We start from the raw sequence: 83,195 nt of genomic DNA, 5'->3' as shown, positions 1-83,195 counted from the left end.
GTAGACTTCACTTTAAGGGTGCTCCTTCCTTGGTTGGTGATGTTCTCGACAAACACCATTCTACCAAAGATTAGAGCACTTTTTTATATTTTTATAAGGTGATACTTTCGTAATTCAGGTTCAATTCGTCCAACTAGTTCAGGATGTTTATAAATTGTCCTTAATGTATCTTTGACACTAGCGAGCATCGAAACGTAAACAAAGATATAAAGAACTATAAAAAGTAAAATTAAAAGAGTTATTTCTTTTTTTCTACTCATAATTCGGCTCCTTCAGGTATTTCACCTAACGTTTCGCGAGAATATGGCGTTATAGGATGTCAGCACCTTCTTCGATAACCACTCAATATCTTTATATTTTTCTCTCTTTTAAAAAGTACTTCTGTGCTATTTCATGATTCCAAATCTGTGCTTCGACGTATGGAATTGTACCTGCTGGATGCATGGATTCTAAATTGCTCATTAATTCAACTGTTATAATCGTTCTGACATCTGCAAGCGTAAAGACCTGACCATGATAACTAGGATGATAATACGCTTCGGGTTTGTCTCTTCCAATCCAATAAGAAACCATACTATCCGGAAGTGTGAAACTTAAATCTCCTTCATCAAAAATTGAAATTGGAATTTGTATCTTTTCGATTTCAATTCCTGCGGATAATGAGAAGTTCTCTATCCAATCTGATGATCCAAACACTGAGTAATAGGGATAGATCTCCTTTGGTTTTCCTCCCTTTTCAATAAACTTGCTTCTTAACCAATTTTCTGCATCCATTCTGTTTTCCCAGTATCGATCTGGTTCTTTAAATCTTTCAAAAAAAGGGGTGTCATCAAATAATTCTCGCATTAATTTTAGAGCTTCAGACTTTGTGAGAGCAGACAGACTTCTAAATGGCACTGACTTATAGTAGTGCGTAATATATTCAACCATCATTGATCCTCCATTAAAGGTTTTTGATGATTTGCGTGATTTCCTATAACGTACTTGTATTCACGACGCCCTACCACCTAAAGCCACGAAGTGGCGGCGATGCGGTTAGGTGGTGCGGGTGTGTCCGGCTGAATTTGCTGCCCCGAATCCTGAATCCGCTGCCTCGAATCTTGCTTCTCACTCCTACTGGATCGAGGGTCAAATGGCCAGAAGCGTGAATATAGTGTTAGATGATGTATATGCCTTCTTCGGATCAACGAATTAACTCTTTAAAGTTTCAAAATAATACTTCTTATATTCACTTGAACTTTTTAAATCATTCCACATTTCATTTATAGTATTTGCAGCATCACCATACTTCCTAATCAAGTATTGCTTTACATCATCCATGTTATTGCCATCGAATAAGAAACTACTTAAACAAAAATAGTCAGGAGCGTATAATGGCAAGCCAAAAATTTTAGAAAACTCCAAACTTATTTTTATGACTTTTTCTTGTACCAATTGATCTGATAAGAATGCCTTCCATCTAATAGGTGAGCTAAGTTCACATAAGTGATTTCCAAAATAGAGTACAATTCCTCCTGGACCTGCTATACTTACAAAGCCCTCTTCTTCAAACTCCTCCTCAATGGATCTATGTCGAACTATATCCTGTGGCCATTCCCAGTTATTAATTAATACATCATCAAGTGAGCTCGCTACATTAAAGAGGTATTGAAAATTTGATTTTTCATTAAGTAACATTGGTAACGATTGAAGCATTGATATATTGATACTATAGTCAAATAACGCAGTAAAATTAACACCCACTCACACGATCTCTCCTTAGCGTATATTTTATCTAACGTTTCGTATATTCACGACGTCAGACGAAGTCGGATGTGTCCGGCCGCTATCGCTTCCCTGCCAATTGCATCAGTCCGGATCGAGGGACGAATGTCCCGATGCGTGAATATGGTGTTATACGAAGCCATCCTGATTCAAGGCGCCTTATACTCTTCTTTCTAATAATTCAATTAATTCTAATCTTATTTTCTCTCTAATTTCTCCATGATTTTCTTCATTATAGTGATATTGCTTGTCTGTCCACTTTTCTTTCGGATATAACCAGACCGGATAAGGCTTTACATCCTCCGGTTCCCAATCATATCTCGGAAAAACGTGAGCATGTAAAAAAGGATCTGTATTACCCAAAATTGAATAATTAACTCGTCTTGGTTGACATGCCTTCTGTACAGCCTCTCCTAATAACCCCATGTCTTGAAGAAAGATCCCTCTGTTTATATCATCTAAATCATGAAGTTGATCTATTCTAGGCGCAGCCAATAAAACACAATAGCCAGGAAGAAATTGAGTATCTCCAATAACTGCATAACCACTTCTCATTCTACAAATAACGAGCGGATTCAGCCCATTCTCAGCTGAGCCTATTCTATCTTTCTTCCAATCCTCCATGAATTATCCTCCAGCATGTCTTAATAATTTATGCTTCTGATGGTTTCGCATAACGTTATTGTATTTACGACGTCCTTCCACCTTAAGCCCTTAGGGCGGCCGCGATGCGATTAGGTGGTGGAATGTGTCCGGCTGCTCTTGCTTCTTCGAAAACTGAAATGCCTCTCCGAGACCACTTCTAACTCCTGCCGGACCGAGGGCGAATGCCCGATGCGGGAATATGGTGTTATCAGAAGTTAGTGTCTTCTTGAGCTGCTTTCACAATTTCTTCTGCAATCTTTTTTAATTGAATATTTCGATGTTCTATAAATTTCTGCATGTATTTCTTTAGTATATTTTTTTCTACAATCAATCCAAGAAGCCCTAGTGGAGCTTCAAAATGCAATGTATCAGTCATTATTGTCTTTCCTTGTGTTTCTCTGAAATCATGAATATGTTTAAGCTTTTTAAATGCACCCTTTTGCATTTCATCTATGAACATAAAAGGCTCTTCATATTCCGTTATTTTTGAAGTGAGCTTCTGTCTGACTAAAAAATGTGTAGCTTGGAAAGTTACCGTTTGTCCGAATCCAATGGGACCAGAGGTAATTCCACCTACCGCTCTTTCTTTTGTATGTTTCCATACGGTTTTTGTATGTACATCAATGTCCCTGGCCAAATCAAAGCAAAGACGGATAGGAGCAGAGATCTCAATTTGGGTTCTTACAGTAATCAAATGATCTCCGCCTTTCTTATGTTTGTTTATAAGCTCTACACTAATTTCTGATACCGTTTCGTATATTCACGACGCCCGGTGAATGCCGGATGTGTCCACAGCAACCGCTGTTTGAAGCCGCTTCTGGGACTGAGGGTGAATGCCCAATGTTTGAATATGGTGTTTTCGGATGTCGACACTTCTTTGAATTACATACTCATTAATTTGTTTGCTTTTTCTTTTAATTCATCCCAGCTCCTCGAATAACTTATATTCATGCCCCAACTAACATCTCTAAGCTCCTCATGTAATTTTTTAAATGTAGAATAAATATTGAAATGTAATTACCTGGTACTCCATAACTAATAACGTTGATTCTGTGATTGAAATCATCAAGTCATTCAACTTTACTGTCATTACTTGTCGGGAAATCATAAACAACTAGAGTGTATTGATTTTTCTGAGAGAGACTAGTTGCAATTATAATAGCAACAAAACAAATCAAAATTCCTACACCAAAGTAAAACAAATGATTATTTTTCATGGTTATGTCCTTTTATGTTTTATTCTTTACAGCAATTTTACCTAACGTTTCCGTGTCCACGACGTCCCACCACCCTCATCAAACGTAGTGAGCGGCCGCGATGCGGTTTGGTGGTGCGGATGTGTCGCCTGAATCAACTTCCCCGACTTATCTCCTGGCGACCGAGGCGGCTTGTCCGTCGATGCGTGAACACATTGTTATAGGGTGGACCTGCCTTCATTGAAATACGATCTAATCTTGAAAGAAACCAATTCGTTTCTGATCTATACCGATAATTTTCTTCTTCATAGTTTCATATTCTGTATCATCTATAATTCCTTTATTTTTTAATTCAAATAATTTCTCCAATTCCTCAATCGGAGAAGAAACGTGATGACTAATTTGTTCATCTTTTTCTCCATACTTATCTTTAAGATATTTGGATCTAGTATCCTGAAGCATCTCAATAAAATTACTGAACTCAACTTCATTCGGACTATTATCGAATAGCATAATTTCTTTTTCACTGCAAATATATCCATGATATGTATTAGTCGATCTCCAATAAATAAAGAAAGAAATCGCAGCTAATAAAGAAAAAAATAAAACACCATATAGATTCTCCGTAGTTGGTTGATTGATAGTTCCAATTAGAGAAAAGATTGCGAGAACTAGAAGTGTAGCTCCTATGAAAAGCCATCTTCTAACCCCAATCGTTATGATTATTGGTTCTTTTGGTAACTGTTCATATGGAACCTTGAACTTGGTTTTAAACAAAAACCCCTTACTTTCATATATTATTCCATCAGCAGAAATCTCAAGTGATTTGTTAAAAAATTTATTCTTTTGAATTAGCTTCGACATAAGTAATTCCTCCTTAATTTGTTTGCAGGTCTTGCCTATAACGTTTCTTTGTTTCACGACGTCCGACGGAGTCGGATGTGTCCGGTTGCCACAACTCCCCTGCCAATATCTCCTGCCCCGATGCGTGAATATGATGTTATATGCTGCTACTGCCTTTCTGATATACTCTCAACTGATTACTTTATCTTTGAATAGATTTTCTGTTTAAACATTTCCAATTCAGTGCTTGAATTAAACACTCGTTTAGGAATTATTGCAAAGCCTCGCTTGCTATATTTCAAGTAAATGAAATCTTTTGTTTCTTTAATTTCTTTATAAAAGTCCCACTGAATTGTTGACTTTAGTGCGCCAGCACTGAACAGTATATTTTCATCATTCAATTCTAAATTATATTCCTCTTTATACTTAGGCTCTTTCCTAAACACTAGTTTCGGAACAATTAACATTCGAGCGAACAAGATAAAAATAAAAATAATCGAAATGACTATAATAAAAGAATAAAATATCTCGTTCGACCCATTTATGTATAGATAAAGACCGTAAAATAATAAAGCGATTGCAATTATGAAATCAACTATAAGACGCTTTGAATCCCCATTAGCTTGATTCATTGCGCGGACAAATTCTCTTTCAGAGTATTTAAAGGATAGCTTCATTGTTCATTCCCCTCATAATTTGAATTTGCAGTAGTTGCATATAATATTTCGTATATTCACGACATAAGACGAAGTCGGATGTGTCCGGCTGCAATCACTTCCCTGCCAACTACTTCTGCCGGACCGAGGGGCGAATGTCCCGATGCATGAATATGGTGTATCAGAAGTCATTGCCCCTCTTCGAGTTACCCCCAAAATAAACCTCTGTTATCTTCATCTACGATTTTCAATTGTTTTTCAAAATCTTCATCAGGAATAATGTCTTCAACAAAATGCCATTTATCTTTACTATCTCTCCAATATACTTTCCATTTGTTTTGTTCCAATCGGAATTGTGCAACATCAATTTCAACCCATTTATCGCTCATAAACGCCGGTCGTTCTTCAAAAAGAGTAATATTGTTTCCTCTGAATTTATAATTGAGTCTCATTTGATTTCGAATGTGCTTTGGAATTTTCTTATCGATATAATCAATTAATAGTTTCTCAAGTCTCTTCTTAGTGAATGCGTCTAGCATCTCGGCACACCTCAATGATAAATAGAATTTATTGTTTCAGCTCTGCAATGATTTCTGATAACGTTTCGTATATTCACGACGTCCGACGAATGTCGGTTGTGTCCGGCTGCCTCTGCTTCCCTGCCAAACACTACTGTCCGGACCGAGGGCGTATGTCCATTGCGTGAAAATGGTTTATAAGTTGTCGGCGACTTCTTTGATTAACCTACGAATCAATAATAAAATGTTTTGCTGATACTTTATATTCTTCTAATAACGGCTCGTTAGGCTCATACCAATCTTTATTATCTTCATCCAGGACCAGTCTTTTGCAGGTCTCAAAGGCACATCCGCAGTAAGAAGTTTTTGATGGTGTAAACTTTCTTGAAATTTTATATGCTTCATCAACATTCGAAAATTGAAACGGAAGCCTTTTAGTACCTTTTTCTACCCAATGAAAGCAGAATTTCTCTGGACATCTACTGTACCGATCATTATCTCCTCGATAAAGTAGAGGCAGAATATCATCGATAACGTTATCAATAGCATTGTTTACTTGATTTGCAACCTGGGACAACAAGACTCTGCAATTATCAAAATATTTATGGTGTCCAATTCTATTTGTTAAATCAGTAATTTCCTTATCAGCTCTCTTAATGAACACAGGAATAAATTCATAAGAATCGCTGAGATATAACGCAATAATATTGTTTATGTATGAAACCAGATTATAGTGAGGTGAATTTCTTCTAAAACAATCACTTGGCAAATTATCTTTTTTATTTATTTCTTTAAATATGTCTGGCAGTTCATTTGCCATTAGAGTTCTCCTTTATTAGTTTTTCGCCGATTTCTTAAAACCTGTCGTTGATTCACGACTTCCGACGAAGTCGGATGTGACCGCTGCTCAGCTTCCATACTAATTATATCTGCCGGTCCGAGGGCGAATGCCTGATGCGAGAATATGGTGTTAGATGAAGGGCCTGACTTCTTAGAATTTGCTACATAATGTCTTGAGAGATCTTCAATAGCACTTCTTCAATTCTTGTTATTACTTCTTTTAATTCTCTTGTACAAATTATTAATATAGGGTTATCCCACGAAGTAATTTGTTCATCTTGATTATCAAATTGATTAATTACAACTAACCTAAACTGCCCATCAGGTTGATTACTAGGATACCAACCTAAATCTATAATTTTCTTTTTATTGTTGTTTACTAATTGCAATAGATCCTCATTAAAATCCCATCGATGTTCATAATCTTCATCTTTAAAGTCTTTCGGAATTAGTTCAATAAAGCTGTTCCATGAAATTGTCCAACCTGTAGGAACTCTAAGCGGTACTAATGACTTTGTCATTTAAACATTCCTTTGTTATTGTTTTCAGGCATTTCATCTAACGTTTCGTATATTCACGACGCCCGGCGAATGCCGGGTGTGTCCGGCTGATCCAGCTCCCCTGCCGGTATCTCCTGCCGGACCGAGGGCCGAATGGCCCGATGCGTGAATATGGTGTTAGGTGATGTCCCCGACTTCCTGAAATACTGTCAACCTTTATCATTTATAGTTACTACCAGTTTATTAAATAACGATTTGGCAAGTCTGACTTGATATTCAAGAGCATAAAAATCTCCTCCATGTTCTTTACGATTATTTAATCTATTTATTAACGTTTCTGCTGTTTTATATAAAACAACAAATAACTCATTGAACTGGCAATAAACAATTGATGACTCAAGTCGCCCATCCTTCGAAAAAATAGATTGTATAATATTTTTAGCACTATTCTTCCTTTGAACAAATTCTAGTAACACTGTTTCATTGTCTATCAATTTGAATTTAATAAAGTTAGTGGTTTCAGGATAAAAATATATATGTCTTTCATTAATTGTATTTTCCTTGGAAATTAACAGCCTTAATTCCTTTATGAAATAACTTAATGTTAAAAGTGGAAGTCCTTTGTACCTTCGATTTGGATAAATACTTTTATCTATTCTAATATGAAACAAACTCATAAATGAGCTATGCTCATGTGATAAGTAGATATCATTGTGATCAATTATAAAATCAACACTTGAAAGATTCATAATATCACTCATTTCGAATTGGTTCTTACGCTTTCGTGGATTTCACCTAACGTTTCGTATATTCACGACGCCTGGCGAATGCCGGGTGTGTCCACAGCAACCACTTCTTAGTAGCCGCTTCTGGGACCGAGGGCGAATGCCCGATGCGTGAATATGGTGTTATCAGATGTCAGATGGCATCCTCGAGTACTCGTTTAATAAATATTCTTCTAATGCATGTTCAAATTGTGTGTTCTTTGTTAGTCCAGTGATCTTTATAATTTCAAATGTGGACTTACCTTTCGAATTGTTCAAATCTTGTAATATTCTACTCCTATTTATTTTCTGAATATCAGTTGAAGTCTTTAAAATAGTTAAATTTGGTTTTCGTTTAAGGATTGATAATAGTGAATTAATCTTCCTATTATCTAGGCGTTCTCCTTTATAAATAAGGACTGGTGTATCAATCTGAATATTTTTTATTTGTTGTTTTTGTTCAAGTAACATTTGACACAATACATCATCAATTTTTATCCATCCATATGCTAGACTGTCTTTCCTTAGATTTCTTATTCTTTTTCTATCTAGATTAACATCTGACCAATTGAGTTTCATTAGGTGATCTTGTTCAAAAATTAACTGAAAAGATAACATTAAAAGTAAACGAAGAATTGTTTGAGATTCCTCACTATCCTTCTTACTATAAACTACTCTATTATTAAGTAAGAATGATATTTGCTCATCATCGAAAAACACCATTTGTTTCTCAATTATGGTTGGCTTTAAAGATTTAAGATACTCAGTTAATTCAACATGTTTTAAGGTATTAAGATGCCCATACTCCTTAAGAAAACCCATAAAGTTCACGATTGCAGCTCGTGCAGTTGAACTTTTTCTGAGCCTCAAGAAGGATAATATATCTTTAGTAACAAAAAATTTATCTAATCCATCAATAACATTTGAGTTATTTATATAGTTATCCACATAGTAATTAATATCACTTAGATATCTTTGCTTTGTTCGTAATGATATAGAGTTTTCTTTTCTATCTAAATACTTAGAAAAATCTAGCTTTATAATGTCCTCTATTCTTAATATCATTCTTTATCCCCGATCATCTGATTTCTGATAACGTTCTTGTATTCACGACGCTCGACGAAGTCGAGTGTGTCCACAGCCTAGGCCACCTTGCTAATTCATCTGCGGACCGAGGGCGAATGCCCGATGCGTGAATATGGTGTTAGACGAAGTTAAACTCTTCTTGAGTAATCTAAATCTGCACTTCAGAAATCAATACTTTCATTCTCTTATATAAATCTTTGGATAACTGACTTAATCCTTGTTCATTTGATAGATATACCAGTGCTCTGTGGTGACCTAAGTCAGAGGGTATATCAGATATTGATTGGGTTATTGGAATTACTGTTTTACCTAGTGTATGAGCGATTCCTGTTTCATACATGACATTAGAATTCCTTCCACTAAAATCCACGATAACAATCTTAGAACAAAAAATAAGGTCAAAAATATCTTGTATAAAAGTAGTGTTATCCCAAATATCATCCGCACGCAAACATTCAAGTCCCATATAATCAGTGACTTTCTTTATCGCTTGAAAAGTACCATTAAATTGAGCACTAAACGGCATCATAACTGATACAAGTCTTTGGTTTTGCGGTTTAGTTGGAACTTGAAATACATCGGGTTTAAATGTAATTAACTTTTCAATAGGTACTTCAGCATAAGCGGTTGATATAAACTCGCCATTCAGTGGTCTGACTTTTGCAATTCCATTTGCTTGTTCAGCAATGGTTAAATTGTATGTCTTCATACATAATTGTACTGCTTCTAAAGCTTTGTTTCTGTCTACACTTTCATCGAAGAGAAAATGATCTGGGTGTAATAAATATTCAATAATATTAATTATCCCTTGAGAGGGCATGTTATCTTGTCTTGAAGCCTTATTATTTAATTCAGTTAATACGTCATTTACCCAAATTCTCCGAGTAGAGCCATCGTGTACATAATCTAAATCAATACTTACAAAGAATCTGGTTAAATTAGAAGAACTTCGATATGGAAAAAAATCAAATGGTTGATCGCCACAAATCATTTCAGATAGTTTCATGAGTCCTGCAGCACCAATCTTCATCGTAAACCCCCTCACTTTATATGCTTTAGTTTAATTTCGTCTAACTCCATATTTACGCACTACACTAATTACTACCTGTTCCCAATATTTACGCACTCCCGATCCGCTAACCTTCTCCGACGTTCAGAATTAATCCCACATTATTCGACACATCTCCTAAAAATACCTCTATCTTACATTTCCGAATATCCCTTCCTCTCCAAAGCTCAGTAACGACAAACAAACCGCTTCGCGAAGAAGCGGTTTGTTCCCGTTTTGCCCTATAGCTGGACCGTCCTGGTGCAAATCGCTTTTGCCAAATGTTCGTTATGCGTAATCGCTAGAATGCCGATCCGGTGCGTGCGCGCATAATCCAGGACGATGTTCCAGATTTGTGATTGGGTGATAACGTCGAGCATGGTGCTGATTTCGTCCGCGATGAGGAAACGCGTGTGAGGCTTGAGCGCGCGCATGACGCAAATGCGCTGCAGCTCGCCGCCCGACAGCTCATTCGGCCACCGGCTCAAGAAGTCGTCGCGGATGCCCATCTCCTTGCGGAGCGCATCGTCGTAGTCGCCCGCTTCCGCGAGCGACCTGCCGAGCTTCCACTTCGGATTAACCGCCAGCTCGGGGTGCTGGTAGATGAGCTGCACCGGCGAGAAGCCCCGTGCGGGCAGCGCCTCTCCATCCAGCAGCACTTCGCCTTGGTAGCCGGATATCTGTCCGGCCATAATTTTGCCTAACGTGCTTTTGCCACGGCCGCTTGTGCCAACGAGACCTACGACCTCCCCCGCACCGACTTCGATCGATATATCCTCCAACACCCATTCCTTGGCGCTGGGGTAGCGGTACCGGATCTGCTCAGCCCGAAGCGTCATAAAACCTCTCCCTCCGTCCCATTAAGCTTTTCTTCCCACATTCCGTAGTCCTTACTCCGTTCGGAGCGGAATCCGTTTTGAGGCAAAGCATGCCATAGTGCCTTGCTATACGGATGCTTCACATGGTCGGGAGACGCTTCGTACAAAGCCGCGTCAACAACCTCGACCGTCCTCCCGTTATTGAACACCGCGATCCGATCCGCCGCGACGAACGCAAGATCGATATCATGCGTGATCATAAGCACGCTTAGCCCGCGATCGGCGAGCTCCCGCAGAGCGTCGAGCGTCTCTTGAACGACGGACGGATGAAGCCCGGGGGTCGGTTCGTCGGCGATGACGAGCTCGGCGCCGGATGTGAGAGCCGTTGCGATGAGCACCCTTCGGGCCATTCCGCCGGACAGCTGATAGGGATATTTTCCAGAGGCCGATTTGGCAAGTTGGAACCGTTCCAATAAGTTGGCAGCTGATACGGCAGCATGCTCCCCCCGCAGCGGACTGTCCATCTGCTTGCCCGCCTTCATCAGCGGATCTAGATAACCGACGGATTGCGGTATTAACGCGATCCGCCTCCCACGAAGCTCCTCCTTCCGTTTCTGAGTTAGCTCCTCGCCGTTAAATCTCAAGCTGCCGCTCTCGCGGGCATTGTAAGGAAGAATGCCGAGGATGGCATGCGCAAGCAGGCTCTTGCCCGATCCGCTGGCGCCGACAACCGCCATGATTTCTCCCGGATATACTTCGAGCGTAAAATTCGAAATGACTTGTTTTTCCTCCCGGCGCAGCCCTCTTCCGTATTGGGCGAAGGCGACGCCGAAATCGGCGACCTCCAGCATCGGTTTGCGACGAATCATGCCTGACACCTCCTAATCATGGGCTTGGTTTGGATGATAAAGCGCCTGCAACCGTTCTCCCAACCGGTCGAACAGCCGGACGACGGCTAACAGCGAGAGACCCGGAAGCAGCGCGGTCCACCATTGGCCAGTGCTCAGATATTTCAGCGATTCGGATAAAATCACGCCGACACCCGGCTGATGGGGCGACAGCCCGAAGCCGAGGAAGGTGAGCGACGCTTCGTGCAGAATCGTATGCGGAAACATCAGTACGAGACCCACGAGAAATTGCGGGAATACATGCGGCAGCAGGTGACGGAACGCGATATGCAATCGGCTTCTGCCGAAGCTTCGGGCGGCCTTCACATATTGGCTCGATTTGATCTGCAGCACCTCCGCCCGGACAATCCTCGAAAGATAAGTCCAGTGCGTCAGCACCATGCCGATGATAATTCCCTGAGGACCCTTCCCGAACAGGAACGCCACCAGGATGAGCAAGATCAAATGGGGCATGCCCATGACGACATCCGTCAGCCACTTGATGCACGCGTCCACCCGTTTGCCGCCCAAGGCGGCGGCCGTTCCGATGAACACGGCGACGATGCCGGCACCGATCGTAGAGGCGGCGCCGATAACGAGGCTGAGCGACAGTCCTTTGAGCGTACGCAGGAACATGTCCCTGCCGAACCAGTCCGTACCGTATAGATGTTGGAGAGAAGGCGCTAGATGTTTGTCCGCGAAGCTTACCGCCAGCATCTCTTCAGTCACGAGCTGCCCGGCGACGAAGATCGTCGCAAGCAGCAAAACGCCGAAGGCGATCAGCAGCAGCGTACGCTGTCGCAAATTCGGCCTCCGAAAGGCAAAGCGCGCTCTCTTCCTAGCGCTCGCGAGATTAATGTTCATAACGAATGCCCTCCTTGATACGGGGATCGATTACGGCGTACAACACATTCGCCGCCGCGTTTCCCGCGAAGACGAATGCGGATGCGAACAAGCTGATGCCGACCAGCAGCGGCAGATCGCCCCGGATTCCCGCTTCGACAACCGCGTGGCCTAGGCCCGGGTACGAGAAGATGCTTTCGGCAAGCGTCGAACCTCCGAATACCTCGGCGATGGAGCCGAACTGAAGCGTGATGGCGGGCAACATCATATTGCGCATGCCGTGCCTTCGAACCAACTGCCATCCTTTAACGCCCCTCGCTTTCGCGAACAAGACGTAATCGCTGTCCAACACGTCGATAAACTTCTGCCTGGTATGCAGCGCGATGTTGGCTACGCCAGTCAAGCTTAAGGTCAGCGCCGGAAGGATCAAGTGGTACAAGCGATCCCCAATCCCGACTTCGCCGGCCTGTGCCCCGATCGGAGCACTGAAGCCGATCGGGAACCAGCCGAGCCGCACCGAAAACACGATCAGCAGCAGAATGCCGACCCAGAAGATCGGCGCCGAGGCAAGCGTCAGACAATACAGCTTGATCAGCTTGTCGATCCACCTTCCGCGGTTCAGCGCGCTGACGATCCCGAGTCCGAAACCGATGATCCCGGACAGCAGCCAAGCGGCACTCATGAGCAGAAGCGATGCCGGGAACCGCTCCATGATGACATCCGCGACGGGCTGGTTGTAAACGATGCTGGTTCCCAGATTGCCGCTGAACAGCCCTCGAATCCATTTGAAATAGCGAACCGTAAAGCTGTCGTTAAGCCCCCAATATTCCTTCAGGCTTTCGATCTGCTCCGGGGGCAGCGAGGCGTGTTCGCCGCCGATGTAGGCTTCGATCGGATCGATCGGCGAAAACTTCAGCAGCGTGAAACAAACGATCGTAATCGCAAACAGCAGCAAGAATAGTCGCAGGAGCTGCCCCAAGGCCAACTTGGCGAAACGCCCGGTGGCAGACAAACGTACGTCTCCAGTGTGAATCGATTCGGTACGCATTAACGTTTCACCCAGTTCTTAATGTTCTCGACCGTGATCCAGTATGCTCCGCGATGTGGGGCTGGCCGGAAATCCCCGATTTCCACGCCGTCCCTGATATAGAACGTATGATGGAACGCCACAACGGGAACGAATGGGCTGTCGCCGAGCGAATTGACGCCATGTTCGCCGTCCCATTGCGCCTTCTGCCAGTACGCCATCGCTTCCGCTTCGTCCGTCGCTTGAATCGCCTTCATCAAGTAGTCGTCCGTGAGCGCACTTGCGTAGCTAGGCGAATTGGTCGTGCCGTTCAGGACGCGGCTGGAGCTAAAGTTGGTAAAAATCTCGAACGGACTGTCCGCCCCTTTGCCGAAAACGTAACCGTTGTTGTAATACAGCTTCTCTTTGTTGATTTCGTCCCAGACTTTCGCTTCCAGATTAATCTGGATGCCAATCCGCGCGGCGCTTGCCTGCGCCCCCAAAGCAACGGCTTGCCGCTCCACCTCGCCTGGCGTATAAAGCAGCGTAAATTCCGCTTTCAGACCGTCCTTCTCGACGATGCCGTCCCCGTCCGTATCCGCCCAACCGCCGTCCGCCAAAATCTTCTTCGCCGCGTCGACATCGGCGTTCGGAATCGTATTCTCCGGATTGTCCCATGGCATGCCCGGATTATGCGAATAAACCGGACGCGCTCCGCCGTTCAAGGCGTCCCGCGCGATGCCTTCGCGGTCGAGGCCGTACGACAGCGCCCGCCGAATGGCCGGGTCGGATGTCACGTCGTTGCCCACGGGCTTGCCGTCGAATTCGAGCGTCCCTTTTTTGACCGTCGGCAAGCTCAAAGAAACGATATCCATCGTCTCGATGCTGCGCTGCGTATACCCCGGGATGTCCTGTCCGATATAGTCCATGCTGACGCGGGCGATGTCGATCTCTCCCCGTTTGGCGCCTGCAAAGCTGGCATCCATGTCCAGGTAGAGGAAGGTTACTTTCTTGATATTCGGTTTTTTGCCGTAATAAAGCGGGTTCACTTCGACGATCAGCTTCTGCCCCTTCTGCCATTCGACGAACACGTAAGGGCCGGAGCCGACGGGATGCTGACCGTAATTTTCGTCGTATGCATGCTCCGGGATGATCGCGATCCGCGTGAGCATATAGTCGAACGTGGAGTCCGGGTGATCCAGCCGGAAGACAACCGTATAATCGTCCTCCGCGATGACCTCTTTCACATTGGACAGATCGATGTAGGACGTCGTCTCTCTCACCTTGCCGAACGTAAACACGACATCGCCGGCGGTTAAGCGCTCCCCATCGGAGAACAAAACATCCTCCCGTAAGCGCACCGTCACTTGTTTGCCGTCATCGCTGACCGTTCGTTCGGTCGCCAGATCGTTGACGAGATTCATGTCCTTGTCGAATACGACCAGCTTACTCTGGAACAACGCTTCCCCGAGTCCGGGCCAATCGAAGGCCGGGTCGAACCCTTTGGCCGGCTCCCCCTTGATCGAGACGACGATCTCGTCGCCGGCAGAGCTTCCCGCACCTTCCTTATGTACCTTCCCGTCGCCGCTCCCCGGCTTGGCGCATGCCGCGAGCATCGCGGCGAGCAGCAGAACGGACAAACCGATGATGACCTTCTTCATGCTCGTTTTTCCCCCTCCATGAAATTGTAATCCTTACGATTACTAATCGTAAGTATTACTATTAAAATAGTCAACAACTATTTTTTCCGTTTCAGATTCCTATCGGAGTATTTCGAGGATGAGCGACCTACAGCTTGCAAAGCAAAGCAGCTTCGTAAGCATAGGGAAGTTACTATCTCCAATCAGAAAGATCCCCTTTGCGCGGCGGTTGGGCGTCATGTGTACGATTTTCCATACACATTCGGCCTGTTGCGCCATGTTTGTGCGTAGTATATACGATTTTTCGTATACATTCGGCCTGTTCCGCCGCAGTTGGGCGTCATGTGTACGATTTTCCGTATACATTCGGCCTGTTCCGCCGCGGATAGGCGTCATGTGTACGATTTTCCATACACATTCGGCCCGTTGCGCCCCATTTGTGCATCGTGTGTACGATTTTCCATACACATTCGTCCCGTTGTGTCCGGATACAAGCAAAGCGAGCACACCTTCTAGAGAAAATAAAAAAAAGCAGCCGCGGCTGCTTTTTAATATTGCTTTATTGTTATCGTCGCCCGATTACCCGCCTACTTTACAACAAGTATCGACGGATAAAATAAGTCGGCGTGCAGCTCCACGCGTGGCAATAGCTGTTGATCAGGTTGCTGCCGTACGGCGACAGCTTCTTGTCGTCCGGATTGTATAGCTCCCAAAATGTATCCGCGCCGTCTTTCATCATCTCGCCCCAATACGCGCGCATGCGCTCGACGGCGGTTTCTCTTAGTCCGCAGCTGAACAGCGCTTCGATGAAATGATGATGCATATATGGCGTGTTCATGCCGATCGCCGGCGATACCTCGACGAGGCGGTTTAGCAGCGCGGCGTTCTCCTCCGGAGACAGCACCTCCGCAAGGGCCATCCAGACCTGGGAAGCCCATGACACTTGGCGGTCTTCGCCGCTGACGAAAAACCCTTGCTCGTTATCCCAAAGATGCGCCTTGGCTGCTCCGGCGGCAAAATCGATCTGCGCTTGAATATAGGCAGCTTCGTTGCCCTTCCCGAGAAGCTGAGCCAATGCCAAGCCGCGCCTCATGCAATAGATGAGCACCGCCTGAGCGGAAACCTGCTTGTTCAGCTCCTGATGCCAGTCGATAAAGCACCACCATGTCGGGTCGTCCTTGACGATCCCCCGTTCGTCGAGCCTGTTCGCGCCTATCCGAAGCTGCTCCATCGCGACCGGCCACAGCTCCTCCAAGGTTGTCCGATCCCCCGTCGCTTCGAAATAATCATGCAGCGTAGCCGCGAAGAACAAGGAATAATCATAGAGCCTCGTATCGTCGACATGCGGATGCGGATGCTCGAATACGCAAGCGCCGACCGCCCCGTCCGCTAGTCTCATCCCGCCGAAGAGATATAGGCATCGCCGCACGAGATCGTTATTGTTGAACGTCACGTAGTTGGCTTGCGCTTGGAGTCTGAGGTCGCCGATCCACAGCCGGCGGTCCCGTTTCGGACCGTCTTCGAACACCGTCTGCATGCAATCCTGCAGCGTCTTAACGGCGATGCGGTCCATGGCGGCCAAGTCCTCTTCCAATCCGTCCGGCAGCGTCGCGACCCGGGAAACATCGCCGGACGTGACCGTCGTGCAGCCGATATGCCCGAAAGCCACCTTGTATTTGGCCGATGTGTCGAGAACTTGCAGCTTCATATAGCGGAAACAATACCGCCGCGGCAGGCGGATCTCCGTCGGCAGAACGTCCACGAACAACGTCTCCTCCTGCAGCCAGGAGCTGCTGAGCCAGCCGTCGTATTGCTCGAACGGCTCAGCGATTTCGCAAGGCATTTCGCCCCAAGTCAGCTTCAGCTTCAGCGGAGCGTCCGGCGGACTGCCGACCGGCTTGATCGCCAAGGATACGTAACCGACCAAATGATCTCCGAAATCGAGAATGACGCTGTCTCCCTTGCCGAATGGCCTCTCCTTCAAATCTTCCGCCTTGCCGACGATGGTCGTCCTCCAGCTCTGGAAAGCTTCCTGATCCTCGGTGATCTGGACGATATGCAACGGAGATACTTCATCTTGACGCAACGCCGGCATTATTGATTCCGCGGTTTCTACAAACGTTTGTTGAATACCCATCTTATGATTCACTCCTTACGATCGCAAATATCGGTTGATGGCGAGCTTTCAGCCCTTGACGGATCCCGCCGTCATGCCGGCGACGATTTTTTTGTTGAAAATCAGGAACAAAACCAGCATCGGTATCGTGATAAGCAGAATATTCGTGAACAGCAAATTCCATTGCGATACGAATTGGCTCGTGAAGTTATACAAGGTGAGCTGCACAGTCGCGTTGTCCGATCCCGGGAAAAAATAAAGCGGATTCGTAAAGTCGTTAAAAATCGCAACGGATTGCGTAATGACGAGCGTTGCCGTAACCGGCTTCAGCAGCGGCAAAATAATGGCGAAAAACAATCTCCACTTCCCGTATCCGTCGATGACCGCCGCTTCGTCGATTTCGCGCGGAATACTGACCATGAACCCTCTGTACAGGATGACGCAGAACGGGAAACCGAGCGCGACCTCGACGGCAACGATTCCGGCCATCGTTTTGAACAACGCGATTTCCTGCAATACCCATATCGTGGGAACAACCGCTGGCGGAATAATGAGTCCGGCAAAAACGAAAAAATTGATGATCGGCGTCGCTTTATCCTTTCTTCTCTGCAAGACGAACCCCGCCATAGCCGAAATGACGATCAGCACGACGATCGACAACACGGTCATGAGCGAGCTGTTGTAGAATGCCGTAAGCAGCATATAATCCCTTGCTTGCACGACCTCGGCCATATTGGCCCAAAGCTGCACGGTACCCGGCCATTCCATATTGAACAACGCGGCATCCTGGGGATTTTTCATGGCATTGACCAGGACGAAATACAAGGGAACCCAGAAGATGACGATGGTGGCGAGAACGGCAGCCGATTCGATCAGAAGTTTACCGATTCTTTTGCTCATAGGTCCACCTCTTTTCGATTCAGGTAAACGTACAGCGGGAATACCAGAATAATGACGAAGAGGAACAAAATGACATTACCCGCCGTCGATAAGCCGTAGAACCCGGACACGTACTGTTTATAAATAATCGAGGCGATTACGTCCGTCGTAAAGCCAGGACCGCCTTTCGTCATGGCCCAGATCAGATCGAACTGCCGCAAGCCCCCGATAAAAGCGAGAATAATGACCGTATTCGTAGCCGGCCGGCTAAGCGGCACGATGATGTTCCAAAACTTATTGAAGCGATTGCCCCCGTCGATTTGGAGCGCCTCGTAATATTCGCCGGGAATGGACATGATGCCCGCGATAAAAATAACGGTGGCGAAGCCTACGCCTTTCCACACGTCGACGAACGCGACCGAAAGCAGCGCGATGCTTGTATCGCCGAGCCAATCCGGGCCGGCAATGCCAAGGTAAGCTAACGCTTTGTTAATGACGCCCTGCGAAGGATGCATCATCGAGCTGAACGCCACGCCGACCGCGATCGTGCTGACCAGCGTCGGGAAGAAGATGACCGATCGCAAATAATGTTTGGAGCGAATGCTCGAGGTCAAGAAGAAACCAAGCAGCAGACCAAATACGACTTTGAGCACGCAAGTCACCACGGCATAAATAACCGTATTTTTGAATCCGATGTTAAGCGAAGATTCTTCGAAAAACGTCTTGAAGTTTTGGAGACCGATAAACTCCCAATCGAGCAGCGTCCACCTCGTCATGCTGAAGAAGAAGGACATCACCGTGGGGAGGATAAAAATGACGGTGTAAATAATGGCTGCAGGCCATAAAAACGTATAGGAATACGTCCGCTTAAATACTTTGTTCAAGATGATTCCCCCTCCGTATCCCGGTATGAAACCGGCCCTGCAAAGAAGAGCAGGGCCGATATGATTGCTATGGGTTCTCGCGTCCTTCTACCACCCAGCAAGCCCAAGCTGCTGTGCTTGCTTGACGACGTCTTTGTCGTAGGCTGCCGCGCCTTCCTTGGCCGACTTGATGCCGCCGCCGACCTCCGTCGTAATTTGGGGAAGGCTAGGTCCTTTGATCGGCGAGACGAATTCGAGCGCCGGCGCGTTTTTGCCGGATTCGAAGTACGGAAGCATGTCTTGGACGGCAGGCGCCACGTCGTCCGGCATGACGGCACCATCGACGACGTAAGGACCGGACGGCTTCGACACGGTTGCCCATACTTTCATGCCCTCGACGGATGCCACGAAGTCGACGAACAATTTCGCTTCTTCGATATGTTTGCTGTTCTTGGAGATGTAGGCGCCGCCCGGCATCCAGACGGTCAAGCCGTTCTCGCCCTCGCTGTCGCCAGGCTGCGCGAAGAAGCCGATATCGCCCATCTTGTCCGCGTAATTCTGTTCCCAAGCCGGAACCGCGAACGACAGCATCGGATAATGCGCGCCTGTGCCTTCCGCCAGCATTTTCAGGCCGGTGTCGTAATTGGTGGCCAGGAAATCCTTGTTCATGTAACCCTTATCGAACACTTCTTGAAGCTTCTCAAAGCTCCGCAGTGTTGCCGGATTGTTCGCGAATTTGATTTTGTTGTTCGTGTAATCGTCCGCGAAAGTCGGCTGCTGCGCTTGAACGTTGTAATAGTCGGCAAGCACGATCAGCTGTGACGTCCAGTCGTCTTTGAACGTGCCGATTACGGGTGTAATGCCGGCCGCTTTGATTGTCTCGTTGTTGGCCATCAGCTCGTCCCATGTTTTCGGCACCGAGAGGCCAAGATCCGCATAAACCTTCTTGTTATAGAACCAGCCGCCGCCCATCGCGGCTCCCGCCGGCCCGGCATAGATTTTGCCGTTGTAAGTGACCGTCGTCTTGAAGGAATCCTGCACTCGGTCCATGAACGGCTCTTCGGACAGATCAAGCAGGTTCGCCTCGGGATTAAGCGCTTGCATCAGCGAGCCGGAGTTATAGAAAAACACGTCGTTCATGTCCCCGGTCGCTAGCCGGGTTTTGACGAAGTTGTCGCCTTCGCCGCCGCTCGGACGCGTTTCGTGTTCGACTTTAATGTATGGGTATTTGGCTTGGAACGCTTCGATCGCGGCTTTGGCCGTATTGACGGCATCCTGCGTGTTGTCGGTCAGCAGCGAGATCGTCACGTTTTCCTTCGGCTGTTCGGAATCGGCAGGCGCGTTCGCAGCATTTTGCGACGATGTATTGCCGTTCTGCGAGTCGGCATTTCCATTGTTATTAGAGCTTCCGCATGCGGACGTCAGTCCGACGATGGCGGCCAAACCTAATGCAACAATCGTATGTTTCGTTGGTTTCATTGTTCGTACCCCCCAATTGTATGTTGGCGTATGGCAGAGGCCCGGGTTCTCTGTAGTTCAATTATAGAATGGCGCCTTCCGTTCGCGTAAGCGTTTCATTTTATAGGTTGGTGTCCGTTTTTTTTGGAGGCAAAAAGAAAAAGGAACCGGACCATATCCGATTCCGCCGCACCTGACTCAGCCTTCTTTGAACTGACCGGGCGTTTTGCCGGTATGCTTCTTGAATACCTCCGAGAAATGCCGGTACGTATGATATCCGACCTTCTCGCTGACTTCGTTCACCTTAATCCCTTTCATCAACAGAAGCTTCGCCATCTCCATTCTGACGCGGGTCAGAAACTTAATGTAGCTCTCGCCCATAACCTCCTTGAACAGGACGCTTAAGTACGCCGCGTTCATCCCGACCACGTCGGCCACTTCGCCAAGCGACAGGTCGCGCGCGTAATTTTGTTCGATATACGTTTTGGCTTTTTCCACTGAACCGTGTTTGGATTGCTCCTTGTTCGTCAAGGACAGATCGGCGATCCCTTCCATCTGTGCCCGAAACCATTCGAACGCCTTCCCTATGCTGCCCATTTCCCTAATCCGGATATGCGGCAGATGCGGCTCGGAGTCGTCGCTTCGGGGATCGCGACGCGATGCAGGATCCGCTAGCGATTGTTCCGCCAAAACCATTAATTTCAACATTTCCCTCTCGGCGATTTCCGGATCAACCTTCTCGGCCAATAGCCACCCGCTAAACTCGTCGATCTGTTTCATGAATTCGGACTTGTTCCCTGCCCGGAGGCTTAAGACGATCGCTTCTTCGCGTTCGGACAGCTGCTTCTGCGAGATCATCAGCGACTTCACTTCCTCGTATCGGATCGTACCGCTAATGTTCAAGAACCGGGCGGAGCGTAATGCCTTTTGCGCTTCTTTATAACTCAAGCAAGCTTGTTCGATCCCGGAATACGTCCTCCCGATTCCGATCGGCAACGCGCCGGATTGATATTCAACCTGCTCCCAGAATTCGGTGCCGGGGAGCTCGAAATGAATGACAACCGCTATTCTCTCCTCCCCGAAGCGTATGTCGACGACTCGATAGCCGGGATGATCGTTTAACCGGAAATCGCCAATGGATTGAATGACCGTGACGCCCCTCGCCCGGTCCGCATCGCTTCCAAACAATTGGCGCCACCTGTGCGCTTGCTCCGGGCCTAAGAGAAGGAGATCCAGCGTACCTTTCTCCAATCGTTCCAAGTTGGTTTCTTCCAGTTGCCGCTTCAACGACTGCTGTTCCCGCTTCGCGCCGACGTGTTCGGAGATTCTTCCGATCGCTTGCTTCACGCTCTGGATCGAGATGGGTTTCTCCAAATAATCGATCACCCCGAGATTGATGGCGCGTCTGACGTATTCGTATTCGTTGAATCCGCTGAACACGATGCAATAGGTTTCAGGATTGTCTTCTGCGATCCGCTCGATTAAATCCAGGCCGTTCAGCCCAGGCATGCGAATATCCGTAAACACGATGTCGGGCCGAATCCGGCGATACGTCTCCCAAGCGCTGATGCCGTCCGTTGCGGAACCCGCCAGCTCGATGTCGAAGCTTGCCCAGTCGATCATGGCTTCCAACCCTTGAATAACGATATATTCGTCATCGAATACAACCGCCTTAAGCATTCCGCATCCCTCCCGGAATAAATCTCAGTTCGACTCTAGTGCCTTCGCCAGGCGCGCTGTCGACGAGAAACGAGCTCGAAGATCCGTAATACATGCTCATCCTCTCCTGAACGTTGCGCAGGCCGTACCCGTTCTGAACCGCTTCGGCATCCTCGATCCCTACGCCGTTATCTTCGACGACGAATACGAAGAAGTCGCCGTCCTTCTTGCCGGTCAAGCGGACGCAGCCGCTTCCGACCTTCGGTTCGAGACCATGGTAGATCGCATTCTCGACCAGCGGCTGCAGCAATAATTTTAAAATTTCCATCCCCTTCATCGTTTGCTCGATGTCCTCGACGTATTCAAACCGGTTATTGTACCTGATATTCTGAATCGTCATGTAGTGATGGATATGCTCGAGCTCCTTGTTCAGAAGGATCGTTTCCTTGCCTTTGTTCAGGCTTAATTTGAAGCTTTGCGACAAAGCGAGCGTCATTTGCGCAGCTTCTTCGTGTTTTTGGAGCGTCGCCATCCAATAGATGGAGTCCAGCGTGTTATAAAGAAAATGGGGTTTGATTTGCGCTTGCAGCGCTCTCAGCTCTGCTTCGCGCTCTCGCAGCTCGGTATGGATCAGCTTTTCGTTTAATTCCTTATTCTCCGCGCTCATTCGTTTGAATGTTTCGCCGATCGCTCCGACCTCGTCTTGATCGAAGGTTTCTTCGTCGAATTGCCTGCGGCCCCGCGACCAGTCCACCATCATCTTTTTCACTTGAAGCATCGGTTTCGTAATGCTGCCGGATACGATAAACGAAAGAATCATGGCTACGAGCGCGATGCCGGTCGCGATGGCCGCCGTCGCCGTCCCGATCCGGTTCGATTCCTTGAGCAGCTCCTTCAGCCTGACGACCTGTAGAAACGTCCATCCCGTCGTTTCGTTCTGAAAGCTGACGGTCAAGTAGCCGCGGGACTTCAGGTCGCTCAGCACATCCGCGATCGAACGCTGTCCTAACGAATCCGCATGTTCGGAATTCGTCGGGTAGACGACTTGGACGGCGGGCTGGTTCGCGTCGAGTACGATAAATTCGCCGCCGTAGCTTTGGCTGCCCGTAAAAAACGTTTCGAAAATCGATTTGGAAATATTGACGATCAGAATCCCGATCGGCTCGCCTTTCGGATCTTGCGAGTCCCTGAATAATTTGACGGTCGAGAACGTGCTCGAGGCATCGCCAAGCACGTTGTCCTTATAGAACAACACTTTCCCGTGGCTCTCTACCGCGTCTTTGTACCATTGGGATTCCGCGATGTCAGCAACTTTATTCGTCGTTTCATAGATGCCGGCATTATCGGAGCGGCCTATGCAATACGCTTCGAATTGCAAGTCCAGCAGACACACGGAATCCATAAAGCGATTATGAATGAAGTTGCTGTTAATCATCTTCTGAAGTTCGCTGGCCAAATTGGTTTTGATATCGATATGCTCGGCAGGCGTTGCGTTCGTCGCGAGGCGCAAATGATCCCGGATTCGCTCGTTCAGCACGATAGATCGATTCAAATTAATGGCATTCCGAAACGACAGATCCGCCACGTCGCTGGAGGTTTGAAGATGATCCCGGTTCGTCTCAGCATTAATTTCCATAATCGTCGTTTTGGCGATATTATACGAAATAAAGCCAAGCGCGAAGAGCGGCGGCACCGACAGGATCATGATGGCGACAAAAAAACGGCTTCTGATTTTTTTGAATCGGAATCTGCTTCTGATTTTCTCGAATCCGTTCATCCTGCATCGCCTCTTGGTTTCGTAATCGAAAAAAATAATGCTTCATCATTGTACCTCTTCGCTGCAAGGGCTTTCAAATCAACAAGAGCAAATGCCGGCCAGAGTTAATCTATTATAAATGGTCGGTTAACGAATCGGATGTCCGTATTTTTTGGAAACCTGTACGGAAATCGTTGATTATGGCGGGCACGATTTTCCATACACATTCGGCCCGTTGCGCCGCAGTTAGGCGTCATGTATACGATTTTTCGTATACATTCGGCCCGTTGCGCCGCAGTTGGGCGTCATGTGCACGATTTTCCATACACATTCGGCCCGTTGCGCCGCAGTTGGGCGTCATGTGTACGATTTTCCATACACATTCGTACCGTTGCGCCGCAGTTGGGCGTCATGTGTACGATTTTCCATACACATTCATACCGTTGCGCTGCATGTAAACGAAAAAAAGCTGTCCCTAAAAGTCTTCACTTTTGAGACAGCCTATTTGAGAATTTCAGTTCATGTTATTAATTGGAGATTTCGTTCACGATTTGAGCCAGTGCCTCTTTGATTGGGGTAACCGGACGGCCGATTAATCGCGCCAAATCGTCGCTTTCGATTTCCAGCGTGCCCTCCCTGATGCCTTGTTGGATCCCTACAAGAATAGGGAGAACGAAGTCGGGGATGCCTGCGCCTTTCATGATTTCGGCATATGCGGCGTCATCGACTTGCTGCACGGGTATTTCTTTGCCCAATACCTGCCCAATAACCGATACGAGTTCTTCTTGCGTCAATAATGGACCCGACAGCTCGTAAACGGTATTGTCGTGTCCGCTTCCCGTCAAAACGGCCGCGGCTGCCTCCGCGTAATCTTGCCGCGCAGCCCAACCTGCCTTGCCGTCCCCGACTGCCGTAACCCACGGTGCGCCTGCCATTACGCCTTGAATGCTCCCGATTTCGTTCTCCAAGTACCAATTGTTTCGCAAGAAAGAATACGAAATTCCCGTTTGGATAATCGCCTCTTCCGTAACGCGATGAACTTCTGCAAGGAACAACTTGCTTTCTCTCGCGTTGGTGGCGCTGGTATATGCGATAAAACCAACTTTCGCCCGTTGAGCCGCAGCTACTGCATTGGTATGTTGGCGAATTCTTGTTTCATTGTCGCCATCCGCAGATATGATTAGAAGCTTGTCGATACCGGCAAAAGCCGAATCCAACGTTTCCGGCCGGTCAAAATCCCCCTGACGCACCTCCACACCCAGTTCCAACAGATGCGCTGCTTTCTCAGGATTGCGGACGCTAACCGCCAGCTGACTTGCCGGCACGGATTTTAATAGCGTTTCTACCACTTTCGTTCCCAATTTCCCTGTTGCTCCTGTAACTAATAGCTTCATGTTATGAATCCCTCCATTAATTTGGTTGTTGTAACTAAAATTGTTATAACTATTTTAGTTACAACATGTTTATGAGAAAAACTCCTATCGGAGTAATTCGAGGATGTGAGGACCGCTTTTTAGCGGAAGTTTTTATCGACAATCAGAAAGATCTCCTTTACGCTCTATCGCTTTAAAGAACTTAAACTTTCTGATGTGGTTAAATAAAGACTCTTAAAGGAGCCCTCATTTATTCACTGAAGTTTACGATGAGCTGGCTCAAAGTCGTTTGTGCCAACCTTTGTTCCATGGCGGATTGAACCTCATTCAATTCGGATTGAAGCGCCGATTCGATGTTCCGGCCGACTCTGCATCGGATATTCGAGTCTTCATGGACACGGAACAATTGGTTTTCTCCGATCACGTTAACGGCGCGATATACGTCAAGAAGCGAAATTTCCTCGGGTGTTTTGCGCAGCTTAGCGCCTCCTACTCCCGGACGAACATCCAATAACCCTGCTTTCTTTAACATGCCCATAATTCTCCGGATAACCACGGGATTCGTATTTACGCTGCCGGCGATAAAGTCCCCTGTCAATTCGTTCGGATATAGGGCAATTAGAGAAAGAATATGAATAGCCATTGAAAATCGCATGCTAATTTGCTTCAAGTTCATCACCACCGTTGTAACCATTATAGTTACTACAAAATTCATTGTCAACTATGTTGCCACTCATATAGCTTCAACGAGTACACGAATGCCATATCTACCAGCGCCACCACGGCGAAGGTCACAGCTAGACCGGTCCGTCCGGAAGCATACAAGGCGGCGGCGCTTAACCCGAACACGATCAGTTGGAGAAGGGCGCGTACCGGGATCGTAACGGGAAAGGCAGCTTTGGGCGCGATGAACATCCCCCAGAAGACGGCCGTTAGAAGCGGGGTTCCGATGCCGAGCAGAATACGAAGAACGAGCCCCCTCTCCACGTGAAATCCCCAATAGCCAAGAGCCGCCAAGGCCGCTATCTCCACCAGAAATAATACGACTAAAATGATTGCTTGAAACACCATCATATTGAATCCCTCCGTAAACTAATGTTATTAGTTTTAATATAACTAATACCATTAGTTTTTGCAAGAGGCAAAATGAATCGTTGCCATATGGGCTGACGGAAAGCAACGCAGCGAATCAAAAAACCCGCCTTTGAGGGCGGGTTTCTCTAGCTTCATCGTCGCGCTACAAGCAAGCGTATACGATATTTCTTAAGCGCGGATGCACGTAGGGCTCCTGGCTGTTCAGCAAATGCTGGGCGTACATCACGGTCAGCTTCGTATCCGGATCGATGATGGCCATGCAGCCGGCGGCGCCGGCCCAGCCGTATTCGCCGTGCGGGCTCAGCGAGCCGCTGGACGATTTCGAGATATGGGTTCTGACGCCCAAGCCGTATCCGTACCCGTTCATGTGCTCCCAGTTGAAATCGCCGCGCGTGGCTGAAGACAGTACGTCCGTCCGCATCAGCTCTAACATCGCAGGCGACACGATGCGTACGCCATCCGGACTTGTTCCCCGATTGGTCAGCGCATTCAAGAACAGGACGTAATCGTCCACCGTGGACAACAATCCAGCTCCGCCGCTTTCGTATTCCGTTCCGATCCGGTAACCGTTCCCGTCCCTTCGAACGGCTTGGCCCAGCTCGTCGTCATAGAAATACTGCGGCACCAACCGGCTTCGCTGCTCGTCCGGCAGATCGAAGCCCGTATCGCGCATGCCGAGCGGTCCGGTAATCTCGTCCCGAATATACGCGCCGAACTGCCTTCCGTCCACGACCTCCACGAGCGCAGCGAGAACATCGTGGCACAAGCTATAGTTCCACCGAGTGCCCGGTTCGAACAGCAGCGGCTCCTTGGCAAGCGCTTCCGCGAAAACGCGCGTCGGCAGCTTGCCGTCCGTGCGCCGCACGGCAGCTTGAATGGAGGGCGCAGCGAGATCGTACGAGAAGCCGGCCGTCATCGCGAACAGATCCCGCACCGTGATCGGCCGCGCTGCCTTCTCGAGAGCGACTTCGCCGCCCGGCAGCGTCTTCCGCACGTTCATCTCGGCGTATTCCGGCAGATAAGCGGAGATCGGGTCGTTCAGCAGCATCGCACCTCTCTCGACAAGCTGAAGCGCCGCGACGCAGGTCATGATTTTCGTCATGGAATACAGGTTGACGATGCTCCCTGCTTCGATCAGCTTCTTCTCTTCCAGGTCGGCATAACCGTTCCTGTAATGGAACACGGTTTCGTTGTTGCGCATGACCAGCACCTCCGCCCACGGAATACGCCAAGCGGTGATACGGTCGATTAATTGCGATAGCGGTTTGAAGTCCATGAATCAACATCCTTTAATTTTAGAGTATAAGGATAACGACATCGATTCAATTATAATCGATAACCACCATTTGATGGCAGTCCAAAATTACCGCTCCAATCGGATCGGACGGGCATAACAAATAGCAGGGACGAATGATTCGTACCCTGCTCGCTTGAATTGCCGATCTGCTCAAAAACTTATCCTATGAGCCTTGCATCAAAAATGGTCTCGACGCCTCCTGATCATCCATCTCGCGCATGCAAAGCTTGGCCCCGATGGATTGGAAGCTGCCGATAACGTCCTCATAGCCGCGCTCGATGTGCTCCACTCCTGTGATGCAGGTCCGGCCTTCGGCAGCTAAACCGGCCAAAATCAAGCAAATGCCCGCGCGCACGTCCGTCGCGTGAACCCAGCCTCCCTGTAGCGGCAATCCCCCTCGAATAAAGGCGCTGTCTTTGCGCAGCTCGATCTCCGCGCCCAGCCGCCGCAGCTGCGGCACATGGGCGAACCGCTTCGGATAGACGCGGTCGGTCACGATGCTCTTTCCCTTGGCCTGCAGCAGAAGAGCGGTCATGGGCTGCTGCAGATCGGTGGCGAAGCCGGGATACATGCCCGCGCGGACCCGCGTTGCTCTAAGCGAGCCCGTACCGTAGGCGGTAATGTGGTTCTCCCCTCGCTCCACGAACATCCCTACTTCTTCCAGCTTGGCAAGAGGGGCGCCTAGATGCTCGGGTATGACGTCCATGACGGTAACATTCCCCCCGTGGAGCCCAGCCGCCATCAGAAAAGCTCCCGCGATCAGCCTGTCCGGGATGACCGCATGCGTTCCCCCGTTTAAATAAGGGACGCCTTCAATGCGGATAGACGCCGTCCCCGCTCCGTAAACCCTAGCGCCGAGCCGATTCAGGAAGGCGGCCGTATCGACCACTTCCGGATCCAGCGCCGCGTTGTGCAGCCGCGTAATCCCTTTGGCCCGCGCCGCCGCCAACATCGCGTTAATCGTTGCGCCTGAGGTAATCATATCGAAATAAATGTCGGCCCCTCGCAGCTCGACAGCCTCGACTACATAATAATCTTTGAAAAATCGAACCTGTGCCCCGAGTGCTTCAAACGCCTTGATATGTTGATCGATTGGCCTGGATACGAAATCGTCGCCTCCCGGAAATCCGATCGTGACTCTGCCGAATTTGGACAGCAGCGCTCCCGCGAAATAATAGGAAGCCCGGTAGCTCGAAGCTTTGCCCGGGTCGATCGTCGCGCTGTGAATCCAGCGCGGATCGATGACGATACGTCCGTTTTCTTGTTTCATCTCCATGCCGATATCCCGGCTAATCTCCGCGATAACGCGAACATCGTCAATGGGAGGAATACCCTCCAGCGTGACGATATCGTCCGCAAGACAAGCCGCGGCAAGCAAGGCAAGCGAGCTGTTCTTCGCTCCCGGTATATGAACGGTCCCGCTCAGTGGACCTGAATACTCCGTCTGTATAAATTTCATGTCGATATTCCCGCTTTCGTTATGACGATTTGAGTTCGGATTCGAGCATGTAGCCGCTGCCGCGCACCGCGCTTATCAGAAAGGTGTCTTTACCGTATTTTTTGCGAAGCCTGTAGATCAAGGCGTTCAATTCGTCGAGCGATACATGCGGGACTCCTTCCTCTCCCGGAGACCGTTCGGGCCATACACTCGATTTGATCACGTCGAGCGGAACGAGACGGTTCACATTCTCGTGCAGCACGCGTATGAGTAAATATTCTTTTTCGGACATCGCGATTCGCTTGCCTTCCACCACGCATTCCCGTTTCTCCCAATGGATCGTCAGCTGCAGTTCCGCGACTTGGAGCCGCCTGGTGATGCTAAGCGGTTCGATATCCAGGGTTTGATCGGCAAACAAATAAGAAAAGTGGAGGACGGTCATCCCGTTGGCAAGCTTAATGATATCAAAATTGTTCAACGTATAGGGTTGATGCGGCGTTAACCGTTCGCCGTTAATTTCCGTTCCGTGGCGGCTTCCCATATCGTACAGCACCGCTTTGTCCTTCTCCTTACGGATGACGAAATGCTGCCGGGAAATAAAAGCGTTCGTAAAGGCCAAGTCCGGAGTCAACTGATTGGACTTCCGGCCGACAACCGTCTCATCCTCGCTCAGATTCACGCAGGTGCCCGTTGGGAAGGGCTCGCCGCGAACGACATATAGGCATGCATAACTTTCCATCTTCGTCTCCTCCTAACACTATAGATCGTACCCCATCCGAGGGATGATTAAAACCCCTCTGCACTGACGGCTCGCTCACATTTCAGTGACGGCGGAAAAGAAAGGACAAATCAGATATAATCATTTCATATGGAGTCTATCAAAGGGGGGAAGCCGTACATGAATCAAAATCGTTTGGGAACATCTGACCTTTACGTCGGCGATATCGGACTCGGCTGCATGTCGCTAGGAACGGACGAGGATAAGGCCGTAGCCATCATCCGCGAAGCGCTGGAGCTGGGCATCAACTTTCTCGATACGGCCGATCTGTACGATTCCGGCCGCAACGAGGAGCTGGTCGGCAAGGCCATCAAGGACCGTCGCGCCGATGTCATCGTGGCGACGAAAGTCGGCAATCGCCGGGTGCCGGGCAAGGACGGCTGGACATGGGATCCGTCCAAAGCGTATATACGCTCCGCCGTTAAAGACAGCTTAAGACGGCTTGGTACAGACTATATCGATCTTTACCAGCTGCACGGAGGCACGATCGACGATCCCATCGAAGAGACGATCGAAGCGTTCGAGGAATTGAAGCAAGAAGGAATCATTCGCCATTACGGAATATCGTCCATTCGCCCGAACGTCATTCGGGAATACGTGCGGCGATCCGCCATTGTCAGCGTCATGAGCCAATACAACATGCTGGACCGCCGTCCCGAAGAAGAGACGCTGTCGTTGCTGGCGAAGAGCGGCATCGGCTTGATTGCGCGCGGGCCGCTCGCCGGCGGCATCCTGACCGAAGCCGGCGACGGCAAGGGTTCCCGCGGCTATCTGGATTACGCGCCGGAGGAATTACCCGGCTTGCGCGAGCAGCTGGCGACGCTTGCCGGCAACGAGCGCACGCTCGGGCAGACGGCCATTCGGTTTACGCTGAGCGATCCGTCCGTGAGCGTCGTCATCCCGGGTGCGAGCAGCCTTGAGCAGCTTCGCGGCAACGTCTCAGCCGCTGCCAGCGCTCCGCTGTCCTCCGAGGAGCTTCATGCGATTCGGGCGGCGACGAAGGCGAACCGGTATAAAGACCATCGGTAAGCTTTGATCCCGGAAACCAGAAAGCACCTTCCTATTCATGCGAACGGGAAGGTGCTTTCTGATGCTTTCTGGTTCTATCGGGCCGACGGTCCCGAAGCTACGATATTAATCCGGCAGGCCGGAAGCGGCCGCGCGGTCAAGAAACAAGGTCGAATTGATGACCAGCTTCTCATCCGGCCAAGTTCGCGCCTGGATCCGCCATCCTTGCTTGCTCAACTCCGATTCGTCGATGCCTTCGTACATGATTTGCCTCATTCCTACTGCTGTTCGAACCGCTACAAGCGGATAGGGGGATGTTCGACGAATTCGATCAAGCACCGCCGTCTTATTTCTAACGAGACTTGCAACAAAGATCCGGTTATACGAGCTATAATCAAACGCAGATCCGTTGTCCAGGATGACGGTCACTTTAGTCCCTAAACCGATGCGATCAAGCAAAGAGCATGATGCATCATAGGCCGCAGAATCGATTTCCAGGCAGATCACCTCGACATCGCTGCACAGGTGCAAAATAATAGGACTCAGAGGTAGCGGTCCGCTGCCGACAAAAACAATCGGCGATTTCTCCGTTTGACCGTCCTTTCGAATAAACCGACGAAGAGTGGACAGTTCCTCGCTGACCAAGGCCATGTATATATGCCAGTTAGGCAACCTTGTGACGAATTCCAAGCCGGAATCTTCCGATTTGCAAACGTGGCGCGCATAGTCCAGCTCTTCCAGAAATTCGGCTTCTGACAACTTATCCTGCAATTTTCGTTGATTCATACGAATGTATTCATTGCTTAGAACGGACTGGATCTCCTCCGGCAAGTAATGGGATCGTAATTGAATCGAAAGGCGCCTAATAAGGTCCGTAACCCGTAGATTTGCGGGAGACAATTCGATTTCTCCTTGAAGATGTCCATTTAATTCGCGGATAAAAGCGATAAAGTCGTTAACCTTTTGAACGCTTGGCGTAGAAGCGACCTCCATTTGCCCAATTCCTCCTTCATTCTACATCCGAATTCTCACTACGAAATATATTCATTCGAGCAAGGATGTAGACGAATATTGGGATATGGTTTACTTTTCGGCCGATCGGTTATCCTGATCCCATATGAATTACAGGAGATGCGCTTATGGATATAATCAAAAACCCGCTAATCAAAAAAGCCTACGCAAGCCCTAGCTTAAGGCAAAATATCGTGAACAAAGGAACAATGTTCCTTTATTGCGATTACGCCGGCTTCGCTTCGCGCAACGTTTACGGGGCAGCTTGTTGCACCGTCTATAATCGAACCGTAAACGTTGCGGCCAAGAAGCTGCCGGTCGATCGGGACCTAGGTTCGAACTACGGCGAAATGTTGGCGATCGCACTTGGACTGGAAACGCTTATAGCAGAATTATCGGAGCGTCAACCGAAAATCGCCGTCATCTTTACCGACTGCAGCCGCATTTCGCGTATATTGGCACAAGACCGCTTCGCGCATCCGCAGAATGAACAAGGTAGAAATGAACTATTGGCGGCTCTAGCCGATCTCAATCGACTGTTTCCCGATGTAGACGTTCAAATCAAGTATATTGGCAAACATAAGCATAACAATTACTTGCATAAACTGGCTCACAATGCGGCCAGGGAAGCCGCCTTATCCTAATGAAGCTTAACAATCCACACATCGCGTCCTGCAAGCTCCGCTAATCCGCCCTGCAGCACGCGCCCGCTGATCAGTTCGGTGCCGGAACGTTCGCCTAGATCGATCGTTGCCGACTCCTCATTGTGGTTTAGAACAAACAAGTACTCTTGGCCGTCTTTGGAACGGAGCGTCGTCTCCACACCTTCCGGCGCGGAATGAACGAGAGGCTTAATCCCGCGGGAGGAACACAGCTGCGACAGCCAATCTTGCAGGAATGCAGCTTCAGGGCTCGTCGCCAAATACCAGGCTTCGCCTGCTCCGAACTTATTGACGGTAAGCGCCGGCATGCCGCGATAGAAATCGTCGCCGTACACCGCCTTCACTTCGGCGCCTTCCGAGTGGATCAAGTCGCAGAGCATGCCGCATTCGTATTCCGGCTTCAAGCCGGGAGAGCCTTCCGGCACGACCATCCGGTTGCGTTGGCTGGGAAGCAATGCATCGATCTCTTCCGCCCATATGCCGAGAAGCTTCCGCAGCTCGCCGGGATATCCGCCCGTTTTGACAAGATCGTTTTCGTCGACGATGCCGCTGAAGAAGGTGGTGACGAGCGCGCCGCCAGCTTGCACGTAAGTCTCCAGCTTATCCGCTACGCCCTGCTTCACCATATACATCACGGGAGCAATGACGAGGTCGTAACCGCTAAGATCGGCTTCCACGCTGACGACGTCCGCCGCGATTCCCGAACGATGCAGCGCGTCGTAGAACTTGTGTGCTTCGTCCACATAACGAAGGGCGATGGTCGGACCGCTGGACATTTCGACCGCCCACCAGTTCTCCCAGTCGAACAAAATGGCGACTTTGGCCTGAACCCGGGCATCCAGGAGCGAATCGCCGAGCTTCCCGAGCTCCGCGCCGAGCTGGGCGCATTCGCGGAATACGCGGGTATGCTCGTGGCCGACATGCTCGATAACGGCTCCGTGATATTTTTCGCATGCGCCGATCGACCGGCGTAGCTGGAAGAACAGGATCGTATCCGCGCCCCTGGCCACCGCTTGGTAGCTCCAGAGCCGCATGACGCCTGGACGCTTAAGCGAGTTGTAAGGCTGCCAGTTTTGCTGGCTCGGGGTCTGCTCCATGAGCATGAACGGCTGACCATCCTTCAGTCCGCGCATCAAATCGTGCATCATACCCGTGTAACTGTGCGGCGTATCGAAACGGGGATAGTTGTCCCATGACACGACGTCCATGTGCCCCGCCCATTTGTGGTAGTCGAGCTTTTTGAAGGCGCCCATCAGGTTCGTGGTGACGGGAATGTCCGGCGTATGTTTCTTGACCGCATCATATTCAAGCTTGTAGCAATCGAGCAGGCTGTCGGAATGGAAGCGCATATAGTCGAGGGATATGCCTTGGAAGTTCGTCTCCGTCCGTCCGTTCGCGCCGTACCATTCCTCGCTGAGGCCGCTTGGCAAGACGATGTCCTCCCAGTCGTGGAACGTATGGCCCCAGAACCCGCTATTCCAGGCGCGGTTCAACTCGTCCAGCGTGCCGTAACGCGCTTTCGCCCATTCGCGGAATGCCGCTTCGCAGTTGTCGCAATAGCAATTCCCTGCGCCGCCGTATTCGTTGTTGATATGCCAAATAAGCAGGGCTGGATGGTCTTTGTAGCGCTCGGCGAGCTTCTCTGCCATACGCGCCGAATATTTGCGGAAAGTCGGACTGTTCGGGCAGGAGTTGTGGCGTCCGCCGAACTTGCGTTTGTTTCCGTGGAAGTCGACCTGCAGCACGTCCGGGTATTTGCGCGCCATCCAAGCGGGATGCGCCGCCGTGCTTGTCGCGAGACAGACGCCGATGCCGTCCGCGTGAAGCTTGTCCATCATCTCGTCGAGCCAGCCGAAATCGTAGGTATCCTCGTCGGGTTGGTTTTTCGCCCAAGCGAATACGTTCAGCGTCGCCACGTCGATGCCGGCCAGATTGAACAATCGCAAATCTTCGTCCCAAATCGGCTTCTCCCATTGATCGGGATTGTAATCGCCGCCGTACCAAATTTTCGGTTTTTTTGTGTTAATCATTCCGTCACACCTCATCTTATATGATAAAACTGCCCTAGATAACTTTATATTATGGCTTATAATTGCTATATCCAATATAAAATAAGAGCGTTTTTATATAAGAATAAGGTGATGATTGCAGTTATTCGGAATGATTAACAAATTGCTCGAGCAGTGCCAGCTTGTCCTCAGACGTTTCTCCTGAATTATCGAAATAAAGGATCGACGCTTCGGGGAGGGGCCATTGCGCATGGCGGGGGACAAGCGATCGGCTGAATTCGTCCCAGTTGTCCAGCTTCCATGCATCGAGAGCAGATCCCCGCTGCCGGATGCGCTCGCGGTAAAGGCTATCATTAGAAAGACTGACGAAGATCACCTTCACATCCACATCACGCAGAGAGGCGCCGATCCGCGAAAGCTCGTTTTCCAGCCATGAGGGATCTTCCGTCTCCTTGGTGAATGGACCGATGACGTATGTATCCGTTCCAAGCTCTATATTTTCCAGTGCGGCGTCCATCGTGAGGCGGTAGCCCAGTTCTCTGCATCGCGTCTTGTAGAGAGGCGAATCGCGGTCGTTCGGATCCAGTCCCGACAACGACATGATCGCCTCGGCGGCAGGTCTGGAGAGCGTATCCATATCAAACAATGCCGCATGGCTTCTTCTCGCCAGCGCCTTCGCGAGCGTCGTCTTGCCCGCTCCTGCTCCACCCAGGAAAAATACAAGTTTGCGCATCTGAATTCCATCCTTCTGACTTTTATGATAGCCCACGGTCATACTCGTAACCAATTGCCTGCAGGAAAGCCCTTGCGAGTACCGCATGCCCCGCCATGTTCGGATGTACGCGGTCCCAAGCGAGCGTTCCCGGATAAATATGGGCCAGAACCCGATTGAATGCGGCCTGCGTATCTACAAAACGCGCATCATGTTTGTCCGCTATCTTCTTGACGACCTCGCCGTACCGATCCATCGTGCTCCGCATCGGATCTGCCGCATTCGGCTCGATATAGAACGGCGTCATTAATACAAGCCCCTGCAGCTGCGGTCTCGTACGCTCGACTAGCGCCTCCAGCGTTTCTTCATATTCGTCGATATAAACATGCTGCTCGGTCTGGGCCGGCAGATCGTATTGCCGCCAGACATCGTTAATGCCAATCATGATCGACAGCCAGTCCGGCTTCAGGTCCAGCACGTCCGTCTGCCAGCGGTCCTTCAGATCGCGAACCGTATTGCCGCTTGTCCCCATATTTACGACGCGAATCCCGCACTCCGGATAGGCTGCCGTAAGCAGCGCGTCCACAAGCGAAACATAGCCCTTGCCGATTGCCCCGAAAAGCCCTTCCCCGCGGGGTCTAGCCCGCTCGCAATCCGTAATGGAGTCGCCGATCATGATCAGCTTCGATTTTGGTTCCAACAACATCGTTTAGCCTCCTTAAACTGTGGTAACCCTTTCATTTCTTATATTCAATGACCGCCGCCAAAAACGCAAGAGCCAATCCCTGCCCCCAGCCCTGGGCCCATTTCCTGTCGATGCCGAGGTAGCCGGCGATATCGTTCATGACGGCGGTGCCGCCCGATACGTTCAGCACGCGGCCGTTGTCCGCGATGTTCGCAAGCAAGCCGTCGAGCGCCTTCTGCACGTATTTCGCGTGCAGCGGGTTACCTTGCGTGACCATGGCCGCCGCGATGCCCGCCGTGGCCGATACTTCGCCATAGGCTTCCGGGTAATCGAGGACGGTGCCCCAAAGGCCGTCTTCCTTCTGCAACTTCTTAATGGCTGCCAGCTGATCGCGCAAGGAGCTCCAAATATGCATCATCGGAGGATACAGATAACCTTCCGGCAGAATCTTGGCCGCCCGGGACATTGTGTAGGCCGCCCAGGCGTTGGCCCGCGCCCAATAAATGCCGGACATATGATCCTTCTTCATATGGTTGTAGCCGTGATACCATAGCCCGTCGTTTTCGTCCTGCAAATAGTTGATATGCCAGAAAAATTGATGCAAGGCATCTTCGACGAGATGTTTTTTGTCGAACATGATGCCCGCGCGCAGCATGAAATACGCCGCCATGAACAGCGTATCCGCCCAGCACTGCTCCGGGAAATCATTTTTTGCCGACACCGTATGCTGAAGCACCCGGTCGCCGAAACGCAGTGCTTTATTTTCCAGATAGTCGATTTTGCTGAAAATAAGCTCGGCATACCTCTCGTCCTTCGTATGCTCGTACAGCGTGAGCAGCATATGCCCCATCGCGCACGTATTCACTGTCCATCCCGGCAGTCCCGCTTCGATGTATTCGTCCACCCAGGCGATCATCCGGTCCAGATAGACTTGCTCTCCGGTGACTTCAAACGCCCGGCTGACGCCATAATAGGCCACGCCGCCCGGCCAGTCCCATGTTAAGTCCATGCCGAACGTGTACTCCGCCACACGTCCGAGAGTTTCCTTCAAGTCGCTTTCCATTACGTTAAGTCTCATATCAACCTTCCCTTCCTTTCGGGATCGTAGGTTTTTTACGCTATTCATCTTGTTTTTCTACTTTTTATATGATAAAACCGCAGTATACGACTTCATTGTAATTGTTTGTTTTATTGGATCCCATATAAAATATCCGTACCATTATATAAGAATATGGAGGAATATTATGAAACGTCGCATCGTCCCCTCTTCCCCCGCTGAGCTGCTGCCGCTGCAGGTCGAGTCGATCGGAGTGAGTCCTGAACAAGAGAAAATCGAGCGGCCTCACGGCTACCCGTATTTTCACTGGCTCCAGACGCTGGGAGGCGAAGGCGAGCTATCGGCGAACGGCCACACCTGGAGAATGGCCGTGCACTCCGGCGTGCTGTTATACCCGGGCACGCCTCACAGGTACGAAGCCAAGAACGGTTCTTGGCATACGGGGTTCATTACGTTTCACGGGAGCATGGCCGCGAGCCTCGTGCAGTCGTTCGGATGGAACATCGCGGAGCGCTTCCAATGGGAAGCCGGCACAAGCCGGATTTTCGAAACACTGGACGACATGCTGACGCTCGCCGAATCTGGAGGCGACCCGTCAGGTTGGCAATTGTCGTCAGATTTGTACCGATTCCTTACGCTGCTGCGAACCGATGCCCGAACGGATAACCGTCCGTCCATATCGAAGAGGCTGGAGCATGTTCAGCTTCTGCTTGATTGGCTCGAAACGTCGTTCGCCGATCCCGGCATCGGACTGACGGAGATGGCTGCCAAGCTGGATATCGGCGAGAGGCAGCTGAACGAGAAGTTTAGGGAGCTGTTCGGCCAGACAGCTTATGCCTACTTGATCCAGCTTCGTATCCGCAAGGCGAAGGAATGGCTGCCTTCCCGGCCGGATTGGACCGTCCGCCGCATCGGGGAAGCGGTCGGATTCCGCGATGCGAGCCACTTCGTGGCCACGTTTCGGCGGAAGGAAGGCATGACGCCGGAGACGTACCGGAAGCTTCACGGCTCGGTCAAGGACGAAGCGTTAGGATAAGATGCGCCGCCTCCGCGCGGGTCGCATGTTTAAGCGGGGCGAACCGATTGTCCCCGACGCCCTTGATCCATCCGCGCTCGGCAGCGACGGCGACGTAAGGCTGAGCCCATGCCGGAATATCGTCGGTATCGGCGAAGCTTGGTTTACCGCCCGAAGACGGAGCGACGCCTTCCGATCGGACGATCATGGAGGCCATCTCGGCGCGCGAGATCAGTTTGCCTGCTTGGAACGTACCGTCCGCGTACCCTTCGATGATCCCCGCTTCTATGCCCGCTGCAATATAACCCCGCGCCCAAGCCGGGATGCTATCATGATCCGCGAATTCCAATTGCGGCGCAGTCGGAACCTGCAGCTCCAGCGCGCGGACGAGCATCGCGACGAACTCCGCGCGCGTCACTTGCCGCTGCGGACGGAAGGTCCCGTCACTGTAGCCGGCGACGAAGCCGCGCTCGCTCGCTTTCAGAATGGACGCCTCCGCCCAATGACCGGCTATATCCTTAAACTTGAGGCCGGACGATACAATGACCTTCGTTGTCAGCTCTGCCATCTCTAAAGCGGAGTCTACCAGCTTGATGTCATGCAAGGTAAACGCGGCCGGGCTGCCCGTGATCCTCTCGAACGTCAATGTCGCCAAAATCGCATCGCCCTTCGTCCCTTTGGCGGTGCCGACCTTCGAATGGGCGAACAGAATGTCTCCCTCCTTGACGATCGGATCGACCGTGAAGCCCTGGATCGGGCTGTCCGCTTCGATAAACCGCATATGTTTGGCATCGTATGCGAGATTGAACTGATAGGCATATAGATCCTTCAATTGTTGTCCCTTTACTTCAATGATCACTTTGGATTCCCGATTCGTCGCCTTCATACTGAAAACCGGCTCGTTAGCCGCGAGCAGCGCGCCGGGAGACCATAGCGATAAGAACAACAGAGCCGTTAAGAAGAACATCCCTTTTTTCTTCAATTGGACCATGTCTTTGCCTCTTCCTTTCATGGAGGAAGAGGAAGGAGATTCGTTCTCCTTCCTCCCTGCCATCCTCGTAATAGATTGCTTTATTGCTCCGAGTTCGAGCTCCATTCCGTCAAGATCATACGCGCTACGGCGGCGAGCACGCGGATATTGATTTCGCCCTCGTCGAACAGGTCGGCCTTCGCGATTTCGTTCCAGCTTGTATCCTCGGAAGATACGCCGAAGTATTTCGCGATGATGGACAGATCGCGGATCGTGATCTGCGTCTGGCCCTCGACCAGGCTGATGAACCGGGCAAGGAACTGCTGAACCGCAGCGTTCAGCGCGCCGGTTGCCGCATCGACTTGCGCTTGCGTTGCGTAAGGATTGCCGCGAACGATCGCTGCCGCTTCAATAGCCGCTTGCAGCGCCGCCTTCGCGCCAACTTCGTACTTGCCGATTTTATCGCCCTCTACCGCACCCGTCAGTTGACTCTGCGCGGAAGCAATCGCCTGGATCAATGCCGATTTATCCGAGTCGACCGGCAGCGTCTGACCGATGGTAAGCGAATGATAGGCTTCGGCAATGTTCACGATGCCCGCCGTTCCGTCGCGGGACACTTCGAACTTCGTAAGCGCCGTAGTCGCGTTCCCGAGCGGCGCGTCCGATTTCACTTTGCCGCGCAGGACGAATAGCTCTCCGCTACCCGTCACCGCATGCTCCTCGCCCGCGCTGATGAGGATGACGCGAATTTGACCCAAGTCGGGACGTACGGCCGTACCAAGGATGTGAAGATGTTCTTGTTTCGATGCGATGGCATTCTCCGCAAGCGCCGTTGCCCCGTTTTCCCCGCTGACTGTTTCAAACTGCACCTTCGCCGGGTCGTATTGGACGATGACGTCCATCGCGGTAAAGCTTTGGCCGACTTGCGATACGCCGACCGCTAATTCCACTGCCTGACCGGCATAAGCGCTTTGAGGTCCGGATACGGCTGCCGTCGCCCAATGCTCGCCCGGCGGAACCTCCGTATCGTCCAAGGTGACGAAAGCGGATAGCGGAATATTCAGCCCTTTCACAAGCCTTGCCACCATTTCGGACACCTTGACGGCGCCGTTCATTTGCAAATGCGTGTTGTCTTCTTTGCCGTCTACCCACATGAAGATGTTTTTGGTTCCTTCTGGACCAAGCTCCTGGAAGTGTTCCCAGCTGACCTGATTCAGATCAAGCAGAAGAGTTCCGGTTTCATGCGCCGTTTCTTTCATCGCCTGTACATATTCCGGGAAGCTCTTATTCAAGATTTCGCCGTTGAAATCGCGACGGTTCACCGGCGTAACCAGAACCGGAATCGCCCCTCTTTGCACGGCGCCGTTAATATAGTCTTTGAGATACGTTTTAAATTGCTCCGGCGTGAGATAACGCTCCGGACGCGACGGCGTGGAATCGTTATGGGACCACTGCATGAACAGATAATCCCCTTCATGAATGCCGAGCAGGATATCGTTCAGATGTCCGCCCACCAGGAAGGTTTTGCTGCTAAGTCCGCCGATGGCCCGGTTATCGATGCTGGCCTGCTCCAAGTCGAAATAATCGTCCAGCGTCTCGCCCCATCCGGCTTGCGGACGATAACTTTCCGCATAATTGGCAACCGTGGAATCGCTCGCCAAATAAATAACCGGTTTTTCGCCCGCGCCTATTTCAGGCAGACGTTCGATCTTCAGGGCGTTGATCTTCGGCGTGTTGCCCGAAAATTCAAAGTTGAATACGCCGTCGATCAGAGCAATGTCATAAGTGATTTCCTTGAATTCTCCCGCTGCTACGGTCGCGATCGGCAGTTTCGTCATCTGCTCTGCCACAACGCCGGCGTTAGTGGCTTCTTGCGCATCGCCGATCGTCATCGTGACGCGGTAATTGGCCGGCTTCATCTCTACCAGGAAGGAGGTGCCGTTCACGCGGGTGAAATCCTCCGTAAGCGCATTTCCGGTTTCGCGGTTTTCATCCTGCGCAAGCGAGGTATCGGCAAATCCATAACCGTTTCCTTCCACGTATGCCCTTTTGGCATCCACTTGGGTGTAACCTTCTGCTGCGTTGCCGGAGCCAAAGTCAAATCGGTATTCGCTGATATCGACAGCGGGTTCGCTTGTCAGCGACGCCATGGCGACGGTCAGCATGTTGAACGCATGGTCCACCTCGGCCTGCGTCGCTTCCGAGCCAATGATCGCCTCGGCGGCCGCCAACGCTTTGTTCAGCACGGCTTTCGATTGTTCGGTATACGCCGACAGATCAAGCGCCTTCGCCTCTTCGTGCAGCGCCACCAACGCGGTCTGGTCGGCAGCAGCCGGCGGAAGCGTCGTGCCTTCGATCCGCATGTTGTCGATCTGCGTCGTCCAGTTCAGCGTGCCGCCGCCTCCCTTTCTCGTACCCAGGAAGCGCATCGCTCTTACGTTATCGGCATAAGCGGTTCCCGCGCTCATCGGAATATCCTCAATCGTCTGCGTGACGCTGCCGTTCGCCAAGCTGGTCAATGTCAGATCAATCTTCTTCTCCGCGAAGTTAATCGTCGCATCCACGTTGACCCACTGGTTTTTCGTAAGGGTCGTGAACTTTCCGCCCGGGATAGCCGTCGTTCCCGTGCCGTAATCCGGCGCGTAATGGCCCGGGAAATAGCCGATCGGAGTATTTGTGCCGCTGGTCGTATACAACGTTAGAATCAAGTTTTCGTTCGCGTCTTGCAGCGACAAGTGGCCTTCGGACGGGGAAGCGCCCACGTTGCCGGTGTTCCAATCAAAATTCACGTTTACGATATCGCCGCCGATCGCATCGAATATGCGGAACACTTTCGATCGATTTCCGGAGCCGGAGCCGACAACGTTCAGCAGCTTGTTCCCATTTTGCTCCACGACCGTTCCCGTCATCTGTCCCGCAATTCCGGTGGCATTCACCATCGCGTATTGGACGGCGGCAGGATCGCCTTCAAAGTTTTCCTCGTAGATTTGGCTCTCCGGCTCGGGCTCCGGCTCGCCGATGTCCGGGTCGATAACGAAAGGCGAAATGCCGAGATTCATGTCTTTGACCGCTCCCGCAACCAATCCGGCAAGGACCTGCGCGCCGTAGCCGCTGAAGTGCGTATTATCGTTAATGCCGTTCGGGTATTTCGGATATTCGCCCGGATAAGCGTACAAGAAGATCTTCTCGGTAGCCGCCAGGCCTACTTTGTTGTAATGCGCGATGCTTAGCTGGCTCAGATCGATCAACGCCACGCCCTGCTCCTCCGCGACTTCTTTGGCTGCCTGCACGTAGTCCGGGAAGCTTACGTTAAATTCCTGGGTGATCAGATTAAAATCCCTGCGTCCTACCGGCGTAAGGAGCACCGGTGTCGCGCCGCGCTGTTTGGCGCCGTTCACATAGCGGGCCAGATAGGTTTTATAATCCGCCGGAGACGCGTAACGTTCCGGAATGCCGGCGCTGGCATCGTTATGGCCGAAGGAGATGAAGAAAAAATCCCCCGGCTTGATCTCGCGCAATACCGTATCCAGACGACCGTCGACCATAAAAGATTTGCTGCTTCTGCCGCCGATCGAATGGTTCCGGACGACTACGCCGTTCGAGAAATAACGGCCGAATTGTTGGCCCCAGCCTTCCTGAGGAGCCTGCATCGCGCTGTAAGACTGCATCGTCGAGTCGCCCGCCATATAGATCGTCGCCGCGGCTCCGGCTGTTTTCTCCCGGTACTTCTCAATAATGATTTCCCGCACGTCGATGGCCGAGCCGGAGAAGATCAATTCCAGCTGACCATCTACAAGCGCGATGTCATAGGAATAGACCAGTGGCACTCCCGTCTGAACATTCGTCACCGCAAGCTTCTGGACGAATTCGGATTTAACGCCGACGTTTCCGTCACGCGAGTCATCGCCAAGCTTGACCGTTACCTTATAGTTCGCATTCGGCAAATCTACGGCGAATTTGGCGTTCTCGGGCAAGGTAACGTTGCTTGCGTCTACCGTAATCCCGCTTGCATTCTCGAAGCCGTAGCCCGTACCCGCCGAATAGAGCGTATTCTGCACGCCGGTTGTCCCGGCTGCGGTTTCCGTGCCGAAGTCAAAATGATAAACCTGCTCCGGCGCTTCGCTTCCGCCGGCGAGATCGATATTCGCCTTAGGGAATGCCGTCGCTTCCGCGCCGATATAAAAACTCGTGTGCGGCGGCTGATTATAACCAACGTTCTGCCAAGCAGCGCCAAGTCGGTATATGGGATCCTGCATCAGTGCCGGAATCCGGTAAGCCGTAGGAATGGTCGTCGTATAGAGCCTATATTCCGTGCTGTCTTCGCTCCGTAGCAGCAGTTCCTCGCGCCAATCTCCCAGTATATCCGCTTGAATCGCCGGATTTCCTTTGGTGTGATTGTTGGTCAAGGCGCCATTCGCCCTGAAGATTTCATTCAGCTTCTTGTTTTCGTAATCCCAGTTGTAGATGACCGGAATTCCTTTTGCCGTGCTGTTATCCCATACATGGTCAAACAGCTCCCTTTGAAGGTCTCCGTCCCACCAAATCGCGAAGTTGGCGCTTTTCGGTGCTTCGGTCCCTTCATAAATCACGTTCCCGGTCGCCGAATACACACGGGTAACAGGCTGCATTTGCCCTTCGACAATCGTGGAAGCCCATGATTCGTAGCCCGGATAAGTCGGGTCGATATCCGCCGACATGCCCCGTCCGGTATCTATGCCCGTACGTTCGCCCCAGATTATAGCGCCTGTCGCCGCGTCGCGCATCTCGATCCCGTATGCAGCATTGGTATGTTCATGCACGCTGACAATCTGGTAGCCGTCCCGGTTCGGATCCAGCTTGCCGGCATGCATGGCATCGCCGTGGCCGAGTCCGGTGCTGTACATCACGGTTCCGTCATCGTTAATGGCCAACGCGCCGAACATAATCTCGTCTTTGCCGTCCGCGTCAACATCAAGCACGCTTAACCCGTGATTGCCTTGTCCTTCGTACTGTTCGCCGGCCACATCGCTATCGAACACCCAACGCTTCACCAGCTCGCCGCCCACATAGTCATAGGCTGCCAGCACGGTACGCGTATAATAGCCGCGGGTCATTACGATGCTAGGCTTAACGCCGTCCAAATAAGCGATCGCCCCCAAGAAACGATCCACCCGGTTTCCGTAACCGTCGCCCCATGCGCCCACGTCGCCTCTTGGCACTTCGTAATTCACGGTGGATAAAGCTTCGCCGGTTTCACCGTCGAACAACGTGAGATATTCCGGGCCCGTAAGGATATAGCCGCCTTCATTGCGGTAATCCTTGGTACCGTCACCAATGACTTGGCCTAGGCCGTCTTTCGTTCCGTCCGCCGTCTTAACGACAACTTCGGCTTTGCCGTCGCCGTCCATGTCGTACACCATTAACTGCGTATAATGTGCGCCGGCGCGGATATTAACGCCTAGGTCGATGCGCCAAAGCTTGCTGCCGTCCAGTTCAACGGTATCGATATAGACATTGCCGGTATAGCCGGCCTGAGAATTATCCTTCGCGTTGGTCGGGTTCCAAAGAAAGACGATCTCATATTCGCCGTCGCCGTCCACATCCGCCACGGAAGCGTCGCTGGCAATATAGGAATAGTTGCCGCCGTCCTTCGTTCTACCGTCGGCCGGCTTATCCAGCGGAATCGGCAAATAATTGTTATGCCACACCGAAACCGTCTCCGGCTGCATCACTTCCTTGCCGTTTACGATCGTTGAAATCTGGTATTGGGAACTATCGGCGCCGGTCGCGTCCACATAGTTTGTCACGTCGCTAATCGGCGCCGCGTTCACTTTATATCCGTTTTTGTAGACGTTGAAAGCGATTTCGTCCGGATCCGTATTCAAATAACGCCAGCTTAAGAAAACGCCGTTATCGACCAAAACCGCAACCAAACCGCGGTTTAGGTAATCCCCCTGACGGGCCGGCAGGCTGCCCGATGTATCCGCATGCCCCGGAGTTGGCGAGATGACCAAAGAAAATACCATGAGAAAAGACAAAAAGAATGCGAAAATCGGTTTCTTCTGCGATAGGGTTTTGAAATCCATGAACTCACTCCTCCAAAATAATTCCGATCCATAATCCGAAATCGAAAGCGGCTCCACTTCGTTTGAAGCGCTTTCAAATCAACAAAATGAACACCTCCTAACGATAAACGCTGCTAAGAGCTTTTGTCTGTTCCGGTTGTCGGCGAGGCTGTGCCCATCGTACCCCGTCATTCCGCGCACGGTAAACCGCCAGTATTGATCATTCCCTGTCACTTTTGACTTTGCCGCCCGGTAGGACGGGCATCTTCAACGCAGGTGCATCAATATTGAACAGTAAGGAGCAAAAGTGAAGCGGCCATAATCGCGAGCGGTTAAGGCCGCGCATAAAAGAAGAGGAAAGAGCATCGCTCTCGGCTCGTTGCGCCACTGATGGCGTCATGTATACGATTTTTCGTACACATTCGGCCCGCTGCGCACCAGTTAGGCGTCATGTGTACGGTTTTTCGTACACATTCGGCCCGTTGCGCACCAGTTAGGCGTCATGTGTATGGTTTTTCGTACACATTCGGCCCGCTGCGCACCAGTTAGGCGTCATGTGTACGGTTTTTCGTACACATTCGGCCCGCTGCGCCGCATATAGACGAAGAAAAGCTGTCCCTAAAAGTGTTCACTTTTCGAGACAGCCCCTTCGGCATGTGAAATTGGCTTGTTGTTATTCGCGGTTACCGGAATTGGCCTGCGTCGATCGCTTTTTGTTTCTCGTCCAAAATTTCTTGATAGCCGGCATCGAGGAAACGTTGTTTGGCTGCTTCGTATTTCGCGTCGAACTCGGCTTCCGGCGCCAGGGCGATGTCCAGATACAGCTCCTGGAAGAGGGCGTTCAGATCGGCCTTGTACTCGTTGACCTTCTCGAGCACGACGGTGAACAGCGCGTCCGGCGTTCGGTATTCCGCCGTTTCGTTCCGATATTTGACCAAGTCTTCGGCAAGATTCTCGTAGCCAGCGGGCGCCCAGTTTCTCATATTAGCCTTAAGCGTCAATTCAGGCGTGGCGTATACCGCGGATTCGGTGACAAGCCCCCAATAATCCTTGTTGTTGTTCTGTGAGAGGACGGATTCGCCTTTGAAATCCGGAGTTTTGACCGGGAGCCCTTCCGCGTCGAGGGTATAATTCTGGCCTTCGACGCCGTTCTGCAGGACGAACAGGTTGTTCGGCTGGCTCATCCATTCGAGATACATCCAGACCGCGGCGCGTTCCTCGGCCGTCGATTCGTAGTTGATGCCCATGATGAAACCGAACGGCCAGTATGCCCGGCCTTGCGGTACTCCGCCTTCCGGCACGCCCGCGCCTGGAGGCACGACGGCGAATTCGGCTCCCGGATTGTTTTTCAGCGTCGCTTCGAAGACGTCGGTGTTGCTCGCGAGGTAGAATCCGTACGTCCCCGTCCTGCCCGCCACGAACTCGGATTTGACTTTGTTGTCGTCGTCGCGCAGATAAAATTCCTTGTCGATGAGGCCGTTATTGAATTGGTAGTTCAGGTTCCGCAGCCATTCCTCGGTATCCTTGGTCGTCAAATCCGCAACGGCAAGATCGGAATAGAGCGCACGGTATTTCGGATCGATCGGCCAATCGCGGAAACCGTAGCTATAATTGTAATTGTTCCGGGTCAAAGCACCGCCCAAGACGCCGAGCCCCGCTTCCTTCCACTTCGCGAGCAACTCGTTATATTTCTCTAGCGATGTCAGGTCCTCCATCTTCATTCCGACCTTCTCCACCCAATCCTTGCGGATCAGGCTGACAAAGTTGTCCGTGTCCGGACGCGCGGCGAAGACGAACATATTTTTCTCGTCCACGACGCCGTATTGTTGAATCGTCTCGCCCATGTTCTCCCAATACGTCGGCGCATAGTTGGCAATCTCGTCCCAATCCAGCGGCTGCATGACGTCTTCGCCGTAATAGGCAAGCGCTTGGGGCATATCGTAGTGGAAAATAATCTCCGGCGCCTTATGCGCCGCGAGCAGCTGCTCGTAATCCGTCACTTCGTTGTTCCGGGTAATCGGAACGAAGTTGACTTGGATGTTGTATTTGTCGCCGAATTCCTTCTGAATCCAGCGCGTATAGTAGTTGTCCGTCACGTTCCAGCCTTCGAAAGCCCGTTCATAGACTGGAATATCGAGGTTAACCTTCTCGGGAAAACCTTTCGAGTAATCGGGAAACCCGTCGCCTGTCGGTTCATTCGTGCTGTTGTTGCTAGAATTGCTTGCGGACGGAGACGGCGAGCTGTTGCCCGTGCTGCCGCTGTTATTATTGCTCGTGCAGGCTGCCAGAAGTCCGGTGACCATGATCGATGCCATCAGCATGGCGACGATTCTTTTTTTGCTCATCGTGATTCCCCCATATTTTCATAGTGGCGATGCTTCGGCGCGTCAGGTTATCCCTTGACCGAACCCAGCATGACGCCCTGAACAAAATATTTCTGAATGAACGGATAGACGCAGATGATCGGCAGCGTCGCGAAGACGACGACCGACGCCTTAAGCACTTCCGGATTGCTGAGCTGCACGGTCGTCGCCTCGAGCTGGAAGCTTTCGCTCGCCTGGACGACCAGGTAATACAGCTTCAGCTGCAGTGGCCGAAGATCGACATTGTGTTTGATGTAGAACAAAGCGTCTTGATAGGCATTCCATCGTCCGACCGCATAGAAGAGGGACAAGGTTGCCAGGATCGGCTTGGAGAGCGGCAATACGACGCTGATCAGGATGCGGAAGTGTCCCGCGCCGTCGATGCGCGCCGATTCCTCCAGGCTGACCGGAATGCTGCTTGCGATCGAGCTCTTGAGGATCAGAAGATTAAAGGCGCTGAACGAAAGCGGCAGCACGAGCGACCAGATCGTATCGAGCATCCCGAGACTGTTGACCAACAGATAATCGGGGATGATGCCGCCGCCGAAATACAAGGTGAACACGCAGATAAAGGTCAGGGCCGCGCGCCCCTTGAGCTGAGGCCGGGATAGCGGGTAAGCCGCGCAAATCGTAATGATCATGCCCACGATCGTGAACAGCACGGTGACGATAACGCTTACATAAAGCGAACGGAGGATGCTCTCGTCAGCAAAAATTTTGCCGTAGGCTTCCAGCGTAAAGCCTTGCGGAATAAGAAACACCTTCTGCGCGATGACATAGGCATCGTCGCTTAACGATTTGGCGGCGACATGAACGAACGGAAGCAGACAAACCAGCGAAGCGACAAGCAAGACGAGGCGGATCAGCATATCCCAAATGTCAAAGCGATAACGGCGCGGTGCCTCTAAAGTTTTTTCGGACGACTTCATCGTTCGCCTCCTTTCTAAATCAATCCGTCTTCGCCCAATTTCTTGGCGACCCGGTCGGCGAGAAGCACGAGAATCAGGCCGATGACCGCTTGGAACAGCCCGAGCGCCGTCGCTCGGCTGAAATCTCCGCCTTCGATTCCCCAACGGAATACCAGCACCGGGATGGTGGTGGTGAATTCGGTCGTCGCCTTGTTCGCCAAGGCAAGGATTCGCTCGAAGGATCCGCCCATGACGTTGCCCAAGCTTAGAATCAGCAAGGTGACGATCGTCATCCGGATCGAGGGCAGCGTGACGTTCCACATCTTGCGCAATCGTCCCGCCCCGTCCACGGTTGCAGCTTCGTACAATTCGGGATTGACTCCGCTGATGGCGGCGAGGTAAATAATCGTCCCCCAGCCCATGCTCTGCCATACGCCGATGGCCAAATAACTGAACAACCAATGGGTATCCTCTTGCAGGTAGGGGATACGGTTGCCGCCCAATTGTTCGATGAGATTGTTGACCATGCCGCTTCCTTCACCCAGCAATTGATAGGCGATGGCGCCGATGATGACCCACGAAAGGAAATGCGGCAAGTAGAGCAGCGTCTGATTGACGCGCTTGAACATGGCGCCTTTGATCTCGTTCAGCAATAACGCGAGCACGATCGGCATCGTGAAGCTGAACAGCAAATCCAAGACGTTGAGCAGAAGCGTATTTCGAACCGCCCGGCCGAAGTCCGGCTTGGCGAACAGCTCTTGGAACACTTCGAAGCCGACCCATTCGCTGCCCCAGAACCCTCTTGCGATCTTGTATTCTTTGAACGCAAGCAGCAGCCCCGACATCGGCGCGTACTTGAAGATCAGGACAAACGATAACGGAATGAGCAGCAGCGCGTAAAGCTGCCAATCCCGGCGAATATAATGGAAGAACCCCCGTTTGACGCTTTTGTATGGTAGTGCTGCGATCTCGTTTCCGGCCTCCGCAACTCCTGCAGCTTTCAAAGTCTCACCTCCTTTTGACTAAACGTTCCCAGGTTCAAGCCGCTTGCGGAAGACTCCGGGTTGCTCACATCATAGCGCTTTCATTTCCAACCGGTAAATCATGAGCTTTGATTTTAATCCTTCATTTTTGATCTTTTCCTGGCTTTTTCGCGCTTTGACGGGTGCGAAAGGATCAGATTTGAAGGGTAGTAGCAAAAGTTAAGCTGCCTTCCACCGGCCGTGTAGGCCGAGGCGGCAGCTCGACATTCAAACTTATGACGTCCGATATTTCGAAGCCTTATAGCCGCTCGGCGGCATGCCCTCGAATTTGCGGAAAAACCGGTTGAAGCTCTGCACATTATAATAGCCGACATCGGAGGCGATCTGCGTGATCGTCAGATTGGAGTCCAAAAGCAGCTCCTTCGCCTTCTCGATGCGAAGCAGGTTGAGATAATCGATCAAGCTTTTGCCCGTCATTTCATAGACGATCTTGCGCATGTACGAATAACTGATGCCGATTTCCTTGGCCATCTCCTGGAACACGATCTCTTCGCGGTATCGTTCACTCAAATATTTGATGATCCGCTCCCCGTGCTGATTGCCCTCGCCCGGCGTACGAGCCAGATATTGCACGATATCACGGCAAAATTCGTAAATGTAGGCTTCGAGCTCGTCCAGCGTGTCGATCGACGCGAGCGCAGCGTACATGTTGCCCCTTCCCGCGAAAATGCGCGCCGTGCTGACGTTGTTCTCTCTCAGGTGCTTGATCGTGACGCCTGCCAATTGATGATAGATAAACAAGATATTATCGTAGGATACATATTCTGCGGAACGGATTTCGTCGCCGATGAGCTTCAGTTCTTTTCGTATGTGATCGAGATCGCCATTGTCCAGGAAGTTGAGGATGCGCCTTTCGCTATTGGCGGGATAGATGTATTTTTTGTCGCGGCCGTTCTCTTCCTTCCAAACCAATAGTCCGCCGCTTCCCGCAATCATGCGCTGCTTGATGGCTTCCGTCGCTTCGACTACGAGCTCCGGGACCCCGTCGCGCTCCTCCGCGGAGCTGCTAATGCCGATCGTGACGGTGTGCTCCAGCAGCTCCGCCGCTTCGTCCCGGATGGCGGACAGCGCGGCGTGAATGCCTGCTCTGACGCGTTCCGTTTGCCCATAGTTGATCACGATGGCGAAACAGCCGTCTCCCTGATAGACGCATCGCCCATACGCCTCTTCCCGGAACAAGCTTTCGCAATGCGAGATGAGCAAGTAACGATGGTAGCTGCGCGTCTCGGGATTGGTTTTGCTTACGTAATTCCGATAGGAGTCGATAGAAACGATCGCCACGAGGAAGTTCGGCGCCGGAAACATCTCGGCAGCCTGCGGCGTATGTTCGCCGCGGATCAGATGGTGCACCGCCAAGCTTCGGGCATCCTGTTCGCGAGCATGGAGCAGATGATTGAGCGCTTCTTCTTCTTCCCGCATTCGCTTGAACGCCGCGTCGAGGAAAGCAAGCTCGTTTTTGCCTTTGATGCCCAAATTGCCGCGCGTGCGCATCGTCCTGACCAGCTCTCTCGCCGGCTTGGAAACCCAGGTAGCGAGGAAAAACGTCAGCACGGTTCCGGCTAAAATAATGACGGCCGTCAGCAGCACGATATTCCGCTGCATCGCATGGGAGCTGGCCATCAAGTCGTCGACGGAGTAACTATTGACATTGATCCAGCCGAAACGCCTCGACTTCGACCACGTGTAGAGCAGCCGCTCGCCATCGACCTCGCGGAACGCGTAACCTTCGGCCGAGCTTTGTTTTAAGATTTCCCCGATGACCGGCTTTACGCTGCCGCTCTTAAGCAGCAAGCTTTTGTCTTTGTGGGAGACTACGCTGCCGTTCGAATCGAGCAGCATATACCCTTGCTGTCCGCTGCCCGACGAACGGAACACGTTTTCGATCTGGCTTTCCCTCAAATTGACGACAATCGTGCCGCGCGTCGTGGTGGACAGCCGGTTGAGCGGCAGCACGTACGATACGACGTTATCGCTGGACTCGAGCTTCCGGGGATACCATACGCCGCTGACCCCCCTTTGTGCGGAAAGCGCCTCCTCCAGCCACTCCAAGGACTCGAAGCGTTCCAGCTTTTTGATTCCTTTTTCGGTCGACACGACATAGTCCGAATCGCCGAGGTGGAAGAACGAGGAATGCACGCCCTCGCCGCTGCGATTCAAGCTCAGCAACTCCTGCAATACGGCTCTCGCGTTGTTGACCGTGCTGAAATTGGAATTGAGCTCGTCAAACGTTTCGTACGGCCGAATCCGATCGAAAATATGGGTAGCCGTTAACCGTACCGTATTCAAGGCCACGTTATTCAGTGCGTTTTCATTGAGCTTGCGGCTTGCGTTTAATTCGGCAAGCGCGGATTCGGCTATGGCCTGCTCGGAATTCCGCATTGTCTGCTCGCCGCTGAACCAGGTTAAAATCGCCGTCGGAACGGCCATGACACAAAATAAGATGACGATAAGCTGCAACATCATAGGTGTACGTTTCATATGATCCCCCCCATGAAATGTGGCTAGGTCCGCGTTCTAGTAAACGCTTACATTTATTCGAATGTGAATCTCTTTCGTACTAGAATAGATCCTATCGCATCTCAGCAATACCATGATCTTACAGTCATTCGCCTCGGAAGGACAATATAAGATTTGTGCGGAAGCATATAAGAATATTGATGCACAAGGATGAAACCTTCTGCGCGCAGAAAAGCGGGTCAGGCATTCGAGTATGCCTGACCCGCCTTATTACAACTCCACGATCGCCTTCATCACCTTGGATTCCGGGTTCAGCCAAGATCCAAATGAATCTACCATCTGATCGAAGGACGAGCGATGCGTGATAAACGGGCTGATATCCAGATCACGACTGCCCAGTACCTCCATGACATGTTCGAAATCGGAAACCGTGGCGTTCCGGCTGCCCATGAGCGTCAGTTCTCGTTTATGGAATTCGGGATCCGAGAAGGAGATGTCCCCTTTCACCAAGCCAACGAAAATCAACTTCCCTCCATGCGCGACCAACTCGAACGCCTTCATCATAGAACCCGCATTGCCCGTGGCGTCGAACACGGCGACCGGAAATTCGCCGTTTGTCCATTCGGACAGCCGATCTTTCGCATCGACTTCCATTGTGTTAATCGTCTGATCCGCCTTTGCCCAAGTTTTGCAGAAAGCAAGTCTTTCCTCATTGATATCCATCGCGATGACATATGCTCCCGCGTGTTTGGCAAAAGCCATGACGGCAAGTCCTATCGGACCCGAACCGATGACAAGAACCGTATCGGATGCCGCAACCTCCGCCCGGCGTACGGCGTGAGCGCCGATGGCTAACGGTTCGACCATTGCCGCCTCGTCGAATGTCAACCGATCGGCTTTCAGAAGATGCGAAACGGGAACGGAAATGCGCTCCCGCATCCCTCCGTCTACATGCACGCCGAGCACTTGCATGTTCGTACAGCAGTTGGTCTTGCCCCGACGGCAAGCCACACATCTCCCGCAATGGAGATAAGGAATGATCGCAACCGGATCCCCGGGCGCAAGCCCTTCGCTATTGTCGCCGATTTGATCAACGACGCCGGATAACTCGTGACCCAAAATTCTTGGATAGTGGAAAAATGGCTGATTCCCCTTAAACGCATGGTAATCCGTTCCGCAAATGCCGATTCGCCGAATGCTTACGATCACATGTCCCTCGGTTAACGCGGGCTCCGGCAATTCGTCGGTGAAACGGAGCTCTCCAATCGCATCGCATACGATTCCTTTCATGTGCAACCTCATTTCTCTATATTTTCGTTATATTGCGGAAGTCCGCTGACCCAGGTTCGGTCATGAATCGGCCTAAGAATGTCCAAGACCTCATGTAACAGCTCTACATCCATCGGTTCATTCGTCCATTCCACATTTTGTTTGATATTATCCGGATTGGCCGTGCTGACGAGCGTTGTCGGGATGCCGGCATGGCTCGTCGAAAATTGGATCGCCAGCTTGGCGATGTCCGATCCGCGGTCTGCCGCGTGTTTGGCGGCGCGAAGGCATATCGCCTTCGTCTCCGCATCGGCCGGATGCCAGTCGGGCGTTCCGCGCGTGCCGAGCAATCCCATCGATAGCGGCGAAGCGTTGACGAGACCGACGCCAAACTGGTCCAGGAGCGGAAGCAGCCTCAGCAAGGACGTGTCGTTCAGCGCGTAATGGCAGTACGAAATAATGGCATCCACTTGAACCTTAGGTAGCATGTGCTCGAATAAAGCGAGCGGCAAACCGCAAATGCCGGAAAATCGGATTTTCCCCTGTTGTTTCAGCTTGTCGAGCGCGGGAATCGCTTCTTCCAGGATGATTTCCGGCGGCACGAACTCAATGTCGTGCAGAAATAGAATATCGACATAATCCGTCCGCAGCCTGCGAAGGCTTTCCTCCAGGCTCGATTGAATTCTCGACTCGGAAAAGTCGAACGAATCGATCCCGTATCTGCCGGCTTTTGTGCTTAAATAAAAACGATCGCGGGCGGTTTGGCTGATGGCTTGGCCTAATACGGTCTCGGCCTTTGTGGCGCCATAATACGGCGAGACATCGATGTAATTAATGCCCGCATCGATAGCCGCGTGTACGGTACGGACACCTTCGGCATCATCCGTTTGCCGGAATACGGAACCTAGCGAGGACGCGCCGAAGCTAAGGCTCGAAACTTCCAGTCCTGTCTTGCCCAACAGGCGATATTCCATAAAGACACTCCATTTCTCACATTGGATGATCTGTGAATCACTTCAACTTGTAAAATGTCTTCGCGTTGTCGCCGAATAGATTGGCGCGCTCCTGTTCACCCCATTCCTCCGGCAAAGCTCCCTCCAGCACATCCACTACTTCATCGTAGCTCGCGGCCAACAAACAAACCGGCCAATCCGTGCCGAACATGACCCGTTCCGAGCCGAAGACGCGAAGTACATGCTCGATATAAGGCTTGAACTGTTCCGGCTTCCACGTTTGGTGATCGGCTTCGGTCACCATGCCCGACAGCTTGCAATAGATTTTCGGATGCTTGGACGCTCGCTCGATTTGCGCCGCCCATGGCTCGAATGCCTGCTCCGCGATCCGAGGTTTGCCGATGTGATCAATGACACCTCTCAAGCCCGGAACCGCGTCAAGCAGCTCGCAGAGCACGTCCAACTGATCGGATTTCACGAGCAGATCGACGGGAACGTCCCGCTTCGCATACTCCCGAAGCGCTTCCACGAACGAGTTTTCGAGTATTCGGCTTGCATCCGGCATGTCTTGGATCATGATCCGGAACCCCGCGAACTTCGGATGTTGCCGGAACCGATCGAACTGCTCCCGATGATTTGGATCGAACAAATCCAACCATCCCACGACGCCGAGAATCGAACTTGTTCGGTCAGCCAACGTCAAGATATACTCCGTCTCCCCGAGGGTAGGAGCGGCCTGTACGAGAATCGTGCCGTCCATCTTGTGTTTTTTCAATTGGGCTTCGAGATGTTCGGGCAAATAGTCGCGGTACAATAATGGCAGCTCCTCGGTAATCCAACCGTAATCCGTACGCGACATCGTCCAATAATGCTGATGGGCATCAATACGCATAGGAAGCCTCCTTCTATCTTGTTAATTCTTATTTTACTCCTATAATAGGGAATAGAAAGATCATAAATAAGCAATTTTATATCCGATTATGATGTCGCATTGCGCATACTCACCGCTTAGGAGGCAAACAGCATGCAGCCGATTCGCAAACCGTTTTATTTGGATCCGGTCTTTCCGTTGGAAGTGGTCTATCAAGGCGTTCGATATACGGAGAACGAGCTTCCCGATCATTTGCACGATTTGTACGAACTGGTATACATCCACGAGGGCAAAGGAACGTTTTTTATCGACCATGCCCTGTATGAGAAAGAAGCCGGCGATCTGTTTCTGATCCCCGGCAATACCGTGCACCGCGCGTTTCCGTCCGCCGACGAACCGATCGTGTCTACGGCCGTCTTTTTTGCGCCCTCGCTCCTGCAAACCGTCTCGCCAATCGATGGATATGATCCGCTTAGATGCTTCGAAATCGCCCATAAAAAAAAGCAATACAAAATCGTTCTGCCCGTGCCGGTCAGGGAGCGGATCGAAGCGACGATCCACGCCATGGCGAACGAACTCATGGAGAAGGCTCCCGGTTATCGGCAGGCGTTATGGCTTGGGTTGCAAAGAACGCTGCTTGAGCTGTATCGGCATCCAGCTATGAAGGACGAAGCCTCGCCGGCAAGCGGATTCGCGCCTCCGTGGATGCAAGAGGCTTTGCGGGACATTCATCGCGACCCGGTCCGATGCGGAAGCCTCGCGGCATTATCGGCCAAGGCATGCGTCAGCCCCGGACACTTCTCGCGAGTCTTTAAGCAGCTGACAGGCATGAACGTCACCGATTACGTCAATGCCAAAAGGCTGGTCCGCGCGAAGGAGTTGCTTCTCGCAACGGATGATACCGTCGAAGCGATCGCCTTGCTCTGCGGCTTTCAGGGCATGAGACATTTTTATCAAATCTTCAAGAGCTTAACTGGTGTAACGCCCAGGACTTACCGAGGCCGAAATAAACCGTCATGAGTTTGGGCCGCGCAGAACATTATTTCCCCCACTGCCCATTCTTTAGCCGGTCGATCATCCGGATGCCGTATACGCCGCCTACAAACCCGCCATCGGCCGATGCGAACTTCACTTCCACATCATCGCTGCCATTCATAAGTTGTTCGGGAATGTCGTAGATCACCTCGAACAGCTGCTCCGGATGCCGGGCTTCAAGCTTCTGACGTGCAATCACAGTCTCATTAATTAAAATATCGAACGATCGTTCATGACGTCCGCGATCGTTATGGAACGCACCGTCGCTACCGAAGTAAGTGACTTGAAGCACAGTATCCCTGTCAGGCGCAATAGCCATCCGATAGCTGAAATAGCCGCCGTTCTCTGCTACTCGATAGCCTTTTTGCGCAAAAACGGAATACTCTGATTTAGACTCCTGTGACTGAATCGCATGTTCAACTTCAGATTGCTGCTCATGCGGATAGACGACATCAATCGTAATCGCATGGAGCCGGTTCCGTTCTTCCTTCTCTACGTCCACATAGCTCTCGTACTGTTCCCTGTTCATCTTCGTCCAATAGATCGTATAACGTTGGTGATGCAGTTCATAGAACGGTATTAGCCTCAGGTTCTGGCCGCCCGGCTCGCCTGCGGCATCGATTTCGAACGTCAATGCCTCGCCTTGGACGGGCATGATCCATTGCTTCACGTCGTCCTCTTCCGTGACGAGAATCGGAACGTCGATAAGCGGATGCTGGTGCAGTTTCAAATGATTATCCACGATATCGCATTCCGGGAACTTCTCCTTACCGAGCGCGCCCGCGAGTACGATCGGGCCATACATGAAGCCCACTTTCTTCTCGTCATCTTTTGCGCGGTAGACGTGCAGATCCATAGGCAGGGTGATTTCGACGGTATCGCCTATATTCCAGATTCTATCGATCTCCAAAAATCCGCCTTCCGTACCCGAATAGCATTCCGATTCGCCGACGATAGCCGTCACCGATCCAGCTGCCCAATAAGGAACACGAATGCGAAGCTTGAAGCGTTCGTTTGGCGCTTTCTCTAGGACAAGCTTCGTGTGATTAGACCGCGGAAAATCCGTTTCCTGCCGCAGGATGATATTCAAGTCTGGCAGCTCGGTTTTTGAAGCGATAAACAGGTTTACATAAAGCTCATCGCGAACGTGATGGTAAATATCGCGTGAATATAGGGCGGGATTCTCCATGCCTGTGCCGGTGCAGCACCAGAACGATTGGTCATGCGTGCCGTATACTTTAAAGTGGCCTGGTTCCGTCGATATAAAATACATTTTCGCGCCCGAGTCCGGATCCTGCGAAGCAAGGATATGGTTATACAAGGCACGTTCGTAATAGTCCATATATTCGGCGTTCGGCGACCAACGGAACAATAGGCTTGTCAGCTTGAGCATATTGTACGTATTGCATGTCTCCGCCGTCTCGACGCCTAATTTCTCCGATTGTTTCGCTCGGAAATGTTCGAAGATACTGTTGCCGCCAATGATATAAGAACGGTTACGTGTGACCTCCTGCCAGAAAAATTCGGCCATCTTCCGATATTTTTCTTCACCCGTGATGTCATAAAGTTTAGCCGCCCCGATCACTTTCGGGATCTGCGTATTGGCATGTTTCCCTTCAAGCTCGTCTACCCCGCGGGCGAGCGGTTCCAAAATCGCCTGATGGCAGAAGCGGATCGCAAGTTCCAAGTAATCCCGGTTTCCCGTGATCAGGTAAAGATCCGCCATGGCTTCGTTCATGCCGCCGTGTTCGCAGATCAACATCCGCTGGAACTGCTCCTCCGTCAATCGATCGGCGCCCTTCTTGGCCCAATCGGCGAGCTTGGTGACAACTTGAAGCGCTTTTTCGATTCCAGTCATTTTATAAACATCGATCAGGCCTGCATAAATCTTATGAATGCTGTACCAAGGCACCCAAGACCCGCCCAAACCGAAGTTGTGCACTTCGAATTCGCCCTCTCCAAAGAAGACGCGGTCGAAGCAATCACGAGGAAATCCGCTTACATACCCGTCCGAATCATGCGACTGCACCCATGCAAGCTCGTCGATCGCATAATGGAGCTTCCGCAGCAGCGCTTCATCTTCCGTAACGGCATACATAGCCGCGGCGGCGGATAACCAGTGGCCTACGGAATGACCCGCGATCGATGTCGATTCCCAGCCGCCGTAACGTTCGTTTTTCGGCCGTAAATGAGCTGCCTCGTAACAGGGCGCGACCAAACGATCGACGTCTAAGCGATGCAGATAGTCCTTTCCCGTTGCTTGCGATTTCTTGAAAAGGCCATCGAGTAGCGTAGTCTGACATGCAACTTGCGCCGAAGCTTTCGCCATGATTAACATCGCTCCAATATACAATATTTGATTGTTTACTCCAATCAGTTTATCCTTGTATTTAGTATATTTCTATGAACGAATTCAACCATTTTCTTATCCGATTTAACACAACCTTCAAGAGGGGATAAAGATGAACAACATCCTGTTCGAACTGCCGCCGTTGCCGTATTATATTACGATTGGACAAACCTGCTATGAACCTGGACAGCAGCATCCGAATCGAAGAAACATCGGCATATTCGATCTTCTCTTCGTTATACAAGGTACGCTCTTCATGGGCGAGGACGAGAAGCATTGGAGCGTTGGCCCCGGGCAATCGCTGCTGCTGCATCCCGACCGCTATCATTATTCCACTTCCCCTTGCAGCGAGAAAACCGTCTTCTATTGGATCCATTTTGAATATCAGGGTACTTATCACGAGCTAAGCGAGTCCCATAATACGCTGCCGATTCGGCACGCATGGGCGAATCCCTATCGCCTCAAAGTCCCGCAGCACTCGACGCCGCGACAGTTCGAGAGCGTATTGCATTTACTCAGCCTCATGCACGATCAAGCTAGCGCGAATGGTTCCACAGCCTACTGGAAAGAGCAGCAACGGTTCATCGATCTGATTCAATTGCTCGAGGATGAACGGTCGGAGAACGCTACGCCTAGTTCGGTTATGAGGCTGGCGGAGCAGACGGAGGCCTATTTGCGCCAGCATTTTCAGCAGGATATTACAAATGAAACGCTGTCAGATGCCCTCCATTTTCATCCGAATTATATTGTGCGGTGCATGAAGGAGATCTACCGCTGTACACCAATGGATTATTTGCTTCAATATCGGCTCGAGCAGGCCAAGTTGCTGCTGATCAAAACCGAATGGCCGGTATCCCGGATCGGCGAGCAGGTCGGCTTCCGTTATGCGCCGTACTTCTCAAGCCGCTTCAAACGTCATACAGGGTTGACGCCTCTAACCTTCCGGAAGCTTTATTCCCGATGAAAAAATATGCATGATCGGCCGCTCCGGCGAATTCAATCCTTGCACGAATAACAGGAAGAAGGATACTGCCTCGGCAGCATCCTTCGCGGAATGATCGTTTATCCTTTTAAACTCTTAGAATTGAACAAACAGGACGCTCCAATAAACGTATGGTACAGCGCATTGCCCAACGATTCGATCCGGATGCCGCTTGGCGTCAGATGCCGATGAAGGCCTTCCCCGAACAAATCGATGCTTTTGGCAATCTGGCCTCCGATTATAAGGCGGTCGGCCTTAAAGTCCGTCAGGAATGGCAGTAGGAACTGCCCCAGCTCTTCCCCGAATTTCGCGAACAGCTCTTTCTCTCGAACGCCGCCTTTCCGGGCAAGCTCCGCGAGCTCCTTGACATCCATGCCGTCATGGAGACAGCCGGCATCGCGGAATAACCCCAGAATACCGCGCCTCGAGAAACATTCATCAGCGACGGCTCCTTGATACGGCAAGCAGTACAAGTAGCCCTCCGCAGGCACGCGATCGCCTTCGGTGACAAGAGCTCCGCGTTCGATAAACGCCGAGCCGATTCCGGTACCTAGCGTAATAGCCAATAGGCGCTCATCCGGATACTTCTTGCCGGCGCCCAAACCGAACAACCTGCCGTCGTTTTGGAATCGAATGTCCAAGCTTTCAGGCGAACCTCCGAAGCCGCTTGCCTGCAACGACTGCAGAAGCTTCTCCTTCACGTTCACACCGTATAGCGATTCAAATTTATCCAGCCCGCGAATCCAGCATATGCCGCGCTCGTAATCGAACGGCCCGGGGAAAGACATGCCGATGCCGATGACTCCAACCGTTTCGGCATTCGGGTGCCGCTTGTATTGCTCAAGCAGGTCGCGGAGGATGTCCGAGAGTCCGCCGATAATGGCTTCCTCCGAATCCTTGGCGCCCGCGGCATACTGGGAGACGGTACCTTCCAATACTTCCCCGCGTGCCACGACGCATCCTTTGACATAGGTTCCGCCTACATCCAGCGCAAATACGAGATCAGCGCTCAAGCAGACTCACGTTCCATTCCGGGGAAACTCCCGCTTTGATCAGCTTGCACGGCTGTTTCGTCCGGTTTACGAGCTTATATTCCCCGAACACGGATGGCAAGATATAGGATTCGGCGTAATTCAAGTCGACGTATACCGATTCATCCGCCAAGGATACGATGCGCACGCTCTCTCCCTCCACGAGATTGAACATGACGAACTCGCCGTTCGTATGATCCCGCCATTCCGTCTGCAAATGGATTCGCCCTACGTAGAACAGCAAATCGTCGCGCTGGCCCAGCAAATATTCCTCGTTGCCGCCTTGGCTCTGCAGCAGCCGCGGCTCGGGAATAAGGTTTTCCTTCACCCATGACGTCGTTTTGTCATAATCGATATTGCGGAAGCCATGATCCGCGTTGATCGGACGAGGCTTACCATCGAGATCCTTGCGCAAATAATCGTATAGCTTGAACGTAAACCACCAGGTTGTAGAGGAGACTTCAAGCACGAGATTATCGATGCCCGAACAATGGACGGTTCCCGGCGGAATGAGGAATAGATCCCCCTTGTTCGCGTCGAACTCATTGACGTATTCGGTGAACTTCATCGGCACGCCCGTTTCTTGCGCTTGTATGACAGCGTCTTCGAAAACTTCTTTCTCCGTACCTTCCGTAAATCCGAGGTAAACCTTGGCATCGTTTTGCCGTTCCATAATGTAATAGGATTCTTGCTGCGTCATAAACTCGTTAAAGTGTTCGCGCACGTATTCCTGCTTCGGATGCACTTGACAGGACAGATTGTCGCCATCCATCGTATCCAGGTAATCGAACCGGACAGGGAAATAGTCTCCGAACAGGGACACCGGACGTTCGCCCATAATGGCCATATGTTCAAGGGCCATAACGATCAGGAAGGGCACTTCGATCACGTCGCCGCCGCACCCGATCAGAATGGAATTTTCCGGCGCGATCGGCTCGAAGCCCCATGCGCAGTTCACCCATTCCTTTGGAAGGTCGGCCATGTCTTTCAAATATTGTCCGCCCCAAATCCCAGGTGCAAAAAACGGTTTGACGCGAAGCGGGCCTTGGGCCACGCTCCGGATCATCGCCGCCATATCGGCGATGTTTGCGAATACGGGTTGTTCCGGCTTGTTCATGTCCACATAGAGGCCGATATTTTGGAAGATGCGTTTGCGATAGTTTTCCAGAATCGGCCATTCCACGAAATAGCTGATTTTGTACTTTTCGACGGAATCGCGGTTCCACGACATTCCGAAACTCAGCAGCTGCTTCTTGTGCTGAACTTGCTGATATTCCCTGGAAACATCCAGATAGAAAAAGGCGCTGCTCCGTTCTCCCGCGAGCCAATAGGCGCCGGGGCCGAACACGATGGAGGCAGTCTTCCCGCTTAGGCTTTCCAATCGGCTGGACACCGAAGCTCTTGCGTCCGAATCGAAAAACGACTCGATTCCCGCTTCCGTCACGTAACCGATTGCCCGGTTGTCCGTTATGTTGCGTTCGAACTGCTCACGCAGCGTTTCGCCGGATTTTAAGTAACCTGCCGTGCTTTGGACGTTAAGGCTCCAGCCTTGCTTCTCGATCGCAGCAGCGGCAGTCCGCACAAAAGACTGGAAGTCAGCGCCGTGTGTGCCGTCCACGATAATAAGGGCGGGAGATCCCGCTTTCTCGTCCAAGCTCGCTAAGATTTGCTCCGTCAAGGCCTCGTAGCCTTTGGAAAGGGGATGTTCCGGGAACAGTTGCCGTACCGGATTGATCGGATATTTATTAAACATGATAATTCCTCCTCAAATGTTTGCGAAGCAAACATGGCTTCGTAAGCATATGCTTAATGAATCGCTGCCGAACGTTTGAAGAAAAGGGCCACCCTGTCAGGTGGCCTTGCTATGAATTCTATCAGTTTCAGTCGAGAGGACTCCCACTTCTATAAGTGGTGAGGTGAATCGGCTCTTCCTGAATCAACCCAAAAAGTGAATGGCTTCGGAAATAAAAATGTGTTAAGATTTGAACAAGAACACATGTTCTTTGATAACTGAACATATGCGGTTGTAGCAGGTACTACTTGGCTCTGCTACGTAAAATGTTCAAGCCACCAATGCGCTTGAGATTCGTAGGAATCTACCTCCCAGCGCAAACGTATTCCCAAAGGAATTTCCAATGGGATAGAGGGGCTGGACGGTAACCAGTCCGTCAATGTGTCAGCTCCACTGGTGTTAAGCAGTTTGATTTCGGTCAAATTGATACATCAGAAACCCCCACTTCAATCGGAGCGTTAGCTCAAATAAGTGGTGGGAGTATTCATATAATGCCTTGTTTCAAAGCTTTCCAGACCAAATGAGCGAATTGGCTGTTCGACCATGCGAACCAATCTCTCGTGAAATTGGCGGGATCGTCCATGTGGAAACCTTCGTGCATGTAGCCGGTATCGGCATCCGTCGCTTCCATAATGTCGATCATTTCCCTAATCTCGTCCGGGTCCGTCGCAGTCAATCCTTGCATGGAATAAGCCAGATGCCATACGAAGTCCGGCGGCGTATGAGGGCTGCCGATGCCGCTAAGGTTGTCGCCCTTGTAGTAATAAGGATTATCCTCGCTCAATATAAAGGCTCGTGTGTTCAGATAAATCGGGTCTTCCGCATCTACAAAACCGATATATGGAGCCGACATCAAGCTAGGCGTTCCGGCGTCGTCCATCAAGACATGATTGCCGAAGCCGTCCGTCTCGAAGGCATATATACGACCATACTTCGGATGTTCGACAATGCCGTACAATTCGATGGCATGACGGATCTCTTCCTCCATCGTGGCCATGCGGACCGCAAGCTTCTCGTCCCGGAATACGTAACGGACAACTTCTCCCATATCGCGCAGCGTGACAGCCGCGAACATATTGGACGGGATGTTGAAGTGAAAATCGCATGCATCGTCGCTTGGACGGAAGCCCGACCAGATCATGCCGGTCTCATTGACAGGCATTCCGCGTCCCTGTCTCCGCAGCGTGTCGATCATGATGCCGTTATGACGCTGGAACCGGTACGTCGAACGTTCGGCATGCTGCTGCTCGATCTCCCATACGTCCAGCATCGCCAGCAATGCCGCTTTGAATTGTTCATTAAATACGCCTGTACGGCCCGTTTCCTTCCAATAATGATAAGCAAGACGGAAGGAGAAGCACATCGAGTCGAGCTCGAACTTTCGCTCCCATACCCATGGCGAGCTATCCGTTTCATCCGCGGCGTTCCAATGCCAGTCGTTCGCCGTTTCATTAAAGGCGTTCGCATAAGGATCGATGCCGATATAGAACATATGGCGCTTAATAACGCCCTCCAGAATGCGCTGCAGCTCAGCGTCATCCTTGGCGAACGGTACGTAATGGAACACTTGCTCTACGGAGTCCCGCAGCCACATAGCGGGAATATCGCCCGTCAGTACAAATGTTGTTCCGTCCTCAAGCAGCTTCGTTGTTGTCTCCAGCGTATTCGGGAAGCAATTCCGGAACAACCGGCTTAGCTTCGGACGGTGGGCAAGCTTCTTCTCCGCTTCCTCCATCGCTTGGACGATGGAAGCCGGCAGCTTCAGTTCTGGTACATCAATTTGAGGCAAACGATGTGATTTCATATGGCGTGTTCATCCTCTCTCCAAACTTATTCGAACAGCAGCACGCGCAGGTCGGCGCAAGTGAGCGACTCCGCATGGCCGCCGACTTGAATGCGGAATAATCCCGGCTCAACGATTCGGCGGCAGTCTTTGCTGACATATTGCAACTGTTCCTTCGCGATCGTGAATTGGACGGTCGCGGATTCGCCCGGCTCCAATTGAATTTTTTGGAAGCCCTTCAATTCCAAAGCCGGCCTCGTGACGGAGCTCACGACATCGGTTACATAGAGCTGCACAACTTCCTGCCCGGCCCTATCGCCGGTATTCGTCACGTTCACGCTGACGACGCAGCTCTCGTCTGGCCGAATTTCCGATTGGCTTAACACAATGCCGTCATACCGGAATGTTGTATAGCTGAGTCCATATCCGAACGGATATCTCGGCTGCAAGTCCGTCTCTACATACCGCTTGCCTCTGGTCCGCTTCGTATTGTAATAAATCGGAAGCTGTCCGGCATGTTTCGGAATGGAGATCGTAAGTCTGCCGGACGGGTTGCAATCGCCAAACAGTACGTCTGCAATGGCATTTCCGCCCTCCTGACCAGGATACCAAGCCTCCACAATCGCATCGGCATGCTCGTCGATCCATGGCTCAACGATCGGACGACCGTTAATATAGACGACAATAAGCCGCTTGCCCGTCTTATGAAGCTCCTTCAGCAATTCCAATTGTACGCCCGACAGTCCGAGCTCTGCTCTGTCGAAGCCTTCCCCGCAGTCCATGTCGCTGAGGACGGACTGATCGGTAATAATCGCGGCACCCGTCTTCAGGTCGATCGTGCCTTCGCCGAAGTCCCGTGCGCTGGAGCCGCCTACCACGGCAACGATAACATCCGCAGCTTGCGCGATTTGAATCGCGGAATCGAATCCTTCCGTCGACGGATCTTTGACGCGGCAGCCCGGCGCATACATGATCTCGCTTTGGCCAATGCATTTGCTCTTGATTCCGTCCAGTACCGTCGCGATACTTCCACGCTGCTGCGGAGAGGTATAATCGCCCAGTTGGTTGTAGATGTTGTTCGCATTGGGACCGATAACCGCGATTTTGCCGAGAACCTTCGACAGCGGCAGTACCTCGTCGCGGTTTTTGAGCAGAATTAGGCTTTCTTGCGTGATTTGCTTCGCCAGCTTGATGTGGCTTTCTTGGCCGATAATCGTAGCTGCACGGTCTGGATCGGCATACGGACGCTCGAATAAGCCCAGCTCGAACTTGAGTCGCAATATGCGATGAACCGCGAGATCGATATCGTTCATCGTTACTTTATTGTTCTGAACGGCTTGCAGCAGATGCTTGCCGAAGCTGTCGCCCGACATTTCCATATCGACGCCCGCGAGCAGAGCCGCACATGCCGCATCCTCTTCGCTATCCACCACTTGATGTCCGCCGCAGAGCATGTTGATCGCGCCGCAATCGGTTATGACAAATCCGTCGAAGCCCCATTGCTCCCTGAGCGTGCGGGTCAGCAGCTCATGATTCGACGTGCATGGCACGCCGTCAATTTCGTTATAAGCCGTCATAATCGACAGCGCGCCTGCTTGCACCGCTTTCTCGAACGGGAGCAGATCCTTCTCCAGCAGCTCCCTTGCTCCGATGCGGGCGGGAGCGGCATTGCGGCCGCCCTCCGAACCGCCGTATCCGGCGAAATGTTTCAGCGTGGCGATAATCGCATCTTCGGCCGCGATGGATTCACCTTGCAAGCCTTCGACTGCCGCAACGACCATCTCGCTGATGAGATACGGATCTTCTCCGAACGTCTCTTCCGTCCGTCCCCATCTTGGATCGCGGACAACGTCGAGTACAGGGGAATAAGTCGCCGTTCCCCCTTGGGCCCGCGTCTCCGCCGCGATCGCGCGGCATACTTGCCGGAACAGCGGCGTGTTCCAGCTGCTGCCCATTGCAAGCGGAACGGGAAATACCGTTCCGCCGATGGCCATGTGGCCGTGGGAGCATTCCTCTCCGAACAAGATCGGAATGCCCAGTCTCGTCTGCTCAACCGCATATTGCTGAATCCGGTTAATCGCTTCGGCCCCTTCGCGCGGCGACAATCCAGACTCCAGCGTCACCCCGGTCCAAGGATCCGCACGAAGGACGCCGTAGAGCGAGCCTACACCTCCGCGCTCCATGTACGAACGGAAGGATTCGCTCAGCTGAACGCCATCGTCTGTCCGTTCGTAGGCCTGCCAGCCAAACGGCTGGATGAGCTGTCCGATCTTTTCCTCTAGCGTCATACGCCCGATCAGATCATTCACCCGCTGTTCCGTCGTAAATGTTGCGTCCTTATAGTTCATCATTTCGATCTCCACGCCAGAACTCCTGCGTTCATGCTGCGGCATGTAGTAATGGCCGATTCCGGCTTATTGAGCTCTTCGCCCCATGCGACGAAATATCGGAATTCATAGAAGCCGCCGAGCGTCGCCGTAAAGTTCGTTTCCCAATAGTTGTTCATTGCCCAGGAATAGAGATGGCCTGGGTCTTGCGCAAGCTTCTCGTCTCCATTGAGCTTGCGGAACCCGTGCTCCAGAGCGCCCAGTTGAATAAGCGGCGTATCCGGCATAGCGATCGATACCCCGCCTTGGCTGCCCACGTAAGCGACGCCTTCTCCGATGCAATAGTAGTCGGCCAGGCTGCCCGGCAGCTGATCCTTGCGCGGACGGGCAAGCGCGTCCATCTTATCCATCCACAGCTGCTGTCCGTCGTCCATAATCGGACCGCCGAACGGCAACGAAATATATAGATTTTCCGGATCCCATACGCTGTCCTTATGCATACGGACGGCCACATCCACACGCGGCCGATCCGCGTATGCCGTAACAAGCAGCGAATAATGCGAGCATCCCGCCACTTCGAACGTCAATTGCACCGTGCCGTATACATCGCCCTGAGCAATCACTTCCGCGCTTGTCAATACGCCTGTCGAGACGACGGCATCCGGTCCTTTGCGGTTGCGGCCCATCTTGCGGCGCACTTCGTACATAGCCATTACGCTGGATGCGTGTGTGATGTCGTATACCGGCGAGAAAGCATTGTGATTGCGGTCCGAGCGCAGCATTTCCTTGCCGGCGCGTTTGTCGAACCAGGACGTAATCCCTTCCCCTTTCGTCCATTCCACACGGACGAACGGCGTTTCCAAGTAGGTCGTGGTCATGCGGAACGCCTTCTGCGCATGGGATACATCGATATCCATCATGCGATCCGACCCGACGTAATCATCGCGGAATGCCGTTTTAGCTTGGCCGCTGCCGACAGGTTGAATCATCAATACTTTCTCTTCTCCAGCTTGAAGCGTTACCGGAACGCTGACGATTACGCCTCTTGGCGCTACTCTCAGCTGAGCCGCATATACCTCGCCGCTTGCTTCATCGCGCGCTTCGAAGCCGTCCTTGATCAGGTCATAATGCCAGCCTTCCATAATGAGATGGGCAACATCTTCCTGCGGGAATGGATTCGGATTGTACAGCTTGAACCGCATCGGCCGGTCCGGAGCAAGGAGCGCATCCCCTCTATGCTCTAAGATGTCGTATAATGCGCGATGCGCGTGCGTGCTGGCATTGGCCGCGAACGCTTCTTTGCGAACGCCAAGCTCCTGCACGAAGGGATTCCATGGCTCGGTCACGGAAGAATGGTAACCCCATGTATGCTCGGCGAACATCGTCAATTCATATTCCATCGCTTTCATCGCTTCGGGAGTAACGACCTCGCCGTTCGGATCGAGCTGCTTCACTTTCCGATATACGCGCTGCGCCTCGCGGAACACCTGCACGTGCATCGGAGTCGAACCTACGCCGTCCGTCCACCAGTCCGGCCAATCGCCGCGGAATACGGGAATATCGTCTGGACGCTGCTCCGCGTGGCCGCGCACCACTTCAAAAAATTCATCCAGCGTACAAGGCACAATATGGATTTCTTCACCGTGCTTGCCGTTCCAATTGTTCACGAAGTCCATAAGTATAGCATTCGGCGAGCTGTTATCTGTCGGCAAGCCGGACATCATGACAGGTGCGAACGAGAACCGATAACCGTCCTCCTTAAGACGCTGCACATACCGTGGAATGCGCGCTTCCGCGATTTCGAACGTGATGCCTTTGCTTGTATCGAATTCGTCCTTGATGGTATAGGAACCACCGATCCCTGGAATCAGTCCCAAGTCGTTGCCGAAGACATAATGCTCTCCGTTCCAAGTCAGGAGCTTCTCGCCATTTGGCATCTCCCACCAGAACGGCTGCTGTTTCTTCCATAGAGGAAACATGGAATGATGCGTATGGATACAGGTGATCATGTTTTGAATACCTGCGTTTAAAAGAACTTCCCCATACCCCCAGCTAAAGCCTGTAATGTCGGCCGTCATGGCGGATTTCACCGGGACGCCGATCGACTCCCCGAAGTCGCGGACCCTGCCGATCATCGCTTCAAGCAAGTCTTTGCCGATCAGCTCGCTCATATTGAGATAAGTGCCCGACAGGCCGATATCGCCTCGTCTTACCGCTTCCACGAACTCCGACTTTTCCTGCTTCGACGCCTTCTCGAGGAATGCCTCGATCGGCCAGAACGTTTCGCATACCCACTTGAATCCATTCCATTCCGGACGGCGACCAGCCTGGATTTCGCGCAGGATGTGAAGCGTCTGCCGGATGAAGTCGACATGATACTGTTTAATTTTCTCTTGACGCTCCGTGTACCCTACATCGGTATGAGAGTGATGAATCGCGTATAACGTCCATGGTTTCGTTGCTGTCTTCATTAGCAATCTCTCCTTTGATCCTCTATTATTCTTTGACCCCGCCTAGTACCATGCCTTTCACGAAGCTTGCTTGTACGATGACCGTTTGCAAGTAGCTAGACAGCGGATAGTTATGCTGGGAATTCATAAGGACAAGGCCGTCGAACCAGGAATTCCAATGGCCTACGATCGTGAAGAGCCCAATTGTGGCGATGGAAGGCATAGACAGCGGAACAAAGATGCGCCACAGCGTAGTCATGTAACCCGCTCGGTCTACGAATGCCGCAGCGGGAGCGATTGCGGGAGAGGCAACGACGATTGGGAGAATCTAATTGGAGGACATCGGTTCCGATCTGAGGCATTCAGTGGCATAGCCGGGGATGTTCGCGCGGACATTGGTTCCTTTCAACTTTAGGCAGATTCGGCTACATGGGTCCGCACCCCTCTAACGGTTGCCACGGAGGCTATTCCCTCCTTTTCGTAGCTTTTCTAATTGTAACGGTTGTGATAGCGGCTATTTTGCACTTATGACGCGAAACGCCAACTTTTGCCCCCAATAAGCCCCACTGTAACCGTTAGATTAATAAAACCTCCATTTGACGATAATAGCCGCTGTAGCAACCGTTAGAGCATGATGTGACGAGACACGATAGGCGTGAGCTACGTAAGCACCTGCAATGTTTCCGTAGGAAACATTGCAGGTGCTTAGTCCCGGCTAACTCGGGCCCCGCGAAAGTAATCGGAATTGGCATCGAAGCTTCACTTCACTTTCGTGGGTATCAGGAAATATTCGATGTCGAGCTATCGAGCTCGCCACCTGTAATACTTCGTGATCAAAAGCGGGCTTTTTGAACAACCTCTACTAGGAGTCTGCTTTAATCCTCCATACAGTAAGCCCCGAGCTCATCGCTCTACATTGTCCGATCGCCGGCTCCACCGCTTGGATATCTTCAGCGGACTGCACGCAATAACGGAATTCATAGAAGCCGCCAAGCGTCGCCTTAAAGTTCGTCTCCCAATAGTTGCTCATCGCCCATACGTACAATTGACGATCCGTCTCATCGCTTTGCTGAGTATGAAGCAGCCGCTTCCCGTATTCGAGAGTGCCTAACTGGACGAGAGGCGTATCCGGCGTTGCGATCATAATGGAACGGTCTGCTCCCACAAAAGCAAGGCCTTCTTGAATGCAATAATAATCGATCAGCGTTCCCGGCAATTGATCGGTCCAAGGACGGATTGGCGCACCCGCCTTATCCAGCCATAATGTCTCCTCATTCAGCTCGCCCGAAGTAAACGGCAGCGAGATATATACATTTTCCGGATCCCACACGCTATCCTTATGAAACCGGACCGCAACGTCCACTCTGCTGCTCGTTGCATGCAGCTTCAGGAATAACGAATAATAGCTCATCCCGCTCGTTTCGAATTGCAGCTCGACGACACCGTACAGCGGTCCGCTCGATACGGCTCTCGCCTTCACGAGGCGTCCGATGGAGCGCTGTACGTTCAGCCCCTTCCGGTTGCGGCCCATCGTGCTGCGTGCGGAGTACATGCTGCTTGGATTTCTCGGATCGGCCGCTGGCGTCACTTCATAGACGGGCGTAAACGCGCCGTGCTTCCGGTCCTTGCGAATCAGCTCCGTACCCGTTTCCTTGTTGATCCAAGAAACGATCCCTTCTTCGTTCCAGCTAATCCGTACATACGGCGATTCCGCCGAATGCTGCGAAATGACGAATCCATCATTCTCTGCGCCGGACGGATACATATCCTCGATATCATAGATCGTATCGGCTCCAACCAGCTTGAAATTGGTCGTCGTACGGGCTTTCGACGATTTCGCCGGCCGGATGAAATACGTCTTCTGTTCTCCCGGCTGCAGCTCCGCCTCTATCGTAGCGCTCTGATAATCGGTCTGATGCGGAACGACACGGCCGCTGCTCTCCTCAACGACCTCCAGGCCTCCCTTGAAGCGCTCATTTTCGAACCCGTCCCAGGACAATTGGGCGAATTGTTTCGTCGCATGCGGCTCTGTATTGGCCACCCGATAGCGGAACGCTCTGCCGGGGTGAAGCATCGAGCCGTCCTTCGCATTCAATACCCGGTCCAATGCGCCATGCGCCAATCGGCTCGCGTTCGCCGCATAAGCCAGCTTGCGCACCTCCAGCATCTGCACGTTCCAATGCCAAGGGGAATGGACGGATGCATGGAATCCCCATGTATGCTCCGCATACATAACAAGCTGATGCTCAATCTCGGCAATGTCCGAAGGGCTGACGATTTGCGCTTGAGGGTCCAGACGCTTCACCTTTCGCAGCGCGCGCTGTGCGTCCTTAAATATTTGCGTTTGCATCGGCGTGGAGCCGACGCCGTCCGACCACCAGTCCGGCCAATCTCCGCGATAAACCGGAATTTCGGCTTCTTGCCCCTTCAAATGGTTGAAAAACTCGCTTAACGTCGACATCTCAATGTGAACCTGCTCGCCGTGCTCCGCATTCCAAGCCTGAAGCACTTTCGCAATATCTCCGTTCGGAGAGCCGTTGTCCGTCGCCAATCCCGATACCATAACCGGTACAAAGTCATACGGGTATTGCTCCGCTTCCAGCTGTGCCAAATACCTATCGATCCGAGTCGTCATAATTTCGAAGTGGTTGTCCACGATCGCCGGCGTATGGAATTCGTCCCGGATCATATAGCTGCCGACTCCGTCCGGACAGAAGCCCAGCTCGTTGCCGAACATATAATGCTCCCCGTTCCATACGAGCAGCTTGCCGCCTCCCGGTGTCTCCCACCAGAACGGAATCTGCTTGCGGCCAAGCGCGAACATGCCGTGATGCGTATGAATACAGGAGAACAAATGCTGGATTCCCGCATCCAGCAAGCTGGCGGCGTAGCCCCAGCTGTAGCCGTTAATGTCGGCCGTCATCGCGGAGTCAACCGGCGCTCCGATGGACCGTCCGTAATCGGCGGCTTTGGCATGTATCGAACGAAGAAGCTCTTCATCCGCAAGCTCGGTCATATTGAGATAAGTGCCCGATAATTCGATATCTCCGCACCGCACCGCTTCCGCAAAGTCTTGTTTTTCCGCTTCCGTCGCTTCTTTCAGAAATTGCTCGACCGCCCAAAACGTCTCGCAAGTCCATTTGAACCCTTCCCACTCGCTGCGCTTGCCGGATCGCATCTCCTTGGAAATCGCGATCGCCTGACGGATGAAATCGACATGGTACTGCTCGATCCTCTCTTGTCTCTCCGTATAGCCGATATCCGTATGCGAGTGATGAATGACAAAAATACGCCATTTCCTGCCGAGCTTATTCATTGGCGATAGCCCCCTAAGTTTATCGATTCGACCGCAGCAGAATGCGGAATCGGAACTTCATATCATCTTCGAACCACATGACGAAATTAGTGCCCCATACATTGTTGTGCAGATTAAAATGGAAGCCGCCGTCCAGCGGCGCATATGTGTTGTCAAATTGCAGCAGTCGGGGTTCTCCCGGGCATACGAGCGGCGCGTCCAATGATTCGATCACGGCGCTGCCGTCCGCGCCGTCATAATACAACCCCTTGCCTATGCCGTGCATATTCCGGTTGCCGTCCTTCACGACAGATAACGGGGAGATGCGCTCGCCCAGCTTATCCATCGTCCAGGCGTTCGGATTGTTGACCAGCGGAGCTACCGACAGCCAGCTTGCTTCCGGCAGGCGGCATGCCTGCTTGCCGTTCCAGAGCAGCTCGACGTCAACGACCGGTTCATCCGCATGGAACTTGTACACGAGCGTGAGACGGCGCGGCGCGCCGTATGTCACACACGCCTCTTCGGGCAGCTTCAGCTCTGCAATCGCGATGTCATAACCGGCTTCGCGCTTCAAGATCAGCGATTTCAGCGACGCCTCGCGGCACCGGTGCTCCGGTCTAGGCTTGACGTATTCGATGCCCGGCTTGCCCAAATCATTGTCCGCCCAGCTATGATGGATGTCCAGATTGGTCACGTATTCCTTGAAGAACCGGTCGTAGCTTTCTTTGCTAAATGTTTCGTACCGAAACGTTCCGATCCGCTGGCCGTCGCCTGCCCACTCTTTGCCGGATCGGTCAATCAGCCGATTTATCGATCCGTCGGCGGCAAAGCTGACTTGGAACTGCCCCATCTCGTAGAGCTCGTTCATTGCGATCGGCTTGGTATCTTGACTCGAATTCCGGCTTTCACCGCCGTCAAAATCATTTCGTGGATTTAGGCGCTCCAGTGCTTGCTCCGCCTCGTAGGCAAGCTCTGACGGCAGCGCGCCAATCGCTTCATCGAGATAGTCCCGCTGCTCCTGCCATGAGCTTTCATAATAGCGGTACGATCTGCTTTCATTCGCAAGCTGGCGCAAATAATCGTATTTGCGCAGCTTCTCGTCGTCGACAACATCGCGTTCTCTCGCTGCCGCAAAATCCGAAGCGGAATAGTTCGAGAAATCGACTAAATACACCGTATTATTTAATCCCCATGTATGCTCTGGGATGAGCATAAGCCGATTGCAAAATTGCGCGTACGGCTCGCTCAGCGGATCCAATCGGCCGGAATCGGTCCATTGGTCTCGAAGTCGCAGCAACTCCCGGTAGCGGGCCACTTTCCACGGATCGGACGCGATGCCGTGAATCCACGAATCCCCTATCTCTTCCGTAACGACAGGCAGCAGATGCTTGACGGCGAGCAGCTTCTCAGCAAACGCGTCAAGCGTCGAAGCGATAATTTCCGCGCCGGGGTACTGCTCCTGCAATTGCGCGAACAAAGCGCGTATCTCCTCCATCGTGGACGGACCGTGATTGTCTCCCGTATGGGCGAAATACAAGGCATCCGCAAGGCCTTCCATCTGGAACGGCTTGCCGTAGCTGTCGGCATAGTTGACGATCACTTCCGATCCGTCCGCTGCGCGCCAGACGAAGAGCTTCGGTACGTCCGGGTTTCGGGACACCATATTGACGCCTAGATGCAAATATTGAATGCCGTGTCTCGCTAGCAGCGGCACCATCGCGATCGTATGTCCAGGTACGTCGGTCATCTTGGCGGCGATCGTCGTTTTGCCGAATTGCCGGTCCAAATTCCGGGAGAGCGATATACCGAATTCGAACAGGCTCGCATCCATAATCTCCGTATGGGTCGTAAACGGAAGACCGTGCCATACGATTCGTCCCTGTCTGATCGCCTCCTCCATTCTCGTTCGCATAGCAGGAGAAGCCGTGGCCATATATTCGTTGATCAGCCACGAGCCGGTCGTCCAGACGAACTTGACGTTCCCCTCCTCGCGCGCCAGCTGTTCGGACAGATCGAGCGCCTGCGGGATAAAACCATTCATATACCGGTCGACAACGGTTTTCCCCATATCGGTAAACCCGATGTCCAGGTGTGTTTTGAAGATGACATGTACTCTGGCTATCATTGGATGACCCTCCCGTTATTCTTTGACGCTGCCGAGAACGATACCTTTCACAAAAAACTTTTGTAGGAACGGATAGATGATCAGAATCGGCAAGGAACCAAGTATAATTTGAGCCGCCTTCGTCGTCCGATCGGACACCTCGGATAGATGCTTCGCTTGCAGCATGCTGATCTTCGACATATCGGGCTGGATGATGATGGTCTGCAAATAAGTCGACAGCGGATAATTGTCTGGCGAATTCATCAGCATCAGTCCGTCGAACCAAGAGTTCCATTGCCCAACGAAAGCGAACAATGTGATCGTTGCAAGGGATGGCAGCGATACCGGCAGGTAGACCCGCCATAACGTCGTCCAATGCGACGCCCCGTCGATAAACGACGACTCTTCAAGCTCCTTCGGCAATCCGCGGAAAAAGTTCAGCAGCAGAATGACGTTGAACACTTGCACGGCGCCGGGGATGACAAGCGCCCATATCGTATCGATCAGGCCGGTCATCTTAACCGTCATATACCACGGAATCAATCCGCCGTTGAACAAGATCGTAAAGACGAACAGCCATGCGTAGATCGTCCGGAAACGGAAATCTTTCACTTCCTTGGACAACGGGTAAGCCAGAAGCACCGTTAACAGCATGCTGATGGTTACGCCAAGCGCGACCCGCCAAACCGACAAGCTGAACGCTCTAAGAAACTGGGGTTTCTCCAGAATGAATGCATAGGAATCCATCGTGAATGAAACAGGCCACAGCTTGACCAGACCGGCCGTCGCCGCGCTGCTCGTGCTGAACGATATCGCGAGCACATGCACCATCGGAGCCAGGCACAGCAAAGCGAGAAAGATAAGGAAGCAATGGTTGAACACATTGAATACGCGGTAACTCCAAGACGTTTCGTGTATCACTTTAGCGCCACTCCCTTCGTTAGAAAATACGATAGTTCGCGATCCGATAAGCCATCCAATACGAGACGGAAATAAAGACGAGCGAGACGACGGACTTGAACAGCCCGATGGCGGTGGCAACGCTGTACTGGGCATCGACGACGCCGATCCGGTAAACAAGCGTGTCCAAGATGTCCCCGGTATCGTAAACGGTAGAATTGTACAGCGTAAATACTTGTTCAAAGCCGGCATTCAGCACGTTGCCGAGACTTAGCGTAGTCATCAGCACGACGATCGGCATAATACCCGGCAGCGTTATATACCACGTTTGCTTGAAGCGGGATGCTCCATCAATGACGGCGGCTTCGTACAGCATCGGATTTACGCTCGTAAGAGCGGCCAAATAAACGATCGTGCTGAATCCAAACTCCTTCCATACGTCGGAAGCGACCAGAACATATCGGAACCAATTATTGTCGCCGAGGAAGAAGATCGGCTCAAGGCCGAAGAAACCTAATATTTGGTTAACGATACCCGAGCTTGGTGACAATATGTCAATGAGGATGCCCCCAAGAATGATCCACGATAAAAAATGCGGCAAATAAATGAGCGTCTGTACGCCCCTCTTAATGGCTGATTTGCGTATTTCGTTCAACATCAGCGCAATGACGATCGGGACAATCAATCCCGCGATAATTTTCATGCCGGCGATAATAATGGTATTCCAGAGAACCTGAAACGTATCGGGCAATTCCATAACGTAGGCGAAATTTTGTAATCCGACCCACTTGGAACCGAAAAATCCTTTGGCCGGGGTGAACTTCTGAAATGCGATAATAATACCTACCATCGGGATGTAGCTATAGATCAGGATGAGAAGTACGCTTGGCAAAGCCATGGCGTGTAAAGGAAGCTCTCTTTTCCATTTTTTCCCGAGCATGTTATGCACCTTCCTTTATCGAATTGCCAAGTGCAAACGGCTGTCGCCGTCCTCTGGCGGAAAAAAAGGAAGAGAATGAAGACTCACCCTCTTCCTCCTTGCAAACGAACTATTTCTGAGCGGCATTCCAATCGTTGACTTCCTGCGTCATTTGATCTCCGCCAAGCTTCTTCCAGTCTTCGACGAACTTATCGAATGAGTCGATGAAAGCGGCGCCCATAATAATTTTGGTGAACACTTCTTTTTCCAGCTTGTCGAGCGTTCCTTTTTTCGTGACCATCGTAGGTGTGCTCGCGCCGAGGAAAGAGGTCGTCACTGCATATTCCCGATAGCTTGACAATGCTTCAAAGGCAGAGCCCACAGGACCAGTTTGACGGTCGACCGCCCATTGCGCAGCGTCTCCGTTTTGGAAAGCGACGATTTTGTCGTAGTTCGCTTTTTGCTCCGGATTGAGCGCGGATGCGTCTTTTGTTTCAAACGCTTTTTTGATCGCTTCGAAATTGTCCGGTACGTCTTTGTTAGGAGGGAACACTTGGAAGAGCGGATATTGGAAGATTTCCGTTCCTTCTTTGTCTACGGAATATTTCTCCCAATCGCCGGTCTCGCCGTAAAATCTTTCGTGCTGCAGGTTGAGCATTTTAACGATTACTTCTGGATTTTTGAAACTTTTCTTTGCCACGTAATATTCGTAGATCGGGAATCCAAGTCCAGGCTGCGCCGGCTTGTCGTCGATCGAGACAATCGGATAAGGCTTCCAGTCCATGCCTGGATTTTGTTTAATGGCGTCGTTAAGCGGATAATACGAGTTCCAGTTGGCGCCGAATTGAATACCTACTTTGTTCTGGGAGATCGATTCGGTCACCTTGCCGCCGTCCTTCACCGCAAATTCGCGGTCAAGCTGGCCGTTTTTGTACAGCTCCTGCAGCTTCCCAAGCGCCTGCTTCATCTCCGGCTGCACGTTGCCGTACACGATTTGGCCTGAAGCGTCTTTGACCCAAATGTTCGGGAACGCATGGTAGCCGTTGAAAAATCCGGTCAGGTTCGCCATACCGCCGTACAGGTCTTTCGTAAGCGCCAAACCGAACGTATCGTCTTTGCCGTTGCCGTCCGGATCTTGTGTCGTAAACGCTTCCGAGATGGCAAGCAGCTCATCCATCGTTTTGGGTGCTTGCAGGTTCAACTTCTCCAGCCAGTCGGTTCGAATCCAGACTACATCGGCGCCTGTAATGTTGCCGCCGAACTTCGGAATCGCCATCAGCTTGCCGTCGAACGTAGCCGACTTCAGCGCCAATCCGCCGTCTTGGTTAGCCAGCTCCTTCAGCTCTGGGGATACATATTTGTCATACACCTCGGTCAATTCGGCGATTTGGCCGGCTTCAACGAGCTGATTCAATTGCTTCATCGATACGCCGAGCACATCCGGAAGTTCATCGGAAGCGATCGCAACGTTTAATTTTTTATTGAAAGCGCTGTCATCTCCGCCGTTGCCATCCGCGACCCAATCGTAAATGAGCTTAATACCGAGCGCGCTTTCGTATTCTTTCGTCCATACGTTGCTGTCCATCGTGTCGCCGTTTTTGAACCGGTCATCCGGCAAGCTGCCGCGAATCGCGTGTACTTCGATCGGCGGATCATACTTGACGAAGGGTCCATCCTGTACGGCCGGCTTATCGCTCTGCGGCGCGTTCGTGGAATTGTTCCCTTCCTCCCCGTTGCCTGCACCGCCCGAACATGCGGTCAATGTCGAAAACACCATTACACTTGCCAATAGCGATAATTTCCAGTTGCGTCTTAACATTTCGTTACCCCCTTGACTATAAATGTTCCTGACAACCAAATTATAGATCACGCGCAAGAAGGTCATCTATTCACCGATGTTTACTATTCACTCGCATCTGTTGACTTTGCTGCGTTCTCTCTGCACTCTTGGGGGGTGACACCCGTCGCCTTGCGGAAGAAGCGATAAAACGATTGATCCGACAAAAATCCGACGGCTTTGGATATATCGTGAATTTTGAGCCGGTTTTCTTGCAGCAGCTCCGTCGCCTTCGCGACTCTGGCCGCCATAATGTAATCGGACAAGCCCTCGCTCGTAATTTGTTTGTACAGCCTGGACAGATAAGACGGATTATGGCCAACCACCTCGCCGATCCGGTTCAGGGATAAGTCGCCGGCCAAATTTTGATTGACGTATTGCTGGACTTGGCGGATCACATCATTTTCTTGCAAGCCCTGTCCCGACATCTTGTGGGCGAACAAGAGATCCGCAAGCGCATAGAAGTAGTCCACCACTTCCATCCAATGGTGATGGCAGTCCAGCATCGTCATTTTCCCCAAATTTGTATGTTTGCCGATTTCCTCCTGCACGCCCCACCGGTTCAAATAAGACATAAACATCGATACGAGCGTAAAATAAATTTCCGTCTTCACGGAAGCTGATTGCGGGGAGGATGCCGCTACAAATTGCATCAAAGAACCGTATTCCACAAAAAACTGATCTCGTTGGCCGTTGTCCAGCAGCGTCTGCAGCACTTTCAATTTGCCCAGCTGCTTGCGCAGCTCGCGGTCGATAGCGGAAGGCTCCAGCTCCGGCGTTCGCCTCTCTTGCAGCAGCAATTCATGTCCAAGACCGAGCCCATGGCTAAGGAGCAGCTGCAGATGCTCGAATTGCTCGGGAATGTCGCTCCAATCTCGGTAGTCATTGCCTGCGGCGAATGATAAGCTCAGCTTAAGCATCTGCTTACACGTCATTTGGATCATCTCGAAAGCGCCGTGGATAAACCCCAGCGAGCGCTGACGAAGCTCGGGAGAGACGGAACCTTGGCCGGCGCCGACCTCCTTCGGTTGTATGAACCAAGCCAGCTTCGTTCGATGATCGAAGTCGAAGGACACTTGAAGCGTCGATGCGGACAAATATTCTTCGGCTATGTTTCGCACCGCGAACAAAAGCAAGGACTGGTCAACGGAAGTCGCAGTCCCGCTCCATTCGTCAATTCTTCCGATCACCGTCATCGTCTCCGCTTTGCTGCCAAGCGGTACGTTCAATTCCTCGAACGGCTTCTCAAGCGGCAAGCGGGCATTTGTCTCTCCCCGCACCAGTCCGAGCAGCAGCTCCTTCTGCAGATAAGGCTGAATATGCTGCAGCTTTTCTTTGGATTTCCGGATCAAATTATCTTTTTCGATCGTGTCGTTTAACGCTTGAACCGCCTTCTGCACAGCTTGTATGATCGCTCCATTGCCTTCCGTCTTCAACAAATAATCGACGCCGCCGTTCCGAATCACTTCCTGGATAAATGCAAAGTCGTCATAACCGGATAAAAAAATGACTTTGCACCACGGCCACCGCTTCAATATTTCACGATGCAGCTCCAAGCCGCTCATACCGGGCATCCGAATGTCCGTCAGCACGATATCGAATTTGGTCGTTTCGAGCAGCCTTAGCGCTTCGATGGATGAATACGCCCCGCATATATCCAATTCAATCGTTTCCGTTCTCTGCAGCAGGTCCAGCACGCTCTCTACGATAATCGGTTCATTGTCCACAACCAGCAGCCTATACATGGCGTTCCTCCTCTTGGTAAGGGATTTTGAGCTCGACCCGCAAGCCGCCCCATACACTCCTTGCCGCATGAAGGCCGAAGTGATCACCGTACTTCAGCTGCAAGCGGCGATGAACGTTGAATAGGCCGGTATATTCCTTGATCGGCTTTCTGCCGCGAAGCTGCTCCTGTATCGTCATGAGTGCGTCATCCCGCAGCTTATCCCCGTTGTCCTCCACGATGATGAGCAGATAGCCGTCGCGTTCCTCGAATCTTATGTTTAGCAGGCCGCCCTCCAGCTTGTCCTCCAAGGCGTGAACATAAGCGTTTTCAACAAGCGGCTGCAATATAATTCGCGGCACCTGCAACTTGGCATAGGACTGCGGCACGTCTCCCCACTCCACCTCGATATTTCCGTAGAACCGTATCGATTGAATGTCCGTATAAGCTCTGGCATGGCTGATCTCCTGCTCTAAGGTGACATGCTCCGTCCCGGTGCGCGTAATAAATTTGAAGTAATCGCCTAAATATTGCATCATCGTTTCCGCTGTCGCATTATCATTCATCCGTACTAGACCTTGCAAGATGAAGAAGCTATTGTACAAAAAGTGCGGGTTGATCTGCGATTGCAGCTGCTTTAGCTCGGATTGCTGAGACCGGATCCGCTCCTCGTACACTTCGCGGATGAGATGGTTCAGCTGCCTCACCATGGCATTGAACTGCTCGTACAAATAATGAAATTCATCCTTGTTCTGATGATGAATCTCTACTTTTAAATTTCCTTTCTCCACTTGCCGGAACGAGATGACGAGACGTTTGAGCGGCTGATGGATCAGGCGGAATATCCAATAGGCGAACAATACGAGTACTGCAGTCGAGATGATCGATAGCAGCCATAGCAGCGTACGGTACTTGGCAAGCGGTCCTAACACTTCTTCCTTCGGAACGTAGACAGCCAAGTAAGTGTCAAGCAGCTTCGAATATTCGAACGTGGCGATGTAGTCCACTCCTTGCACCGTGAGATTGCCTTGACCGCTCGTTTGATCCTTGAATTGCGGCTCCGCTATGAGCTGCTGCAGCGCGGCCATAATATCTCCGCTTGTTTTCCCGTCGGAAAAAATCCAGTTCTGCTCGATATTGACGAAAGCGGCGCCGGAATCCTTTACTTGGCTGATCTGATTCAGCGAATGCCGAAGCTGTTCGTTCGACAGCTCGACGGCAAGCGCGATTGTCGTGTCCACATTTTGGAACGGAGGGGGATAAACTTCGCTGAGCAGCAATCGGTTTTTCCAATACGTAAAAGGTGCGTTATATCGGTTGCCCGCTTTCTCCAGCGCGCCTAGCTCATCCTCGGCAATGTGGTTGTCGAAGCTGCTCGCGAAGATGCCTCGTCCAAGCGTCGGGATGTACACCCGGACGTCATTGACATATGGGCTGGATGTCTTGAGCAGGTACAGCTTGTTTTTAATGCTTAATATCGTTTGGGCGCGAGTATAATCGTCCATCGCTTCGGCGATTGTCACCATTTTTTGAATGTCGTCGTCGAAGATGAGCTCTTTGTTGAGCCTCATGAGACGCTGCATTTCCGTCTCGAAGGAGCTGACATAGAAGTGGACGCTGGATACGACCGCCTTTGAAATTTCGTTATGGACGTTTTCTTCCGCTGTTTGGTTCATGTAGAAGCTGATGCCGTAGATCGGCAGCATAACAATGAGGAGAGAGGCGACCAGCTTGGTAAATATGCTGAAGTTTCTGACTGACGGAGGCGATATCAATGGCGTCACATCCTTAATAGAGGTTGTTCAAAAAGCCCGCTTCACATTACGAAGTATTTCTAGACGTTTACTCAACATCGAATTTTGAATTCAGCCGAACCTTCCGTTGCTCACGTAGCTCTGCTACGCTCCGCTACTCAGTTTCTAGCTTCGTTCAAACTTCTCGGTACTGAAAAGCGATCTTTTTGAACTTGCACTAATAGAGCGTATATTCCTGTAGAAGAAGAAGCGGAAAGAATCTCGGCAAACGCTGTACAGACAAAACAAGGGCTGTCCTTGTCATTATGACAGCCAGACAGCCCCTTAGCTATTAACAAAAATTATGATAGAGTAGCAGATCGCACATTGACCTCATCCGGACGGTAGACGGAGATCAGACGCCCTTGGTTATCAGCAGCGAACATGACCGTCCGCTCCTTCTCCAAGGTGAACGCATATTCAGCGCCCGTCCGTGGATCGCGGACTTCCACCTCGGTGTCGGAACCGAACTCGGATACGAAGATGTATAGGCTGCCTTCCGCGAATGGAAGCTTGCGTCCGTACACGCCCGGAAGCTCACCGCTTCTCTTCCACTCCAGCTCCCGCTCGGCGCCGGATACGGCGAACGCGTCGGCATACAAGGCTTGCAGCGTGTCCCAACGGTCATTCAGCTCCAGCGGCAGCGGGCAATAGATCAAACGGCCCTTGCCGAGCTCGACCGTGATCGGACGCTGAGCTCCGTTAACGCTGGATATCGGCCGGTCGATGGCGAGCGTGCCGATCTTGCGGTCTCCGAACGATGCCGCGTAGGTCTTGCCGCTTAGCTCCAGCGCTTCTTCGCGCAGCACATTGCCGTGGACCGTCTCGCCGATCTCCGCCTGAAGCCGCTCAATGGCTGGTCCCCAATAAGCGTCTCTGCGCAGCGGGCCCGTCCATAATACCGTGCTGCCGCGCTTAGCCAGCTCGATCAACTGCTCGAACGCTTCATTGCTGAAGTTATGCGCGCTAGGCACGATAATTAGTTTTGCCGGCTCGCGCTCCAGCTGTTCCAGATGGTATTCGGAAGCGCCGCGCGGATGGATGTTCATGCCGTAGCTGAGTACGCGAATCGCGTGAGTCGTCGCTTGGAAAGCATGTTTTCGGCTAGAGAAATCGTTGGAATACGGGAAAACGACAGCAACATCCTCTAGCTCGCGGCCGTCGAAGAGATGTCCGATCTCGCCCATGAATCGTCCGAAATCGTACGATACGTCAGCCTCCGGCTTTTGGGTGCCGTCCGCGCGCAGCGCTCCTATATTCGATTCGTTCGCGTTGTCCATATAATAGTTGATGTTCCAAATCCATTGTACGGCTCCGGCGCCGCCGGTAGAGAACGCATAGGCGTATTTCCGCTCCAATATGTTGCGCAGCTCTTCTTCCGTACGCTTCGCGATGCCGTCAGGGCGCTGAATGTGCATAATGCCCGTTTCTTGAATCAAATTCGGCTTATCCAGCGTCTTAGCGAAGATGCCGTCCCATACGAGCTGATCATTCAGCCACCAGCTGTGAACGGTTGTATAGTCAATAACAGGCTCGTAGAAGAAAGGGGACGGTCTCTGCGCGCCCAAGCCCTCGTCCTGCCCGACGGTCACAAGCTGATTCGGATTCGAACGGCGGATCGATTCCGTAAGCTCCGATGCCCACCGGTTGTGCATATCCATTGTAAACAAGGTGTAGTCGATCCAGCGGCCCCATTTTTTCGGCTGCAGCACGCTGTCGAAATGCGTATCGTCAGGGTCCGGAGGCGTTGCCGCTTCGAACGACGGAAGCTGGCCAGGCGTCATATTCCACTGCTCTTGCAGCTTCGCGATGTCATTCCCATGACGCTCCCGCAGCCACTCGGTGTATGCCTGAAGCTCGAACCGGTCGGCCACGGCGCGCGGCCCCTCGAATATACGCTTAGGATCGAACATGGACGGCTCATTGATCAAGTCCCAATGGGCGTTCGTTGTGTCGACATGTCGGGAAACGACGGAAGCGATGAAACGTTTCTGCGCCTCCACAGCTCTCGGATCCAAATACGGATTGACTCCGTCCCATGCTTCCGGCGCGAACGAGAAAAACGTAAACG

62 protein-coding genes and 1 pseudogene (1 of these 63 cut by a window edge) are annotated in these 83,195 nt (G+C 51.6%); 5 read left to right on the top strand and 58 right to left on the bottom strand.

Going from position 1 to position 83,195, the window contains the following annotated elements:
• Window positions 1–351: 351 nt before the first annotated feature.
• The 29 genes from RB620_RS01035 to RB620_RS00895 form a co-directional block, all read right to left on the bottom strand.
• Window positions 352–930 carry a hypothetical protein gene (locus tag RB620_RS01035; protein ID WP_308091640.1) on the bottom strand — a complete coding sequence of 193 codons (579 nt, stop codon included), beginning with the start codon at window positions 928–930 and terminating at the stop codon, window positions 352–354.
• Window positions 931–1,191: 261 nt separating this feature from the next.
• Window positions 1,192–1,743, bottom strand: coding sequence for a hypothetical protein (locus tag RB620_RS01030; RefSeq protein WP_308091639.1), 552 nt, complete (start codon window positions 1,741–1,743; stop codon window positions 1,192–1,194).
• A 180-nt stretch (window positions 1,744–1,923) separates the two neighbouring features.
• On the bottom strand, window positions 1,924–2,388 hold the full coding sequence (locus RB620_RS01025) for an HIT family protein (protein WP_308091638.1): 465 nt from the start codon (window positions 2,386–2,388) through the stop codon (window positions 1,924–1,926).
• A gap of 229 nt (window positions 2,389–2,617) precedes the next feature.
• Window positions 2,618–3,103, bottom strand: a complete 486-nt coding sequence (locus tag RB620_RS01020) for an SRPBCC family protein (RefSeq protein WP_308091637.1) — start codon at window positions 3,101–3,103, stop codon at window positions 2,618–2,620.
• Window positions 3,104–3,857: 754 nt separating this feature from the next.
• The gene (locus RB620_RS01015; RefSeq protein ID WP_308091636.1) at window positions 3,858–4,469 is read right to left on the bottom strand and encodes an SHOCT domain-containing protein; all 612 of its coding nucleotides are present in this window, start codon (window positions 4,467–4,469) and stop codon (window positions 3,858–3,860) included.
• 176 nt (window positions 4,470–4,645) lie between these two features.
• A complete protein-coding gene (locus tag RB620_RS01010) occupies window positions 4,646–5,125 on the bottom strand; it encodes a YcxB family protein (protein WP_308091635.1) in 480 nt (159 codons plus the stop codon).
• 185 nt (window positions 5,126–5,310) lie between these two features.
• Window positions 5,311–5,643, bottom strand: coding sequence for a DUF3024 domain-containing protein (locus RB620_RS01005; protein ID WP_308091634.1), 333 nt, complete (start codon window positions 5,641–5,643; stop codon window positions 5,311–5,313).
• A gap of 205 nt (window positions 5,644–5,848) precedes the next feature.
• Complete coding sequence (locus tag RB620_RS01000; protein ID WP_308091633.1) at window positions 5,849–6,442, bottom strand: hypothetical protein; 594 nt, start codon at window positions 6,440–6,442, stop codon at window positions 5,849–5,851.
• 181 nt (window positions 6,443–6,623) lie between these two features.
• Window positions 6,624–6,983, bottom strand: a complete 360-nt coding sequence (locus RB620_RS00995) for a hypothetical protein (protein ID WP_308091632.1) — start codon at window positions 6,981–6,983, stop codon at window positions 6,624–6,626.
• 188 nt (window positions 6,984–7,171) lie between these two features.
• A complete protein-coding gene (locus RB620_RS00990; protein WP_308091631.1) occupies window positions 7,172–7,723 on the bottom strand; it encodes a hypothetical protein in 552 nt (183 codons plus the stop codon).
• 150 nt (window positions 7,724–7,873) lie between these two features.
• Window positions 7,874–8,791: a hypothetical protein gene (locus RB620_RS00985; RefSeq protein ID WP_308091630.1), complete on the bottom strand. Its 918-nt coding sequence runs from the start codon at window positions 8,789–8,791 to the stop codon at window positions 7,874–7,876.
• Window positions 8,792–8,960: 169 nt separating this feature from the next.
• Complete coding sequence (locus RB620_RS00980; protein WP_308091629.1) at window positions 8,961–9,842, bottom strand: hypothetical protein; 882 nt, start codon at window positions 9,840–9,842, stop codon at window positions 8,961–8,963.
• 260 nt (window positions 9,843–10,102) lie between these two features.
• Window positions 10,103–10,699: an ABC transporter ATP-binding protein gene (locus RB620_RS00975; protein WP_308091628.1), complete on the bottom strand. Its 597-nt coding sequence runs from the start codon at window positions 10,697–10,699 to the stop codon at window positions 10,103–10,105.
• The gene (locus RB620_RS00970) at window positions 10,696–11,547 is read right to left on the bottom strand and encodes an ATP-binding cassette domain-containing protein (RefSeq protein ID WP_308091627.1); all 852 of its coding nucleotides are present in this window, start codon (window positions 11,545–11,547) and stop codon (window positions 10,696–10,698) included. Before RB620_RS00970 ends, RB620_RS00975 begins: the two co-directional genes overlap by 4 nt.
• Window positions 11,548–11,559: 12 nt before the next feature.
• Window positions 11,560–12,369 carry an ABC transporter permease gene (locus RB620_RS00965; RefSeq protein ID WP_308091626.1) on the bottom strand — a complete coding sequence of 270 codons (810 nt, stop codon included), beginning with the start codon at window positions 12,367–12,369 and terminating at the stop codon, window positions 11,560–11,562.
• Window positions 12,370–12,418: 49 nt separating this feature from the next.
• Window positions 12,419–13,420 carry an ABC transporter permease gene (locus tag RB620_RS00960; RefSeq protein ID WP_308091625.1) on the bottom strand — a complete coding sequence of 334 codons (1,002 nt, stop codon included), beginning with the start codon at window positions 13,418–13,420 and terminating at the stop codon, window positions 12,419–12,421.
• A 35-nt stretch (window positions 13,421–13,455) separates the two neighbouring features.
• A complete protein-coding gene (locus RB620_RS00955) occupies window positions 13,456–15,075 on the bottom strand; it encodes an ABC transporter substrate-binding protein (RefSeq protein WP_308091624.1) in 1,620 nt (539 codons plus the stop codon).
• Window positions 15,076–15,646: 571 nt separating this feature from the next.
• Window positions 15,647–17,191, bottom strand: coding sequence for an alpha-L-rhamnosidase-related protein (locus RB620_RS00950; RefSeq protein WP_308091623.1), 1,545 nt, complete (start codon window positions 17,189–17,191; stop codon window positions 15,647–15,649).
• Window positions 17,192–17,239: 48 nt separating this feature from the next.
• Entirely contained in the window at window positions 17,240–18,070 is an 831-nt protein-coding gene (locus RB620_RS00945; RefSeq protein ID WP_308091622.1) for a carbohydrate ABC transporter permease, read from the bottom strand.
• A complete protein-coding gene (locus tag RB620_RS00940; protein ID WP_308091621.1) occupies window positions 18,067–18,933 on the bottom strand; it encodes a carbohydrate ABC transporter permease in 867 nt (288 codons plus the stop codon). Before RB620_RS00940 ends, RB620_RS00945 begins: the two co-directional genes overlap by 4 nt.
• A gap of 87 nt (window positions 18,934–19,020) precedes the next feature.
• A complete protein-coding gene (locus RB620_RS00935) occupies window positions 19,021–20,391 on the bottom strand; it encodes an ABC transporter substrate-binding protein (RefSeq protein ID WP_308091620.1) in 1,371 nt (456 codons plus the stop codon).
• 177 nt (window positions 20,392–20,568) lie between these two features.
• A complete protein-coding gene (locus tag RB620_RS00930; protein WP_308091619.1) occupies window positions 20,569–22,050 on the bottom strand; it encodes a response regulator in 1,482 nt (493 codons plus the stop codon).
• Complete coding sequence (locus RB620_RS00925) at window positions 22,043–23,806, bottom strand: cache domain-containing sensor histidine kinase (RefSeq protein WP_308091618.1); 1,764 nt, start codon at window positions 23,804–23,806, stop codon at window positions 22,043–22,045. The genes RB620_RS00930 and RB620_RS00925 overlap by 8 nt, the downstream gene beginning before the upstream one ends.
• A gap of 506 nt (window positions 23,807–24,312) precedes the next feature.
• Window positions 24,313–25,179: an SDR family oxidoreductase gene (locus tag RB620_RS00920; RefSeq protein ID WP_308091617.1), complete on the bottom strand. Its 867-nt coding sequence runs from the start codon at window positions 25,177–25,179 to the stop codon at window positions 24,313–24,315.
• Between the two features lie 229 nt (window positions 25,180–25,408).
• On the bottom strand, window positions 25,409–25,828 hold the full coding sequence (locus RB620_RS00915) for an Rrf2 family transcriptional regulator (protein WP_308091616.1): 420 nt from the start codon (window positions 25,826–25,828) through the stop codon (window positions 25,409–25,411).
• 47 nt (window positions 25,829–25,875) lie between these two features.
• Window positions 25,876–26,232 (bottom strand): YrdB family protein, encoded by a 357-nt coding sequence (locus tag RB620_RS00910; protein ID WP_308091615.1) that lies wholly within the window; start codon window positions 26,230–26,232, stop codon window positions 25,876–25,878.
• Between the two features lie 163 nt (window positions 26,233–26,395).
• Window positions 26,396–27,529 (bottom strand): serine hydrolase domain-containing protein, encoded by a 1,134-nt coding sequence (locus RB620_RS00905; protein WP_308091614.1) that lies wholly within the window; start codon window positions 27,527–27,529, stop codon window positions 26,396–26,398.
• Between the two features lie 184 nt (window positions 27,530–27,713).
• The gene (murA, locus tag RB620_RS00900) at window positions 27,714–29,009 is read right to left on the bottom strand and encodes a UDP-N-acetylglucosamine 1-carboxyvinyltransferase (protein WP_308091613.1); all 1,296 of its coding nucleotides are present in this window, start codon (window positions 29,007–29,009) and stop codon (window positions 27,714–27,716) included.
• A 19-nt stretch (window positions 29,010–29,028) separates the two neighbouring features.
• On the bottom strand, window positions 29,029–29,727 hold the full coding sequence (locus RB620_RS00895) for an FHA domain-containing protein (RefSeq protein ID WP_308091612.1): 699 nt from the start codon (window positions 29,725–29,727) through the stop codon (window positions 29,029–29,031).
• Window positions 29,728–29,886: 159 nt separating this feature from the next.
• Between RB620_RS00895 and RB620_RS00890 the strand changes: the two genes are divergently transcribed.
• The gene (locus RB620_RS00890; RefSeq protein WP_308091611.1) at window positions 29,887–30,795 is read left to right on the top strand and encodes an aldo/keto reductase; all 909 of its coding nucleotides are present in this window, start codon (window positions 29,887–29,889) and stop codon (window positions 30,793–30,795) included.
• Window positions 30,796–30,900: 105 nt separating this feature from the next.
• Here the strand turns inward: RB620_RS00890 and RB620_RS00885 are convergent, their stop codons facing one another.
• Window positions 30,901–31,767, bottom strand: coding sequence for a nicotianamine synthase family protein (locus tag RB620_RS00885; RefSeq protein ID WP_308091610.1), 867 nt, complete (start codon window positions 31,765–31,767; stop codon window positions 30,901–30,903).
• Window positions 31,768–31,913: 146 nt separating this feature from the next.
• Between RB620_RS00885 and RB620_RS00880 the strand changes: the two genes are divergently transcribed.
• Window positions 31,914–32,429, top strand: coding sequence for a hypothetical protein (locus RB620_RS00880; protein WP_308091609.1), 516 nt, complete (start codon window positions 31,914–31,916; stop codon window positions 32,427–32,429).
• Here RB620_RS00880 and RB620_RS00875 read toward each other — a convergent pair.
• From RB620_RS00875 to RB620_RS00860, 4 genes are all read right to left on the bottom strand, one after another.
• Window positions 32,426–34,477 (bottom strand): beta-galactosidase, encoded by a 2,052-nt coding sequence (locus RB620_RS00875; RefSeq protein WP_308091608.1) that lies wholly within the window; start codon window positions 34,475–34,477, stop codon window positions 32,426–32,428. The two genes, RB620_RS00880 and RB620_RS00875, sit on opposite strands and share 4 nt — an antisense overlap.
• Before the next feature lie 121 nt (window positions 34,478–34,598).
• Complete coding sequence (locus RB620_RS00870) at window positions 34,599–35,189, bottom strand: P-loop nucleotide/nucleoside kinase family protein (protein WP_308091607.1); 591 nt, start codon at window positions 35,187–35,189, stop codon at window positions 34,599–34,601.
• Between the two features lie 22 nt (window positions 35,190–35,211).
• Entirely contained in the window at window positions 35,212–35,874 is a 663-nt protein-coding gene (locus tag RB620_RS00865; protein ID WP_308091606.1) for an SGNH/GDSL hydrolase family protein, read from the bottom strand.
• Between the two features lie 31 nt (window positions 35,875–35,905).
• Window positions 35,906–36,931: a glycoside hydrolase family 88/105 protein gene (locus RB620_RS00860; RefSeq protein WP_374121342.1), complete on the bottom strand. Its 1,026-nt coding sequence runs from the start codon at window positions 36,929–36,931 to the stop codon at window positions 35,906–35,908.
• A 166-nt stretch (window positions 36,932–37,097) separates the two neighbouring features.
• Between RB620_RS00860 and RB620_RS00855 the strand changes: the two genes are divergently transcribed.
• Complete coding sequence (locus RB620_RS00855; protein ID WP_308091605.1) at window positions 37,098–37,946, top strand: AraC family transcriptional regulator; 849 nt, start codon at window positions 37,098–37,100, stop codon at window positions 37,944–37,946.
• Here RB620_RS00855 and RB620_RS00850 read toward each other — a convergent pair.
• From RB620_RS00850 to RB620_RS00810, 9 genes are all read right to left on the bottom strand, one after another.
• Window positions 37,924–38,916: an S-layer homology domain-containing protein gene (locus tag RB620_RS00850; protein ID WP_308091604.1), complete on the bottom strand. Its 993-nt coding sequence runs from the start codon at window positions 38,914–38,916 to the stop codon at window positions 37,924–37,926. The two genes, RB620_RS00855 and RB620_RS00850, sit on opposite strands and share 23 nt — an antisense overlap.
• Before the next feature lie 80 nt (window positions 38,917–38,996).
• Window positions 38,997–44,960 carry a rhamnogalacturonan lyase family protein gene (locus RB620_RS00845; protein ID WP_308091603.1) on the bottom strand — a complete coding sequence of 1,988 codons (5,964 nt, stop codon included), beginning with the start codon at window positions 44,958–44,960 and terminating at the stop codon, window positions 38,997–38,999.
• Between the two features lie 662 nt (window positions 44,961–45,622).
• Complete coding sequence (locus RB620_RS00840) at window positions 45,623–47,284, bottom strand: extracellular solute-binding protein (RefSeq protein WP_308091602.1); 1,662 nt, start codon at window positions 47,282–47,284, stop codon at window positions 45,623–45,625.
• A 47-nt stretch (window positions 47,285–47,331) separates the two neighbouring features.
• Complete coding sequence (locus RB620_RS00835) at window positions 47,332–48,231, bottom strand: carbohydrate ABC transporter permease (RefSeq protein WP_308091601.1); 900 nt, start codon at window positions 48,229–48,231, stop codon at window positions 47,332–47,334.
• A 14-nt stretch (window positions 48,232–48,245) separates the two neighbouring features.
• Complete coding sequence (locus tag RB620_RS00830; protein WP_308091648.1) at window positions 48,246–49,178, bottom strand: ABC transporter permease; 933 nt, start codon at window positions 49,176–49,178, stop codon at window positions 48,246–48,248.
• A 288-nt stretch (window positions 49,179–49,466) separates the two neighbouring features.
• Entirely contained in the window at window positions 49,467–51,731 is a 2,265-nt protein-coding gene (locus RB620_RS00825) for a helix-turn-helix domain-containing protein (RefSeq protein WP_308091600.1), read from the bottom strand.
• 249 nt (window positions 51,732–51,980) lie between these two features.
• A complete protein-coding gene (locus RB620_RS00820; protein ID WP_308091599.1) occupies window positions 51,981–53,000 on the bottom strand; it encodes a zinc-binding alcohol dehydrogenase family protein in 1,020 nt (339 codons plus the stop codon).
• 8 nt (window positions 53,001–53,008) lie between these two features.
• Window positions 53,009–53,953: an aldo/keto reductase gene (locus RB620_RS00815; RefSeq protein ID WP_308091598.1), complete on the bottom strand. Its 945-nt coding sequence runs from the start codon at window positions 53,951–53,953 to the stop codon at window positions 53,009–53,011.
• Between the two features lie 37 nt (window positions 53,954–53,990).
• The gene (locus RB620_RS00810) at window positions 53,991–54,824 is read right to left on the bottom strand and encodes an amidohydrolase family protein (protein WP_308091597.1); all 834 of its coding nucleotides are present in this window, start codon (window positions 54,822–54,824) and stop codon (window positions 53,991–53,993) included.
• A 132-nt stretch (window positions 54,825–54,956) separates the two neighbouring features.
• On the opposite strand from RB620_RS00810, the gene RB620_RS00805 reads away from it, so the two are divergent.
• On the top strand, window positions 54,957–55,823 hold the full coding sequence (locus RB620_RS00805) for a helix-turn-helix domain-containing protein (protein WP_308091596.1): 867 nt from the start codon (window positions 54,957–54,959) through the stop codon (window positions 55,821–55,823).
• A gap of 19 nt (window positions 55,824–55,842) precedes the next feature.
• Here RB620_RS00805 and RB620_RS00800 read toward each other — a convergent pair whose 3' ends face one another.
• Window positions 55,843–58,167, bottom strand: coding sequence for a beta-L-arabinofuranosidase domain-containing protein (locus RB620_RS00800; protein ID WP_308091595.1), 2,325 nt, complete (start codon window positions 58,165–58,167; stop codon window positions 55,843–55,845).
• Window positions 58,168–58,300: 133 nt separating this feature from the next.
• On the opposite strand from RB620_RS00800, the gene RB620_RS00795 reads away from it, so the two are divergent.
• Window positions 58,301–59,152, top strand: a complete 852-nt coding sequence (locus RB620_RS00795; RefSeq protein WP_308091594.1) for a helix-turn-helix transcriptional regulator — start codon at window positions 58,301–58,303, stop codon at window positions 59,150–59,152.
• Window positions 59,153–59,250: 98 nt separating this feature from the next.
• On the opposite strand, the gene RB620_RS00790 is transcribed toward RB620_RS00795, so the two are convergent.
• The 14 genes and pseudogenes from RB620_RS00790 to RB620_RS00725 all read right to left on the bottom strand — a co-directional run.
• Complete coding sequence (locus RB620_RS00790) at window positions 59,251–60,183, bottom strand: ROK family protein (protein WP_308091593.1); 933 nt, start codon at window positions 60,181–60,183, stop codon at window positions 59,251–59,253.
• Window positions 60,173–61,954 carry a class I mannose-6-phosphate isomerase gene (locus tag RB620_RS00785; protein WP_308091592.1) on the bottom strand — a complete coding sequence of 594 codons (1,782 nt, stop codon included), beginning with the start codon at window positions 61,952–61,954 and terminating at the stop codon, window positions 60,173–60,175. The genes RB620_RS00790 and RB620_RS00785 overlap by 11 nt, the downstream gene beginning before the upstream one ends.
• 523 nt (window positions 61,955–62,477) lie before the next feature.
• Window positions 62,478–63,797: a glycoside hydrolase family 125 protein gene (locus tag RB620_RS00780; protein ID WP_308091591.1), complete on the bottom strand. Its 1,320-nt coding sequence runs from the start codon at window positions 63,795–63,797 to the stop codon at window positions 62,478–62,480.
• A 26-nt stretch (window positions 63,798–63,823) separates the two neighbouring features.
• Window positions 63,824–66,124, bottom strand: coding sequence for a glycoside hydrolase family 3 N-terminal domain-containing protein (locus tag RB620_RS00775; RefSeq protein WP_374121343.1), 2,301 nt, complete (start codon window positions 66,122–66,124; stop codon window positions 63,824–63,826).
• A complete protein-coding gene (locus RB620_RS00770; protein ID WP_308091590.1) occupies window positions 66,124–68,574 on the bottom strand; it encodes a glycoside hydrolase family 38 N-terminal domain-containing protein in 2,451 nt (816 codons plus the stop codon). The genes RB620_RS00775 and RB620_RS00770 overlap by 1 nt, the downstream gene beginning before the upstream one ends.
• Window positions 68,575–68,599: 25 nt before the next feature.
• Window positions 68,600–68,839: pseudogene (locus RB620_RS00765) on the bottom strand (carbohydrate ABC transporter permease); the annotation flags it as partial.
• A gap of 576 nt (window positions 68,840–69,415) precedes the next feature.
• On the bottom strand, window positions 69,416–71,869 hold the full coding sequence (locus tag RB620_RS00760; RefSeq protein ID WP_308091589.1) for a glycoside hydrolase family 38 N-terminal domain-containing protein: 2,454 nt from the start codon (window positions 71,867–71,869) through the stop codon (window positions 69,416–69,418).
• 19 nt (window positions 71,870–71,888) lie between these two features.
• The gene (locus RB620_RS00755; RefSeq protein WP_308091588.1) at window positions 71,889–73,973 is read right to left on the bottom strand and encodes a DUF5054 domain-containing protein; all 2,085 of its coding nucleotides are present in this window, start codon (window positions 73,971–73,973) and stop codon (window positions 71,889–71,891) included.
• Window positions 73,974–73,988: 15 nt separating this feature from the next.
• Entirely contained in the window at window positions 73,989–74,873 is an 885-nt protein-coding gene (locus tag RB620_RS00750) for a carbohydrate ABC transporter permease (protein WP_308091587.1), read from the bottom strand.
• 19 nt (window positions 74,874–74,892) lie between these two features.
• Window positions 74,893–75,792, bottom strand: a complete 900-nt coding sequence (locus RB620_RS00745; protein ID WP_308091586.1) for an ABC transporter permease — start codon at window positions 75,790–75,792, stop codon at window positions 74,893–74,895.
• 109 nt (window positions 75,793–75,901) lie between these two features.
• On the bottom strand, window positions 75,902–77,590 hold the full coding sequence (locus RB620_RS00740) for an extracellular solute-binding protein (protein ID WP_308091585.1): 1,689 nt from the start codon (window positions 77,588–77,590) through the stop codon (window positions 75,902–75,904).
• 83 nt (window positions 77,591–77,673) lie between these two features.
• Complete coding sequence (locus tag RB620_RS00735; RefSeq protein ID WP_308091584.1) at window positions 77,674–79,353, bottom strand: response regulator transcription factor; 1,680 nt, start codon at window positions 79,351–79,353, stop codon at window positions 77,674–77,676.
• On the bottom strand, window positions 79,346–81,106 hold the full coding sequence (locus tag RB620_RS00730; RefSeq protein WP_308091583.1) for a sensor histidine kinase: 1,761 nt from the start codon (window positions 81,104–81,106) through the stop codon (window positions 79,346–79,348). The genes RB620_RS00735 and RB620_RS00730 overlap by 8 nt, the downstream gene beginning before the upstream one ends.
• Window positions 81,107–81,426: 320 nt before the next feature.
• Window positions 81,427–83,195, bottom strand: partial view of a beta-galactosidase gene (locus tag RB620_RS00725; RefSeq protein WP_308091582.1) — the 3' portion only. Its footprint extends 1,342 nt past the window's final position; only the last 1,769 of its 3,111 coding nucleotides appear in the window; its start codon lies beyond the right edge, outside the window; the stop codon is at window positions 81,427–81,429.

The sequence above is a fragment of the Paenibacillus sp. LHD-117 genome, assembly GCF_030929555.1.
GTDB lineage: Bacteria > Bacillota > Bacilli > Paenibacillales > Paenibacillaceae > Pristimantibacillus.
This window is presented reverse-complemented; position numbering and strand designations above follow the sequence as displayed.

Bases quoted from the DNA above. Each gene is read 5' to 3' on its own strand.
- RB620_RS00985 (WP_308091630.1), bottom strand. From the start codon at position 8,791: ATGATATTAAGAATAGAGGACATTATAAAGCTAGATTTTTCTAAGTAT.
- RB620_RS00785 (WP_308091592.1), bottom strand. From the start codon at position 61,954: ATGTTTAATAAATATCCGATCAATCCGGTACGGCAACTGTTCCCGGAA.
- RB620_RS00970 (WP_308091627.1), bottom strand. From the start codon at position 11,547: ATGATTCGTCGCAAACCGATGCTGGAGGTCGCCGATTTCGGCGTCGCC.
- RB620_RS00825 (WP_308091600.1), bottom strand. From the start codon at position 51,731: ATGAAACGTACACCTATGATGTTGCAGCTTATCGTCATCTTATTTTGT.
- RB620_RS01010 (WP_308091635.1), bottom strand. From the start codon at position 5,125: ATGAAGCTATCCTTTAAATACTCTGAAAGAGAATTTGTCCGCGCAATG.
- RB620_RS00920 (WP_308091617.1), bottom strand. From the start codon at position 25,179: ATGAAGCTATTAGTTACAGGAGCAACAGGGAAATTGGGAACGAAAGTG.
- RB620_RS00945 (WP_308091622.1), bottom strand. From the start codon at position 18,070: ATGAGCAAAAGAATCGGTAAACTTCTGATCGAATCGGCTGCCGTTCTC.
- RB620_RS00845 (WP_308091603.1), bottom strand. From the start codon at position 44,960: ATGGATTTCAAAACCCTATCGCAGAAGAAACCGATTTTCGCATTCTTT.
- RB620_RS01015 (WP_308091636.1), bottom strand. From the start codon at position 4,469: ATGTCGAAGCTAATTCAAAAGAATAAATTTTTTAACAAATCACTTGAG.
- RB620_RS00980 (WP_308091629.1), bottom strand. From the start codon at position 9,842: ATGAAGATTGGTGCTGCAGGACTCATGAAACTATCTGAAATGATTTGT.
- RB620_RS00860 (WP_374121342.1), bottom strand. From the start codon at position 36,931: ATGAGACTTAACGTAATGGAAAGCGACTTGAAGGAAACTCTCGGACGT.
- RB620_RS00745 (WP_308091586.1), bottom strand. From the start codon at position 75,792: ATGCTCGGGAAAAAATGGAAAAGAGAGCTTCCTTTACACGCCATGGCT.
- RB620_RS00735 (WP_308091584.1), bottom strand. From the start codon at position 79,353: ATGTATAGGCTGCTGGTTGTGGACAATGAACCGATTATCGTAGAGAGC.
- RB620_RS00875 (WP_308091608.1), bottom strand. From the start codon at position 34,477: ATGATTAACACAAAAAAACCGAAAATTTGGTACGGCGGCGATTACAAT.
- RB620_RS00840 (WP_308091602.1), bottom strand. From the start codon at position 47,284: ATGAGCAAAAAAAGAATCGTCGCCATGCTGATGGCATCGATCATGGTC.
- RB620_RS00775 (WP_374121343.1), bottom strand. From the start codon at position 66,124: ATGAACTATAAGGACGCAACATTTACGACGGAACAGCGGGTGAATGAT.
- RB620_RS00990 (WP_308091631.1), bottom strand. From the start codon at position 7,723: ATGAGTGATATTATGAATCTTTCAAGTGTTGATTTTATAATTGATCAC.
- RB620_RS01000 (WP_308091633.1), bottom strand. From the start codon at position 6,442: ATGGCAAATGAACTGCCAGACATATTTAAAGAAATAAATAAAAAAGAT.
- RB620_RS00835 (WP_308091601.1), bottom strand. From the start codon at position 48,231: ATGAAGTCGTCCGAAAAAACTTTAGAGGCACCGCGCCGTTATCGCTTT.
- RB620_RS00870 (WP_308091607.1), bottom strand. From the start codon at position 35,189: ATGCGCAAACTTGTATTTTTCCTGGGTGGAGCAGGAGCGGGCAAGACG.
- RB620_RS00820 (WP_308091599.1), bottom strand. From the start codon at position 53,000: ATGAAAGGAATCGTATGCGATGCGATTGGAGAGCTCCGTTTCACCGAC.
- RB620_RS00780 (WP_308091591.1), bottom strand. From the start codon at position 63,797: ATGAAATCACATCGTTTGCCTCAAATTGATGTACCAGAACTGAAGCTG.
- RB620_RS00910 (WP_308091615.1), bottom strand. From the start codon at position 26,232: ATGATGGTGTTTCAAGCAATCATTTTAGTCGTATTATTTCTGGTGGAG.
- RB620_RS00885 (WP_308091610.1), bottom strand. From the start codon at position 31,767: ATGGAGGTCGCTTCTACGCCAAGCGTTCAAAAGGTTAACGACTTTATC.
- RB620_RS00880 (WP_308091609.1), top strand. From the start codon at position 31,914: ATGGATATAATCAAAAACCCGCTAATCAAAAAAGCCTACGCAAGCCCT.
- RB620_RS01025 (WP_308091638.1), bottom strand. From the start codon at position 2,388: ATGGAGGATTGGAAGAAAGATAGAATAGGCTCAGCTGAGAATGGGCTG.
- RB620_RS00895 (WP_308091612.1), bottom strand. From the start codon at position 29,727: ATGGAAAGTTATGCATGCCTATATGTCGTTCGCGGCGAGCCCTTCCCA.
- RB620_RS00740 (WP_308091585.1), bottom strand. From the start codon at position 77,590: ATGTTAAGACGCAACTGGAAATTATCGCTATTGGCAAGTGTAATGGTG.
- RB620_RS00760 (WP_308091589.1), bottom strand. From the start codon at position 71,869: ATGAATAAGCTCGGCAGGAAATGGCGTATTTTTGTCATTCATCACTCG.
- RB620_RS00815 (WP_308091598.1), bottom strand. From the start codon at position 53,953: ATGGAATATCGCCTGTTGGGCAAGACAGGACTGGAAGTTTCGAGCCTT.
- murA (WP_308091613.1), bottom strand. From the start codon at position 29,009: ATGAAATTTATACAGACGGAGTATTCAGGTCCACTGAGCGGGACCGTT.
- RB620_RS00770 (WP_308091590.1), bottom strand. From the start codon at position 68,574: ATGAAGACAGCAACGAAACCATGGACGTTATACGCGATTCATCACTCT.
- RB620_RS01035 (WP_308091640.1), bottom strand. From the start codon at position 930: ATGGTTGAATATATTACGCACTACTATAAGTCAGTGCCATTTAGAAGT.
- RB620_RS00755 (WP_308091588.1), bottom strand. From the start codon at position 73,973: ATGATAGCCAGAGTACATGTCATCTTCAAAACACACCTGGACATCGGG.
- RB620_RS00905 (WP_308091614.1), bottom strand. From the start codon at position 27,529: ATGGACTTCAAACCGCTATCGCAATTAATCGACCGTATCACCGCTTGG.
- RB620_RS00855 (WP_308091605.1), top strand. From the start codon at position 37,098: ATGAAACGTCGCATCGTCCCCTCTTCCCCCGCTGAGCTGCTGCCGCTG.
- RB620_RS00935 (WP_308091620.1), bottom strand. From the start codon at position 20,391: ATGAAACCAACGAAACATACGATTGTTGCATTAGGTTTGGCCGCCATC.
- RB620_RS00995 (WP_308091632.1), bottom strand. From the start codon at position 6,983: ATGACAAAGTCATTAGTACCGCTTAGAGTTCCTACAGGTTGGACAATT.
- RB620_RS00925 (WP_308091618.1), bottom strand. From the start codon at position 23,806: ATGAACGGATTCGAGAAAATCAGAAGCAGATTCCGATTCAAAAAAATC.
- RB620_RS00930 (WP_308091619.1), bottom strand. From the start codon at position 22,050: ATGCTTAAGGCGGTTGTATTCGATGACGAATATATCGTTATTCAAGGG.
- RB620_RS00890 (WP_308091611.1), top strand. From the start codon at position 29,887: ATGAATCAAAATCGTTTGGGAACATCTGACCTTTACGTCGGCGATATC.
- RB620_RS00975 (WP_308091628.1), bottom strand. From the start codon at position 10,699: ATGACGCTTCGGGCTGAGCAGATCCGGTACCGCTACCCCAGCGCCAAG.
- RB620_RS00800 (WP_308091595.1), bottom strand. From the start codon at position 58,167: ATGGCGAAAGCTTCGGCGCAAGTTGCATGTCAGACTACGCTACTCGAT.
- RB620_RS01005 (WP_308091634.1), bottom strand. From the start codon at position 5,643: ATGCTAGACGCATTCACTAAGAAGAGACTTGAGAAACTATTAATTGAT.
- RB620_RS00810 (WP_308091597.1), bottom strand. From the start codon at position 54,824: ATGCGTATTGATGCCCATCAGCATTATTGGACGATGTCGCGTACGGAT.
- RB620_RS00955 (WP_308091624.1), bottom strand. From the start codon at position 15,075: ATGAAGAAGGTCATCATCGGTTTGTCCGTTCTGCTGCTCGCCGCGATG.
- RB620_RS00850 (WP_308091604.1), bottom strand. From the start codon at position 38,916: ATGGTCCAATTGAAGAAAAAAGGGATGTTCTTCTTAACGGCTCTGTTG.
- RB620_RS00865 (WP_308091606.1), bottom strand. From the start codon at position 35,874: ATGTTGTTGGAACCAAAATCGAAGCTGATCATGATCGGCGACTCCATT.
- RB620_RS00795 (WP_308091594.1), top strand. From the start codon at position 58,301: ATGAACAACATCCTGTTCGAACTGCCGCCGTTGCCGTATTATATTACG.
- RB620_RS00950 (WP_308091623.1), bottom strand. From the start codon at position 17,191: ATGGGTATTCAACAAACGTTTGTAGAAACCGCGGAATCAATAATGCCG.
- RB620_RS00805 (WP_308091596.1), top strand. From the start codon at position 54,957: ATGCAGCCGATTCGCAAACCGTTTTATTTGGATCCGGTCTTTCCGTTG.